Annotated in this window: 88 protein-coding genes and 3 tRNA genes (2 of these 91 running past the window's edge); 54 read left to right on the plus strand and 37 right to left on the minus strand. The window is 60.1% G+C overall.

Going from position 1 to position 115343, the window contains the following annotated elements; genetic code table 11:
- The 11 genes from EI291_RS01195 to EI291_RS01245 all read left to right on the plus strand — a co-directional run.
- Positions 1-25, plus strand: the 3' portion of a protein-coding gene (locus EI291_RS01195) for a phosphoribosylformylglycinamidine synthase subunit PurL (protein ID WP_125417440.1). 3002 nt of this gene lie to the left of the window's left edge; the window shows 25 of its 3027 coding nt (coding positions 3003-3027); its start codon lies off the left edge, out of view; its stop codon occupies positions 23-25.
- A gap of 2 nt (positions 26-27) precedes the next feature.
- Positions 28-1512 (plus strand): phosphoribosylformylglycinamidine synthase subunit PurQ, encoded by a 1485-nt coding sequence (locus EI291_RS01200; protein WP_125417441.1) that lies wholly within the window; start codon positions 28-30, stop codon positions 1510-1512.
- 84 nt (positions 1513-1596) lie between these two features.
- Positions 1597-2526, plus strand: a complete 930-nt coding sequence (locus EI291_RS01205) for a phosphoribosylaminoimidazolesuccinocarboxamide synthase (protein ID WP_125417442.1) — start codon at positions 1597-1599, stop codon at positions 2524-2526.
- Position 2527: 1 nt separating this feature from the next.
- Complete coding sequence (locus tag EI291_RS01210) at positions 2528-2911, plus strand: nuclear transport factor 2 family protein (RefSeq protein WP_125417443.1); 384 nt, start codon at positions 2528-2530, stop codon at positions 2909-2911.
- A gap of 49 nt (positions 2912-2960) precedes the next feature.
- Positions 2961-3515: a GNAT family N-acetyltransferase gene (locus EI291_RS01215; RefSeq protein ID WP_125417444.1), complete on the plus strand. Its 555-nt coding sequence runs from the start codon at positions 2961-2963 to the stop codon at positions 3513-3515.
- Complete coding sequence (gene purD, locus EI291_RS01220) at positions 3499-4785, plus strand: phosphoribosylamine--glycine ligase (RefSeq protein ID WP_125417445.1); 1287 nt, start codon at positions 3499-3501, stop codon at positions 4783-4785. The genes EI291_RS01215 and purD overlap by 17 nt, the downstream gene beginning before the upstream one ends.
- On the plus strand, positions 4769-5482 hold the full coding sequence (gene purN, locus EI291_RS01225) for a phosphoribosylglycinamide formyltransferase (protein WP_240635324.1): 714 nt from the start codon (positions 4769-4771) through the stop codon (positions 5480-5482). The genes purD and purN overlap by 17 nt, the downstream gene beginning before the upstream one ends.
- A 67-nt stretch (positions 5483-5549) precedes the next feature.
- A complete protein-coding gene (gene purF, locus EI291_RS01230; RefSeq protein WP_044003455.1) occupies positions 5550-7055 on the plus strand; it encodes an amidophosphoribosyltransferase in 1506 nt (501 codons plus the stop codon).
- Positions 7056-7215: 160 nt separating this feature from the next.
- The gene (locus EI291_RS01235; RefSeq protein ID WP_125417447.1) at positions 7216-8391 is read left to right on the plus strand and encodes an AIR synthase-related protein; all 1176 of its coding nucleotides are present in this window, start codon (positions 7216-7218) and stop codon (positions 8389-8391) included.
- Between the two features lie 665 nt (positions 8392-9056).
- Positions 9057-10109, plus strand: coding sequence for an outer membrane beta-barrel protein (locus EI291_RS01240; RefSeq protein WP_170172449.1), 1053 nt, complete (start codon positions 9057-9059; stop codon positions 10107-10109).
- Positions 10110-10178: 69 nt separating this feature from the next.
- Positions 10179-11561: an ammonium transporter gene (locus EI291_RS01245; protein WP_125417449.1), complete on the plus strand. Its 1383-nt coding sequence runs from the start codon at positions 10179-10181 to the stop codon at positions 11559-11561.
- Between the two features lie 99 nt (positions 11562-11660).
- Here EI291_RS01245 and EI291_RS01250 read toward each other — a convergent pair whose 3' ends face one another.
- Both EI291_RS01250 and EI291_RS01255 read right to left on the minus strand, forming a co-directional pair.
- A complete protein-coding gene (locus tag EI291_RS01250) occupies positions 11661-12206 on the minus strand; it encodes a hypothetical protein (RefSeq protein ID WP_125417450.1) in 546 nt (181 codons plus the stop codon).
- Positions 12207-12389: 183 nt separating this feature from the next.
- Positions 12390-12602, minus strand: a complete 213-nt coding sequence (locus EI291_RS01255) for a heavy-metal-associated domain-containing protein (protein WP_044003450.1) — start codon at positions 12600-12602, stop codon at positions 12390-12392.
- A gap of 181 nt (positions 12603-12783) precedes the next feature.
- Between EI291_RS01255 and EI291_RS01260 the strand changes: the two genes are divergently transcribed.
- Both EI291_RS01260 and EI291_RS01265 read left to right on the plus strand, forming a co-directional pair.
- Positions 12784-13317 (plus strand): DUF4240 domain-containing protein, encoded by a 534-nt coding sequence (locus tag EI291_RS01260; RefSeq protein ID WP_125417451.1) that lies wholly within the window; start codon positions 12784-12786, stop codon positions 13315-13317.
- A 1-nt stretch (position 13318) separates the two neighbouring features.
- On the plus strand, positions 13319-13984 hold the full coding sequence (locus tag EI291_RS01265) for a hypothetical protein (RefSeq protein WP_125417452.1): 666 nt from the start codon (positions 13319-13321) through the stop codon (positions 13982-13984).
- 179 nt (positions 13985-14163) lie between these two features.
- Here the strand turns inward: EI291_RS01265 and EI291_RS01270 are convergent, their stop codons facing one another.
- The gene (locus EI291_RS01270) at positions 14164-15651 is read right to left on the minus strand and encodes a nicotinate phosphoribosyltransferase (protein WP_125417453.1); all 1488 of its coding nucleotides are present in this window, start codon (positions 15649-15651) and stop codon (positions 14164-14166) included.
- 111 nt (positions 15652-15762) lie between these two features.
- On the opposite strand from EI291_RS01270, the gene EI291_RS01275 reads away from it, so the two are divergent.
- Positions 15763-16398 (plus strand): DUF1345 domain-containing protein, encoded by a 636-nt coding sequence (locus EI291_RS01275; RefSeq protein ID WP_170172450.1) that lies wholly within the window; start codon positions 15763-15765, stop codon positions 16396-16398.
- Here EI291_RS01275 and EI291_RS01280 read toward each other — a convergent pair.
- Both EI291_RS01280 and EI291_RS01285 read right to left on the minus strand, forming a co-directional pair.
- Positions 16393-16767: an STAS domain-containing protein gene (locus EI291_RS01280; protein ID WP_125417455.1), complete on the minus strand. Its 375-nt coding sequence runs from the start codon at positions 16765-16767 to the stop codon at positions 16393-16395. The two genes, EI291_RS01275 and EI291_RS01280, sit on opposite strands and share 6 nt — an antisense overlap.
- A gap of 142 nt (positions 16768-16909) precedes the next feature.
- Positions 16910-19117: a sensor histidine kinase gene (locus tag EI291_RS01285; RefSeq protein ID WP_125417456.1), complete on the minus strand. Its 2208-nt coding sequence runs from the start codon at positions 19115-19117 to the stop codon at positions 16910-16912.
- A 134-nt stretch (positions 19118-19251) separates the two neighbouring features.
- On the opposite strand from EI291_RS01285, the gene EI291_RS01290 reads away from it, so the two are divergent.
- The 9 genes from EI291_RS01290 (at position 19252) to EI291_RS01330 (ending at position 28520) form a co-directional block, all read left to right on the plus strand.
- A complete protein-coding gene (locus EI291_RS01290) occupies positions 19252-19926 on the plus strand; it encodes a response regulator transcription factor (protein WP_125417457.1) in 675 nt (224 codons plus the stop codon).
- Positions 19927-19992: 66 nt separating this feature from the next.
- Positions 19993-20892: a LysR family transcriptional regulator gene (locus EI291_RS01295; protein WP_125417458.1), complete on the plus strand. Its 900-nt coding sequence runs from the start codon at positions 19993-19995 to the stop codon at positions 20890-20892.
- Positions 20893-21008: 116 nt separating this feature from the next.
- Positions 21009-22211, plus strand: coding sequence for a threonine synthase (locus tag EI291_RS01300; RefSeq protein ID WP_125417459.1), 1203 nt, complete (start codon positions 21009-21011; stop codon positions 22209-22211).
- Positions 22212-22533: 322 nt separating this feature from the next.
- The gene (locus tag EI291_RS01305) at positions 22534-23769 is read left to right on the plus strand and encodes a site-specific integrase (RefSeq protein WP_125417460.1); all 1236 of its coding nucleotides are present in this window, start codon (positions 22534-22536) and stop codon (positions 23767-23769) included.
- A gap of 85 nt (positions 23770-23854) precedes the next feature.
- Entirely contained in the window at positions 23855-24721 is an 867-nt protein-coding gene (locus EI291_RS01310; protein ID WP_148103360.1) for a hypothetical protein, read from the plus strand.
- A gap of 108 nt (positions 24722-24829) precedes the next feature.
- Entirely contained in the window at positions 24830-25156 is a 327-nt protein-coding gene (locus tag EI291_RS23465; protein ID WP_125417462.1) for a helix-turn-helix domain-containing protein, read from the plus strand.
- 4 nt (positions 25157-25160) lie between these two features.
- Positions 25161-25520, plus strand: a complete 360-nt coding sequence (locus tag EI291_RS01320) for a hypothetical protein (RefSeq protein ID WP_125417463.1) — start codon at positions 25161-25163, stop codon at positions 25518-25520.
- 547 nt (positions 25521-26067) lie between these two features.
- On the plus strand, positions 26068-26535 hold the full coding sequence (locus EI291_RS22715) for a BT4734/BF3469 family protein (protein WP_170172451.1): 468 nt from the start codon (positions 26068-26070) through the stop codon (positions 26533-26535).
- A gap of 89 nt (positions 26536-26624) precedes the next feature.
- Entirely contained in the window at positions 26625-28520 is a 1896-nt protein-coding gene (locus EI291_RS01330) for a DUF3987 domain-containing protein (RefSeq protein WP_170172452.1), read from the plus strand.
- A gap of 34 nt (positions 28521-28554) precedes the next feature.
- Here the strand turns inward: EI291_RS01330 and EI291_RS01335 are convergent, their stop codons facing one another.
- Positions 28555-29031: a DUF1643 domain-containing protein gene (locus EI291_RS01335; protein WP_125417466.1), complete on the minus strand. Its 477-nt coding sequence runs from the start codon at positions 29029-29031 to the stop codon at positions 28555-28557.
- An 86-nt stretch (positions 29032-29117) separates the two neighbouring features.
- Between EI291_RS01335 and EI291_RS01340 the strand changes: the two genes are divergently transcribed.
- Both EI291_RS01340 and EI291_RS01345 read left to right on the plus strand, forming a co-directional pair.
- Positions 29118-32576: a class I SAM-dependent DNA methyltransferase gene (locus EI291_RS01340; RefSeq protein ID WP_125417467.1), complete on the plus strand. Its 3459-nt coding sequence runs from the start codon at positions 29118-29120 to the stop codon at positions 32574-32576.
- A gap of 774 nt (positions 32577-33350) precedes the next feature.
- Positions 33351-33680 carry a DUF5681 domain-containing protein gene (locus tag EI291_RS01345; RefSeq protein WP_125417468.1) on the plus strand — a complete coding sequence of 110 codons (330 nt, stop codon included), beginning with the start codon at positions 33351-33353 and terminating at the stop codon, positions 33678-33680.
- 299 nt (positions 33681-33979) lie between these two features.
- Here EI291_RS01345 and EI291_RS01350 read toward each other — a convergent pair.
- Positions 33980-34051: transfer RNA gene (locus tag EI291_RS01350), tRNA-Arg, on the minus strand.
- 130 nt (positions 34052-34181) lie between these two features.
- On the opposite strand from EI291_RS01350, the gene EI291_RS01355 reads away from it, so the two are divergent.
- Entirely contained in the window at positions 34182-35333 is a 1152-nt protein-coding gene (locus EI291_RS01355) for a DUF2652 domain-containing protein (protein ID WP_125417469.1), read from the plus strand.
- Between the two features lie 195 nt (positions 35334-35528).
- Here the strand turns inward: EI291_RS01355 and EI291_RS01360 are convergent, their stop codons facing one another.
- Complete coding sequence (locus EI291_RS01360) at positions 35529-36770, minus strand: Pycsar system effector family protein (RefSeq protein WP_125417470.1); 1242 nt, start codon at positions 36768-36770, stop codon at positions 35529-35531.
- Positions 36771-37044: 274 nt separating this feature from the next.
- Here EI291_RS01360 and EI291_RS01365 point away from each other — a divergent pair, with 274 nt between their 5' ends.
- Together EI291_RS01365 and EI291_RS01370 are read left to right on the plus strand one after the other, a co-directional pair.
- Positions 37045-40959, plus strand: coding sequence for a metallophosphoesterase (locus EI291_RS01365; RefSeq protein ID WP_240635328.1), 3915 nt, complete (start codon positions 37045-37047; stop codon positions 40957-40959).
- Between the two features lie 145 nt (positions 40960-41104).
- Positions 41105-42232: a DUF6268 family outer membrane beta-barrel protein gene (locus EI291_RS01370; RefSeq protein WP_125417471.1), complete on the plus strand. Its 1128-nt coding sequence runs from the start codon at positions 41105-41107 to the stop codon at positions 42230-42232.
- A 137-nt stretch (positions 42233-42369) separates the two neighbouring features.
- Here the strand turns inward: EI291_RS01370 and EI291_RS01375 are convergent, their stop codons facing one another.
- The 9 genes from EI291_RS01375 to EI291_RS01415 form a co-directional block, all read right to left on the minus strand.
- Entirely contained in the window at positions 42370-43446 is a 1077-nt protein-coding gene (locus EI291_RS01375; RefSeq protein WP_125417472.1) for an NAD(P)-dependent alcohol dehydrogenase, read from the minus strand.
- A 177-nt stretch (positions 43447-43623) separates the two neighbouring features.
- Positions 43624-43956, minus strand: coding sequence for an ASCH/PUA domain-containing protein (locus EI291_RS01380; protein ID WP_125417473.1), 333 nt, complete (start codon positions 43954-43956; stop codon positions 43624-43626).
- A gap of 183 nt (positions 43957-44139) precedes the next feature.
- Positions 44140-46257 (minus strand): polyphosphate kinase 1, encoded by a 2118-nt coding sequence (gene ppk1 / locus EI291_RS01385; protein ID WP_125417474.1) that lies wholly within the window; start codon positions 46255-46257, stop codon positions 44140-44142.
- Positions 46258-46400: 143 nt separating this feature from the next.
- Complete coding sequence (gene sixA / locus EI291_RS01390; protein ID WP_125417475.1) at positions 46401-46892, minus strand: phosphohistidine phosphatase SixA; 492 nt, start codon at positions 46890-46892, stop codon at positions 46401-46403.
- 165 nt (positions 46893-47057) lie between these two features.
- The gene (locus EI291_RS01395) at positions 47058-48764 is read right to left on the minus strand and encodes a GEVED domain-containing protein (RefSeq protein WP_125417476.1); all 1707 of its coding nucleotides are present in this window, start codon (positions 48762-48764) and stop codon (positions 47058-47060) included.
- 244 nt (positions 48765-49008) lie between these two features.
- Positions 49009-50292, minus strand: coding sequence for a M43 family zinc metalloprotease (locus EI291_RS23385; RefSeq protein WP_125417477.1), 1284 nt, complete (start codon positions 50290-50292; stop codon positions 49009-49011).
- A 191-nt stretch (positions 50293-50483) separates the two neighbouring features.
- Positions 50484-51824, minus strand: a complete 1341-nt coding sequence (gene hflX / locus EI291_RS01405; protein WP_125417478.1) for a GTPase HflX — start codon at positions 51822-51824, stop codon at positions 50484-50486.
- Positions 51825-52084: 260 nt separating this feature from the next.
- Complete coding sequence (locus EI291_RS01410; RefSeq protein WP_125417479.1) at positions 52085-54832, minus strand: M16 family metallopeptidase; 2748 nt, start codon at positions 54830-54832, stop codon at positions 52085-52087.
- A gap of 168 nt (positions 54833-55000) precedes the next feature.
- Positions 55001-55780, minus strand: a complete 780-nt coding sequence (locus EI291_RS01415) for a c-type cytochrome (protein WP_125417480.1) — start codon at positions 55778-55780, stop codon at positions 55001-55003.
- A gap of 163 nt (positions 55781-55943) precedes the next feature.
- On the opposite strand from EI291_RS01415, the gene EI291_RS01420 reads away from it, so the two are divergent.
- A complete protein-coding gene (locus EI291_RS01420; RefSeq protein WP_125417481.1) occupies positions 55944-57074 on the plus strand; it encodes a glycosyltransferase family 4 protein in 1131 nt (376 codons plus the stop codon).
- A gap of 51 nt (positions 57075-57125) precedes the next feature.
- A complete protein-coding gene (gene rfbC, locus EI291_RS01425; protein ID WP_125417482.1) occupies positions 57126-57668 on the plus strand; it encodes a dTDP-4-dehydrorhamnose 3,5-epimerase in 543 nt (180 codons plus the stop codon).
- Positions 57669-57767: 99 nt separating this feature from the next.
- On the opposite strand, the gene EI291_RS01430 is transcribed toward rfbC, so the two are convergent.
- Positions 57768-59069 (minus strand): UDP-N-acetylmuramoyl-tripeptide--D-alanyl-D-alanine ligase, encoded by a 1302-nt coding sequence (locus tag EI291_RS01430; RefSeq protein WP_125417483.1) that lies wholly within the window; start codon positions 59067-59069, stop codon positions 57768-57770.
- A 64-nt stretch (positions 59070-59133) separates the two neighbouring features.
- On the opposite strand from EI291_RS01430, the gene EI291_RS01435 reads away from it, so the two are divergent.
- Positions 59134-61434 carry a T9SS type A sorting domain-containing protein gene (locus tag EI291_RS01435; protein WP_125417484.1) on the plus strand — a complete coding sequence of 767 codons (2301 nt, stop codon included), beginning with the start codon at positions 59134-59136 and terminating at the stop codon, positions 61432-61434.
- Positions 61435-61586: 152 nt separating this feature from the next.
- Here the strand turns inward: EI291_RS01435 and EI291_RS01440 are convergent, their stop codons facing one another.
- The 4 genes from EI291_RS01440 to msrA form a co-directional block, all read right to left on the minus strand.
- A complete protein-coding gene (locus tag EI291_RS01440; protein WP_125417485.1) occupies positions 61587-62381 on the minus strand; it encodes an amidohydrolase in 795 nt (264 codons plus the stop codon).
- A gap of 311 nt (positions 62382-62692) precedes the next feature.
- On the minus strand, positions 62693-63853 hold the full coding sequence (locus EI291_RS01445) for a methionine aminotransferase (protein WP_125417486.1): 1161 nt from the start codon (positions 63851-63853) through the stop codon (positions 62693-62695).
- Positions 63854-63944: 91 nt separating this feature from the next.
- Positions 63945-64604, minus strand: a complete 660-nt coding sequence (locus EI291_RS01450; protein ID WP_125417487.1) for a hypothetical protein — start codon at positions 64602-64604, stop codon at positions 63945-63947.
- A gap of 398 nt (positions 64605-65002) precedes the next feature.
- Entirely contained in the window at positions 65003-65686 is a 684-nt protein-coding gene (gene msrA, locus EI291_RS01455; RefSeq protein ID WP_125417488.1) for a peptide-methionine (S)-S-oxide reductase MsrA, read from the minus strand.
- A gap of 142 nt (positions 65687-65828) precedes the next feature.
- Here msrA and EI291_RS01460 point away from each other — a divergent pair, with 142 nt between their 5' ends.
- From EI291_RS01460 to EI291_RS01470, 3 genes are all read left to right on the plus strand, one after another.
- Positions 65829-68696 (plus strand): BamA/TamA family outer membrane protein, encoded by a 2868-nt coding sequence (locus EI291_RS01460; RefSeq protein ID WP_240635330.1) that lies wholly within the window; start codon positions 65829-65831, stop codon positions 68694-68696.
- Between the two features lie 140 nt (positions 68697-68836).
- Complete coding sequence (locus EI291_RS01465; protein WP_125417490.1) at positions 68837-71368, plus strand: TonB-dependent receptor plug domain-containing protein; 2532 nt, start codon at positions 68837-68839, stop codon at positions 71366-71368.
- A 336-nt stretch (positions 71369-71704) separates the two neighbouring features.
- On the plus strand, positions 71705-74302 hold the full coding sequence (locus tag EI291_RS01470) for a TonB-dependent receptor (protein WP_125417491.1): 2598 nt from the start codon (positions 71705-71707) through the stop codon (positions 74300-74302).
- A 16-nt stretch (positions 74303-74318) separates the two neighbouring features.
- Here the strand turns inward: EI291_RS01470 and EI291_RS01475 are convergent, their stop codons facing one another.
- Complete coding sequence (locus EI291_RS01475; protein WP_125417492.1) at positions 74319-74756, minus strand: META domain-containing protein; 438 nt, start codon at positions 74754-74756, stop codon at positions 74319-74321.
- Between the two features lie 455 nt (positions 74757-75211).
- On the opposite strand from EI291_RS01475, the gene EI291_RS01480 reads away from it, so the two are divergent.
- The 3 genes from EI291_RS01480 (at position 75212) to EI291_RS01490 (ending at position 76712) form a co-directional block, all read left to right on the plus strand.
- Positions 75212-75607 carry a hypothetical protein gene (locus EI291_RS01480; RefSeq protein WP_125417493.1) on the plus strand — a complete coding sequence of 132 codons (396 nt, stop codon included), beginning with the start codon at positions 75212-75214 and terminating at the stop codon, positions 75605-75607.
- Between the two features lie 146 nt (positions 75608-75753).
- Positions 75754-76197: a hypothetical protein gene (locus EI291_RS01485; protein ID WP_125417494.1), complete on the plus strand. Its 444-nt coding sequence runs from the start codon at positions 75754-75756 to the stop codon at positions 76195-76197.
- A 68-nt stretch (positions 76198-76265) separates the two neighbouring features.
- Complete coding sequence (locus EI291_RS01490; protein WP_125417495.1) at positions 76266-76712, plus strand: DUF2141 domain-containing protein; 447 nt, start codon at positions 76266-76268, stop codon at positions 76710-76712.
- Between the two features lie 3 nt (positions 76713-76715).
- Here EI291_RS01490 and EI291_RS01495 read toward each other — a convergent pair whose 3' ends face one another.
- Positions 76716-77198: a YdeI/OmpD-associated family protein gene (locus EI291_RS01495; protein WP_125417496.1), complete on the minus strand. Its 483-nt coding sequence runs from the start codon at positions 77196-77198 to the stop codon at positions 76716-76718.
- A gap of 85 nt (positions 77199-77283) precedes the next feature.
- Here EI291_RS01495 and EI291_RS01500 point away from each other — a divergent pair, with 85 nt between their 5' ends.
- The 3 genes from EI291_RS01500 (at position 77284) to EI291_RS01510 (ending at position 81245) form a co-directional block, all read left to right on the plus strand.
- Entirely contained in the window at positions 77284-77985 is a 702-nt protein-coding gene (locus EI291_RS01500) for a DsbA family oxidoreductase (RefSeq protein WP_125417497.1), read from the plus strand.
- 110 nt (positions 77986-78095) lie between these two features.
- Positions 78096-80528, plus strand: a complete 2433-nt coding sequence (locus EI291_RS01505; RefSeq protein WP_125417498.1) for a carboxypeptidase-like regulatory domain-containing protein — start codon at positions 78096-78098, stop codon at positions 80526-80528.
- A gap of 114 nt (positions 80529-80642) precedes the next feature.
- Positions 80643-81245, plus strand: coding sequence for a DUF4136 domain-containing protein (locus tag EI291_RS01510; RefSeq protein ID WP_125417499.1), 603 nt, complete (start codon positions 80643-80645; stop codon positions 81243-81245).
- 109 nt (positions 81246-81354) lie between these two features.
- Here EI291_RS01510 and EI291_RS01515 read toward each other — a convergent pair whose 3' ends face one another.
- Both EI291_RS01515 and EI291_RS01520 read right to left on the minus strand, forming a co-directional pair.
- Positions 81355-83466, minus strand: coding sequence for a glycoside hydrolase family 97 protein (locus EI291_RS01515; RefSeq protein ID WP_125417500.1), 2112 nt, complete (start codon positions 83464-83466; stop codon positions 81355-81357).
- Positions 83467-83935: 469 nt separating this feature from the next.
- A complete protein-coding gene (locus EI291_RS01520; protein WP_125417501.1) occupies positions 83936-84232 on the minus strand; it encodes a hypothetical protein in 297 nt (98 codons plus the stop codon).
- Positions 84233-84863: 631 nt separating this feature from the next.
- On the opposite strand from EI291_RS01520, the gene EI291_RS01525 reads away from it, so the two are divergent.
- Together EI291_RS01525 and EI291_RS01530 are read left to right on the plus strand one after the other, a co-directional pair.
- On the plus strand, positions 84864-85442 hold the full coding sequence (locus tag EI291_RS01525; RefSeq protein WP_125417502.1) for a hypothetical protein: 579 nt from the start codon (positions 84864-84866) through the stop codon (positions 85440-85442).
- Positions 85443-85690: 248 nt separating this feature from the next.
- Positions 85691-86359 carry a GAF domain-containing protein gene (locus tag EI291_RS01530; protein WP_125417503.1) on the plus strand — a complete coding sequence of 223 codons (669 nt, stop codon included), beginning with the start codon at positions 85691-85693 and terminating at the stop codon, positions 86357-86359.
- A gap of 168 nt (positions 86360-86527) precedes the next feature.
- On the opposite strand, the gene EI291_RS23300 is transcribed toward EI291_RS01530, so the two are convergent.
- From EI291_RS23300 to mfd, 3 genes are all read right to left on the minus strand, one after another.
- Complete coding sequence (locus EI291_RS23300) at positions 86528-87226, minus strand: hypothetical protein (protein WP_125417504.1); 699 nt, start codon at positions 87224-87226, stop codon at positions 86528-86530.
- Positions 87227-87710: 484 nt separating this feature from the next.
- On the minus strand, positions 87711-89144 hold the full coding sequence (locus EI291_RS01540; RefSeq protein WP_125417505.1) for a HEPN domain-containing protein: 1434 nt from the start codon (positions 89142-89144) through the stop codon (positions 87711-87713).
- Positions 89145-89236: 92 nt separating this feature from the next.
- Complete coding sequence (gene mfd, locus EI291_RS01545; protein WP_394343365.1) at positions 89237-92764, minus strand: transcription-repair coupling factor; 3528 nt, start codon at positions 92762-92764, stop codon at positions 89237-89239.
- 291 nt (positions 92765-93055) lie between these two features.
- Between mfd and EI291_RS01550 the strand changes: the two genes are divergently transcribed.
- From EI291_RS01550 to EI291_RS01560, 3 genes are all read left to right on the plus strand, one after another.
- Positions 93056-93268 carry a hypothetical protein gene (locus tag EI291_RS01550; protein ID WP_125417506.1) on the plus strand — a complete coding sequence of 71 codons (213 nt, stop codon included), beginning with the start codon at positions 93056-93058 and terminating at the stop codon, positions 93266-93268.
- Positions 93269-93351: 83 nt separating this feature from the next.
- On the plus strand, positions 93352-94092 hold the full coding sequence (locus EI291_RS01555; protein ID WP_170172453.1) for a metal-dependent hydrolase: 741 nt from the start codon (positions 93352-93354) through the stop codon (positions 94090-94092).
- 631 nt (positions 94093-94723) lie between these two features.
- On the plus strand, positions 94724-95722 hold the full coding sequence (locus EI291_RS01560; protein WP_125417508.1) for an NYN domain-containing protein: 999 nt from the start codon (positions 94724-94726) through the stop codon (positions 95720-95722).
- A gap of 159 nt (positions 95723-95881) precedes the next feature.
- Here EI291_RS01560 and EI291_RS01565 read toward each other — a convergent pair whose 3' ends face one another.
- Entirely contained in the window at positions 95882-96358 is a 477-nt protein-coding gene (locus tag EI291_RS01565) for a PaaI family thioesterase (RefSeq protein WP_125417509.1), read from the minus strand.
- A 66-nt stretch (positions 96359-96424) separates the two neighbouring features.
- Here EI291_RS01565 and EI291_RS01570 point away from each other — a divergent pair, with 66 nt between their 5' ends.
- Positions 96425-96736: a DUF962 domain-containing protein gene (locus tag EI291_RS01570; RefSeq protein WP_125417510.1), complete on the plus strand. Its 312-nt coding sequence runs from the start codon at positions 96425-96427 to the stop codon at positions 96734-96736.
- Between the two features lie 10 nt (positions 96737-96746).
- On the opposite strand, the gene EI291_RS01575 is transcribed toward EI291_RS01570, so the two are convergent.
- Complete coding sequence (locus tag EI291_RS01575; protein WP_125417511.1) at positions 96747-97187, minus strand: GNAT family N-acetyltransferase; 441 nt, start codon at positions 97185-97187, stop codon at positions 96747-96749.
- Positions 97188-97329: 142 nt separating this feature from the next.
- Here EI291_RS01575 and EI291_RS01580 point away from each other — a divergent pair, with 142 nt between their 5' ends.
- Positions 97330-97821 carry a YajQ family cyclic di-GMP-binding protein gene (locus tag EI291_RS01580; protein WP_125417512.1) on the plus strand — a complete coding sequence of 164 codons (492 nt, stop codon included), beginning with the start codon at positions 97330-97332 and terminating at the stop codon, positions 97819-97821.
- A 50-nt stretch (positions 97822-97871) separates the two neighbouring features.
- Entirely contained in the window at positions 97872-98642 is a 771-nt protein-coding gene (locus tag EI291_RS01585; protein WP_125417513.1) for a TerC family protein, read from the plus strand.
- Between the two features lie 128 nt (positions 98643-98770).
- On the opposite strand, the gene EI291_RS01590 is transcribed toward EI291_RS01585, so the two are convergent.
- The 3 genes from EI291_RS01590 to EI291_RS01600 form a co-directional block, all read right to left on the minus strand.
- Positions 98771-99187: a hypothetical protein gene (locus EI291_RS01590; protein ID WP_125417514.1), complete on the minus strand. Its 417-nt coding sequence runs from the start codon at positions 99185-99187 to the stop codon at positions 98771-98773.
- Positions 99188-99265: 78 nt separating this feature from the next.
- Positions 99266-101947: a T9SS-dependent M36 family metallopeptidase gene (locus EI291_RS01595; protein ID WP_125417515.1), complete on the minus strand. Its 2682-nt coding sequence runs from the start codon at positions 101945-101947 to the stop codon at positions 99266-99268.
- Positions 101948-102092: 145 nt separating this feature from the next.
- Positions 102093-102647: an RNA methyltransferase gene (locus tag EI291_RS01600; protein WP_125417516.1), complete on the minus strand. Its 555-nt coding sequence runs from the start codon at positions 102645-102647 to the stop codon at positions 102093-102095.
- Between the two features lie 207 nt (positions 102648-102854).
- On the opposite strand from EI291_RS01600, the gene mutS reads away from it, so the two are divergent.
- The 3 genes from mutS to EI291_RS01615 all read left to right on the plus strand — a co-directional run bounded on the left by mutS (position 102855) and on the right by EI291_RS01615 (position 106131).
- Positions 102855-105566: a DNA mismatch repair protein MutS gene (gene mutS / locus EI291_RS01605; protein WP_240635356.1), complete on the plus strand. Its 2712-nt coding sequence runs from the start codon at positions 102855-102857 to the stop codon at positions 105564-105566.
- Between the two features lie 266 nt (positions 105567-105832).
- Positions 105833-105908, plus strand: a tRNA-Gly gene (locus tag EI291_RS01610).
- A gap of 140 nt (positions 105909-106048) precedes the next feature.
- A tRNA-Leu gene (locus EI291_RS01615) sits at positions 106049-106131 on the plus strand.
- A gap of 89 nt (positions 106132-106220) precedes the next feature.
- On the opposite strand, the gene EI291_RS01620 is transcribed toward EI291_RS01615, so the two are convergent.
- A complete protein-coding gene (locus EI291_RS01620) occupies positions 106221-107888 on the minus strand; it encodes an SBBP repeat-containing protein (protein WP_125417518.1) in 1668 nt (555 codons plus the stop codon).
- Positions 107889-108235: 347 nt separating this feature from the next.
- Between EI291_RS01620 and EI291_RS01625 the strand changes: the two genes are divergently transcribed.
- Genes EI291_RS01625 through EI291_RS01635 form a run of 3 tightly spaced genes read left to right on the plus strand, consistent with a single transcriptional unit; the run spans position 108236 to position 111143 of the window.
- Positions 108236-109219 carry an AAA family ATPase gene (locus EI291_RS01625; RefSeq protein WP_125417519.1) on the plus strand — a complete coding sequence of 328 codons (984 nt, stop codon included), beginning with the start codon at positions 108236-108238 and terminating at the stop codon, positions 109217-109219.
- Positions 109220-109222: 3 nt separating this feature from the next.
- On the plus strand, positions 109223-109780 hold the full coding sequence (locus EI291_RS01630; protein WP_125417520.1) for an acyltransferase: 558 nt from the start codon (positions 109223-109225) through the stop codon (positions 109778-109780).
- Positions 109731-111143: a hypothetical protein gene (locus tag EI291_RS01635; RefSeq protein WP_148103361.1), complete on the plus strand. Its 1413-nt coding sequence runs from the start codon at positions 109731-109733 to the stop codon at positions 111141-111143. The genes EI291_RS01630 and EI291_RS01635 overlap by 50 nt, the downstream gene beginning before the upstream one ends.
- Positions 111144-111210: 67 nt before the next feature.
- On the opposite strand, the gene EI291_RS01640 is transcribed toward EI291_RS01635, so the two are convergent.
- Positions 111211-112860: a T9SS type A sorting domain-containing protein gene (locus tag EI291_RS01640; protein WP_125417522.1), complete on the minus strand. Its 1650-nt coding sequence runs from the start codon at positions 112858-112860 to the stop codon at positions 111211-111213.
- A gap of 117 nt (positions 112861-112977) precedes the next feature.
- Positions 112978-115343, minus strand: partial view of a TonB-dependent receptor gene (locus EI291_RS01645; RefSeq protein ID WP_170172454.1) — the 3' portion only. It continues 430 nt past the right edge of the window; 2366 of the gene's 2796 nt are visible here — the last part of the coding sequence; its start codon lies off the right edge, out of view; its stop codon occupies positions 112978-112980.

The raw sequence follows: 115343 nt of genomic DNA on the forward strand, positions 1-115343 counted from the left end.
CGGCCACCCCGAAACCGCGCATTAATCATGGAACAGACTCCCCAACTGCCGGACCAGCACACGCCCCCGCGCCCCCAGCACGACGACCCCGGCCACGAAGTGGTAACCCGGGAAGGCGAAATCGTGCTGCCCGGCTTCAAAAGCGTAGACCCCGGCCACGAATCCAGTGAACCGTTGAAAAAAGCGGAAGCGGCCCAACAACCAACAACTAACAACCAACAACCAGTAAAGGCGCTTATCCTGACCGGTTTTGGTATCAACTGCGAGGAGGAATTTGCCGCCGCCTACCGGCTGGTAGGGGCTGAGGCCACCATCGTGCACCTGAACCAGGTGCTGCACGGCCACGTGAGCATCCATGACTTCGACATCCTGAACTTCCCCGGCGGCTTCTCCTTCGGCGACGACCTGGGCTCGGGCGTGGTGCTGGCCAACAAGCTGCGCTACCGCCGCAACGCCGAAGGCCGCACGCTGCTCGACGATATCAAGGAGTTTGTGGCCGGCGGCAAGCACGTGCTGGGCATCTGCAACGGCTTCCAGGTGCTGGTGAAGCTGGGCCTGCTGCCCGACCTGAGCGGCACCGTCACGCCCGAAGTAACCCTCACGCACAACGCCTCGGGCCGCTACGAGGACCGCTGGGTGAAGCTGACCGTCAACCCCCGCGCCACCACGCCGTTCCTGAAGGGCCTCACCACGCTGGAAGTGCCCGTGCGCCACGGCGAAGGCCGCCTCATCATCCAGGACGAGGCCACCCGCGCCGCCATTGAGGCCCGCGGCCTGAACTGCCTCACCTACGCCGACTTCGACGGTGGCCCCACCGACGTGTACCCCTTCAACCCCAACGGCGCCGACCTCAACTGCGCCGGCCTGACCGATACCACCGGCCGCGTATTCGGCCTGATGCCCCACCCCGAGGCCTTCCTCTCGCTCTACAACCACCCCGACTGGGCCCGCCGCAAGCGTGCCACCCCCGGCCTGAGTGAGGAGGGCGACGGGGCGTGGCTGTTCCGCAACATTGTGGAGCATGTGGCGTCGTTGCCTCACCCCCCGGCCCCCTCTCCAGGGGGAGAGGGGGAGCCTGACGTTGAGCAAGTAAGGAAAGATGAGCAGCAGGAAGCCGGGAATTGGCCACGACTGACGGCGGACAAGACTCTGTGGTACGAACGTTTGAAGCCATTTAGCGGACAGATGCGCCGCGAGCCTACTCCGGCCGAAGATGTGTTATGGCAGGCTCTGCGTAACCGGCAGCTGGACGACGCTAAGTTCCGTCGGCAGCACGCCATTGGTAAGTTCATTGTGGATTTCATCTGTACCCAGCACAACCTGATTGTGGAAGTGGATGGTGAAGTACACGATGAAGCAGGACAAGCCGAGTACGACTCCGGCCGCACCTATGAACTGGAAGGGGTAGGCTACCATGTGCTCCGTTTCACCAATGGACAGGTACTGCACCAACTGCCTACCGTGCTGCAAAAAATAAGTGCTGCTCTACTCCAATACTCTGTAAAGAATTAAGGACGCCTGGCGCCCCCTCTCCCCCTGGAGAGGGGGCCGGGGGGTGAGGCACTTCGCCCGCACGACCTGATAAACTCACGCTGCATGAACACCCTCAACCACTTCGAAACGCCCCAGCTCGAACTCCTGCACCGTGGCAAAGTTCGTGACTCGTTCCGCGCCCCGTCGGGTGAGCGGCTGATTGTGGTTACCGACCGCCTGTCGGCCTTCGACTCGGTGCTGGAAACGCCCGTGGCGCACAAAGGGGCCGTGCTCAACGGGCTGGCGGCGTTCTGGTTCGACAAAACCCGGCACATCATCCCCAACCACGTCATCAGCCTGCCCGACCCCAACGTGACGCTGGCCCAGGAGGCCGAGCCCATCCGGGTGGAAATGGTGGTGCGCCACTACCTCACCGGCTCCATGTGGCGTGGCTACCAGCAGGGCCAGCGCAGCTTCTCGGGCGTAACCGTTCCCGACGGCCTGACCAAGCACCAACAGTTTCCCGAGTCCATCGTGACGCCCACCACCAAGGAGGAATCGGACCGGGAGATTACGCCCGAGAACCTGGTGGCCGAAGGCTGGGTGACGCAGGAGCTGTACGAGCAGATGCGGGTGAAGGCCTTGGAGCTGTTCAACTTTGCCTCCCGGTGGATGGCCGAGCGCGGCATCATTCTGGTGGATACCAAGTACGAGTTCGGGCTGCGCAACGGGGAGCTGCTGCTGATTGACGAAATTCACACGCCCGACTCGTCGCGCTTCTGGAGCGCCGACGACTATGCCCGCAACCCCGAGGCCGCCGAGCAGATGGATAAGGAGTACGTGCGCCAGTGGCTGATTGCCCACAAGCAGGACGGCCAGTACCCCCGCGCCCTCACGCCCGAAGTTTCGGCCGAGGCCACCCGCCGCTACCTCGATATCTACGAGCGTATCACCGGCGCCCCGCTGCCCGCTGCATCTTCTAACGACGACGATATGCAGGCCCGCATGGTGCGCAACCTGGTGCACGCCGGTATCATCCAAGACGCCAAGTAGCATGGAGTCCTCGCAGGCAAAAAAGCTGGTAACCGACTACATCGAAGCGTACAATGCCTTCGACGTAGCGGGTATGCTGCGCCATTTGCACGAGGAGGTGGTGTTTCGCAATATTTCCGGCGGGGAAGTAAATCTGACCACCACGGGCAAGGAGAGCTTCCGCCAGCAGGCCGAGCAAGCCAAATCGTATTTTTCGCAGCGCGAGCAGCGCATCACTGATTGGCAGTTCGCCGACAACCGCGCCGACGTACGCATCGACTACTTGGCCGTGGCGGCGGTGGATTTTCCCAACAGCCTGAAAGCGGGCGACGCGCTGCAGCTGCAGGGTAGGTCGGTATTTCAGTTTGCGGAGGACCGGATCATTTCCATTGACGACATTAGCTAAAACCACTCTGCCCGCCTCCGCAACCGCTTTTTCGCCCGTACTTCGCCCAATGTCCGAACCCTGCACCATTCGTCGCCTCCAGCCCCAGGATGCCCCGGCTTACCGGCGGCTTCGGCTGGCCTGCCTGGCCGAATACCCGGCCAGCTTCGGGTCGTCGGCCGAGGAAGAGGAGCGGGTGGGAGAGTTGCCGTTTGAGCAGCACATTCGGGCCGGTAACCCGGAGGCGTTTGTGCTGGGCGCGTTTGCCGCCGACGAACTAGTGGGCATGTGTGGTTTTGTGCGGGCGTCGCGCCAGAAAGTGCAGCACCAGGGCGAAATCCGGCAGGTGTGCGTGGCCCCGACCTACGCGGGTCACGGCCTGGGGCGCCGGCTGATGCAGGCCACGCTGGAAGCCGCCTTTGCGCTGCCCGGCCTCGAGCAGATTTCCTTGGGCGTGGTAGCCGGTAACACGGCCGCCACGCGCCTTTATCAAGGCCTGGGGTTCGTGGAATACGGCTACCAGCGCCAGTTTCTGAAACTCGGCTCCGACTATTACGACCATCGGCTGATGGTTTTGTTTCGCTCCGATTTTATTGCTTCTACCGTTCATGAGCACCAGCAATAACCCTATCGTACTCCTCGGCAGCGGGGCCCGGGAACACGCCATGGCGTGGAAACTGACCCGCGACGGCGCCACCGTGCACGTATTGCCCGGCAACGCCGGCATCCCCAACAGTCACCCCGAAATCAGCGCTACCGATTTCCCGGCCATTCAGGCTTTCTGCCAGGAGCACGGCGTGAAGCTGGTGGTAGTAGGCCCCGAAGCCCCGCTGGCGGCGGGCGTTACCGACTTCTTCCATGGCTCCGACATCCGGGTGTTCGGGCCGGGGCGGGCGGGCGCTACACTGGAAAGCTCTAAGGTGTGGAGCAAAGACTTCATGCGCCGCCACGGCGTGGCCACGGCCCAGGCCTGGCCTTTCCGCAGCGACAAGCTGGACGCCGCCCGCGCCAAAGCTACCGAGCTCAGTGGGCAGGTAGTGGTGAAGTTCGACGGGCTGGCCGCCGGCAAGGGCGTGTACGTGTGCTCCTCGGTAGCGGAAGCCCACGCCGCCCTCGACGACCTGGCCCGCCTGCACAGCGGCTGGTTTAGCTTCCTGCTCGAAGAAAAGCTCACCGGCCCCGAAATCAGCATCATCGGCATCACCGACGGCAACCGCATCCGGCTGCTCAGCCCTTCCCAGGACCACAAGCAGCTGCTGGCCGGCGACCAGGGCCCCAACACCGGCGGCATGGGCGCCTACTGCCCCGTACCCTTCTGCGACGACAACGTACTGGCCGCCATCCGCACCGATATTGTGGACCCCACCCTGCGCGGCCTGCAAAACGAGCAGTTCGACTTCAACGGCTTCCTGTACTTCGGCATCATGCTCACGCCCCAGGGCCCCAAGCTGCTCGAGTACAACACCCGCCTCGGCGACCCCGAAGCCGAAGTGCTGCTGCCCGCCCTGGAAAGCAGCCTGCTGGAGCTGATTGAAGCCACCCTCGACGGCACGCTGCAGCAAACGGTGGTGCGCCAGCGGCGCGGCCATTACGTGGGCGTGGTGCTGGCCTCGGGCGGCTACCCGGCCGCCAGCTTCCCCACCGGCTTCCCCATCACCGGCCTCGATCAGCTGCATCCCAGCATCCTGGCCTTCCACGGGGCCACCAAGCGCACCGAAACCGGCGAGCTGGTGACCAACGGCGGCCGGGTGCTGGTGCTGGTGGGCCACGGCGAGGAGCTGGAGGACGCCGTGCAGCACGTGTACCGCGAAGCAGAAAAAGTGAATTTCCAGGATGTGTACATCCGCACCGACATCGGCCAGCGGCCGGAACCGACCCTTGCAGGAAACTGGTAACCATAGCACCCGCAAAGCGCGCCTGGCCATTCTGCTGTCGGGCCGGGGCTCCAACATGGTGGCCCTGGTAAACGCCGTGCAACACGGCGTGCTGCAGGAGCTGGCCGAAGTAGCCGTGGTGTTCAGCAACGTGCCCGACGCACCCGGACTAGCCACGGCCGCCGGGCTGGGCTGCCCCACCGCCAGCCGCAGCAGCCAGGGCCGCAAGCGGGCCGAGTTTGACGCCGAGGTAGTGGAGGTGCTGCGCCAGTACCAGCCCGATTACGTGGTGCTGGCCGGCTACATGCGGATTCTGTCGCCCACGTTCATCCGGGCGTTTGTGGGACGCATCCTCAACATTCACCCCGCCGACACGCACCAGCACCAGGGCCTGCACGCCTACGAGTGGGCCTTCGAGAACCGCCTGCCCGAAACCAAAATCACGGTGCATCTGGTGGACGAAGGCCTCGACACCGGCCCCATCCTGGCCCAGCACCCGGTTGACCTGCGCGGGGCCGATACCTTGGCCGAAGTAGAGCGCCGCGGCTTGGCCGTGGAGCACCGCGTGTACGCCGACACCCTGGCGCAGCTCATCAAGCAGCAACTGGCCCCAACAGCAGTTCCCCAAGCAGCTGCTTCACCCGTTCATTCAACGCCATTGTCGTCTGGCTCCCCCTCTCTGCCGGAGAGGGGGCCGGGGGGTGAGGCGAATCGTTAGAACATCACCACCCCACCCACCACCCCCAGCGGCCTGCCAACGGGCAGCTGACAACTGACAACTCAACATGTGCGGAATAGTAGGTTTTTACGGTCCTGATGATGTTGCGCACGATATCGTGTTCGGCCTCACCGCGCTCCAGCACCGCGGCCAGGACGCCGCCGGCATTGCTACCTTCGATGACAACTTCCACCTCTGCAAGGGCAACGGGCTCATCTCCGACGTGTTCCGCCCCAAGCAGCTCAAGAAGCTGAAGGGCAACATCGGCATCGGGCACGCCCGCTACACCACTCAGGGCTCTGGTGATGCCGAGCTGGCGCAGCCGTTTACCACCAGCTACCCGTTTGGGCTGTCGATGGTGCACAACGGCAACGTCATCAACTTCCGCTCGGCCGCCAAGCGTCTGCATGAGAAGTACCACGTGCTGCCCAAAACCAGCAACGACCTGGAGCTCATCATGTACACCTTCGCCTCGGAGCTGCGCCTGAAAAACCTCGACAACCTCTCGGTTATCGACATTTTCGACGCCGTGGAGACGACGCAGGAGCTGGTGAAGGGGGCCTATGCCACCATCACCATCATTGCCGGCCACGGCCTGCTGGCCTTCAACGACCCGCTGGGCATCCGGCCGCTGGTGCTGGGCCGCCGCGAAACCGAGCGCGGCCCCGTCTTCGCCTTCGCCTCCGAGAGCACCTGCTTTGATTATCTGGGGTTTGAGTTTGTGGAAAACGTAGGCCCCGGCCAGGCGGTGTTCATCGATAAGGATTTCAAGGTGCACCACAAAAACCCGCAGGAGCAGCCGAAGAACTTCTGCGTGTTCGAGCACATCTACTTCGCCCGCGAAGATTCCACCATCCACGGCCGCCTGGTGGCCCGCGAGCGGGTGCGCTTGGGCAAGATGCTGGCTAAGAAGGTCATCGAGTCGGGGATTCAGCCGGATATGGTGATTGACGTGCCGTCGTCGGGCTACTTTTCGGCATCGGGGCTGGCCGAGGCCATTGGCGTGCCCTACCGCCGGGCGTTGGTGAAGAACAACCACATGGGCCGCTCCTTCATTGTAAGCAGCCAAGCCGGCCGCGAGGATATCGTCAAGAAAAAGCTCAACCCCATCCGCGAGTTTGTGGAAGGCAAAAAGGTGGCCGTGGTCGATGACAGCATCGTGCGTGGCACCACGTCGCGGCGCATCGTGCGCATTCTGCGCGAAGCCGGAGCCGCCGAGGTGTACTTCATCAGCAGCGCCCCACCCATCATTGCGCCCTGCATCTACGGCATCGATATGGCCATGAGCACCGAGCTGATTGCGGCCAACTACACCGAGGAAGAAATCTGCCGCTACATTGAGGCCGACAAGGTGATTTACCAGTCGGTGGAGGACTTGCAGGCGCTGTTTTCCGAGGAGAAAGGCCACGGCGGCAGCTGCTTCGCCTGCTTCACCGGCCAGTACCCGACAGGCGACGTGACCAAGTACCTGCGCCACATCCAGGAAGAACGCCAGAGCCACCGCACCGACAAAAAAGGCCCCGACGTCATTCCGTCCGTGAGTGCAAAAGCCCCCGAGCCGACTGAGCATTGATTGAGAGCTTAGATGTGAGAGCTTAGAACTGAGAAGTAAGAACTTAGAAAAACACCTTCGGAAAGCGCCTATTCCGGTAAGTACTTTTCTCTAAACGCTGAACTCTCAATCCTAAACTCTATCATCTTAGTTCTAAGCTCTAATTTCTAAGTTCTATAGAATGAACGATTTCAAAGCCACCGCTGGCTACTCCATCGAAGAAGGCAACGCCGCTTCCAAGAACGCCTTCCACTGGGCCCAGAAAACCTTCAGCACCCGCGCCGGCAAGCCCGGCGAGCCGGCCCAGAACCTAGCCGGGGGCTTCTCCAACGAAATCCGCTTCGGCAATGAGCGGCTGGGTATCGGCTCCGACGGCATCGGGACCAAGATTGAGGTGGCCGAGCGCCTGGACCGCTACGACACGCTGGGCTACGACCTGATTGCCATGGTGGCCGACGACCTCATCGTGGCCGGCTTCGTGCCCACCAACCTCTCCAACATCATCGATGTGAACACGCTCAACTACGAGGTGGTAGATGAGCTCATGCGCGGCCTGCACGACGCGGCCCAGTTCAGCCAGATTGCGGTGACGGGCGGCGAAATTGCTGAGCTGGGCAACCGCATTGGCGGCTACCCCGGTGCAAAAATGAACTTCAACTGGTGCTCCACGGCCGTAGGCGTGCTGCACCCGAGCCTGGAGCGCCCCCTGAGCGGGGCCAACGTGCGCGCCGGCCAGGCCGTGGTGGCGCTTCGCTCCCCGTCGTTCCGCTCCAACGGCTACTCCCTGGCCCGCCGCGCCCTCACCAAAGCCTTCGGCGACAAGTGGCACGAGGCGCCCTACGGGCAATTAGCAATTAGCAATGAAGAATTAGCAATTGGTGGTTCAGAGGCGAACAACTACCAACCAGCAACCAACAACCAGCAACTGACCACCGAAAACGCCACCACTTGGGGAGAGGTGATGCTGGCGCCCTCGCTCATCTTCTCGCCGGGCGTGGCGGCGGTGCTCGATGCGGGCCTGCCCGTGCACGCGGCGGCGCACATCACCGGCGGCGGCATTGCCGATAACTTCAAACGGGTGCTCAAGAATGGGGTAGGGGCCGAGCTGGATAACCTGTTCGAGCCCCTGCTTGCTATGCAGCAGCTGGCCGAGCTGGCCGGCATCACGCCCCAGGAAGCCTACCTCTACTGGAACATGGGCAACGGCATGCTGTTGGTAACCGAGCCCGAGCAGGCCGAAGCCGTAGCCGAAACCCTGCGCGCCCAGGGCTACCAGGCCCAGGTAGCCGGCCGCATCACCCCCGAGCCCGGCGTAACGCTGCACGTAGCCGCCGGCGAGCTGCGCTACGAGGGATAACACCAGCGGCCCCGCCCACCTGCCGCCCCAACTACACCAGGCCCCCAGCGTCCGTTCCGACGCTGGGGGCTTTTGCATATTACCAGCAGTGGCCGCCGGACTGTTCCGTTGGACTTCGTAGGCACCTTTCGGGCATTCCGTCGTCTGGGCTGAGTATCAGATACTGCATAGATGCTGATAAGGGCTTCGGTTCAGAAATGCTGTATTTAATAAATAGTCTCTTTATCTAAAAATACTATCGATTTATGGGTGTTTTATTGAATTGTATATCAAATTTCTAAAAAATGACTGTCGAATTGATAGGGGTATTGTTGTGATTGTATAATGATTTTATATATTGCCTCTACAATTGCAAGGGTAGGTTTTCGGCGAATTGCCGCTCCTGAATCCTTACACTGCTCTGAACACCCTCCCCAGGTACCATCCCACCCTGGCTCGTGAGGTGAGGCCCGTTACGCACAGGCCCTTACTGGTACTGCAGGACCAGTCAGCATAATTCCCCCTATTACCCGAGTACGCTGCCCGTGGCGGGGCGAAGAGTGGGTGCGCCGGCACTCGTTCGTCCGATGGCCCCTGGTAGTGAGAGTAAGCGTATCGGAAACCCCGGGCCCAGTGGTGGCGGGTGGGTTTCTGCACTTCAGTGTGTCACTCTTAACCCGGACTCTATGTTACTTTTTACTGCGCTGGCGGTGCTGTGTGCGCCTGTGTCGGCGGCCCCGGCCGATTCCGTGCCGGCTCGTCCCTACAAGCTGTCGGGCTACGCCGATGGGTATTACCGGTACAATTTTCAGAATCCGCGCGAAGCGCCTTATAACAACCTTACCAGCTTTACTAACAGTCACAATTCGTTTGAATTGGGCATGATTTCGCTGAAGGGTGAGCACACGGTGGGCAAAGTGGGCCTGGTGGCCGACCTGGGTTTCGGGCGGCGGGCCGAGGAATTCTCCTATACCGACGCCAACACCCGCTTTATCATCAAGCAGCTGTTTCTCACCTACGCCCTCACCGACAAGCTCAAGCTTACGGGGGGCAGCTGGGCCACGCATGTGGGCTACGAGTCAGTGGACCCCTACCTGAACCGGACATACAGCATGAGCTACCTGTTCTCGTACGGGCCCTTCTTCCACACGGGCATCAAGGCCGAATATCAGGTGGCTCCCAAAACCCTGCTGATGTTGGGCGTGGCTAACCCCACCGACCTTAAAAGTGCCAGCAACCTGCCCAAAACGGTAATTGCCCAGGTAGCCACCAGTACCGCCGACGATAAAATCAAGGCCTACTTCAACTACCAGGGCGGGCGGCAGCAGGACTCGCTGCGCCTGCAGCAGGCCGATGTGGTACTGACCTACGCGCTGTCGGAGCAGCTGAGCTTTTCCGGCAACGGCAGCGTGCAGTACCGCCAGCAGCGCACCGAAACCGGCTGGCAGAGCGGCCGGGCCTGGTGGGGCTCGGCCTTCTACGCCAACCTCGACCCGCGCCCCTGGCTGGGCTTCACGCTACGCACCGAGTATTTCTCCGACCACCGCAACGTGCTGGGTTTCGACGGCGAAGTGCTGGAAACCACCCTGGCCGCCAACCTGCGCAAAGACGGCTTCACGCTGATTCCGGAGCTGCGCCTGGACCGTAGCACCCAGGGAGCCCCCCTGTTTGCCGACAAAGCCGGCACGGCCCGCCGAACCACCATGGGTGCGCTGCTGGCCGCCGTGTACAAGTTCTAAGACTTCGGCGGGCTGGCCTACGCCGGACCTGCTTCTTCCCTTCACCTCCTTTTCACTCCCAATCGAACAATGGAAACTGCTCTTGCTCCTAAATCGAGGCTGAACTATGGTACGGTGGCGCTGCTGGTGCTGCTGGTGCTGAGCGGCGTGGCGGCCTTTGTGCCGGTGCCGCACCCGGCGGCCGAATCGGCTAGCGCCCTCAACGGCGCCGACGTGGCCTGGATGCTCACGGCCTCGGCTTTCGTGCTGCTGATGACGCCGGGCCTGTCGTTCTTCTACGGCGGCATGGTGCGCCCCAAAAACCTCATTTCCACCATGCTGCAAAGCTTCGTGGCCCTGGGCGTGATTTCGCTGGTGTGGTACTTCGTGGGCTTCTCGCTGGCCTACGGTACCTCTTGGCACGGGTTGATTGGCAACCCGCTCACCTTCGCGCTATTGCGCGACGTGGGCACGGCCCCGCACCCGCTGTTGTCGCCCACCATTCCGTTTATTCTGTTTTTTGCCTTCCAGCTGAAGTTCGCCATCATCACCCCGGCCCTGATTACCGGCTCGTTTGCCGAGCGGGTGCGCTTCAAGGGCTATCTGGCCTTCATCATCCTGTTTTGCCTGTGCGTGTACTGCCCGCTGGCCCACTGGACCTGGCACCCCGAAGGCTTCCTGCGCAAGTGGGGCGTGCTTGATTTTGCCGGGGGTACGGTAGTGCACATTTCGGCGGGCGTGGCGGCACTAGCCGGCGCGCTGGTGCTGGGGCCCCGCCGCAACAACCGCGAATCGGCCTTCTCCACGCCCAACGTGCCGTTTGTGCTGCTGGGTACCGGGCTGCTGTGGTTCGGGTGGTTTGGCTTCAACGCCGGCTCGGCGCTGGGGGCCAATGAAATGGCGGCCCTGTCGTTCGTGAATACCAACCTGGCCTCGGCCTCGGCTTTGGTGGTGTGGATGCTGCTGGAAATCAGCCGGGGCGGCAAGCCCACGGCCATGGGTGCCTGCATTGGCGCGGTAGTGGGCCTGGTGGCCATTACGCCCGCTGCCGGCTACGTCGATTACGGCCAGAGCATCCTGATTGGGGTAATTGGCTCGGCGGTGAGCTTCCTGGGCGTGTACTGGAAAAACAGCCGCACCGGCATCGACGATACGCTCGATGTATTTCCTTGCCACGGCCTGGGCGGCATCGTGGGGATGCTGCTGACGGGCGTTTTCGCCAGCAAAGTGGGCCTGGTCAACGGTACGGCCACCGTATTCAACTACCACCTGCTGGGGCTGGCCATCGTCATCGGCTACACCTTCGTGGTATCGTGGGGCCTGCTGAAGCTGACGGATGCCCTGTTCGGCCTGCGCGTGAAGTCGTCGGAAGAAGAACTGGGCCTCGACCTGAGCCAGCACGAAGAATCCACCTACCACGTCGACGAAGAGTTCGAGCGCACCTACCGCAAAGAGCTGGCCGGGGTGGAATAGCCCGGGTTTCGTTTATCGTTGCAGCTGGTTGTTGTCATTCAAAATTCCGGACGACAACCGCCTGCAGCGAAAAACAAACAACGAACAACGATAAACGAACTATTGCCCGGTGCTGACGGTGGGCTGGCCTTCGGGCAGCATGGCCTGGTGAAAATGGGTGAGCAGCTGTTGCAGCAGCGTGCTTATCTCGGCTAGTCGCCGGGTGCGCTGCCGGCTGGGACGGGTGTACACCAGGGTTTCCAACTGGATTGTAACCAGCCCGGGACTGTGCTTTCCGGCGCGGGCGTAGTCGGGGCGGGTGTGGGTGAGGTCGGTGAGGCGGTAGGAATAGCCGCCCTCGCGCACCTGCACCGTCAGGCGGCCGGCGTAATGCTCCTGGCCCCGGCGCAGCAGCACGTGGGTGCTGGTGGTGCCGGCGGCTGCGTTGGTGCGGCGGTTGCTGGCCTGATAGGGGCCGGTCGCGGGCCAGGCCGCCGCCCGGGCCAGCAGCGCATCGGCCGAGGCGTCGGGGGTGGTCTGTGTGCCCGCGTACACCACCCGGTGCGAGTGGGCATCGAGCGGGAGCGGGGAAAACTGATACGGCGTTTCCTGGGCCGGGGCCAACCGGCTCAGCAGCAGTCCGGCGGCCAAAAGCAAGCGTTTCATACGGGTGGGAACCTGGGTGGAGGCCAATACAGCCGCAAAGAAACTGTATACGCGCCGCTCGTGCCCCGGGTGACACTATCACACCTGTGAAAACTGTTGATCAGTAGGTAGTTGATGTCGAAAAAAGAAAAGGCCCGCCTGGTTCCTCCGAACCGGGCGGGCCTTTGGGCGTGACGGGGGCGGCTAAGCCACGGGCTCAATATCGAACCCGGCCTGGGCCACGGCTTTCAGCACCTGCTCGGGTATCACGTTCGGACCCTCCACGGTCAGGATTTTGGCGGGGTTGTCGGTATCCACCCGCCAGGTTTCCACGGTGGGTTCGGCGTCGAGGAAGGGCGTAACGGCGCGCACGCAATTGGCGCAGTTGATGCTGGTTTTGAAGTGCAGAGTAGGCATAAAAGCGGCAGATTTAGGCAGCAGCCTACGGCGGAAGGCCGCCGGCTGCTGGGAATGATACGGGTAACAACGAACCCAGGGCAAAAGTAGCCACCCCGCCCGCTGTCCGCGGTACAGACTTTAGCCGCCAGTGTGCCACATTTTGCCGTATTTCGGGGCGCAGGCGCTATACGTTGGTACTATGGATAAGAAAGAATTCTGGCAACTCATTGAGGAAGCCAAAACGGCCGCTCACGGCGACCAGCAGCAACAGGAAGCCGCTCTCATCAGCCAGCTGGCGCAGCTGGAGCCGGAGCAGATTATCGGGTTTGAATGTCGCCTGCGCGAATACCTGCTGGAGGCTGACCACTTCCACATCATAGCCGCCCAGAAAATCATCGACGGCTACGTTTCCGACGACCCCTATCTGTACTTCCGGTGCTGGCTGATCGGGCAGGGCGAAACCGTCTTCACCAACGCGCTGCAGAACGCCGATTCTCTGGCCAGCGTCATGGACGAAGGCTATCAGGATTTCGAGGAGCTGCTATACGTGGCAACGGAGGCCTTCGAGCAGCGCACCGGCAAAACCGAGGAGGACGACACCTTCCCGCGCAACGTGGCAAGTGCGCAAGGGCTGGACTATGACCTCGGCTCCGAAACCAAAGGCGAAGACTGGACCGAAAGCCAGCTCCCCAAGCTGCTGCCGAAGCTGTGGAAGAAGTTCGGCGTGGCGTAATATGTCAGCTGCTTATCAACTTGAAAAATGGGTCTGGACGGAAGCCGATTTTGAGCACATGGGCTGGCACGATGCCAGAATATATGCCATTCAGTTCGGCAAGGAAATCAGCTTTGATATTGATTACATCTTCCAGTGGGTACGAGAGGATGAAGATAGTTTCTTCTCCTTCTGGGTAGCGCCGGTAACATTGATGTTTCCTGAAGTAGCTAATGTTGCGATAAACGTTGATTTTCGGCTGGGTACGGAACTGGAAATCGAGCATATCCACCGCCAGACTTCCGCCGTCGGAGCTACCGAGTGGCACATCGAAACACATCAGGGAAGTATTTTCGTCACCGCTGAAAGTTTCCGCCAAATCATACGGCGTCCACCAACACTCCAGCTTGGTCAACGGCTCATGCCCGAAGAACGTGGACCTTCCTGCTTCGACGTGACGCCGGATGTGGATTTCGCGGAGTCAGCAGAAGTCAGCCGGTTGAAAACAGTGGACTTTGTCCGGCGTCAGAAAGCAACCGACGTAAGGTGTCTACGTCGTCAATTGGAGGCTTTGTCTGAGCAGCGGAATGCAGGAGCACTGGAGGTGAAGCGGTATTTGCAGGAAAAGCGTAGCCTGGAAAAAAAGATTGCCGCTCTGCTAAATGAGTTGGGTGCTGCGGAATGGTAATGAGAAGGCCCGGCTTTCGTAATAGCCGGGCCTTCATTTTAATCTACAGATAAGCTGTTCACCGCTGTAGAGACGTGACACTTCGCGTCTCCCGCCAGAACGACTGGTACCGCACTAGTCAGAACAACATCAGCAACGAGGAGACGCGAAGTGTCGCGTCTCTACAGCAGCCGTGACGCTTACGCCGGCCGTACGGTGCGCTTCTCCAGAATTAGCTTGGTGCGGAAGGTGTTCAGCGACTCTTCCAGGCCTACGGGGTAGGTGTGGGGGTTGAGGAAGCGGCGGATGCTGGGGTCGAGGCTCAGGACTTCGCGGTGGGCGCGGGCCCGGCTTTCCTGCAGGGTGGGCAGCGTGTGCACCAGCTCGCCCCGGCGGAAAATGGGCTCCAGCAGCTCCCGGTAGGGGGCGTCGAGGCGCACGGCGCGGCGGCGGGTGGCGTCCAGCGGGTCTACTAGCGTGAGTTGCTCGGGCAGGGGCTCGGCCACGTTGTAGAGCATATCGGCGCGGGGCTGGCCTTTGTCGGTTTCGTAGCGGCGCACCTGCAGAATGCCGGGAATGCTGGTTTTGGCCAGCTGCTCCGAGAGCTTGATGGTGAAGTCCCAGCCCGAGTCGTCGGGTTTGCGCAGGGCCGCCAGCTTGTACACGCCTCCCAGCGCCGGCTGGTCGTAGGCCGTTACCAGCTGCGTGCCGATGCCCCAGGTGTCGATTTTGGCGCCCTGCTGCTTGAGGCTGGTGATGAGGTTTTCCTCCAAATCGTTGCTGGCCACGATGCGCACGTTGTTGAACCCGGCCTCGTTGAGCAGGGCCCGGGCCTCGCGGCTGAGGTAGGCTAGGTCGCCGGAATCCAGGCGGATGCCGCCCAGCTCGTGGCCGTTGGCGCGCATCTCGCGGGCTACTTTAATGGCGTGGCGCACGCCTTCCAGCGTGTCGTAGGTATCCACCAGAAATACCGAATCGTCGGGGAAAGCCTTGGCGTAGGCGGTGAAGGCGGTTGCCTCGTCTTCGAAGGCCATTACCCAGCTGTGGGCGTGGGTGCCCTTCACCGGAATGCCGAAGCGCTGCCCGGCCAGTACGTTGCTGGTGGCATCGGCCCCACCCAGGTAGGCGGCGCGGCTGGCGCTCAGGCCGCCATCCACGCCCTGGGCGCGGCGCAGACCGAACTCCAGCACCGTATCGGAGCCGGCGGCCTCGCGGATGCGGGCGGCCTTGGTGGCAATCAGCGTCTGGAAGTTTACCAACGTGAGCAAAGCCGTTTCCACCAGTTGGGCCTGCAGCAGCGGGCCTTGCACCCGAATCAGCGGCTCGTTGCCGAACACCACGGTGCCCTCGGCAATGGCGTCCACGTCGCAGGTGAATTTGAGCTCGCGCAGGTACTGCAGAAACTCGGGCGGGAACATGGCCCCGCCGGCGCTGCTTTTCAGGCTGCCCAAGTAGGTAAGGTCATCCTCCGAAAACTTCAGATTCTGCAGGTAATCAACGGCGTAGGCTAGGCCGGCGGCTACCGCGTAGCCACCCTCAAACGGTGCCCGGCGGAAATACAGGTGAAATACGGCCTCGCGATCCTGCAGGCCCTGCTGCCAGTAGCCGTAGGCCATGGTAACCTGATACAGGTCGGTGAGGAGGCTGAGCGAGGGGGCGTACAAGCCGGAAAGCGGGGCTGAATTCATGCAATGCAACGGTTGAGATGCCGTAGCTTACGCAGAATATTTTATTTGGTCCTGATTGCTGCCGGTTCCGTGCCCACACGTCATTCTTCCTTTTCTCACCGCGTTGCCCTGTTGCCTGCCTGGCTGCGTCTGTCCATTGGCATTGTACCGGCGGGGCTGCTGTACGGCTACACGCCAGCTGGCTGGCCGGTTATGCTGCGCCTGCTCACGGCCTGGGATGGATTTGCGGTGACCACGCTGCTGGTGGCCTGGGTGATTATTCTGACAGCAGATGTGGGTCACATCCGCCGCATTGCCACCCGCGAAGACCCCGGCCGGGTACTGTCGTTCGGGTTTGTGCTCACGGCGGCCAGTGCCAGTCTGCTGGCGGTGGTGCTGCTGCTCTCATCCATCCGCACTGCCCACGACCCGCTGCTGGTAGCGCACGTGGCCGTAGGTGCCGTGGCCGTATTGGTGGCCTGGCTGCTGGTGCATACGCTGTTCACGCTACGCTACGCTCATCTGTTCTACAACACCGATAACCACCGACCGGAGGGGGGGCTGGAGTTTCCGGGCAAGGAGCCCGAGCCCGATTATCTGGATTTCGCCTACTTCTCCTTCGTGATTGGTATGACGGCGCAAACTGCCGACATAGGCATAACAGACCGGCAGATGCGGCGGCTGGCCCTGATACACGGTCTACTGTCGTTTGGGTTCAACACGGCCGTGGTGGCGCTTACCATCAACGGGCTGGCGGGGCTGCTATGAAGCCAGCCGCTGGTGCCCGGCCAGCGGATGCACGTGCTGGCAGTAGCGTTCCGCATCCAGCAATGATGGCACCACCGGCGGGCACAAAGCCGTAGGCAGCTTCGCCAGGAGCTGGTGGGTTTCGTTGCCGAGGTGGCACAGCACCAGCGGGATCTGGCGCTTCCGGAGCCGCCGGTAGTAGCGGGCCAATACCCGCAGCGCCGAAAACGACAACGAGTGCAGCTGGCTGCAGTCGACCCAGATGCTGGGCTTGCCGCTGCGGCTGGCCATCCGGAGCGCTTCGGTCAACTGGGCTTCGGCTGCCGGTAGTTGGGCTTCCGTGAGTATCAGCAGGTAGCTGTCGGGCAGAATTTCTCGATATACTTCCATAGCCTATCATATATACAGAAACCATCCTCCACTATTGCCGCCATCCGTCTGTGAGCCGTAGTCGGCTGTGTGGGCTGCTCGTATATACGGGCTGATAGTATAGTGGTTGATGTGTAAAATACTGATTTTTAGATAAGTAATTCTATTGACCGGTGGGTGGGCTGCACGGAAGCGCAAGCTGAACGGTGGTGCCCCGGCCGGGCTGGGAGGTTAGCTGCAGCGTACCCTGCAGTAGCTCTACCCGGTTACGGATGCTGATAAGCCCCAGCCCCTGCTGCGGCCCCGAGGTCGGTTCAAAGCCTACGCCATTATCCTGCACAGTCAGGTGCAGCCCGCCAGCCTGATAGGTAGCGCGCAGCAGAGCGGTGGTAGCGTGAGCATGTTTGAGAATGTTATTCAGCAACTCCTGTGCAATGCGGTAAGCAGCCATTTCAACCGCCGCCGGCAGCCGGTGAGGAAGGTCCAGAACCTGGAGCCGCACCTGCAGATGCTGGTGCGGAATGCGTTTGAGTAGCTCCTGCAGCGCCGTCTTCAGTCCAAAGTCGGCCAGTACGCCGGGGGTGAGCTCAAAGGAGATGGTACGGGTGGCCCGGATGGCTTCTTCCAGCACTGTGCGGGTAGCCTGCACCTCGGTACCGGCCGGGAGGCTGAGCTTGGCGGCGTACAGCAGCTGGCCCACCCCGTTATGCAGCCCTTCGGCAATGCGGCGGCGCTCCGTTTCCTGCGTTTCCAGCACCGCCGAGAGTATTTCCTGCTGCCGCCGCAGCTGCAGGCGTGTGGCTTCAGCCGCCAGATAGTTGCGCTGCGTTACGTCGCGGATAACCACCAGAACCCCCAGGCCGGTACCTTCCGGCATCTGGAGTGGCATCAGGTTGGCCTCGCAGTCGTGGTCGTGGCAGTGGAATGGCACGTTATAATGAGGCGTGAGCTGGCCGGCCAGGATGCTGTGCAATGGTGCCCCCGGCACTGTATCCGGCGCGAAAATGGGAAACTCGGTAAGCAGCTGGCCCAGCATAGTAGGGGCTGCTACTCCCGAAAGCTGTTCCATTACCCGGTTCCAGGCCGTTACGCGGCCGTGCTGGTCGCAGGCAATAATGGCATCGAGGCTGTAATTGAGCAAACGCTCGGTAAACTCCTTCTCAGTACGCAGGCGTTCCTTGCTCAGCTCCGATTCGGTGGCGTTGACGGAGAAGATAATGCCGCACTGCTGGCTTTCATCGTAAAAGCCAAAGCACTGCAGAAACACGGGTGCTTCCGCTACCATACCTCGGGCAATAAACCGCACGTGCTGTCCGGCCAGAATCTGGGCAATGGCTTCCTGCATATCCTGCAGCAGGTAGCCGGCCGGTGGGCTCATTTCCACGCCATCGGCGGTGTTGGGGTGCTGCAGCCCGGCCCCAGTCAGCTCCAGGATGCGTCCCTGTTGGTCAAAGCGGCACAAGACCAGCGGCAGGTTTCGGAGCATCAGTTCCAGCAGCTCACTCTTGCGGGTCAGCTCGTGGCGGGTCTGTTGGTGGTCCGTTATGTCGCGCAGCATGCCCGTAATGCGCACCGGCCGCTGCTGAGTATCAAACTGCACCTGCCCCATGGCCATGAGGTAGCGCAGGCCCTCGGTTGGGTGCAGCACCCGAAACTCCACATCGAAGGGCCGACGGGCCTGAACGGCTTGCTGAAACGCGGCCCGGAGGCGCGGCAGGTCGTCGGGGTAAATCAGATGCAGCAGGGCTTCGTGGGGGCTGATGGCTTCGGGGCTGCCCAGGATGGTTCGGGCACGTTGGTCGCAGTACGTTTTACCGGCCGGCAGGTGGCTGATCCAGAGCCCGGAGTTGGTAGCCGCCAGCATCAGCTGCAGACGGGTTTCGCTTTCGTAACTGCTGCCGGGCGTGGGGCGGCGGTCAGAGGTATCTTCCCAGCTGACGTGGTACAGCACGTCATCGGGGAGTTGAACGGCGGTAATCACAATATCCTCCCAGAACTCTTCCCCATTCAACCGGCGACCCAGCCAGGCAAAGCGGGTCCAGCCCAGGCGGCGGGCCTGCTCCAGCACTTCGGCCACGCGCACCGGGGTTGGGCAGCCATCGGGCTGCACGGGCATGGAAAAGGAGCCAATCGGTTTGCCAATCAGCTGCTGTCGGCTGGTGAGGCCCAGCAGCTGCAGCGCGGTAGCCGTACAGTCGGTGTACACGCCGTTGCGAATAATGAGCACGGCTTTGTAAGGCTGCTCGAATAGCTGCTGGTAGTATTCGGCCCGGCTTTCGGCGGCGGCCAGGGCCGCACGGGCCGCCGCCAGCTCGGCCCGGAGCTGCTGGGCTTCGGATACCGCGTTATGGGGGAAAGGGGTGGTGGACATAGCAGCAGTTAAGAAACAGAGACGAAATTTGGGGCGGCCGCCGTGCAGCCGTGGCCGGTGGTATTGCGTACTACTACCGGGCGCCGCTGCCTGCTGCCGGACCGGCCGGCGCAAGTGTAGCGGCCAGTAAAAGTATGATTCGTATTGTGCTGGCCGACGACCATGCCATCCTGCGCGACGGTATCCGGGCCTTATTGGCCAGGGAGGCCGATATGGAAGTGGTGGGCGAAGCCGCCAACGGCCGCGTGCTGCTTGACCTGCTGGCTACTACCCCCGTTGATGTGGTGCTGATGGACGTGAACATGCCGGTACTGGATGGATTTGCCGCCGCCTCCCTCATACGCACCGAGTTTCCGCAGGTACGGGTACTGGTGCTATCCATGCTCGACCACGAAAACTACGTGTACCGCATGCTGCAGGCCGGGGCGCTGGGCTACGTGCTCAAAAATGCCGACATCACCGAAATTACCCACGCCATCCGGACGGTGGCCGCCGGCCGCGAGTTCCTGTGTACGGAAATCGGCCTGAGCATGCTGCAGCGGCTGGTGCAGCAAACGCCGGGCAGCAGCCCCGGGTACGGCCCCACGCCAGCCGCGGCCCGGTCTACTAACCCCGTGGAGCTGTCGGGGCGGGAGCTGGAGGTACTGCGCCTGATTGCTGAGGGCCTGACCAATGCTGAAATAGCCGAGAAGCTATTCACTAGTAAGCGCACCATCGAAACGCACCGCCAGAACATCATCGAGAAAACCCAGGCCAAAAATACGGCCGCCCTCATCCGCTACGCCATGAACCACGGGCTGATTGAGTAATAACCAATTTCGGGGCCTGTTGCACATTCCTGCCTGCTTTCCTTCCCCAGGCACCTGTCTTCCTCTATGCTTTCCACTCAGCACGAAGTATTCCTGGAAGTAGCCCGCCGCCTGAGCTTTACCAAGGCCGGGCAGAGCTTGTTCCTGAGCCAGTCGGCGGTGAGCAAGCAGGTGAAGGCGCTGGAAGAATACTATAGGGTAGGGCTGTTTGAGCGACTCGGCAACACGGTGGCCCTCACGCCGGCCGGCCAGCTGCTGTACCGCAAGCTGCTGCTGGCCCAGCAGCTGCAGGCCGAGCTGCGCCAGGAAATGGCTGCCCTGAGTCCCCGTTTCATCCCCGACATTCAGATGATTATCGGGGCCAGTACCACGGTGTCGCTGTACGTGTTGCCGGCGGTACTGTCAGCGTATCTGGCGGAGCACCCGCATACCCAGCTTACGCTCAAAAACCGCAACAGCGAGAATATACTCAAAGCCCTGCTCGACCACGAAATCGACCTGGGCGTTATCGAGGGCATTCACCGGGTCAGCAACGTAACCTACACGCCGTTGCTGACCGATGATGTGGTGGCCGTCTGCTCGGCGCGTAACCCGTTGCGCCATCGGCAGCTGGCGGTATCCGACTTGTACCACGTGCCATTGGCGCTACGCGAGGCGGGCTCGGGCACCCTGGCCGTGCTGGAGCAGGCGCTGCAGGCCCAGGGCATCCGTTTGGCCGACCTGCGGGTGCAGGTACGGTTGGGTGGCACCGAGGCCCTGAAAAACTTTGTACGGGTAGATGATCAGGTACTCGCCTTCCTGCCCCGGCAGGCCGTGGCCCGGGCGCTGGCCGCCGGCGAGCTGGCCGAAGTAGTGGTGCGCGGCTTGCAGCTCAAGCGGCACTTCGAGTTCATTCAGCGGCGCGGCACCGAGAATCTGGCCCCTTTCCGTGGGTTTATGCAGTTTGCGCTACGCCACTATTCCTAGGCGGAATAACCTATGCCGAAATACCATTTGCTGCAGGCATAACTGATGCCCTACTTGCAGGCGTTTCTACCCCCAAGGAAGCCGCCACGAAGGAGCTTCCGCGTTGTTGCCTGCTCATGTTATCTACTCCTGCCATTTCCGTTAGCCTGCTCACTGAGCTCTGGTGCAGCCGCTGCCAGGCCCCACACGCTGCCGCCACGGTGCACGCCCTTTCCGGCTGCTGTGGCGTGCCCCTGCTGGCTGGCTATGCCACCGATGCCGGACCGGACCGCACGGTGCTGGCCGGCCGCGAGGCTACCATGTGGCGCTATCGGGAGCTACTGCCGCTACTCAACGAGGCCAACCGGGTGAGTCTGGGAGAAGGTATGACGCCGCTGCTCACCCTAGATAATCTGGCGGCGCGCTACGGGCTTCGCTCCCTGCGGCTCAAAGACGAAGGCCAGAACCCTACCGGCTCGTTTAAAGCCCGGGGCCTGAGCATGGCTGTATCCATGGCCAAGGAGTTAGGCACGGCTGGCTGTATCATTCCCACTGCCGGGAATGCCGGGGTAGCCATGGCCGCGTATTGTGCCAAGGCCGGCCTGCCCGCCACGGTAGTCATGCCGCGCCATACGCCCACGGCCTTCCAGGAGGAATGCTACTGGTACGGGGCCGATGTGCAGCTGGTAGATGGCCTCATCAACGACTGTGCCGCCCGGGTGCGGGAGCTGAACGCTGCCGGCCACCTGCTCGATGTGTCCACGCTCAAGGAGCCGTACCGCCTAGAAGGCAAGAAAACCATGGGCTACGAGCTGGCCGAGCAGGGCCACTGGCAGCTTCCCGATGTGCTGGTGTACCCGGCGGGTGGCGGCACGGGCCTTATTGGCATCTGGAAAGCCTTCCGCGAAATGCAGGCCCTGGGCTGGCTGCCCGCGCACATCCGGCTGCCGCGTATGGTGGCGGTGCAGGCCCTCAGTTGCTGCCCGCTGGTAGAAATCCTGGCCGGCCGCCAGCCCAACTGCCAGCAGTACCAGGGCCGCCCCACCATTGCCAACGGCCTGGCCGTGCCCCGTCCGCTGGGCGAAGCTCTCATGCTGCAGGTGCTGGCCGAATCGGGTGGAACGGCTTTGGCTATCAGCGACGAGGATATGCTGGTAGGCATGCGCGAGCTGGCCCGGCTGGAAGGCTTGTTTGTAGCGCCCGAGGGCGCTGCCGTCTGGATGGCTACGCGGCACCTGCTGGCTACCGGCTGGCTGCAGCCCAACGAAGAGGTAGTGCTACTCAACACCGGCTCCGGTCAGAAGTACCTCGATAATGTGCTGGGCCGTTACTCCGCCTGAAATCCGGGCAGCAGATACGAAGGCAGTGTATTCTGACAAAATAAATAAGCCGTCAGTCTCGGGTACAGAGGCTGGCGGCTTTACTATACAAGCAGAAAAAAAGTAGCCGCGACGGGACTTGCACCCCACGATTTACCCCGATTCAGCCTTACAGAAAAATGCCCATATACAGGCTGGAAAGGGCTTTTTTAAAAATAGGTAGTCGGGATAAGTCGGGCCAAATCCGCTATAATCAGATTTTTTGTCCCCCAAACTGTCCCCCGGATTCGGGTTCGGGGGACAAACTTTTTATCTTTCGTACGGCAACTACTTACCCGTACACATGATAACTATATCCTTCCTGCTTCGGGAGCCTAAGAGCCCGGAGCCGACCCCGATTTTTGCGTTTGCATCCTTCAACGGGCACCGCGTGAAAGTGCCCACCGGCCTGCGGATTGCGCCCCACCAGTGGATAGTGAAAAACCAGCGCGGGCAAGCCAAAGGGCGCAACAACCCCAACGGCTCAACCAACGACCGGCTAGACGCAATCGAAACCGCCCTAACGGAGTGCCATGATACTGCCGTAGCGGCCGGCCGCCTGCCTTCTCCCGATGAGTTACGCGCCGCCGTGGCCCTGAAAGAAGCGGAGCCGGCCCCCGTGGCCCGGGTGTTCTGGGACTATTTCACCGAATGGATTAGCCTGACCCGCGCCGCCGGACAGGTACGCACGGCCCAAACGTACGCCACCGCCGCCCGGCACCTCCGGGAGTTTGGGCAAGCCAGTGGCACGGCCGTAGATTTTGACCTCATTACGCCCGCCTGGGGCGACAAATTCACCGCGTACCTGCTGCATACCGCACACCAGACGGATAACACCATACAGAAGCACGTAACGCGCCTGAAACGGTTTATGAAGTGGGCCGCCGAACGGGGCTACCACGAAACCACCGGCTACACGCGTCTTACCTGGAAGCGTCAGGAACCCGATATAATGACGCTAACGGCGGAAGAAGTAGAGCAGCTGGAAGCCCTCGAACTCCCGGCCGGCGGCTACCTCGACAACGCCCGGGCCCTGTTCCTGCTCAGCTGCTACACGGGCCTGCGCTACTCCGATTTGGTGAGCATCCGGCCGGAGCACCTTCGCGGCTCAACTTTGCGCCTTACTACTCAAAAAACCCGCGAAACTGTTACCATACCGCTGCAGTCCCGCGCCCTGCCGATTGTGCGCAGAATGATTGCCGGCGAAGTGCGGGCGGTGTCCAACCAGAAGCTAAACGATTACCTGAAAGAGCTAGGAGAGCGGGCCGGTATTACGGAACCCATTGAGGTTATCCGCTACCGGGGCGGCAACCGGGAAAGCACTACGCTTCCGAAGTGGCAAAAGCTAGGCTGCCACACCGGCCGCCGCACCTTTGTAACCCTGAGCCTGGAAAGGGGCCTACGGCCGGAACTGGTAATGAAGATTACCGGGCACCGGGACTGGAAGTCATTCAAACGGTACGTGAACATTACGGAACAAGCTGTAGAAAGAGAGTTTGCCCGCGTTTATGAAATGCCAATGTCTTTGAAAATAGCATAGTATCAATATGAAGTACCATGACAGTGCGCTAGGTATGTCTAATTATAATACAACAGGCATATCGAAGAGTTTGCCCAACTCTATTGTGAAGCCAATAGTTATTCCTTTCAAATCCTGGGAAAAACCTTTTAAACCATCAGGAGTTAGCCTGCCGACTGCTCGCATTGCCCCAAAAAGATCATTGGGAAGCCTGATAACTAGCTATTTATCAAGATTTAATAGTGGTGATTTTTACCTGTTTTCACAGGTGTTATCAGGCTTAGTAAAATTAGAGTTTGATAATGGGGGAATAAGTGAAGAAGAATATCATCTATTTGAGTCAGTGAAAAATACTGTTTATAAGAATTTTGAATTAACTAATAAAAATAATATATGCCATCATTGTGGGAGTATATTTATGTCTTTGTCTAGTTGTGAATTTTCAAAGGATTATATATTTGTAACACTTGAATCAGCTTATCAAAATGCTCTCAAAATTGATATGAATTTTGGTTGCATTTTTCTAAATGAATTGGAAAGAGGGTTGCGTATAATGCCAATTAAGCCAAATAATAAAAATTATGCAGAAAGGTGGATTAAATTAAAAAGGAGTAGTATGAAATCAGATGTAGCCATAAGCTATGAGGCTATAAGTTCACAAGAAGATCCTAATAATTATCCCTTTACTATGATGGATATCGACAAAATAGCTTTTGGAATAGGGCTGATATCGTCGGATGGTATCTATTGTGGTAAGCCCGGATTGGCACTGAGTAGTATGGCGGGTTTTTATAATACTTTAAGAGATAAAAAAATAATCAAAAGAAAGGGTTGGAGTTTAGAAAAACTGCGAAACTATTTTGGAATAAGATATCATAAGGCAGTGAAAGGAACTGTTAATAGAAGCTCTGACGTTTTCAAGGAATTTGAGGAATTTACTGAGAAGGCTATAGAGAACTTTGGGAGGGAGTAAGAATCAGGGTAAAATCAGGGGATTTATTACTGCTCTATTTCAACCCGATTAATACAGGCTGTTTTGCACCATCCCAGCCGGACAATTCCCCGGCGGGCATGATGCACTATGCAAACCATACTAACTACCGGAGTATCCTACTCCCAGCTCTTAGAGGATCTAAGGGCAATTATTCGGCATGAAGTAACCAGTAATGGCCCGGCCCCAGCGGAAACGGCGGAAGCCGCCGGGCCTGAACTGCTAACCGTGCGAGACGCGGCAACATTGCTAGATGTGTGCCCGGCCACCATTCACGACTGGAAGCGGCGTGGAATGTTGCCTTACCACAAAATCGGCGGCCGATCCTACATCAAACGCGCCGACGTATTGAACGCGTTACAGGCACATCAGCGCACGGCAAAGCCAGCCAAGAAAGGAGGGGCGCGCCGTGGCTAATAACGTGCTGCTACTCGATGCCCCGCCGGTGCTGCTACTGGCCGGCGGGCTCCCGTGTCTGGCTTATCCCGTGCGCCGCCGGGATTGGCCCGCCGTGCCGGCCGGGGCCGCTGTGGCCCTGCTCACAACGGGGGAGGGGCTAGACTACGGCCCGCGCATTTTGTGGGTAGGCCGCGCTGTTACCAATCTGCTTACCTCTTACCGGGGCGGTGCGCTGGCGTTCGTACCCGCCGACCCCAGCCCCGGAGACGACCCCGTATTTCGGTTTGAGGCTGACGAAATAAAGCGGCTGTACTTGCTGAACCCGGCCGCCGATACCTTGCCCACCACCGTAACGGGCCCGGCCCGCCGCCGCCGTGGCTAACGCTACACCGCCCGCCGCTATAGATGCCGCCGCCGTGCGGGCCCTTTTCTCCGATTATAGCCCAGCCCTTACCCGCACGGCTGCAGAACTGGAAGCTGCTTTGCACCAGCGTGGGTATGCCGGCCCGCTGGCCGATTGGTTGCCGATACTCCGGGCCGGTGGCCTACGGGAGCCGCGTCGTGGGGTGTTTGGTGCTCCTGAAAGGACTGATAATAGCAGGGAATTAGCAGGTAATTTGTCCGAAACGCCGGACAATAGCAGGAATGAAGCAGGAACAGCGGCTACTGCTCCGGGCGAAGCTGGAAGCGGCGTTGAATCCATACCTAACCAACAGCCAAAGCAGCCGGATAGCAGGCATGAAACAGGTAAGCCAGTCGCCCCGGCAATTGTGTCGATTCTGTCATGTTTGACAACGGATAACAGTAACGAAACAGTAACAAACAGCCCGCCGCCGGGCATACCGGAGCCACCCCGGTTTAGCTACTTCCGGGGCGGTATCCGCACAGCGGCTCCGTATGCGGCCGTAACCCCGCGCCAACTTTGGGAAGTGGTACACGGGCCCCGGTTTGCGGCGGCTACTGAGTGGCTCCGGCAAGCTCCGGCCGGTAGTGAGCAGCGGGCCGAACGGAAAAAGGCCCTAGACTACGTTACGCCCGCCGGCACCTTTGCGCCCACCCGTGCCAACGGCAACCTGCAAACATCTTCCGGCCTGTTGGTGCTGGACTTTGACCACTTGCCCGACGTGGCCGCCGCCCGCGCTGTCTTACTGTCGGATGCGCTGCTGCAGCCGGGCCTGGTGCTGCTGTTTACCAGCCCCGGCGGCGAAGGGCTAAAGGCCCTGCTGGAAGCCGACCCCGCCGCGTCGCACCTCGACAACTTCCGGGCCCTGTCGGGCTATTTGGCGGGGTGCTACGGCCCGGAGCTGCAGCCCGACCCCAGCGGCAAAGACGTGGCCCGCGCCTGCTTTGTCTGCCACGATGCCGACGCCTGGCTAAGCCCGCGCTTTGGCGGGTAATGCTCTGTCAGCTGGCCGGCGGGGTTTTTATCCAACCGGCTAACAACTGCCCAGAACTATACAAAACACTACATTTTAACGAGCTGGCAATGCCTCTTACCCTAGCTGACCTCCGGGCCGCGACCCCACCGCCCGACCCGACGAAACCCGACACATCAACGCGCACGGGGCAACCCGCCGACGGGGCCGCCGGGAGTTTCGAGAGCAATACGCGCGGGTGCGCGCCCGCGCGCGAGGGCGCGCCGGACTTGACAACTATTGACATCCCTACGCGTGCGCGCGTGCCCGCGCGTACTGGGGTCGAAACTCCCGACAGGACAAAACAGGACACCCCTACACGCGCGGGCGCGCCCGCGCGTACTGGTCCGATAATGCCGGGGGCGGCGCTGGATTGGTGCGTGCTACAGTATGAGCAGCGGCACGGCGGCTTCCCGGCCCGGGGTGGGCGTAATGCCTGGCTTGCGGCTTTGGCTTTCTTCTGCAACGAAAAGGGCGTGCCCCAGTCCGACCTGGAAAGCCACGCCGCCGGGTACGCGGGCCCCGACTTTACCACCGACGAAATTGCCCGCACCATCCGGGGTATCTATCAGCGCGAAGCTGCCCACCATAGCAGCAAGCCCTGGGAGCCGCCTACCGTTCGCCCTAGTTTTAGGGAGGAACAGCGCGCCGCTACCGTGGCCCCGGTGGCTCCGGCCGTACCCCTCAACACGCCTACCATTCCGCCGGAGGTGTACCAGCTGCTTCCGGAGTTTCTGCAGCAGTGCTGCCAGCCTTTGCCAACCGCCCGGGAACGGGACGTGCTACTAACCGGCGCGCTGGCCGTGCTGTCGGGGTGTTTCCCGACGCTGGAAGGGTTATACCGAAACAAGGTTATAGGGGCCAACGTGTACGCCTTTGTAGTGGCCCCGGCGGCCTCCGGTAAGGGCGCGCTGGATTGGGCCCGCCGGCTGGCCTGGCCGCATCATCAAGCATTGCGCGAAGCCAGCCAGCGGGAGCGGGAAGGGTACGAGCTGCAGCTACAGGAATACGAGCAGCAGAAGCGGGCCGCCAAAGCCGGCGGGCCGCTGCCACCCCGGCCCGTGGAACCGGCACGCCGCCGGCTATTCATTCCGGCCGATAATGGCGCGGCCAACGTGGTAAAGACGCTAGCAGAAAACGAAGAACGGGGTATTATCTGCGACACGGAAGCCGACACGCTGAGCGGCGCGCTAAAGCAGGACTTTGGCGACTACTCCGCCCTGCTACGCAAATGCTCCGAACACGAACCGCACCTATACGACCGTAAAACAGCCGGCACCTACGAGCTGAGCCGGCCGGCCCTGTCGGTGGCCTTGGGAGGTACGCCGGAGCAGGTAGCCCGGCTTATTCCCAATGCGGAGGATGGGTTGTTTTCGCGCTTCTGGTTTTACGCCTTTGAAGCCCCGCACCAGTGGGACAACCCGTTTGCCGAACCCGCCGGCGGCTCCCTCGATACTTGGTTTGATGCGCTGTCGGTGCGTATATCCGAAATGATAGCCGCCGCCGGTGCCGGGCGGGTGTTGGTGCGCCTTACCAAGTCCCAGCAGGTACGCTTTAGCACGGCTTGGGAAGCCTGGCTAAGCGACGGAATAGCCGACTTTGGCGAAGGCTCCGGTAGTGCCGTAAAACGCCATGCCCGCGCCTGCTTCCGGCTCTGTATGCTGCTGACGCTGCTACGCTGTTTCGAGAACGGCGAAGCTCCCGCCGGCCGCATCCTTACCTGCGAAGATGCCGACTTAACCGCCGCCCTGGCTATTGCCGACGTGTACCGCCGGCACGCGCTGGCATTGTACGAACGGCTACCCCGCCCCGCCGGCTCTGCGTTCAAATCGGCTAGCAAGTACGCCGGTAAAGCGGAGCAGGAAGCCCGCGTGCGGGAGCTACACGGGCAAGGGCTAAGCCTCCGGGAAATAGAGGCCCAAACCGGCGTACCCTTCAATACCGCCGCCCGGTGGCTCCGGGTGTAGTGTACCGTGTACCATTTTTGGTACGGTACGATACTCAACACGCATAGCTCACCGGTAGTACGTCAGCCCGCACGTACAACGGGTGCCGGGGCGCGCCGGTCTTAGTTTGCCCCAGGCAGTGAATTTCCCGGCCCGTGCCCTGTAGTAAGGTCAGCACTTCGGCTACTCTTTCGCCCTCACCATGGTTACCCCAAGCGGCAATAATTAGTGACGCACCCGCCGCCACCGTGGCAAGATGCTGGTTACTTTCGGGGCCGTTAGGCTCCGGGGTGGCCTTCAAGTCGGCGGGTTTTGTGGCGCGGTATGAGTACAGGTTGACCACGTTTAGCGCCCCAAACCCCCAGGCTTTGGCAAACCCGATACAACGGCGAATAGTTGGGTCATCCTGCCATGCGTCGGCCTTGCTGGGATTCAGCATAACGAAGCAAACCACGGGGCCGGCTTCGTTCCAGCACCGCGCTAACGTGTAACGGTACCTTTCGCACTCACTGACGTACGCATCTTTCTTCATAAGGCACTATTATCCGATATTCCCCGCCAAATAACGACATAGCTGCCTATCTTCCCCGCCCTTTCGCTACTCTAGCCTTATCCGCTTTGACTTACCCCGATTTTGAAGCCCGCTGGAAACCCGCCGGCGGCGCGGAGCGCGCCAACTACGGCCTGTTTCTGCAAGACCTCTGCGACCTGCTAGGCGTGCCCCGCCCCGACCCCACCACCGACGACCCCGCCCAGGATAGCTACGTGCTGGAACGGGCCGTACAGTTCAACGACGGTCCCAAGAAAAGCACCGGCCGGATTGACCTGTATAAGCGCGGCTGCTTCGTGCTGGAAACCAAGCAGGGCACCGACACCGCCGACCAACAAAAGAAACAGGAACGCGCTGAGCTGGGGTTGGAGCCCAGCAAGCGCCGCAAGGGCCACGCCGTACGCGGCTCCGCCAAGTGGGCCGAAATGATGCAGGCCGCCCGCCAGCAGGCCCTTGGCTACGTGCGCGCCCTGCCGCCGGAGGAACCCCGCCCGCTGTTTGTGCTGGTGGCCGATGTGGGCTACTGTATCGACGTGTATAGCAACTTCGCCGGGGTGGGGGATTCGTTTGTGCCCTTCCCCGATCAAACCAAGTTCCGGTTGCCGCTGGCCTCGCTGGCCGATGAGAAAACGCGGGCTATGCTCCGCCAAATCTTCCTCGACCCGAAAGAGCTGGACCCCAGCCGCCGCGCCGCCCGCGTGACGCGGGAGCTGGCCGCCCGCCTGGCTAAACTATCGGAGCAGCTGGAACGGGCCGGGCACGCGCCCGACGTGGTGGCGCAATTCCTGATGCGCTGCCTGTTCACCATGTTTGCGGAAGATGTAAACCTGATTCCGAAGCAGAGCTTTACCGGGATGCTGAATGAGTACAGTAAGCCGGAACGCTTAAAGTTTCTGCCAGCGGCTCTAGCTAACCTCTGGCAAACAATGGATACTGGCGGGGATTCTATTGTAATTAATGAGCATATCCGCCGCTTCAATGGTAAGCTGTTCCACGATGCCACCGCCTTGCCGCTGAACGCCGGACAGGCGGAGCTGCTGTTGCAATCGGCTAAGGCAGATTGGACGGAGGTAGAGCCGGCCATTTTCGGCACGCTGCTGGAACGCGCCCTCGACCCCAAGGAACGGCACAGCCTGGGAGCCCACTATACCCCGCGCCGCTACGTGGAACGGCTGGTGCTGCCTACCGTGCTGGAACCCTTGCGCCGGGAGTGGGCCGCCGCGCAAGCCGCCGCCGCCCGCCGCCTCGATGAAGGCCAGCCCAAAGACGCCCGCGCCGAGCTGGTGCGCTTCCTGAGCCGCCTCACCAGCCTCAAAATTCTGGACCCTGCCTGCGGCTCCGGTAACTTCCTGTATGTGACGCTGGAACACCTCAAGCGGCTGGAAGGCGAAGTGCTGGCCGCTATTAACAGCTACGGCCAGACGGGCCTGCTGGAATTGGGCGGCGGTACCACCGTAAGCCCGCACCAGCTGTTGGGCTTGGAGCTGAACCCGCGCGCGGCCGCCATTGCCGACGTGGTATTACGCATTGGCTACCTGCAGTGGCACCTGCGCACCTACGGCCCCTCCGAACTCCGGGAGCCGCTGTTGGATGAGTACCAGAATATCCGCCAGCAGGATGCGGCCCTGCAGCACGGCCCGCCCGTGCCCCGCCTCGATGCCCACGGCCAGCCCGTAACGCGCTGGGACGGCACTACCAAGCTGCACCCCGCCACCGGCCAGCCCGTGCCCGACGAAACCGCCCGCACGCCCGTGCTCGACTACCCCAACCCCCAGCCCGCCGAGTGGCCCCAGGCCGATTTCATTGTGGGCAACCCGCCGTTTGTAGGCCCGGCCCGGATGCGCGACGCCTTAGGGGACGGGTACACCGAAGCCCTGCGCAAAGCCTACAAAGGCAAGGTGCCCGATTCGGCCGACCTGGTAATGTACTGGTGGCACAACGCCGCCGCCGCCGTGCAGCGCGGAACCTCCGAGCGGTTTGGCTTCATCACCACCAACAGTATCAAACAGATTTTTGCACGGCGGGTAATGCAGCCCTTCTTGGAAGGTGACCCGGCCCCGCTTGCATTGGTTTTTGCAGTTCCTGACCATCCTTGGGTTGAAGGTGCTGATGGAGCTGCTGTACGCATTGCTATGACAGTAGCAGAACGAAACAATGGTACTGTAACTACAGGACGGTTGTTAACAGTCAAAACCGAATCAACACCAGAAGGTGACGATGCTGCTGAAGTGACTTTTATTGAAGAAGAAGGTCATATACTTCCAGACCTAAGTATTGGTGCTGATTTGGACAGTTCTGAGCTGCTAAAATCAAATCTTAACCTTGCTAATAGAGGCGTCTGCTTGTTTGGTACTGGATTCGTCGTGACGCCCGTTAAAGCGCAAGAAATCGGATTAGGTCAAATACCGGGAATTGAAAATCATATCCGAGCTTATAGAAATGGGCGCGACCTGACAGATAAGCCAAGAGGAGTAATGGTCATTGATTTATATGGTCTCTCCTCGAATCAGGTTCTTGAAAAATACCCAGCTGTTTACCAACATGTAGTTGAAAACGTCAAGCCTGAGCGAGACCAAAATAACAGGGCTATTAGACGAGAAAATTGGTGGGTATTTGGTGAGCCCAATCCAAAATTGCGGAATATGCTCCAAGGTCTTGACCGTTACATATCAACTGTCTACGTATCAAAACACAGGTTTTTTACTTTTCTAGATAAGGAAGTATTACCTGATGACGCACTAATTGCAATTGCTCTTGATGACGCTTATTATTTAGGTGTTCTTTCTAGCAAATTTCATATTGTCTGGACACTAGCAGCAGGTGGCGACTTGGGCGGAAATACGCCGCGTTACAATAAATCCCGTTGTTTCGACCCGTTCCCCTTGCCGGCGGCCACGGCGGAGCAGCAGGCGCGCATCCGGGATCTGGCCGAACAGCTCGACGCCCACCGCAAGCGCCAGCAGGCCCAACACCCCGCCCTCACCCTCACCGACCTCTACAATGTGGTGGAAAAGCTGCGCGCCGGCCAGCCCCTCACCACGGCCAAAGAGCAAGCCACCAACCAGCAGGGCCTGGCCTCCGTGGTCCTGAGTCTGCACCAGCAGCTAGACGCCGCCGTAGCCGCCGCCTACGGCTGGCCCGCCGACCTTCCCGACGCCGAAATCCTGACCCGTCTGGTACGCCTCAACCACGAGCGCGCCCAGGAGGAACAGGCCGGCCACGTTCGGTACCTCCGCCCCGCCTACCAAGCCCCGGAGCTGCAACAGTCGGCGCTGGCCCTGCCCGCCGCCGCTGCCAAGGTGGCCGCCGCCGCAGAAGCCACTGGCCCCCAGCCGTGGCCTACGGAACTGGCCCAACAGATGCAGGCCGTTCGGGATGCTGTGCAGCAGGCCGGCCAGTCGGTAAGCGCCGCCCAAGTAGCCGCCCGCTTCAAGCGTACCAAGCCGGAACGCGTGCAGCCCCTACTGGATACCCTTACCGCGCTAAGTCTGCTCCGCCAAACGGAGGAAGGAGCCTACGCGGCGTAGCGTTTACAATCTTCACTTTTATCAAACGTAAGAAATGGATGCTCCTACCTGGCTAAGTATCCGCCGCCCCGGGTAGCAGAATAAAAACACCTGTTGTAACTTTAAATGATACCCCCTCACCTTGGGGCCACATACTTACTGCAGCGCAAAGGGTATAGCGAATCGTTATACCCTTTGTCGTTTCTTGCCCGTGGGCAGAAAGCAAATCTGCTTTCGTGCAGGTTATCCGGATATTGGGGGAAAACTATATTTTGTCTGTTTCATAAAACCGGAAATGCCCGGTTTTATGAAACGGCGCTATCTACTGAATTGACAGTATAAATAGGCCAGTGCCTTATTCCGTAAATTTTACGGAGCATAACCCCTACCATCCTAAGGCCCCCAGGGGAGGGGTAAATCCTTTACCGTGGCCGCCGGCCCACCGTAGCAGATACCCGTTTTTTCGTGCGTGCAAAATTACCGTGAAGGGGGACGCCGGTAAGATCTGCTGAAATCTTAACATTTGATTTGTTAGGTTTTGAAACTGCTGGCTGTTACCAAAGCCCTGTAATTCGGAGCATTTGAGAACTGGCCGGGAGGGGAGGGGTAAATCTTGTTAGCGGCCCCCGGCATACCGCAGAGTACCTCCGCCGCCGTGCGCGTGCAAAACTCAACCCCAAAAGTCCGGCCCCGGCCGTGGGCTATGGGCCCGCCGCTGCTGGCCGTATCTTGCTGTAAACAACAGGCAGGAACAGGCGTAACCGTTTCGGATACCCCTTGCCGGCCCCAGCAGGTATGCAGTACGAAAAAGGAACCAGCGGCAACCCCTCCGGCCGCCCGAAAGGAAGCGCCAATAAAGCCACCGCCCACACCCGGGAGCTTATCGGCGCGGCCCTCGCCGGCCTCGACGCCGACACGCTCCGGACGCACCTGCTCAGCCTAAGGGGAAAGGATTTTATAGACGCCTATGTAAAGCTGGCCGAATTTGTAACACCCAAGCTGCAGCGCACCGCCCTGGCTGCTGATGATGAGGAACGCCCGGTAACAGTTACCCTGCATATCGGCGGCACCCCGGAGCAGCGCGAAGCCAACCAGCAGGCCGCCCGGCGGCTACTCCGGGAGTAGGGTGCAACAGGTGAGCAGAAGTACCCCGCCCGGCGGGAAGTAAGGTGCCTGGATTGCTGGACACCCTACCGGGAAAAGAGAAGGGCCGCCGCGTCAATTGACGCGGCGGCCCTTGCCCGTAGGTAGGAGCTGGCAACTACTTACCCGGCGGGTAAAACAAAGATAGCCCGCCGACGCAAAAATGCGCGGGCCCCGCCGGCATCCTGTCCCCCAAAAACTAAAATAGCTCTGAGTTGTCCCCCAAAGTGTCCCCCGAAAAATTGAAAACCCCGTTTCGGATTCATGAACTGGGTTTTTAGTAGCCGCGACGGGAATCGAACCCATATCAAGCGTTTAGGAAACGCCTATTCTATCCGTTGAACTACGCAGCCAAAATATTCAGGTACAAAGCTACGCCGAAAGCCCGGGCTGCCCAAACCGGTCGGCCCCGCGTATAGGAAGCGGGGCAGAGGCCCGGTATCTTCGTGCGGCTATTTCTGAATCTTCGCTTTTTTCGGGTGTATGGGTGTTTTGGATGAATTGCGGAACCAGCGCCGGGCAGCCGGGTCAGCGTCGTCTTCCGCCGCTGATGGGCAGCAACCGGCCCTGCTCCTCATCCCCGACATCAGCGGCTTCACGCGGTTTATTGAGGAGTCAGGCAATCCGCAGGCCCCGTTCCTGGTGGCCGATTTGCTGGAAATTCTCATTGAGGCCAATATCCTGGACCTGGAGGTAAACGAAATTCAGGGCGACGCGGTGCTGTTTTACCGGCTGGGGCCGCCACCCACGGCCGAGGAGCTGGTGCGCCAGTGCCGCCGCATTTACCTCGACTTTCAGAACTACCTGCGCCTGGTGGAGCGCGACACCGGCTCGGCCCTGGCGGCTTCCCTGCATGAGCTGGCCCTCACCCTGAAAATAGTGGTGCATTACGGCCGCGTGAGTGTAGCCCGCATTCGGGAATACACCAAGCTTATGGGCCGCGACGTGATTGTGGTGCACCGCCTGCTCAAGAACAACGTGGCCGGGGCCGAATACATCCTGCTGTCGGAGGGGTACACTAGTACGCAGTCGGCCGGGGCGCTGTCCCGGGCGTTTTCCTGGACGCGGCTGCTGCCGGGCTCTACCTACTACGAGCACATCGGCGAAGCTCCCTATCATTACGCTCATCTCTCGCCGCTGCGGCTGCTGCTGGCCGGCCCCACCAACGCCGAGGAAGCCCCGCGCCCGGGCTGTGCCCTGAAGGTGCGCCGGGTGCTGCCCGTGCCCGCCCCCTACGCCCTGCGCGTCATCAGCAACTTCCGGATGCGGCCCCGCTGGATGGAAGGCGCCACCGCCGTGCACTACGATGTCAGCAAGGCCGGCCGCCTGGGCACCAGCTATAAAGTGGACGTGTTCAGCGGGCAGATTGATTTCCAGACGGTGCAGTGCCTGGAAGACGAGGAAGGCCGCATTACCTACGTGGAGAAGATTTCCCACTTCCGCCTGTTTCCCAACGCCCTGCTGTTCTGCTGCCTCGAAGCCGTGGACCTGGACAGTTGCCTGCTGACATTGGAGCTGCGCTACGGCCACGTGGCCAGTAACCACCGTCTCGTTCGGTTTGGGCAGCTGCACCGGCTGCACCGCTTCATGGGCCGCTCCATTCAACAGCTGGCCCGGCTGCTGGGGGAGCGGTGACAGTATGTGAGAGTAAGAGGGTAGGAGGGAATAGAATAGGAGGAGTGAGGGTAAGAGGGGTGAGGGAATAGAAAAAAGCTGTCATCCTGAGCAGAGCGAAGGACCTTGCCACGTTTGAACGAAACCGTTGGTACGTGATAAGGTCCTTCGCTCTGCTCAGGATGACAGCTTTTGTATTACCCGCCTACTCCAAGCTTACGCCTTGTATAGCAGTGCAATACCGAATGATAAAGCGGTGAGAATCAGGCCCACCATGAAGATGGTATAGCTCAGGCGCAGCAGCCGATATTTCTTGGTGAGCACGTCGCCGAGGTAGTAGATATCCGTTACCATGTTGGTGTACAGCGCGTCTTTCTGACCCATGATTTCCGTCATGCCGCGCTGGAAATCGTCGAGGCTAAGCTTGCTGAAGTTGCCGAAGAACAGCAGGTTTACGCGGCGGTTGGTGGCAATCTGGGGGCTGCGCTTCAGCCACTTGAAGCTGGTTACGTCGGGCTGGGCGCACAGGATGGCCGTAATAACCGAGCCCAGGGCCGTAGCCAGCAGAATGCCCATGGGCACCGCAATAACCGGGTTCCGGATCAGGCCCACATTGTTGAGGGCCGCCGATTTGCTGCCCAGCTTGGCCCCGAAGTAGGTGATGATAAGCGACATGAGCACCGCATTCAGCGAAATCATCATGCTGGCTTTTTTATCGGCCATATCCGAGAGCTTCATGTGGTTACTGTACATGGTCCGGAACATGGTTTCGATGCCGCGCTTGGGCTCGGCAAAGGTGCCCGTGGCTTCCTCTTCCTTCTTCTTTTTCTTCTTCTCGGTTTTCTTCAGCTGCTTGCGCTGGTCCTTGATGTTGTCTTTGAGCTGGTCCTCGTACCGCTCCCGGGCGGCCTTGGTGTAGTACTTGCCCGCGCAGAGGAAGGCCAGCTGGTTTTCGGCCCAGTCGGGGTTGGAGTAGGTTTTACCCAGCGTGGCTTCCCACTCGGCCCGCAGCAGCTCGCCGTTGGCGAAGAAGTCGTCGCGGCCCATGTTGCTCATGTCGGCGTCCACCAGCAGCTGCTCCAGCTCGGTTTCGCGGGTAGCGTCGCGGTGGGTGGCCTTAATGAGCTGCTGCACCAAGGTCACCCGCTCGGCAGGGTAGCCCTGCTGGGTCAGCCACTCGCCGGCCAGCTCGGCGCTCCGGAACTCGTGGCCGTCGTAGGTATCAATGTAGCCCGTATCATGAAACCAGGCGGCCAGTAGCAGGGCTTCCTGGTCGGTGTCTTTCAGGCCGGCGGCTTCGCCCAGGGCACGGGCTTCCTTTACTACCGTAGTCGTGTGCTTGGGGGAGTGGTACACGAGCTGGGCGGGTAGCTTTTCCTCCAGCAGTTGCTGCACGTAGGCTTTGGCTTGCTTGAGAATTTCGGCTTTGGCCGGTTTTTGCGTAAGAATGGGCTCCATCGGGATAGAACAGAACGGAAAAGCGGGCAGCAACGGGCTGTGCCGCTTACAACGGGTTTTGCCGCTGCAGGTTGTTGAGGACGTAACTTCGGGCCGCAATCCGGAGCGCTCAGCCCAACCGTACACTAGCAATTTGCGTACGGCAGCGCACGGCCCGGTGGCCGGTACTGAAAGATAGCCAATACCGGCATTTTACCGTACTGCCAACTGATGTGGTTTCCTGCGCTGATGTGCCGGGCTGGACTGCCTTCGTGCTATTTTCTCTTCTGTGTATATGAGCAGACATTTTCTGTCGTGTTGCCTGCTGCTGACGTTGCTTGGGGCCGCTACTCCTGCGGCCCGGGCCCAGCAAAAGGCAAAAGTCCAAACGCCTCACCCTACCCGCCCCAACTACCGCAAAGGCGGCGAGAACTGGGAGTCGAAAACCCCGCCCGATAGCACCCACATTCGCTACACCGTATTTCTCATCGGCGACGTGGGCAAGCCCGCCCTGGAGTCGGAGGGTGGTGAGCCGTCGTTAAACTACCTGCGCAAGCAGATTCTGACGGCTGGGGCCAAAAGCACTACCATCTACCTCGGCGACAACATCTACGAGTACGGTATGCCCGAGGAGAAGGCCTACGACCGGAAAGTATCGGAGCAGCGTATCATTGATCAGCTGAAAGTGCTGCGCGACTACCAGGGCGAGAAATACATGATTCCGGGTAACCACGACTGGAAGCAGGGCCAGCGCGGCGCTGTGGACCAGGTGAATCGGGAGCAGTTCTTCGTGGAGAACTACCTGCAGAGCGACTCGGCTGCCTTCCCCTACACCGGCGACTTCTTTCTGCCCCGCGACGCCTGTCCCGGGCCGGTTGAAATCCGGCTGCAGGATGATCTGGTGCTGATTGCCATCAACTCGCAGTGGTTTCTGCAAACCTCCGGCGAGCGGCCTTACGGGGCCAACAGCGGCTGCGGCGTAGCCAACGAAACCGACTTCTTTACCCAGGTAGAGGACATCATTCAGCGCAACGCGGGCAAGAACATCATGGTGGTGGCCCACCACCCGCTGTTTTCCGACGGCATTCACGGGGGCTACTTCACGCTGGGCGACCATTTCTTCCCGCTCAGCATCGTGTACAAGTACGCCTTCGTACCGCTGCCCATCATCGGCTCCATTTACCCGTTTGCCCGCAAATACGGCGGGGTAAGCCAGGATATTGCCCACCCGCTGTACCAGGCGTATAAAAAGGGGCTGCTGGAGATTTTCCAGAAGTACCCGAACGTGGTGTACGCCGCCGGCCACGAGCACAACCTGCAGTATTTCAAGGAGGGCAACCTCAACCACATCGTGAGTGGCTCGGGCTGCAAAACCCAGCACGTTAAGCCCGGCTCGGGTGGGGATGCCATGTTCTCGGACAAGGAGAAGGGATTTGCCCGCGTGAACTACTACGACAACGGCGAGGTGTGGACGGAGTTCTACATCCCGAACGGCGTGGGTGAAACCGGCCGCTTGGTGTTCCGCACGCCCATGTACGCCCGCCAGGATGCCGTGGCCGAAGGGCCCGGCAAAGCCACCGGTCCCCGCCCCAACTTCCGCGACTCCACCGTGACGGTGGCCGTTAACCCCGGCTACGACGATAAAGGCAAGTTTCATAAGTTCCTGTTCGGGGAGCATTACCGCAAGGAGTGGGCTACGCCGGTGAAATTCCCGGTGCTGGATCTGGCCACCGAAAAGGGCGGCCTCACGCCCTACAAGATTGGCGGCGGCAAGCAAACGGCCTCGCTGAAAGTACGCAACGAGGAGGGCCGGAACTTCACCATCCGCAGCCTCAACAAAGACCCCTCGGCGGTACTGCCGGAAGCCCTGCGCACCGGCGCGGCGGCCGACATTCTGCAGGACCAGATTTCGGCCCAGCACCCGTTCAACTCCATCGTAATTCCGCCTCTGGCCGATGCGGCCGGCATTCTGCACACCAACCCCGAACTGCGCTACATTCCGCAGGACCCGTTGCTGGGCCAGTACCTGGAGCGGTTCGGTAATACGCCGGGAGCCATTGAGGAAGATGCCAAGGACGACCAGAGCAACGTGGAAAGCCTGGGCAACGCCAAAAATTTGGTGGGCACCGATAAGGTGTTTGAGCGCATCACCGACGACAACGATAACCGCGTCAACGAAAAAGCTTTTGCCCGCTCCCGCCTCTTCGATATGTGGATTGGCGACTGGGACCGGCACGAGGACCAGTGGCGCTGGGCCGAGAAGAAGGACAAGGACGGCGACCGGAAGTTCACGGCCGTGCCCGAGGACCGGGACGTGGCCTTCTTCAAGGGCGACGGGCTGTTCCCGTACCTGGCCTCGCGCAAGTGGGCCATCCGTAACTTCCAGAACTTCGGCAAGGATTACGCCGACTGGAAGGGCCTGAACCTGACCGCCCTCAGCAACGACCGGGTGTATCTGGCCTCCGTAACTAAGGAGCAGTGGGTGAAGCAGGCCGAGGAGATGAAAGCCAGCCTCACCGACGAGGTAATTGAGAAAGCCTTTAAGGAACGGTGGCCCAAGCAGATTTACGATCTGCACGGCCCCGAAATCATGGCCAAGCTGAAAAGCCGCCGCGACCTGCTGCCTCAGGTAGCCGCCGACTACTACGAAATGCTCAGCCGCGTAACGGAGGTGAAAGGCTCCAAGAAACGTGAGAAGTTTGTGGTAGAGCGCCTGCCCGACAACAAGACCCGCGTAACCGTTCAGAAAATCAATAAGGAAGGCGAGTTGAGCAAGATGCTCTTCGACCGCACCTTCGATAACAAAGTGACCAAGGAGCTGCGCCTCTACGGCTTTGCCGGCGAGGACCAGTACGAGGTGAAAGGCGACGTGAAAAACGGCCCGCTGGTACGCATCATTGGCGGCCTCGACCGGGACTCCATTGTGGACCGCTCGAACGTAGCTGGCTTCCGCCACCGTCTGCACGTGTACGATGCCGACTCGGGCAACGTGATTGTGCCCGGCAAAGACGCCCGCCTGCGCCTGGAGCCCGGTATTGATGTAAGCCGCTACGACGTACATACCCGCTCCGACCGCAAGGATTACACCCTGAACTACTTCGGCCCTACAGCCTACTTCGGTTACAACATTGACGACCGGGTGTTTGTGGGCGGCGGTGTCACCTACCGCACCTACGGCTTCCGCAAGGCCCCGTACGCTACCGAGCAGAGCCTGGCCGCCAACTACTCACCTTCGCAGAGCGCCTACAACGTGCGTTACCTGGGCCATTTTGTGGATGTCATCGGCAAAACGGACCTGCGCCTCACGGCCCAGCTTTACGGCCCGCAGCTGCTGTACAACTTCTTCGGGCTGGGCAACGACACCAAGAACTCCCTGGCCGGCGACGATGACGACGGACCGGCCCGTAACCGGGACATCAACGAACTGTACCGCATCCGCTTCTCGCGGCTGTACGTGGCGCCCATGCTGGAAAAGGACCTGTTCAGCTTCCTGAAATTCGGCTTTGGCCCGCAGTACGACCAGTGGCACATCGACCGGGCCCGGATTGGCAGTGAAATAGCCAGTGGGCTCGATGCCGCCGGTAACGGGCAGGACGGTACGGCCGCGGCCGGCATCCGGGCTTCCGACTTCGGCACCAGCCGCTACCTGGGTGGCAAGGCTTACCTGAATCTGGATGCGGCCAGCTCGCCCAAAAACCCCCGTATCGGGCTGCGTTGGTACAACTCGGTGGAGTATAACCGCCAGCTCAACGACGAGAAACTGAGTTACGGCCGACTAGCTACCGAGTTCCGGGCCTACCTCTCGCCCAACTTCCCCTTCCAGCTCACCTGGGCCGGGCGCATCGGGGCCACTCGCAACCTGGGCGACTACCGCTTCTTCCAGGCCAACACGCTGGGCGGCACCACCAACCTGCGCGGCTACCGCCGCACCCGCTACGCCGGCCGCTCGTCGGTGTACGGCAACGCGGAGGTGCGCATTCAGCTCTTCACCTTTAACGCCTACCTGGTACCCGGTAAGTTCGGTGTCCTGGGCCTGGCCGACGCCGCCCGGGTGTACACCTCCCGCGACACCCAGAAAGGCCTCGACGCCTTCCACACCGCTGTGGGCGGTGGCGTGTGGGTAGATGTGCTCAAGCAGGCCGTCATCAACGCTACCTACTCGGTGGGCGAGGAGAAACTGGTGTTTGTCGGCTTTGACTTCCTGTTTTAGGGTAGTTGTCCGTTGTTAGCTCTGCCAATACCTGACAGCGGACAACTAGCAACGAACAACTAAAATCTCATCCTTTTCCACGAAAAGACGTTAAGGCTAGCCTGACGTCTTTTCGTCGTTTTTACGCATTCCCTCATCCTTTCTTATGCCCCTATCTTCGACGCTGATTGGGCGCGTCGCCCGACCCCTGACTGTTTGTTTCTGCGTGTTAGCGGCTTCCGTGGCCCAGGCCCAGGTAACGCCTACGCAGCCGCCCGTATATCCACCGCCCGCCCCGCCTGCCTCCGATACCGTTGCCGCCGACCAAGTGGGCCGCGACCAGGAGTTTGCCACGCCCTCCGTGGTGGGCATGGGGCCCAGCAAAGGCCTGATTTTCCACTATGAGCGGATGCCCCGCTTCGGGGTTTCCTCTGACGGGCAGGCCGTGGGGTTGCAGGACTACAAGTCGGATGCGGAGAAGAACGCCCGGCTGGTGATTAAGGGCTACATCCCGTTCTGGAACCGCCCGCACCTGAAAATGCTGCTGGGTATCAACTACGAGCGGGAGGAGTTCAAATTCAAGCAATTCCCCACCGGCTACGAGCTCTACGACAACATTGAGAACAAAGGCCTGAAAACGCTGGGCGCACAGTTGGCCATTATCCGGCCGGTGAATGCCGTGAACTGGTACATTTTCCGGGTGAAGGGCGAGTTGAGCGGTGACTACACCTCGCAGGGAGTGAATGTGAGCGACTACCTGCGGGTGTCGTCGGAGTTTCTGTACGGCTGGAAGCGCAGCCCCACTTTTTCCTGGGGCGTGGGCCTGCAGTTGGGGTACACCTTCGGGCGGCAGAGTATTTACCCGGCCGTGCTGTACAACCGTACCTTCAATAACCACTGGGGCGTAGAGGCCCTGTTCCCGGCCCGTATCACAATGCGCTACAACGCTTCGCCCAAGTCCCTGTTCTTTGCTGGGTACTCCGTTGATGGCTTTAACTACATCATTAAGCTGCGGCAGCCGCTGCGCCGGGCCGATAACATTGCCCTGCGCACTTTGGAGCTCCGCGAAACCGAAGTGAAGTTCCGGGGCCGCTGGGAGCGGGAAATCTATGATTTCCTCTGGTTCGGACTGGAAGGCGGCTACCGCTACAACTACGCCTTCGACGCCTTTGACCGCACCAATAACGACCGGACCAAAATCATCGACTCCAAGCTGGCCGGCGCGCCGTACGCTTCGGTGGAGCTGTTCATTGTGCCGCCCCGCAAGTTCCTGAAGAAGACCGTGAACAAGTAGCCTGCCCTACGGCGGCAACTACTCATTTTCACAAAGAAGCCCCCGTTGCACATGGCAACGGGGGCTTCTTTGTGAATGCATACCATCGTGGGTAGTTACGGCGGTTGAAGGAGCTTCTGGTACTGGTGGCGGAGCGGCTACTCTTCCTTCAGCGAGGCCATGTCAATGACGTAGCGGAAGCGTACCTGCTCGTCTTTCAGCTTGTCGAAGGCTTTGTTGATGTCCTGCATCCGAATCATCTCCACCTCGGGCAGAATGTTGTGTTCGGCGCAGAAATCCAGCACTTCCTGGGTTTCCTTGATACCTCCGATGAGGGAACCGGCAATGGAGCGGCGGTGCAGGGCTACCTCCATGTTGTTGAGGGCCTTTTTGTATTCGCCCAGCAGGCCTACTGTTACCAGCGCGCCGTCGCGGCGGAGCAGGGGCACGTAGTCGTTCAGTTCGAAGGTGTCCGGGATGGTCACCAGAATGAAATCGAGGCTGAGGGCGTGGGCTTCCAGCTGCTTGGCATCGGTGGTGAGCACCACGTGGCTGGCCCCCAACTGCACGGCCTCGGCCTGCTTATCCTTGTTGGTGGTCAGTACGGTTACCTCGGCACCCAAAGCTTTAGCCAGCTTCACGGCCATGTGGCCCAGGCCGCCCAGGCCGGCAATGCCCACTTTGCTGCCCTCCTTCACGCCCCAGTGCTTGAGGGGCGAGTAGGTGGTGATGCCCGCGCACAAAATAGGGGCCACGGCCTTTACATCGAGGTTCTCGGGGATGCGCAGCACGAAGCCCTCTTTCACCACGATGGTGGTGGAGTAGCCTCCGTAAGTGTTGAAGCCGCTGCCGTCGGGCTTCATGTAGCCGTTGTAGGTGGCCGTGAAGCTCACCGGACCTTCGCAGTAGTTTTCCTCGTGGTGCTGGCAAGGCTCGCAGCTCCCGCAGGAGTCAATCATGCAGCCCACGCCCACCAAGTCACCCACCTTGAACTTGCTGACGGCCGAACCGGCCCGCACCACGCGGCCTACTACCTCGTGGCCCGGCACGCAGGGGTACAGGGTGTTACCCCAGTCATTTTTCACCTGGTGTAAATCGGAGTGGCAGACGCCGCAATACAACACATCAATCTGAACTTCATCCTCGGCGGGCGCTTTGCGCTCAATATCCATTTCCGAGAGGCCATTGAAGAAGGAGCCTTTCGCGCCGTAGCCTTTGGCTTTAATCGTTTCCATGCAGGTAGGGTTGGTTGTGAAGAATAGTGTTTCACAGTACGAGCCGACCCTAAGGGGTGTTGTTGTACCTACATACAAAGTCTTGGCCTTTCCAGGGCAGTCTACTGGCTACCGCCACCGCAAAAAAAGCCCCGGCCGGACGGGGCAGGGGCATCAAGGTGAAAGCACGCACCTACCCTACCAGAGGCGGGTATCGTGCACGCCGGCGGGCAGGGGCGGGTGCTCCGAGAAGCCCAGCACGCACCAGCCCTGCTCTACCCCGAAGGTGCCGCCGGGCATCAGGTAGCTTACCCACCGCTCCAGGGTGCGGCCGGTGTACTGCTCACTTTCGGGCTCGTACTCGCGCAGCAGCAGCGCGTCGCCGAGCTGGAAGTCCCGGTCGTTGAGGCGCACATCGAAGGGCTTGGATCCGGCGGCTACGGCACTAAAACAGGTGGGCCAGATTTTCAGCTCGTGGGCCCGGGGAGCCACGGACGACGGGGCAACAGCGGAGGTGAGGGTATGTACCATAGGTGTAAACGTCAGAGTGTGAAAGGGCAGCTATCCGAAAGAATCATGCCGTATTGCTTTGAATATACGAAGCAAGGAGTAATAACGGATAATAGAGGCGGATAGTTCAACTACTCCAGACGACAACCGGTCCGGCAGGCGTTAGCCTGGCGGACCGGTGCGGTACTGCTACACTGCTGCTGGCTAGCCTTTGGGGGCGGCCGGCTTGCGGGGGCGGGCAGCCGGCTTTTTATTCAGGGTTTTCAGGTAGGCGTAGGTATCGAACTGGGAGCGGATGCGGCCCTGCTCGGCGGCCTGGTCCTGGCCCAGGAAGTTGTTCTGCCAGTCGCGGGCCTTCACGTTGTCCTGGCGCTGCAGGTCCAGCAGGTGGCGCACTTCGGCTTTCAGCTCGGGCTGCAGAATGGGGAAGGCTACTTCCACGCGGCGGTCCAGGTTGCGGGCCATCCAGTCGGAGGAAGCCACATACACCTTCTCATCGCCGCCGTTGCCGAACACGTACACCCGGGCGTGCTCCAGAAACCGGTCCACCATGCCGCGCTGCTGAATGTTGGTGCTCTGGCCGGCCAGCTCCGGAATCAGGCAAGAAATGCCCCGGATGAGCAGCTCCACCCGCACGCCGGCCTCACTGGCCTCGTAGAGCTTCAGAATCATGCGGTCATCCTGCAGGGCATTCAGCTTGAGAATGATGTAGGCATCCTCGCCGCGGCGGGCCCGCTCAATTTCGGCATCCACCAGCGCCACCAGCTTCTCGCGCAGCTCGAAGGGGGCCACCAGCAGATGCTGGAACATGCCCGCTTTGTCCTGCCGGTCGTGGAAGTAGCGGAATACCTCGGCTACCTCCCGCGTGATTTCGGGGTTGGCGGTAAATAGGCCGTGGTCGGCGTAAATCTCGCTGGTTTTCTCGTTGAAGTTGCCGGTACTCAGATAGGCGTACAGCTGGTTGTGGCCCTCCTCGGCGCGGGTAATAAGCAACAGCTTGCTGTGCACTTTCAGGTCCGGGATGCCGAAGATGACGTTGGCTCCGGCCTTCTGCAGCTTCTCGGCCCAGAACATGTTGCTTTCCTCGTCGAAGCGGGCTTTCAACTCCACCACCACCGTTACCTGCTTACCGTTTTTCACGGCTTTCAGCAGGGCTTTGGCTACTTCGCTCTTGCCGGCCACCCGGTACAGCGTCATGCTGATGCCGCTGACCTGCGGATCCTTGGCAGCCTCCGTGAGCAGGCGCGTCACGTAATCGAACGACTGGTAGGGCGGGTGCAGCAGATGGTCGCGCTGGGCAATGGCGGGCAGCATGGGGCCGGTGCGGGGCAGGGTGGGCTGGGGCAGCGGGGGCATGGGCGCGTACTGCAGCCGGGCCAGCCCGAAATCGGGGAAGCCGAAGAAGTCGCGGAAGTTGTGGTAGCGGCTGCCCTCCACCAGCTCCTCCTTGCCGATGCCGGTTTTCTGCATCACGGCCCGCAGCACCTCCTTGGGCATGGCGGGGTCATACAGCAAACGGGCCGGGAAGCCGGTTTCGCGCTTCTGCAGGCTACTCTTGATTTTGGCCAGCAGGTTGCCCGATACCTCCTCCTGAATGTCCAGCTCGGCGTCGCGGGAGAGCTTGATGGCGTGCACCTGCACCTTCTGGTACTTCGGGAACAGCTCCCAGGCGCAGCACCGGATTACGTCGTCCAGGAACATTACATAGTGTTCCTGGCCCACATCGGGCAGGCGTACGAAGCGGCTGCCGTGGCGCTTGGTGGGTAGCTCCATGGCCACTACCCGCTCAGCGTCGTGCTTTTTGCGGTTTTCGGGCTGGCTGAGCAGAAAGGTGAGGTACACGCTCTGGTCGCGCAGGAACAAGTGGTGCAGGTTCTCGTCCAAAATGATAGGCGAGAGCAAATCCTGCACGTTGTCGCGGAAATACTGCTGCACCCACTGGTGCTGCTCCTCATCCAGGTCGTGCTCCGAAATCAGGTGGATGTGCTCCTGGCGCAGGCCCGGCAGAATCTGGTTGCGGAACGTGTCGCCGAACTCCTGCTGCTGGCGGCCCACTTCCTGCAGCAGGTCGTGGAGCTGTTCGGTGGGGTCTTCGCCCAGCTTGGCGCGGGTTTTCTTTTTCAGCTTCACCAGACGGCGCAGCGTAGCCACGCGCACCTTGAAGTACTCATCCAGGTTGCTGCTGAAGATGGCCAGAAACTTGATGCGCTCCAGCAGGGGCACTTCAGGGTTTTGCGCTTCCTGCAGCACGCGGCGGTTAAACGTCAGCCAGCTCAGCTCGCGGTTCAGCAGCCGGGGCTGCGCCTGTTTGGTTTCGGACATAGGGGAGGAGGTAAAAGTGAGGAGCTAGGAGCCAAGAGCTAGGAGTTAGAAGTGGGAAAGCAGAAGTAGTAGAACACCCAAGTGCTGCTGACTTCCAACTTTTACCTTCTAGCTCCTGACTCCTGGCTCCTAGCTCCTACTCCTTACTGGTTTTTCGGTTTGTCGAAGAAGTAGTATTCGGCGTTGGCCCGGTCAACCTGCGCCCAACTGGCGGTGTTGAATTTCAGACACACGATGCTGGCGGTGGGCATTTCGGGAATTTCGCTGGGGGAGAGTAGGTTGGCAAACTCCGTGAGGGTGTTGTTATGGCCCACCAGTAGTACCGACTTGGCCGCATCGGGCAGCTGCTTCACTACGGTCAGCAAATCGGGCACGGAGGCTTCGTAAATGTTCTCCACCACCTCAATCTTGTCAGCCGGGTACTCCAGCTCGTGGGCGACCAGCGCGGCGGTGCTCATGGCGCGCACGGCGGGGGAGCATACCAGCAGATCCAGCTGTATGTCGCGCTTTTTCAGGGCCTGGCCCATCAGCGGAGCATCGTCGCGGCCCCGGTCGTTGAGGGGGCGCTGCTTGTCGCTCAAGTCATCGAAGCTCCAGCTGGATTTGGCGTGGCGCATTAAGTAGAGGGTCTTCATAGGAGTTGGGAGCGGAACGGTAGGCAGGCCTCTTTACTGCGACTTTGCAAAAAGGTTATGCTCCGCCGGCGGGTTGTGGCAGCGGAGCCGGCGCAAAAAAAGACCTGCCCCGAAGGAGCAGGTCTTTTATCTGAAAAACAGCCTGAAACAGGGCGTTTTTCCTGGTTATTCTTTCACGAAGCGCTGGTGCGTTACCTGCTGCCCATCGGCAATGCGCAGGGTATACACGCCTTTGGCCAGGTTGCCTACGTTCAGCAGGTTGCCGTCGAAGGATACCTGCTTCATCTGCGCGCCGCGCACATCGTACACCGTTACCTGCACGGCTTTGTTGTCGATGGCCGAGGGAACCTCAATGTTCAGCACGTCGGTAGCGGGGTTGGGGTAGATGCGGTAGCCGGCCGACTCAGCCGTAGCCACGCCCTGACGAGCCACGCCGCCTGAAATGGTGATGCTGTAGTCCTCGGTTTCGCCGTAGCTGTAGCTGCCGCAGCTGGTAGTAGCCGAAGCGTCGCTCATCACGATGCGCATGCGGGTTTTACCGCTCTTGGCCGTAGTAGGTACCGTGAAGGTGCTGGTGAGGGTGCTGGCCGAAGCGCTGCTGCGGCTGGCTACCAACTCACCCGAGTCGATGAAGTCACCGTCCTGGTTGTAGTCGATATACACTTTCCAGTACTCGGTGTAGGCCGTAGAGGCGTAGCCAGCCGAGTAGCTGATGGTCTGCGACGAACCGGCCGTTACCGTGGTGCCCAGGGCCGTGCCGTCGTAGTAGCCGGCGTTGGCACCCGAGGTGCGGCTGATGGAGCCGAGCTGCACCAAATCAATCCACTCATACGATACGCTAGTGCCTTTGCTGGCGCAATACGTGGGCGTAGTAGGCGTGGTACCGCCGCCGGGAGCCGTGCCGCCGTTGGAGGTAGTGAGGCCTACGCGGGCACCACCGGCTGCAAACAGCGCGTTCATGCGAGCCGACTGGCCGTTGGAGAACATATACATGCAGGCATCGTCCACGTAGTCCATGTAGTTCATGAACATGTCGCCGTTGCTGCCGTTGGAGCAGGTCACGTGCGGGAAAGAGGGGCAGCCGTAGTTGCTGGTCTGCTGGGTGGGCGTGTCCGATACTAGGTCGTTGCCGCAATTGGCATCGCCCCAGATGTGGCGCAGGTTCAGCCAGTGGCCCACTTCGTGCGTGGCCGTGCGGCCCAAATTGAACGGAGCTGACGACGAGCCGCCCCGTCCGAAGGCTGAACTCAGAATAACTACGCCATCGGTGCTGGCGGCACCGCCGGGAAACTGCGCGTAACCCAATACACCGCCCGACAGGTTGCACACCCACAGGTTCAGATATTTGGTGGCATCCCAGGCGTTGAGGCCGCCGGTGGCGGTGCTTTTCATCTTGTCATCGGTACCCCAGCTGGTGGTAGTTACCGATTTCCGCTCGATACCGGTGGTGGAGGCCCCGGCCGGGGTCTGCTTGGCCAGTACGAACTGGATGCCCACGTTGGCAGCCAGGCCGGCAAAGGCCGAGGGCGTTTTGCTGGCGTCGGCGTTCAGCTTGTTGAAGTCCTCGTTCAGCACAGCAATCTGCGACTGAATTTGGGCATCCGAAATGTTCTGAGCAGTCGTGTTGTACAGCACGTGCACTACCACCGGAATGGTTACTACGGCTGAGGTGCGCTGGGCTACGGGGTTAGCAATGAAATTCTGGGTCTGGCCTTCAATGGCTGCCAGGCGCTGGGCCATGGCCGGGTCGGCGGCGAGCTGTTGGGCTAAGTTTTCCATGGTGGAACACTGCCGTACTTTCTGGGCTTCCGCCGTGAGCGAAGCCCCCAGACCCAGGCAAGCCAGTGCCAAGGAGTAAATAGTTTTTTTCATACGTGTTGTGTAGAAGGTTGTGGTAAGAGGGTGAAAAGGAACGGGTTGAAAACAGGTGTGTTGGTTGTGAGAAAAGGGAACGAATGGGCAAATTATTGAAAATATTCAAATAAATAACACATACATTGATTGATATGATAAAATATTGGTTGAAAAAGGCTGTTGGTTATAGAAGGTCGTAAAACCAAAAACAGTCCGCCCGGCCTGACAGCTGTCAGGCCGGGCGGACTGTTTTTGGTTTTGGTTACTGCTTCTGGAAGCGCTGGTGCTGCACGTTCACGCCATCCGTGAGCACTACCTGGTAGTAGCCGGCGGGCAGGTTGGTTACGTCCAGGGTGCCATTGTCGGAGGTGCGGGCCTGCTTCATCTCGAAGCCGCGCAGATCATACACTTTAGCAGTCCAGTTGCTGGCGGGCGTATCCATGGCCGTGCGGATACTGATCTGGTCAGTAGCCGGGTTGGGGTACAGCTTCATCGACTCCATGGTAGTGGCGGTAGCCACCAGCGGAGCCGTAGCGCCGTTGGAGGTGAGCAGAGAAGCACGGGCGCCGCCAGTAGCAAACAGCGCGTTCATGCGGCTGGACTGACCCGTGGTGAACATGTACATGCAGGCGTCATCGGTGTAGTCCATGTAGTTCATGAACATGTCGCCGTTGCTGCCGTTGGAGCAGGTCACGTGTGGGAACGAAGGGCAGCCGTAGTTGCTGGTCTGCTGGGTGGGCGTGTCCGATACTAGGTCGTTGCCGCAATTGGCATCGCCCCAGATGTGGCGCAGGTTCAGCCAGTGGCCCACTTCGTGCGTGGCCGTGCGGCCTTTATCGTAGGGTACGGATGAGCCGCCGGGCAGCGAGGAATACAGAATTACCACACCATCGGTGCTGGCCGTGCCGCCGGGGAACTGCGCGTAGCCCAGCAGGCCCTGGCCCAGATTGCACACCCAGATGTTGAGGTACTTGCTGGTATCCCAGGCATCGTCGCCGCCACGCTTGGAGTTTTTCACGGCGTCATTAGTGCTCCAAGAGCTCACTTTCGTGGATTTGTGGATGATGCCCGTAGTGGCGGCGCCGGTGGGAGTCCGCTTAGCCAGAACAAACTGGATGTTGGTATTGGCTGCCAGTCCGGAGAAGGCGGCCGGTACCTTGTTGATATCGGCGTTCAGCTTAGCGTAATCCTGGTTCAGCACGTTAATCTGAGACTGCACCTGGGCATCGGATACGTTCTGGGCGGAGGTGTTGTACAGCACGTGCACTACCACTGGAATGCTAACGGTAGCAGCGGTGCGCTGGGCCACGCCGTTGGCCAGGAAGCGGTTGGTCTGGGCTTCAATGCTGGCCATGCGGGTAGCCATGGCCGGGTCGGCGGCCAGCTGGGCGTTCAGCACATCCATGGTAGCGCAGGGGCGGCCCTTCGTAACCTCAGGCTGCTGACCCAGGGTGGGGAGTGCCGCCCGCAGGCTGGTTTGTGCCGAAGCAGATACGGATGCAAAGCAGGCCAGGCCTAACGACAGGGAGTAGAGGGTTTTCTTCATGTGTAAACGGAACGGGTGGTTGTGAAATATTAAAGTGTGCAGTGAATATACGATTTGATTGAAAATTTTTCAAACAAATGCCTGTTGCATTACGGAATGTTTGGAGAAATGTTAATAGAGTTGAAAAATAAGTCACAAAAAAACCCGGCTATTTAACCGGGTTCCTTGTTGCTCAGGCAAATACTGTTTTACTACTCTGCTGAATAGCCGGTATCGGAGGCGGGCGTGTACCAGCTGTTCGGGGACAGGGCCGCTACGTGGCGCACCAGCAGAGCCCGTAGCTCATCGATGTTCTCCCGGTCTTTGGCCGAAATGAAAATTACTGGGTCGTGGAGCTTGGCCATGTAGGTGGCTTTGAGCTGTTCCAGGGAGGGGCGGGGTGCCGGGGCATCCTCATCTTCATCCTCATTCATCTCATCGAAGCCGCCGTGGTGCTCCGTTTCGGCTTCGGGGTTGTACTGGTCGATTTTGTTGAACACCAGCAACATGGGCTTGTCGGCGGCCTGAATGTCCTTCAGGGTATCATTCACCACGGCAATGTGCTCCTCAAACGAGGGGTGGGAAATATCCACTACGTGCACCAGCAAATCAGCCTCCCGGATTTCATCCAGCGTGCTTTTGAAGCTCTCGATGAGGCGGGTGGGCAGTTTGCGGATAAACCCTACGGTGTCGGACAGCAGGAACGGCACGGTGTCGAGTACCACTTTGCGCACGGTGGAATCGACGGTGGCGAAGAGCTTGTTTTCGGCAAACACATCGGCCCGACTCAGCAGGTTCATGATGGTGCTTTTGCCCACGTTGGTGTAGCCCACCAGCGCCACGCGCACCATGCCGGTGCGGGATTTGCGCTGGGTCTGGCTTTGCTTGTCCAGGTCCTTGAGACGCTCTTTCAGGAAGCTGATCCGGTCCCGCACAACGCGACGGTCCGTTTCAATTTCGGTTTCACCCGGGCCCCGCTGGGCCACGCCGCCGCCGCGCTGCTTGTCCAGGTGAGTCCAGAGGCCGGTGAGGCGGGGCAGCAGGTACTGGTACTGGGCCAGCTCCACCTGCGTTTGGGCCGTGGCCGATTTGGCCCGGCTGGCGAAGATGTCGATGATGAGCAGGCTGCGGTCCACAATCTTGACTTTCAGCTCGGCTTCCAGATTGCGCAGCTGGGAGGGCGAGAGGTCGTCGTCGAAGATGACCATGCTGGCCTTACTGTGCTGCACGTAGGCCTTGATTTCCTCCAGCTTGCCCTCGCCCACAAACGTGCGGATGTCGGGCTTGTCGAGGCGCTGCACAAAGCGTTGGGTAACGGTAGCGCCAGCAGTTTCGGCCAGAAACGCCAGCTCATCCAGGTATTCTTGGGTGCGGGCGTTGGCCTGGCGCTTATCGGGCACAGCCACCAGCACGGCGGTTTCGGCTTCCTGCTGGGTTTCGTAAGTGGCGTCTTTGTTGCCCTTGGCCAGGATGCGGCCGGCGCGGCCTTTTACCGTGTCAACGGTGCCGGGATGGCGGGTGCTGTTCTGGCGGGGTTTAGATTCTTTGGCCATAGTCGGGAAGGTCGGGAGGGAAAACGAAAGCCCACCAAGCGGCAGGCTTCCGATAACGTAGTACGGCAAAGGTAGGAGTTGGGTGGTTAGGTGGTTGGATAGTTAGATGGTTGGGGGGGGAGGTTCTGTCATCCTGAGCTTGCGAAGGACCTTATCCTGCCTGAAAGGAACTGTTATAACGTAATAAGGTCCTTCGCAAGCTCAGGATGACAGGGCCTATCAACCACTACCTGCCCACTAACCACCCAACCACCTAACGATTATTTCGCCTTCACCGAGCGGGCGAAGTCACCGGCTTTCACCTGCACGAGTCGGTCATAGGAGAAGTATTTTTGAATGGCGGCGTTTACCTGCGCGGGCGTGAGGGCAGCCAGCTGCTTTTCCAATTCGGCGTTGTACTGGAAGGTGCGGGCCTCTGGCCGGCCTAAGTACTGAGCCCACGTGCTGGCCAGGTACCGGTCCTGGGCGCGCTGCACCTGGTAGTTCTGTAGCGCCGCCGATTTGGCCGCTTTCAGCTCCTCGGCCGTTACGCCATCCTTAATAAAGCGCTCCAGCTCCTCGCGGTACGCCTGCTCCAGGCGGGCCGAGTTGTCGGGGTTGTAGATGGCGTAGGAGAAGTAGCCGCCCATGGGGTCGTTGTCGTCGGCGTACACCTGGGAGCCCACGCCGTAGCTCACGCCCTCCTTCTGGCGGATGCGGGTGGCCAGGCGGGAGTTCAGGAACCCGTCGCCCAGGATGTAGTTACCCAGGAACAGCGCGGCGTAGTCGGGGCTGTCGTCGCGCAGGGGCATTTTGAGCATGGTCACGTACAGGGCGTTGGCCTTGTCGTTGGTCTGGATGCTTTCCTGGCGGGCCTTGGTTTCAAAGGCCATCAGGGGTACGCGGGTGTAAGGCGAGGCAGCTTTCCAGGAGGCCAGCTGCTTGCCCACGCGCTGCTGCACGGCCTTTTCCTCGAAGGTGCCCACCACGGCCAGGGTAGCGTTCTGGGCCCCGTAGAAGGTTTTGTAGAACTGGCGCACGTCTTCCACCGTCAGCTTTTTGAGCTGGGCAATTTCGTCGTCGTAGCTCAGCGTTTCGAAGATGTGGCCGGCGGGGTATGGGTTGGCCAAGCGTTCGGCCAAGTTGAAGGCCAGGGCCTGGGGCTCCTGCTTCTGGGCTTCCAGCTGGGCCAGGCGCTCCTGCTTCAGCTTCTCAAACTCAGCCGCCGGGAACGTGGGGTTGCGCAGGCAGTCGAAGGCCACATCCAGCACGGCCGGCAGGTGCTCCTTATCGGTCTGGATGCCCATGGTCGTCATCTGCCCGCCCCCATAGAAATATACCTGGGCCTTGGCCTTGTCAAAGGCGTCCTTGATCTGGGCGTAGCTGCGGGTTTTGGTGCCGCGCTCCAGCATGGAGGCCGTCAGGCTGGCCACCACGGCTTTGTTCTGGAGGGTCTGCTGGGTACCGTAGCACAGCTTCAGCTCGGCATTCACGGCGTTGGCGCGGTTCTGCTTGCTGAGGTAGGCGTATTTGAGGCCGTTTTTCTCCTGGCCGCGCTTGGTACGGGCATCAATGTTGGCCGGCGCTACATCAAAGGCTTCACCGGTAGCCACGGCGGCTTCGCCCTTGTAGTCCTTCACCAGCGCCAGCACGTCTGGTGTGGCCGGAATGGGGCTGCGACTGGGCGTGTTGTCGGGCTGGAACAGGCCCACGGTGCGGTTGCTGGGCTTGAAGTAGGCAGTAGCCACACGCTGCACATCGGCGGGCGTCACGCGGCGCAGGGCGTCGCGGTAGAGGTACACCAGCCGCCAGTCGCCGCTGGCAATGTACTCGCTCAGGCTCAGGCCCAGGTTTTCGCTGTTCTGGAACATCAGCTCCACGTTTTTCAGCAGCTTGGTGCGGGCCCGTTCAACTTCCTCGGCCGTGGGTGGCGTTTTGGTTACCTCATCCAAAGTGGTGAGCAGGGTAGTGCGGGCCGAGTCGAGGGAGCGGTTCTGGCGCACATCGGCGTAGAAGTAGGCAAAGCCCGCATCGTGCAGGCCGGGCGTGAAGCCCCAGGCAGAGGCCGCTTTCTTCGACTCAACCAGGGCCTTGTAGATACGGCCCGAGGGCTCGTTGGTGAGGGTTTCCACCAGCACATCGGTGGCGGGAAAATCGGGGTGGGCGGCGGCGGGCACGTGGTAGGCCACAGCCAGGCCCTGGGTGTCGCCGGGGCGGCGCAGCGTCACGCTCCGCTCCCCGTCCTGGGTGGGCTCCACGGTGTAGGTAGGCTGCAATTGGCGCGTGGGCTTCGGAATGCCGCCGAAGTACTGCTTGATGAGACCCAGCGTTTTGGCAGGGTCAATTTTGCCGGCCACCAGCAGCACGGCGTTATCGGGCTGGTAATATTTTTGGTAGAAGGCCTTGAGGTTGTCAATGGGCACGCGCTCAATGTCCTCCTTCGAGCCGATGGTGCTCTTGCCGTAGTTGTGCCAGAGGTAGGCCGTGCTCAGTACCCGGTCCATGAGCACGCGCTGGGGCGAGTTTTCCCCGCTCTCAAACTCGTTGCGTACCACGCTGAACTCGGTGTCGAGGTCCTTTTTGGCAATGAAGGAGTTCACCATGCGGTCGGCCTCCAGGTCGAGGGCCCACTTCAGGTTATCGTCGGTGGCCGAGAAGGTTTCGAAGTAGTTGGTGCGGTCGTACCAGGTGGTGCCATTGGGCGAGGCGCCGTGCTCGGTGAGTTCCTGCGGGATGTTGGTGTGTTTGGTGGAGCCTTTGAACACCATGTGCTCAAGCAGGTGCGCGATGCCGCTTTCCCCGTAGCCCTCGTGCCGGGAGCCCACCAGGTAGGTGATGTTCACGGTAGCCGTGGGCTTCGACTGATCGGGGAACAGCAGGACCCGCAGGCCGTTGGCGAGGCGGTACTCCGTGATGCCTTCCACGGAGGTGGTTTGGGTGATGCCCGCGGGCAGTGCCGTGGTCTGGGCTCGGGCACTCGTGGCCAGCAGCCCCGCCGCAAGCGGAGCCAGGAGAAAAGATATTTTCATACGTAAAGTGGGAATAAGCTAAAAAGTGGTCAACGGTGAAGATACAGAATAGCGTATAAGCGTTGCAGAATATTCAATGAAACATCTTATAAGAAACACTAAAAGCCGGCAGCACGGCATTTACACGCAGTGCCGCCGGCTTTTGGCAGGCCGAGTGAGCGGGCTGATTTACTGCAGCGTGAGAGAATACGCCACTACTTGCTGAATCTGCTCGTCGGTAAGCTTGCCCTGGAAGGCAGGCATCTTTTTGCTGATGCTGCCATGGGTAACCTGGTAAATGCGGCCGGTTTCGTTAAGGTTGCTCTGGGTCAGGTCGCGGGCCCCGTTGAGGCCCAGCTTGCCATCGGTACCGTGGCAGACGGCGCAATTCCGGGTGTAAAGCACCTTACCAGCGGCCAGCGCGGGTGTGGCTTCAGAAGTAGCTCCTGAGGCCGCTATTTCCGCCGTTTGAGCCGAGTCGATGCCGGCTAAGCTAGCCGCAGAAATAGCCGTGGAATCAACCGGGGCCGCAGCATCGGGTGTGGCGTCGGCCTCGGCCCGGCCGGGGGTGGGGGCCGCCGGGCCCTGGGTGGCGGCAGTAGATGGCCGCAGGGTAAGTGAGCCGGTTTCCGCTAATCCGTACACGTACAGAAAGCCCGCAAATGACAACGCCACGCCAATTTTTGACTGGCGGCGCATGGCAGCAATGGCTCCCGGCAACAATACCAGCACCAGGGCCAGCTTGGTCCACAGCCAGGCGGGCGTAGGAGCCGGATACTGCCACAGCATCACCCCACCGCTCAGCAGAATCAGAAGGCCTAATACAGAGTCGGCTACGCGGGTGCGGGCCCGCAGGCTGCGCAGCAGCTCCAGGCGGCCGGTGAGCAGCAACCCGGCTTTCAGGGCGTAAAACAGCAGGAATGCCAGCACTACCAGCAGGTGCAGGCGCAGCAGCAACGGACTCGGCATGAGGATAGGAGCAAAAGAAGAAAAAGCACGAAACGTAGCCGCGAAGATAGAACCGTGGCCGGCATCCGGCCGAAAACCGGGCTGCTACGTACAGGGCCGCCGGGAGGCCCGTATCTTTGCGGGCCCATCCGGGTTTGTTTTCTCCCCTTTGCCTTTGCCCCGCATGCGCGTTGCCATCGTTATCAATACCAGCTGGAACATCTGGAATTTTCGTCGGAGCCTGGTGAAGGCCCTGCAGGCGGCCGGCCACGAGGTGCTGGCCATTGCCCCGCCCGACGCCTACTCCGAGCGGCTGGAAACCGAGTTGGGCTGCCGCTTCGTGCCTATTCTGATGGAAAACAAGGGCACCAACCCGGTGAAGGATGCCGCCCTCACCCGCCGGTTCTACAAAATCTACCGCCGGGAGCGGCCCGATGTGGTGCTGCAGTACACCATCAAGCCCAACATCTACGGCACCATTGCGGCCCGCATGGCCGGCATTCCCAGCGTCAATAACGTGTCGGGCCTGGGCACGGTGTTCATCGTGAAAAACCTGGTGAGCAAGGTGGCCCTGGGGCTGTACCGCTTCGCTTTTCGCTTCCCCAAGCGGGTGTTTTTCCAGAACGACGACGACCGGCAGCTGTTCCTGCAAAACGGCTTGGTTGACCCGCGCATTACCGATTTGCTGCCCGGTTCCGGCGTCGATACCCACCGCTTCCGCCCCGACCCCGCCTACCAGCGCCAAGAGCCATTCGTGTTTCTGATGATTGCGCGGGTGCTGTACGAGAAAGGCGTAGAGGAATACTTTGAGGCCGCCCGCCTAGTGCGCGAAGCCGTGCCCGGTACCCGCGTGCAGCTGCTGGGCGGCGTTGATGAAAGCGGGGGCGTAGGCGTGAAGCGGGCCGTATTTGAGGAGTGGCTCAAGGCGGGTAACATCGAGTATCTGGGTACCTCCGACGACGTAGCCGCCCAGATCCGGCAGGCCGACTGCGTGGTGCTGCCCTCGTACCGGGAAGGCACGCCCAAAACTCTGCTCGAAGCTGCTGCCATGGGCAAACCCATTGTGACCACCAACGTGCCCGGCTGCCGCGAAACCGTGGTGGACGGCCAGAACGGCCTGCTCTGCGAAGTGCGCAGTGCCGAAGATCTGGCTGCCAAAATGCTGCAGGTGTTGCGCCTATCGGCGGCGGAGCTGCAGCAGATGGGCCGCGCTGGCCGCCGCTTGGCCGAAACCAAGTTCGATGAGCGACTAGTGCTGGATAAGTACCTGCGCATTGTGCAGGAAGTAGCCGCTCCGCTTTCCGGCCGCGGCTAAATCTGCCTACCTTGTGGCACGGTTGCCGCTCAGCCTCCCAATTTCAGCTACATGGAGTTTACCTATTTTGATATTCCGGGCGTGGTAGAAATTCAGCCCCGCGTGTTTGGTGATGCCCGTGGGGCCTTTTTTGAATCGTTCAGCGCCCAGAAGATGGAAGCCGCCGGTATTGTGGGCGACTGGGTGCAGGACAACCAGTCGCGCTCCGATCGGGGCGTGGTGCGGGGGCTGCACTTTCAGAAGCCGCCCTATGCCCAGGCCAAGCTGGTGCGCGTAGCCGCTGGCCGCGCCCTCGACGTCATCGTGGACATCCGCCGCGACTCGCCCACTTACGGCCAGCACGTGTCGGTGGTACTGGATGCGGAGCGGTTCAACATGCTATACGTGCCGGTGGGCTTCGCGCATGGCTTTACGGCTTTGGAAGATGGTACTCTCTTCCTCTACAAGTGCACCAACTACTACGCGCCTCAGTCGGAAGGCGGGCTGCTCTGGAATGACCCGGCGCTGAACATTCAGTGGGGCGTAGAAAACCCCACCATCTCCGCCAAAGACCAGATTCTGCCCACGCTGGCTGAGCTGGATAGCCCGTTTTAATAGGTGATTCAGTGAGTTAGTGAAATGGTGAGTTTGATGTTCTACCATTAGGTCCGGCAGAACATCAAACTCACCATTTCACTAACTCGCTGAATCACCTCACACCAGCTCCAGCAGCGTTTCCAGGCCCATACCCCGGGAGCCTTTGATGAGTATCTGCCGACCCCGTAATGGGTTGGCCTGCAGCCAGGCGGCGGCCGCGGGCTTGGTCGGGAAGTACAGGAAAGCGGGGCTGGCCGCTGCGGCGTGCTGCATGTCAGCTCCTACCAATACTACGGTACCCAACGGCAGACTCTGCACCAGCTGGCCCAGGTTGCGGTGTTCAGCGGTGCTTTCCTCGCCCAGTTCAAACATGTCGCCCAGGATAACCACCTTGTGCTCGGGGCTGCCGGGGCGGGTGGCGAAACTCTGCACGGCGGCGGCCATGCTGCTGGGGTTGGCATTATAGGCATCCAGCAGTACCTCGTTGTGAGTGGTGCGTACCAGTTGGGAGCGGTTATTAGTGGGGGCGTAATCGGCCAGGGCTTCGCTAATAGCATCGGTGGGTACCTCAAAATAAGCGCCCACGGCGGCAGCGGCGGCCAAGTTCGGGAAGTTGTAGCCCCCCGTAATATGCGCTTCCACGGTGGTGCCATTAAACAGGCGTACCACTACCTGCGGCGTGGTGCCAACCAGCTCGGCGGGGTAGGTATCGGTGGGGTCGGGGTAGGTAACCTGGTGGGCAATACCGGCGGCCATGCCGGGCAAGCGGGTATCCAGGGTATTTACGAAGGCCGTGCCATCTACCCGCTCCAGAAACCGGAACAGCTCGCCTTTGCCTTTCACAATACCTTCCACGCCGCCAAAGCCTTCCAGGTGGGCCTTGCCGATGTTGGTAATGAGGCCATGCGTAGGCTCGGCAATGCGGCACAATAGCTCAATTTCGCCTTGGTGGTTGGCCCCCATTTCCACAATGGCCAACTCATGCTCGCCGGGCCGGATGCTGAGCAGCGTGAGCGGCACGCCGATGTGATTGTTGAGGTTGCCCTTGGTGTACTGCACCCGGTAGCGGCGGCTGAGTACGGCATGCACCAGCTCCTTGGTGGTGGTTTTGCCGTTGGAGCCGGTAATGGCCAGTACGGGCATAATCAGCTGCCGACGATGATGGTGGGCCAGCTCCTGCAGCGCGGCCAGTGGGTCGGGGGCGTAGGTATAATGGTCGGGGTCGGAAGCGGCCAGCGCTTCGTCATCTACCACGGCGTAACGGGCCCCGGCGGCCAGGGCCTGGGGCGCGAAGTCACGGCCCCGGAAGCTGGGACCATTCAGGGCAAAGAATAAGGTGCCATCCTGAGGCTGGCGCGAGTCGGTGCTGACGGCCGAGGATTCCCGAAACCGGGCATAAAGCGCCGCAATATCTGCCATAGGGTTTTGTGTGTAACTTGGAAGCGAGAGGAACTGAAAGCGTGCCACGAACGTCGCCTGATTGATGCGTCAATTACTACTACGAGCAATACTGACTGCACTGGCCGGCAGCGGTTGTTACGCGGCCCATGCGCAGGGCGGAGCACCCTTTGGCTTTGAGTTTAAGGCCGTGGCAAAAGTAGTGCAAGGTACCGATACCCTGCGCAATGCCTGGGCCGGTGGGCTGAATTCGCCGCAGTTTTCCAACATTGACCTCAACGCCGACCAGCAGCCCGACCTATTTGTGTTTGACAGGGCCACTAACCGGGTATTTCCCTTCCTGAACGTGGCTACGGCAGCGGGCCGGGCCTGGCAGTTTGCCCCCGATTATGCCGCCCTGTTCCCTCAGGACCTTACCGGCTGGGTGCTGCTGCGCGACTACGACTGTGACGGCCGCCCCGACCTGTTTACGGCCGATGCCTCGGGCAGCAACATCCGGGTATTCCGGCAGGTGCCCGACGCCCAGGGTCGGCCCGGCTTCCGGCTCATCACCGCCCAGCTCACCTACTTCGACCCTGGCCCTTTCGGGGGGGACATTAATATTGCCACTGGGGGCTACAATATGCCGGCCGTGGAAGATGTGGACGGTGATGGCCGCCTGGACGTGCTGACCTACGACTTCTCCGCCAGTTCACCCGCCATCTATTATTACCGCAATACCACCGCCACCGGGTGCGGCGGCCTGGAATTTCGCGAGGCCTCCAGCTACTGGGGCGGCATTTCGGCCTGCCTGACCGGCTGCAATCAGTTTGCTTTTGCGCCCAACCTGTGCCCGCCCTTCCGCACCCTCAAGCCCAACCACACCGGCGGCTACAACGTGGGGCTGTTTGACCTGGACGGGGATGGGGACAAGGACCTGCTGACGGGCCGCGACAACTGCCCGGAGCTCACAGCTATCCGTAACAACGGCACGGCCCAGACCGCCAGCTTCACGGCGGCCAGCGTCAACAGCGTGGCCCCTTTTACCGCCTCGGCGCTGGTACCCAACTTCCCGGCCGCCTTTCCCGTGGATGTAACGTTCGATGGGCGCCCCGACGTAGTGCTGGCCCCGGCCCTGTACGACAATACTGATACCGTCGAGACGCGGCAGTCGGTGGTGCTGTACCGCAACACGGGCACTGGCGCGGCCCCTAGCCTGGTGCGGGAGCAGTCCGATTTCCTGCAGCGGGATATGGTGGACGTGAGTGAGCTGGCTGCCCCCACCTTCGGGGATATTGATGGCGACGGATTGGTGGATATGCTGGTAGGAGGGGTGAGCCGCAATAACACGGCCCACTTCTACCGGGCCGGCCTGAGCTACTACCGCAACGTAGGCACCCGCACCGCGCCGGTCTTCAAGCTCATCACCTCCGATTATCTGGGCTTGATGAGTCAGAAGCTGGCCTTTATTAAGCCGGTGCTAGTGGATCTGAACCGGGACGGGGCGCTGGATATGGTGTATTCGGCTTATAGGAAAGGCACCAGTGATAACCCCATTGCCTTCGTGCTGAATACAGCGGCGGCCGGCCGGCCGGTGGCCTTAAACCTTAGCTCAGTGAGCTACTTTGCCAACATGCCCCAGCGGGTATTCGATATGCCCTGCTTCGCGGATATCGACGGCGACGGGCGCGTGGACATGCTGCTGGGCTCCAATTCCAACTCCATCGACTACCCGGGCCAGGCACTGCGCTACTACCGCAATACCGGCGCGGCTGATCTGAGCCAGGCCTTCGTGGTGCAGGACAACGATTTTGGCCGCATCCGGACCAGCAGCGGCAGCCGTCCCAGTTCCCTGAGCCCCGTGGTGGCTGATTTCGACGGGGACGGCCGCCCCGACCTGCTCACGGCCGATGCTGCCGGCGACATCCGGTTTTTCCCGGACATCCGTACGCAGAGCGGCGCTTTCCTGGCCCGCACCGATATTTTCTATAACAACCTGACTGCCCAATATCAAGTCGGCCAGTGGGGCTGGGCCAATAGATTCCGCTACGCCCCCGCCGCCGCCGATGTGAATGGCGACGGAGCGCCGGAGTTGTTTCTGGGCCTGGAAGGTGGGGGCATCAACAGCTTCAGCACCCGCAACCGGCTGGTAACGGCCAGTCACCCGGCCCAGGCTGCGCTGCCCCTGCAACTGTATCCCAATCCTGCCACCTTCACGGCCACGCTGGAAGCAGCCCAGCCCGTGCACGTGACGGTGCTCGACCTGGCCGGCCGGGTGGTGCGCCCGGCTACAGCCGCCGCCCGTACCCATCAGCTGTCCGTAGCTGGCCTGCCAGCCGGCATCTACCTGGTGCGCATCCAGGCCCTCACCGGCGAAACCAGCGTGCGGCGGCTGGAAGTGAAATAGAGAAGTATTGAGCAAAGGGTGGGCATAAAAACGTCATGCTGAGCGAAGCCGAAGCATCTCTACCGGGGATAATCAGAAAATTAGCCAGAGGTAGAGATGCTTCGGCTTCGCTCAGCATGACGCTCGTTTTATCCATTCAGCTATTCAGCCATTCAGCACTCCACTGTACTCCGCAGCTCGAAGGCGTCGCCATCCTCCAGGGCGGTAAACCGCTCCCGGAAGGCAGTCAGCTCAGCGTGGCGCAGGGTGCGGGTAATACTGGTTTCCTGATTGCCCACTTCCACCAGGTACTCGCCGCGCATATCCAGCAGGGCCGAGTCGCCGGTGTAGGGCAGGCTGTTGCCATCAATGCCCACGCAGTTCACGCCCATGGTATAGGCCAGGTTTTCGATGGCGCGGGCCCGTAGCAGCGTTATCCAGGCCGTGCGCCGGGCCGAGGGCCAGTTGGCCACGTACAGCAGCAGGTCGTAGGGCTGATCCATAGGGTTGCGGCTCCACACCGGGAAGCGCAAATCGTAACAGATCAAAGGGCAGATGCGCCAACCGCGCCACTCCTCAATGAGGCGATCCGTGCCGGCCGTGTACACGTTCTGCTCGCCGGCCAGCGTAAACAGGTGCCGCTTGTTGTAGTAACTCACCGAGCCATCGGGGCGCACCCACAGCAGCCGGTTGTAGTAGCGGCCATCCTCCTCAATAATAATACTGCCGGTCACCACTGCGTCGCGGGATTCGGCCACTAGGCGCATCCATTCCAGCGTGGGGCCATCCATGGGCTCGGCCAGAGCGGCAGCGTCCATGCTGAAGCCGGTAGTAAACATTTCCGGCAGCACAATCAGGTCTGTGGCAATAGAAATGCCATCAATGTGGCGGCTCATTTCCTGATGGTTTGCAGCAGGATCGTGCCAATGCAGAGAGGCCTGCACGAAAGAAACAGTTAGATCAGACACGGCAGCAGGTGTTAAGCAGACAGATTAGCTGTGAAGTTTACAAAAAAAGATACTATATGACAAGGAAATATTTATATGATGGTAGCTTATGCGTGCCGCCCGTCATTCCTAGTATGTGGCGCATAAAGCCAGTGTGCGCAGCCACAGTCGATGAGTATAGTGTGCTACTGTTGTGGTGCTATCTAACGAAGCGGTACGGATGCCTCGACTGTACGCGAGATTCCTCCGCAAGCTCGGAATGACGTTCTAGTGGAAGAGCATTTTGGTGTTTGAGTTTTCTTCCAAGGAATTGCAGTCATTTCCACACCCGTTCAACCCAGTCTCGCCAGCCGCTCAGCGGCGGCGCGCAGGGTGCTTTCCTGCTTGGCAAAGCAGAACCGTACCAGGTGGTGATCCTGGCGGTTGTGGTAGAAGGCCGACAGCGGCACCACGGCCACGCCGGTTTCGCGGGTGAGCCGCCGGGCGAAATCCTCATCGGAAACGCTGGGAGCCAGCACACTGAAATCAGCTACCTGAAAGTAGCCGCCCTGCACCGGCAGCAGCCGCAGTGCCGTGGGAGCTAGCAGCTCCCGAAACAGGTCGCGCTTCTGCTGGTAGAAGGCGGGCAGCTCGTCGTACAGCTCAGTGAGAGGCAGCACGTCGGCCAGGGCGTGCTGGGTGGGCGTGCTCACGCTGAAGGTTACAAACTGGTGCACCCGCCGCAGCTCGGCGCTCAGGGCCGCCGGGGCTACGCAGTAGCCCACCTTCCAGCCGGTGGCATGGTAGGTTTTGCCAAACGACGACAGCACAAACGCCCGTTCCCGCAGCTCGGGGTGGCCGACTACGCTGCTGTGCCGGGCCTCGTCAAACACCATGTGCTCGTACACCTCGTCGCTGAGCAGCAGGGTATCGGTGTTGCGGAGCAGGGCCGCCAGCGTATCAAGGTCCTCGGGCGTGAGGACGGCCCCGGTGGGGTTGTGGGGCGAGTTAATCATCAGGAGCCGGGTGCGGGGCGTGAGGGCGGCGGCTACCTGGTCCCAGTCGGGCCGGAAATCGGGCAGCTGCAGCGGTACGTACACCGGCACCCCGCCCTGCAGGCGCACGGCGGGGCCGTACAAATCGTAGGCGGGCTCCAGAATCAGCACTTCATCACCGGGGCGCACCACGGCGGCCAGCACGGCGTACAGGGCTTCGGTGGCCCCGCTGGTGATGGTAATATCGGTGGCGGGGTCGGGGAGGTGACCGTAGAGGCGGGCGGTTTTAGCGGCAATGGCGTCGCGCAGACGGGGCAGGCCGGGCATGGGCGCGTATTGCTGATGACCGGGCGTGAGCACCTGCCGGGCCAGAGCCTCCAGCAGCGGGCGGGGCGGGTCGTAATCGGGGAAGCCCTGCGCCAGGTTGATGGCCCCGGTTTCCTGGGCCAGCTGGGTCATCACCGAGAAGATACTGGTGCCCACATCGGGCAGCTTGGAAAGCAGAGCAGGCTGGGACATAAGAACAGATGTGAAAGCGGCCCCAACAGAAAGCGGGGCGCTGAAATATACTCAGCGCCCCGCCTCAGACAATTCAATACGGAAATTACTCTTACCCCTTGCGCTGATAAGGGAACCGCTTGGCGGCGTTGCGCATGAGGGCGTTGGTGAGGTTCTGGGCATTATCGGTGAGGCCCCCGCCGCCCTGTAGCTGGCAGTCGTACTTCCAGAGCAGGCGGCCGGCCTGCTGGTCGTGCAGACTCAGGGAGGCCGTCACCTCATCGGAAATGGCATAGAAGGGCGTGAAGACGTTGATGGCCACGGCCGCCGCCAGGGGCAGCGGCTTATTGAGCATCAACTGGCCGGTTACCACGGCATCCACGCCCAGTAGCTTGGCCAGCTCTTCGCGGGGTTTCAGCTGCATATCCTCGTAGCTGAGGCCGGCCTGCTGGAGCAGGGCGTTGGTGCGGGCCACATCCTGAAACTCCACGGTGTAGCCGCCTTTCTTATCGGCGCGGTGCAGTAGCCAGCTGAACACATTGTTCTGCACGGCCAGGCCGGTCTGGTATTCCTGCTCGGCCAGCTCGCGCTGCGAGGGCCGGGGGCCGCGGCCCAGCAGTTGCGGCGCGGGCCGGATGTGGACGTTGAAGGGCAGGATGGCTACCGTGTGGTGGCGGGGCTGCACCTGCTGGCGGAAGTCGCGGGCGGTATATACGCGGGGTGCGCAGGCGGCCAGGCACAGGAGCAGCAGGAAGGGGAGAAGCTTTTTCATGGCAACAGAAGCTGAGAAATAACCGGATAGGATGTGCCCGTCGCGCCGGTAGCACAGGGGCGGGCAATGGGTCAGCTTCTGGCCAGAAGTAGGATGAACAGATAGTTACAAACCCGGTGCCAGTTTCCCTCAAAAAGTTCCAAAGAGGAGAAAAATTTGTGCTGGAACGTGACTGAGTTGGTAGCGGATATGCACAGAAAAGCCCATCAGGTAGTTTCTGACGGGCTTTTTGAGTGCGTATCCGCTACCAGAACGTCCTGCTGCGCGCAGCAGGACGGCTCTATTTCAAAGGGGCTGAGGTTGGTGCCAACGTCAGCACGCGAGATGCTTCGGCTACGCCTCTGCATGACGGTGGGGTGCCTGTGCTGACTGCTCAACCGGCCGCCCTGGTTTGGCGGTTACAGCGGCTTCCTGAGCAGCTGCGGAAACTTGTGGCGGAACTTCTCCACTTTCGGGGTGGATACGCTTTGCACGTACCCTTCGCCGGGGTGGAGGCGGAAGTAGCCCTGGTGGTAGCCCTCGGCCGGCCAGAACCTCTGGAACGGTACCACCTGCGTAACAATGGGGCTGCTGTACTGCTTGCTGGCATTCACGCGGCTGATGGCGTCCTCAATAATTTTCTTCTCGGAGGGGGTGCGGTAGAAGGCAATGGAGCGGTACTGGCGGCCGGCGTCGGGGCCCTGGCGGTTGAGGGTGGTCGGGTCGTGGGCGGCCCGGAAAAACACGTCCACCAGCGTGGCAAAGCTGATTTGCTTGGGGTCGTAGTAGATTTCCACCGACTCTGCGTGGCCGGTCTGGCCGCTGCCTACTTCCTCATAGGTGGGGTTGGCCTCTTTGCCGCCGCTGTAGCCCGATACCACGGCCTGCACGCCTTTCAGCTCCTCAAATATTTCCTCGGTGCACCAGAAGCAGCCCCCCGCGAAGGTGGCCGTAGCCAAGCCCTGCATATTGGTGGGAGCAGGGCCGGCGGTGGAGCGGGTGAGCGGGCCGGTTTGGGCCTGGGCCTCGGCGGGGCGGCGCTCCGAGCAGGAGGCCAGTAACAGAATCAGCAGGGCCGCAAGGCCGTTTTTCAGCAGGTTCATGGGAAGGGAAGTCGGGGTGATGCGAAACGGAAAAACCTACATACGCAGCAACCCGCCAACCGGACGCCCGGCTCCAAAGCCGCCTGTTTGGTTTCGGGCGGTGCAGGTAGTTTCTTCGGGTATCCCAACCGTGTGTATTCCCGTGAAATTCCCTCTGCGTACTCTGTGGCCGGCCCTGGGGCTGGCAGTGCTGCCCGCTGCGGCTTCGGCCCAAACCCTGCTGCCCGTAGAGCAGCAGGTGCCTGCTTCGGTGCGCTGGTACGAGGTGCGTACTCCGCACTTCCGGGTGGTGTACCCGGCGGGATTTGAGGAACGCGCCCGGCGCACGGCGGCCCGGCTGGAGCAGGTACACGAGCCGGCCGGGGCCTCCCTGGGGCTGGCCGGGCGGCCCATTACGGTGGTGCTGCAGGCCCGTAACACCATTGGCAATGGCTTTGTGACGCTGCTGCCGCGCCACTCTGAGTTTTACACCACCTTTCCCCAGGACCCCTTCCTGCCCGGCACGCTGGACTGGCTCGACCAGCTGACGGTGCACGAGTACCGCCACGTGGTGCAGTTTGATAAGGCCCACCAGGGTATTGGGCAGCTGGGGTATCTGCTGGGCGGCTACGGCGGGCTGGGCCTCACTACCTTGGGCGTGCCCGACTGGTTTGCCGAGGGCGACGCCGTGGGCACCGAAACCGCCCTGACCCGGAGCGGCCGGGGCCGAATTCCGAACTTCGATGCCTATTTCCGGGCCAACCTGCTGGCCGGCCGCCAGTACTCCTACGCCAAGGCCGTGGCCGGCTCCTTTCGGGATAATGTGCCTAACCACTACGTACTGGGCTACTTCCTGACCACCCGCCTCAAGCGCACGGCCCCGGAGCTCGGCGTGTGGGGCACGGTGCTGAACCGCTACTACCGCTTCCCGGTGTACCCGTTGTCCTTCTCCGATAAGCTGCGCCGCACCACCGGCCTGCGCACCGACGACCTGTACCGACAAACCGTGCGGGAGCTGGATAGCCTCTGGCGCGTGGAAGCCGCCAACCGCCCCCTCACGCCCGCTACCGAGCTGCCCGTGGCCGCGTCGGAAAAAGTCTTCACCGAGTATCAGCTCCCGCAGTACCTGGATGATAACACGGTGGTGGCCCTGAAAAGCGGCCTGGGCCACACGCCCCGGCTGGTAGCCTTGCGCCGGGGCCAGCCCGAGCGGGAGCTGCTGGTGCTGGGCCTGCACCACAACCCCGAGCAGCTGTCGGCGGGCGGGGGCAAGGTGGCGTGGCTGGAGTTTCGGTACAACGCGCGCTGGCAGCAGCAAGTGTACTCCGAGCTGCGGGTGCTGGACGTGGCTACCGGCCGCCTGAGCCGCCCCGGCCGCCGGACCCGCTATACCACCGCCGTGCTCAGCCCCGATGGCCGCCGCCTGCTGGCCGTGAGCACCGATTCCAGCTACCGGCACCGCCTGCACCTGCTGGATACCGAAACCGGCCGCGTATTGCGCACCTTCGATAATCCTCAAAACCAGCCTTACCTGCACCCGCGTTTTGCCCCCGATGGACGCACGGCCGCCGTGGTACGACTGGAAACAGAGGGGAAACGCCTGGAGCTGCTGGATACCGAGAACGGTCAGGCCCGCGTCGTGCTGCCCGCCGCCAACGACAATATCAGCCAGCCCCAGCCCGGCCCCGATTACGTACTGTTTACCTCGCCCCGCTCGGGGCAGGAGGAGGTGTACGCCGTGCGCCTCAGCACCGGGGAAATTCGGCAGGTAACCAGCCGCCCGGTGGGCAGCTACCATCCCGCCCTCAGCCCCGACGGCCAGCGGCTGGTCTTCCACGAAATCAGGGCGCAGGGCAGTCGGGTACTGGAAATGCCCCTGCAACCTCAGCAGTGGCTGCCGCCCACTGCCCCGGCCCCCAACCGCTACGCCGACGAGCTGACGGCCCGGGAGCCCGGCGCCCGCACTATGGGGCCCGTGCTGCCTCAGGATTCGGTGAGTGGGCCGGTGCTGGTGGCCCGGCGCTACCGCCGCCTGCCCCACGCGCCCAACCTGTACGGCTGGGGTTTGGTACAGAGCCCTTCCGGCAACGGCCTGAACTTAGGCATTCGGGCGCAGGACGTGCTCAGCACCACCCAGGCCATTGCCAGCGTGGGGTTTGATGGCGTGGAACGCACCGGCCGCGTATTTGCCGATGTCAGCTACCAGGGGCTGTGGCCGGTGCTGGATGTGGGCGTGGAACACGGCGGCCGCCGGGCCATCGGGAGCGTGCCAACGGGTGGGGCTGCTGAGAGAAACTGGCAGTACACCCGCCTGCAGGTGGGCAGCCGCCTGCCCTTGGTACTCACCCGCTCCCGCATGCTCACGTCTCTTTCGGTAGGGGCCTATTACCAGCTGGAGCAGACCCGTAACTACCCATTTACAACGCGCTACCTCAGCGAAGTGGGCAGCCGGCCGCTCCACGTACTGCTGGGTACCGTGAGTTTCGCCCGCACCCTGCGCCAGAGCTACCGCGACGTAGCCCCGCGCTGGGGCCAGAGTGTGGCGCTAACGTTGCGGGACACACCCTTCGGCAACGGCTTGGAGGCCCGGCAGGTAGCCGCGCAGGGCAGCTTGTTTCTGCCGGGCATCGGCTGGCACCACGCCCTGCGGCTGCGGGCCGGCTACCAGTACCAGCAGCAGCAGGAGTACCGGTTTGGGTCGGCCATCTTCTACCCGCGTAGCCTGCCCTACCTGAGTGCCAACCGCCTCACCTCCTACAGTGCCGAGTACCGCCTGCCCCTGGCCGATGTGCATTGGGAGTTGGGCCGGGTACTGTACATCCAGCGTCTGAAGGGCAACGCCTTTTATGATGGGGTACGGGCCGTATCGGGTGGGTTGCGCCGCAACTACTACTCCACCGGTTTCGATGTGTCGGCGGTGTTTAACCCGCTCCGGCTGCGCACCCCGTTGGAAGTAGGCCTGCGCACGGTGTACGACTCCTACTACCAGCGCTGGCAGCTGCAGCCGCTGGTGTTGAACGTGGGATTCTGATCCGCACTCTGCCGTTATTCTTCTGATTGGGCTATACTGAGAACCAATTGTAGTTTGTTTTTAAGAAAGGAAGATTACACGGCTGCGTGGCATTATAGTTGAGGCAAGGCCAAACCTCTGTTACCACTATTCTCTTTTCTATGACCAGACGAATCCGCCCATTAGTTGCAACAACCGTAAGCTCCGTAGTATTGGTCCTGGGAGGAGTAGCGGCTGGTTTCCGACCGGCGCTGCCTGATCCGCAGCAGCTGGTTGCGCAACTGCGGCGCTTTTACGCCGAAACCCAGCCCGAGGTCAGTTACCTGCACCTGAATCAGGAGGCTTACGCGGCTGGCGAAACGCTCTGGTTTAAAGCATACGTGGTGGATGCCCGCGCCCACCAGCCCGATACTCTGAGCCGCGTGCTCTACGTGGATGTGGTAACGCCTGCCCGCACCGTGGCTTTTCGCCGTACGCTGCCCCTCCGCCAGGGGCTGGCCGAGGGAGATATTGTGCTGCCGGATACGTTAAGCACTGGTATTTATACTATTCGGGCGTACACTAACTGGATGCGTAACTGGCCGGAAGGACTGTTTTTTACCCGCCGTATACCGGTGTGGCAAGCGGTGCCGCCAGCCGAAGGTGCCGCGCCGGTTTCCGGCATGCGGCGGGCCGCTCTGGCCCGGCAGGCCAGTCGAGTTGTAATGGCTGCCGCCCAACCTGATGTACAGTTCTTTCCCGAAGGTGGTAATTATGTGCAGGGCACCGCCTCGGTGGTAGGAGTAAAGGCCGTGGCCGGCAGCGGACAGGGGCTGGCCTTAAGTGGCACTGTGCTCGACGATGAAAATCACCCCGTGCTGCAGTTCCGGACTCCTGCTCTGGGGATGACCTCCTTCACGTTTACACCCCAGCCCGGGCGCCGCTACCAGGCCCGCGTGACCTTACCCGATGGCTCCGAGGCCCTGTATCCGTTGCCGGCTGCCCAGCCTAGTGGCTGGCTTCTGACTGTGCGCGAGTTAAGCTCTCACTATCTGGTAGTAGTGCGCCGGCCGGGGGCAGTGGCTACCGAGCCGCTGCAGCTGGTGGCGCATGTGCGGGGTACACCCGTGTACCTGGGCACGGGTGAGCTGCAGCCAGGAGATACTTTTTCAGCAAGGATTCCTAAAGACCGGCTGCCGGCCGGGCTGGTGCATATCACCCTGTTCGATGGGCAAAGTGTGGCCCAGGCCGAGCGGCTGGTTTGCGCCCCGTTACCAGCTACTCCAACTGCCCAGCTTCGGGCCGATAAAGCGGCCTACAGCCTGCGCCAACCCGTTACCCTGGAGGTAACGGTGCGCAACGCCCAGGGCCAGCCGGTGGCTGCTGAGGCCTCCGTAACGGTGGTAACGGAAACCGGCCTGCCTCCCCAGGGCCGCCAGGAAACCAACGTGCAGGCGCATCTGCTACTGACTTCGGAGTTGCGCGGCTACGTGGAAAACCCTGCCTGGTACTTCCGCGACGCCTCCCCCGAAACCCGCCGCGCCCTTGATAATCTGTTGCTCACCCAGGGTTGGAGCCGGTTTAGCTGGCAGCAGGTACTGGCACCAACTCCCCTTGCGGCAACCTTCGAGTACCCTTTGGAGCGCACCCTTGCCCTGGGTGGACAGCTGGTGCGCGGTGGGGGGCGGCCCGTGCCTAAAGGTCAGCTTACCCTGCTGCAGAAGGGTGTTGCCAGCGTTGAGCAGCTGACGGCCAATGAGCAGGGGTACTTTCTGCTGACTGGCTTCCCCGGCACCGATACGGCCCGCGTAGTGGTGCAGGCTCTCACGCCTAAAGGGGGGAGCAATGTGCTGCTGCGGCTCTGGGACCGGTGGCCGGTACCTGGTGCCACCGCCTGGCAGCCGCGCCCCCCGTTGGTTGCCGTGGCCGAAAACGAGAGCATATTGGCCACTTATGGGCAGCAAAGCCGGCGCCAGCAGGTGCTGGAGCGCCGCTACCGGCCCGATACTACCAGCGGCATTGTGCTGCGCAATGTTAAGATACAGGGGCAGCGCCCGACCGAGCCCGACCCCCGGTCTCTGCACGGCACCGCCTCCAGCGTAGTGCGCACCCGCGACATTCCCGGGGCCAATGCGTTCAGCAATATTTTTGAGCTGATCCGGGGCCGGGTACCAGGGGTGCAGGTTATAGGCAGCGCCCTGCACTACTCCGTCCGGATCCGGGGCCTGACGTCCATCAGTATGTCATCGGAGCCGCTGTATCTGCTGGATGGTGTACCCCTGGATGCTGATGCACTCCTGAGCGTGCCGGTGCAGGATGTGGAGCGGGTTGAAGTACTAAAGGGAGCCGAAGCCGCCGTGTACGGCTCCCGGGGCAGCAATGGGGCCGTAGCCGTATTCACTAAGCGCGGCCCTGATGCCGCTTCCCGGTCGGCCTTACCCAATATAGCCGCCCGCCATATGCCGGCGTACTACCGGGCGCGGGAGTTCTACGCGCCCCGCTACGAAACGGCCTCTCCGGCCTCCCGCCCCGACCCCCGCCTGACGACTCTGTACTGGCAGCCGCAACTCCACATACCCGCTTCGGGGCAAGCCCGAATTACCTTTTACACGGCCGATGCAGCGGGAGTATTTCTGGCCCAGCTGGAAGGCATAGCCGCCGATGGGGAGCCGGTAAGTGCCCAGGCCCGCGTGGTGGTAGAGCCCGGCCGGTAACAGGTTTGGCCTGCTATTGATCGGCCACATACACCAGCAGTAGCCCGGGATGCCTGGCTTCTTTGAGGAATAGCTGCCGGGCCCGATAGTATATGGCGTGATGCTAGGCTCCTTCTGCAAGTAGCGCAGTTTCTGGTTTTGGCTGCCACAGGTAGCGTAGGTCCTCTACCTGTCGTTGCGCCTACCACTTCACGGATTTCGATGTATCGGCGGTGTTCAATTTCAATCTGCTTCGGCTGCAGCTGCCAGCGCTGGTAGGCGTGCGCACGGTGTACGACTCCCACCAGCGCTGGCAGCTGCAGCCGCTAGTGACGTTATATTTTTTAGATAAAAAATTTGCGTAATAATAAAGCCACGGTGTATTTATACATTTTAAAAGATTATTTATTCAATTCATTGAAAGTTATGCATAGGAGTATTCGGAAAATGTGGGTTTTATGCGGAGTAGTCGCACTAATCGGTGGCACGGTTGCCTTTACTACGGCCTTACCTGATCCGCAACAAGCATTGCAGCAAGTACGGCGCTTCTATGCCGAAGTACAGCCTGAAGTAAGTTATCTGCACTTAAACCAGGAGGCGTATGCTGCCGGAGAAACGCTGTGGTTTAAGGCCTATGTGGTGGGCGCTGAAACTCATCAGCTAGATACTTTGAGCAAGGTGTTGTATGTGGATGTCATTAGTCCTCAACGTACCGTGGCATTCTGCCGCACATTACACTTGAATGAAGGCCTGGCTGAAGGAGATATTGTATTGCCTGATACACTAAGCACCGGCATTTACACAATCCGGGCATACACCTCCTGGATGCGTAACTGGCCCGAAGAGCTGTTTTTTACCCGTCGGGTACCGGTTTGGCAGGCAGTGCCGCCCGCTGCTGGCATGGCGCATGCATCAGCATCACGGCAGGCGGCGCTGGCCCGGCAAACAAGCCGGGCCGTATCGGCCGCCGCCCTTCCTGATGTGCAATTTTTTCCTGAAGGAGGTAACTATGTGCAGGGAGCACACACAATAGTAGGGGTGAAAGCCGTAGCTGCCAGTGGGCAGGGATTGGCTCTCCAAGGCACGGTATACGACGATACTGATCAGGCAGTAGTGGAGTTCAAAACTCCTGCTTTAGGTATGAGTTCGTTTGCCTTCACGCCGCAGCCCGGGCGCCGGTATCAGGCCCGGGTTACGCTACCAGATGGTACGGAGGCTAGTTATCCGCTTCCGGACGTCCAGGCAAGTGGCTGGCTCCTAACCGTGCGCGACTTTGGCAACCGGTACATAGTGTATGTACGTCGGCCTGGTGCGGCTGGGCAAGAGCCACTGCAAGTAGTGGCCCACGTGCGCGGTACCCCGGTGTATGCTGGCGCCGGAACAATTGCGCCCGGTGAAACCTTCTCCGCCACAATACCAAAGGAGCGGTTGCCAGCCGGCCTGGTACATGTAAGTGTACTTGATGGCCAAAACGCAGCCCAGGCCGAGCGACTGGTATTTTCTTCATCGGCTCCCGAGTCTACTGCCCTGCTGCAGCCGGATAAGTCTGCATATGATGTCCATCAACCGGTTACGCTGGAGGTAGCCGTACAGAATGCGCAAGGGCAGCCTACGGCTGCTGAACTGTCGCTGGCGGTGGCATCTGAGACTGGCTTACCCATGAAGGGACGGCAGGAAACCACCATACAGGCACACCTGCTGCTAACCTCCGAGCTACGCGGATATGTAGAAAACCCGGCGTGGTATTTCCAGGGCAAGAGCCCGGAAAAAGAGAAGGCTCTCGATGATTTGCTACTCACCCAGGGATGGAGCCGCTTTGTATGGCGGGAAATTTTGGGTGCGGTGCCAGTTACCAGTACGTTTGATTATCCGTTGGAACAGACCTTGTCGTTGGGCGGTCAATTGGTCCGGAGCAATGGTAAGCCAGTGCCCAATGGCCAGCTTACGGTATTGCAAAAAGGAGTGAACGATGTGGGGGAATTCACGGCCGATGCACAGGGGAATTTCCTGCTGCTGGGCTTCCCAGGTGTTGATTCGGCCCGCGTGCTGCTGCAAGCCCGCACATCCAGAGGCGGGAATAATGTTCTGTTACGCTTGTGGGACCGGTGGCCGGTGCCCGGTGCAGCAGCGTGGCAGCCACGCCCTCCATTGATGGACTCCCCCGAAACTATGAGCAGCCTTGTAGCTTATGGTCAGCGAAGCCGGCGCCAACAAGTATTGGAAAAGCAATTCCGACCCGATACCACCAGTGGTATCGTCTTGCGAAATGTGACCATTCGGGCCCAGCGCCCGGCATCTGATCCTCGCTCTTTACACGCTACTGCCTCTGCTGTGTTGCGTCCGCAAAGTATTCCCGGGGCCAATGTACTCAGCAATATTTTTGAATTAATCCGGGGCCGGGTTGCTGGAGTTGAGGTACTTGGTGATGGGCAAACGTATTCGGTGAGAATTCGAGGAATGGCCTCCACCTCACATCGTACTTCGCCTATGTATCTGCTGGATGGGATGCCGCTTGATTCAGCAGCTATGGTGAACGTACCCATTCAGGACGTAGACCGGGTTGAGGTATTGAAGGGCGCAACGGCGGCTATTTACGGGATGCGCGGGCAGAATGGTGTAATAGCCGTATTTACCCGAATACCTGGTGCTGGCGCATCCGCCTCTAATGTGCCCACGCCGCCCAGTATGGCGTCTCGTCGCTTGCCGGCGTACTACCGTGCCCGGGAGTTCTATGCCCCACGGTACGAATTACCAGCTAGCACGAATCGCCCGGATCCACGCCTGACAACGTTGTATTGGCAACCTACTCTGCATGTACCCGCATCTGGTAAAGCCCGTGTTACCTTCTATACTGCAGATGCCGCCGGGGCGTTTGTTGCGCGTTTAGAGGGCATTACACACGATGGGCAACCAGTGCAGGCCCGGACCAATATAACCGTGTCAAGCAACCATTAGCATACCAGTGCGCGGTTTACTCGGCCGCGTTGAATACCAGCCGGGGCTCAGCGTGAGTGGCATCGTAGAGAGCTAACTGCCGATTCTCAATGGTGTAGCGCGTAATACCGGGCAGTAGCTGGAGGTAGCGGGTTTCCTGGCTTTGGCTGCCGCAGGTGGCATACGTACTTCCCTGGGCACTGAATGTAAGCTGAGCCGTGCTACCTGCAAGGGTATACTTGCCGCCGTACTGGTTGCAGAAGGCACGGCCCCGGCTGGTACCCTCCACGGAGCTCAGGGTGAGGTCGGTGGCGGTGCTACCGGCCGGCAGCTGCAACTGTTGGCCCTCCAGCTCCGTCAGCACCCACCGCTGATCCAGCAGATACACCGGAGCCGGTACGGGCTCATTGCCCTTAGTGCAGCCACCTAGCAGGGCCGCCGCAAACAGAAACGAAGAGTAATAAAGGGCTTTCATAATGCCGGGAACGGGGGAGGAAGACAGGAAACCGTATGCCAGGGAGGCAGTGCGGTGCAGAATGGTTGCAACCTTTGTGCCTATGTCTGTTCTGCCAGTCGGTATTGGCCGGAAAGCAGGAGCCGGCTTATCCTGCGCTGGGTATTTTCCGCGCACTTACTTTATCATTCGTCTCCGGTCCGGCTTGGTCCAGGCTGCCGGGGCCTGGGTACGCACCGTGCCGGCCGCAGCTTGGACCAGAGATGGATGTGTATGATTTTTTGCTGCTTTACTAGGTATAATTCTCAGAGGCGTAGTATCTTTCATTTCGCGTTGTGCCAGCTACACGCAGGCGTAGAAATGGACAGTGTATAACGTTTTGTTAACGGCTCATTCGGGATGCAACGTCTCCCGGCTCCGGTCCGATCCAGCTTCTTTAGCTGTTCTCTATTCTCACTTTACTAAGGCCGGTACCGGTGCAGTGCATTTTATTTGATAAGCCATTTCTGCTCCTGACGTATGACTCCGTCAACCAATGGCTGCATGTGCAGTGGCGCGGCCACCTGACGCTGGCTCTGGTGCAGGAAGGCTCGGAAAAAGTGCTGGAGCTGGTGCGAGCCCACCGCTACCAGCGCCTGCTCAACGACAACACGCAGGTAACTATTCTCGACCTCACGGAGGAAGAGCAACGGGGCTATCAGATCCTGCATCTGCTGTTCGAGGCCGGCCTGCACTACCTGGCTTGGGTGTACGCGCCGGTGCCCCAGGGCCGCTCCTATGCCGACAACTCAGTGGCCGGAGCCAGATGGCCGCTCATTCTGACCTTCGAAGAGTATGCCCCGGCTGCCGAGTGGCTGCGGCAGATGCCCTGACGCACCCGGCCGAGCCGGAGCCCTGGTTGGCCGGCTGCACTACCCGGTTGACCGAAGCCGGATTTCCTCTCGTGGCAGGGCCGCGTACATCCGGTCAGGCGGGCAGCCAGTTGCCGGCCGGTTATGCCCTCCGGGTACCCAATATCATGTCTGAATTACGGCTCCATACTGAAGCGTGCGGTGAGCTGCTGTTATTACCCCATATCCCGTGCCTGCTGATTCGGTGGCATGGTTTCGCCAACAGCGAAAACCTCCGGCGGCTGCTGGATAAAGGCCTGGCCCTCTACCAGGCCCACGCCCCTCACTACCCGTGCCTGGGCTGGGTGGCCGATACCCGCCGGTTTGGAGCCATGCTCCCCGTCGACCAGCAATGGCTTCTGAGCAGCTGGAACCCGCGCGCTTACGCGGCCGGCATTCGCCACCTCCTGTTTCTCGCGTCCGAAAACATCTTTGGCCAGATTGCGCTGCAGCAATACATGCACGCGACAAATACCGATGCTACCGGCCTGCGGGCCATGTACGCGCCTTCGCTGGAGGGTGCCGGCCAACAGGTGCAGGCTGCCCGGTGGCAACTGGCCGACCGGGTATAGCGCCGGGGCTGAATGTTTTTTAGCGGGCCGCTGTTGGCGGAACATCGTTCCACCGCTTACCTTCTGCCATGCAAGCACTCCGCCACCTCTGCCTGACAACGGGCTGCGCCCTGGGACTTTTACTGCCCGCCACGGCCTCGGCCAATAATACCACTTCCATTACCGTTGTGGTGTCGGCCCTGGCATCTACCAACTCCGCCGTAAAGCTGTACTTCTATAATGTGCGGGAGAAGTTCCTGACGAAGGGTGGCTATGCCTTCATGAAGGTGGTAAAGCCCGGTGGCCAGCGGCAGGTGAGCCTGCCGGTGGATCTGCCCCCCGGCGACTGGGCCGTGGCCATTACCCAGGACGTGAACAACAACGACCGGTTGGATAAAAACCTGATGGGCATTCCGACGGAGCCTTTTGCCTTTTCCAATAACGTACGCCCCCGCTTTGCCCCGCCCGCATTTGATGAGTGCAAATTCACGGTGGGTGGACCCGCCCGGGTAGTCAGCATTGTGCTGACGAAGTAACGCTTACGCTTTCCGGAACGGGTGCCCGCCCCGGGCCAGGCGCTCCGTAATTTCCACGGCCCGGCGGGCCCGGGTTTCCGGCTGCTTGCCAGTGCTGATGTGCTGGGCCACGGCCCGCCGCATACTGCCCGAAAGCTGCTCGAACCGGGCGCCGGCTTCGGGCCAGGCCTCCAGCGCCTCTGCCAGTTCCTCCGGCACTTCTACCCGGTCGGGCTCCGGGTCAGGAGCCAGCGCCACGCTTACCCGCTGACCCAGTTGAATTCCGATGGTGTGGCATAAATCCTTGTTTACCATGATGTAGCGGCCCCCGCCCGTGAGCGGCAGCAGGCCCAGCCGCACCGGGTAGCCATTGAGGGTTCCCGTTACCCGCCGGGTGGCTTTGCCGCCCAGCGCCGCCAGCACCAGCGGCGGCACCACCACAACCTGGGTGGGCATAAAGCTGGGGCCGCCCGATTCCAGCGTGGCTTCGAAGGTGTGCAGGTGCATAGGGGAGGAGAATGGTCGGATGCAAAACTTTTTGCCGCCCGATGGGCTTATGGCATTTCAACTTCGCACCAACGTAATACGCGTCATGAAAATAGAAATCTGGTCGGATATTCTGTGTCCGTTCTGCTACATCGGAAAGCGCCGCCTGGAAAAAGCCCTGGCTTCCTTTGACCATGCCGGGGAGGTGGAAATCCAGTGGCGCAGCTTTGAGCTGGATCCGCAGGCCAACCCTACCCCCGGCGAAAACCAGTATGCCCGCCTGGCTCATAAATATGGACAGAGCGAAGACTGGGCCCGGCAAATGAGCGCCAATATGACGCAGATGGCCGGTGAAGAGGGCCTGGCGTTCAATTTCGATACGGTAGTGCCGGCCAACTCTCTGCGGGCGCACCGGCTGGTGCACCTGGCCGCGCGCCACGGCCGACAGGATGCCGCCAAGGAACGCCTGTTCAAAGCGTATCTGGAGCAGGGGCTCGATATCAACGATGTGCCTACTCTCACGCAATTGGCGGCTGAGCTGCAGCTGCCCGCTGCCGAGGTGGAGCAGCTGCTGGCTTCCAATCAGCTGGAGCAAGAGGTGCGCTACGATGAATATCAGGCTCAGCAAATTGGCGTGCGCGGCGTGCCGTACTTCGTGTTCGAGGATAAGTATGCCGTATCAGGGGCTCAGCCCACGGAGCTGTTTCTGGAAGTGCTGGAGAAAGTATGGGCCGAAGGCCGTCCGCAGCCCGTGCAGTTGGCTGGGGCCGATGGAGCCTCCTGCGGCCTGGATGGCGGTGCCTGCTAGAAAGTACGCCTGGATAGCATAACCTGCTACGCCGGGCAGCCCAACCACCCGGTGCTACCCCAAAACCAGTTATACTTACAGGTATCGTTTCCCTGTACGTATCCTCTGTCATGCTATTTCGCGGTCCACTATCAATTCTCTATGTAGCCGGGGTGCTGACCGGCGCAGTAGCCCCGGTAATTTCTTTCTCGGCCCTGGGCCAGGCAACTTCCGCTAGCCCGGGGCTGGGGGCTGAAAAGGCGTATTTGCACCTGAACCAGGAGGCCTATACAGCTGGCGAAACGCTGTGGTTCACGGCATACGTACTGCCGGCCGGTAGTCCAAGTCAGGTAATGTATGTGGATGTGGTAGCCCCCGACGGGCAGCTGCTGGCGCACCGCATACTGGATGTGCACGCGGGCAGTGCCCCCGGTGATGTACCGCTGCCCACCAGTCTGGCCCCGGGGCGTTACCTCATTCGGGCCTATACTGCCCAAATGCGCAATGTGCCGGCCAGCCTGTTCACGCGTACTTTTCTGGTGCAGTCTGCGGAAAGGAAGGCACCTGCGGCCGGGCCTGTCAGTGCCGTAAGGTTTTTTCCGGAGGGCGGGGCATTGGTAAACGGACTAAGCAGCGTGGTAGCCTTTACGGCGACTGATGCAGCTGGTCGGGGTCAGGCCGTGAACGGAGTAGTGCAGGACGACCAGGGTAAGGAAGTGGCCAAACTGGTGGGAGCGGCTGCCGGGGTGGGCCGTTTCGAGTTTGTGCCGGTGCCAGGCCACCAGTATGAAGCCCGCATCCGGCGTGCCCCCGAGCAACCCGTTAGCGTATATGCGCTGCCGGCTGCGCAACCAGCCGGGATAACCATGCACGTGCAGGATGCCAGTGGCGACTATGTAGTAACGGTGCGCCGCCGGTCCTTACAGCCGCAGGCCCCTCCCGAGCCAATAATTCTGGCTGCGCAGGGGCAGGGACGGGTAGTGGCATCACAGCAGGGGCAGCTCCAGGATGTTATGGTGTTCCGGGTAACCAAAAAGCAGCTTCCCGCCGGCCTGATACGGCTGGTGGTGCTGGATGCGCAGCAAACACCCCGCAGTGAGCGGCTGGTTTTGAACGGGGCCACCGCGGGCAAACTGAGTGTGGGGGTGACGCCTGCCAAAAACCCGTATGCCCCAGCCGAGCGGCCGACGCTGAAGCTCCAGGTACTGAATGCGGCCGGACAGCCGGTAGCCGGGCGGTTCTCAGTGGCCGTGAGCAAAGCCGAACCGGCTGCTGCCGCCACTCCCGATATCTACTCCTACCTAACGCTTACCTCCGAAATAGGAGGGCCAGTGGCCGCCTCCGACGTATTTAAAGCAGCAAACAACGTTTCCGGGCAGGTGCTGGATGACTGGCTGCTCACGCAGAGCTGGCGCGGAGGGGGCGAGCCAGTAAACACCTCGTTTGCGCCGGAGCGTGGCCTGACGCTGGGAGGCAAAGTAACCAACGACCGGCAGGAGCCGGTGGCCGGTGTGCCGGTGGTCATCACGCGTCCCACTACCCAGAAAACCGAGCAGGTTCTGACGGATGCGCAGGGCCACTTTGCCTTCACTGGCTTTTCCGCCCAGGATACGGTGCCCGTACGCGTGGAAGCATTACCAATAAAAGGCTTGAAACGGCCACGTATTCTGCTGGATGCTGATGCGGCCTCAGTGGCTCCGCTGACAGAAGCTGAAGCGCAATTGCCACTGGGTGCTGCCTCCGACGTGTCCGGTACCGGCACTACCGATGCTGGCACCGGTAGTGCCGGAGGGCGCCGTGGCATTGAGCTGCGCAACGTGGTAGTGGAAGCCAACGGCCGCCCCGCCCTCAAACCCGACCCCCGTCGTATTTACACCCGTGCCGACGCCGTTATTCAGGTGCAGAATATTGTGGGTATTAGTGCTTACCGGGATGTAATACAGGTGTTGCAGGGCCGGGTGCCGGGTGTAACGGTGATATCCAATCAGGGCTTTCTGCAGGTAATTATGCGGGGTAATAGCTCCTCCTCCATGGAGCAGTTCCGGCTGGCCCCAGCCACCGCAACCCGCGGAGCGCGGGTACCCGCACCGTCGGCTTCCGAAAGCCCGGTAGACAACATGGGACGTAAAAGCCCGTTGCTGCTACTGGATGGTGTATCCACCGATATCAACATGATCAATTCAGTTCCTGTTAATGAAATTGAAACGATTGAAGTACTGAAACCAGCCACGGCAGCTATTTTCGGGGATAGGGCCGGTGGGGGAGCTATTGCCTTCCTGACCAAGCGCGGCAATCCCAACTACGACCCCACCCGCAAGGCCCCTGTGCTGCCGCCCCTGTATGCACCGCCTCGTTATGCCCGCCTCCGGGCTTTCCAGCCATCTGCTGCTTCCGATGCCCTGTACTGGAACCCGGTGGTACAAACCAACGAAGCCGGTACGGCCACCCTTACGCTGGATAAGGTTACGGCCGTGGGTAGCTACATCATAACAGTGCAAGGCATATCGGTAACCGGCGAGGTTGGCAGCGGCACGGCCGAGCTGCAGGTAGTCGGCCCTAAATAAGTCGGCCGTTAGTCCCGGATTGCGGGCTACATAATTCCGGCAGCTGGGTAACTTTCTGAAAATGGCCAAGGTATAGAAAGGATACACTGTTGTCCTTTCCATACCCTGTACCTCATGAAAACTACCCTGGCTTCTTCTTTTTTGCTGCTGATACTGCTGCTGACTGGCTGCTCGTCGCCGGTGGCTGTTCAGCAGAAACCCGGTACCGATTTCAATCAGTACCGCACGTACGACTGGGCTAAAACCGAAGTAAAATCGGCTGACTCCAAGAACCCCATTTATCAAAGTACCCTCAATGATGAGCAGATTCAGAGTGCCATCAATAGCGAGCTGGGCAAACGGGGCATCCGGCAGGTGCAGGGCAATGCCAAGCCCGATCTGTATCTGACATATCACCTCTACATTGAAGAAGCGGAGCGGACGGTGGCCAACCCGCCGGCACCGGGCTTTGCGTATCCGTATGCCTTCTCTTACCGGGGCTCCTACCTGCCCATCAACTACCGCTACTGGTATACCACACCCTACTACAACACCGGCTACCGTACCGAAACGTACCAGGAAGGCACCATGATTCTGGATATGGTAGATGCCCGCACAAACAACCTGGTATGGCGGGGCTCCATGGCGGATGCGGTGAATAATCCGGCCCGCTTGGGCGAAGAGTTTGCCAAGTCGGCCAAGGATATCCTGGACAAATTCCCGGTAGAGAAACAATAGCACTGGGTTGTCGGAACGCCACACGGGGCCGCCACGCACTATGCGTAGCGGCCCCGTGTGGCGTTCCGGCGAAATACGTTTTCTGCTTTTTCGAGCGAATACAGCGTGGTTACCGGGCTACGGGCTTGAGGCTGATGGCTGCTCCGCCCCCGGCCGCCAGCTGCAGCTTCAGCACCGATTTGCTGTTGACCTTCTGCTTGCGGATCTGGTAGGCCATGGGGTTTTTATCCCAGCTGGCCCCTTTGCCGTCGGTGTACACGGTGGCCTCATATTGCTGGCCAGCGGGCAGAAAATCCAGCTTTACAGTCTGCTGGCGTGCCTGCTCATCGGTAATGGCACCTACGTACCAGTCCTGCGTGCCTTTGGCCTGGCGGGCAATGGTGATGTAGTCGCCGGGCTCAGCGGCCAGAATGCGCGTATCGTCCCAATCCACGGCCACATCCTTGATGAACTGGAAGGCGTCGGCGTGTTTCTCGTAAGCCTCGGGCAGGTCGGCGGCCATTTGTACGGGGCTGTACATCGTCACGTACAAAGCCAGCTGCTTTACCAGAGTGGTATGAACTTGCCGGCCTTTGTTCTGGGCGGGGTTCCAGGGCTCCAGCTGAATCTGGAAGATGCCGGGCGTGTAGTCCATTGGGCCGCCCATCAGACGGGTGAAGGGCAGAATGGTTTCGTGCTCGGGCGGGTTGCCGGTGCTCCAGGCGTTAAACTCGTTGCCCCGCGCCGCCTCCGAGGCCAGCCAGTTGGGGTACGTGCGGTGCAGCCCCGTGGGCCGTACGGATTCGTGCATGTCCACCATCAGCTGATGCTGACCGGTGAGGGCGGCGGTGCGGTTGTAGTGGTTCACCATCCACTGGCCGTCGTGGTGCTCCCCGCGCGGAATGATGCGGCCCACGTAGCCGGTTTTTACGGCGTCGTAGCTGTGCTCCTTCATGAAGCGGTAGGCGGCTTCCTGGCGCCGCTCGTAGTTGGTAACGGAGCTGCTGGTTTCGTGATGCATCATCAGTTTCACGCCTTTGCTGGCGGCGTACTGCTGCAGCTCCGTCACGTTGAAATCGGGGTAGGGCGTCACGAAGTCGAACACCTCTTCTTTCCAGTTATTGGCCCAGTCTTCCCAGCCTACGTTCCAGCCTTCCACCAGCACGCTCTGCAGCCCGTTTCTGGCGGCGAAATCAATGTAGCGCTTCACGTTGGCGGTGTTGGCACCGTGGCGGCCATTGGGGCGTAGCTTGCTCCAGTTGGTGCCGGCCAGCTTGATGTTGCTGGTATCGGCGTAGTTCCAGCTGGCGCGGTTTACGTGCATCTCCCACCACACGCCCACAAATTTCTGGGGCTTAATCCAGTCGGTGGAGGTTAGCTGGGTAGGCTCGTTGAGGTTCAGAATCAGCTTGCTGGCCAGTACCTCGGGGGCTTTGTCGCTCACCACCACGGTGCGCCAGGGCGTGTGCTCCGGGGCCTGCAGGTAGGCCGCCGCGCCGGTTGCGCCCGGCACCAGGTGGCTGCGGAGCCCGAAGCCTTTGGTATCCACGTCCAGCATCATGGCCGGGTAGTTCACCAGCGCGGCCTCATGAATGTTCACGTACAGCCCGTCATCCGACTTCAGCATCAGCGGCGTTTGCACGCGGGTGGGGTCGGCCTTGAGCTGGATGGGCTCGATGGGCGTGGTATTCACCTCGCTCAGGCGGGTGGTGCTGTAGGTGTACTCGTTGGAGTCGTAGTCGCCCGGAATCCAGAAGGCTTTGTGGTTGGCGGGCAGGTTGAACTCAGTAGCCTCCTGCTGTACCACAAAGTAGGTGAGGCCGGGCTGTTGCGGCACTTCGTACCGGAAGCCGATGCCATCATCAAATACCCGGAACACCACATCCAGCAAGCGGCCGGGGGCGGCCGTCTGGCGCAGGTGCACGGTGAGCTGGCGGTAGTGGTTGCGGATGTTTTTCTGCTCGCCCCATACCGGTTGCCAGGTATCGTCGTGGGTCAGGGAGTCAATGCGGGTAATCTGGAAGCCCTGGTTCAGGCCGGGCTGGTTTTGCAGCAGCAGCCCCATGCGGCTGGGCTTTAGCACCTGTTTTTTGCCCAGGCTCAACTGGTAGGTGGGCTCACCGGCGGGGCTGAGCTGAAATTGCAGGGCAAGCGTATGGCCGGGCGAGTAAATAGTTTGGGCCAGAGCGGGAATACCGGGACTGGCTGCCAGCAGCAGGGCTATCTGGCAGGCACGTTTCATGCGCAGCATCAGAGAAAGGAAAGAGTAAAAGCGAAGCAAAGTCGCAAAATAACCCCGGACGCTGCAGGAGGCTACCGGCTTTTCGTCCCGCACAGTGCCCCGCCAGCCCGCCATCCGAGTAGGTTTGCACGCTGCTTCCGGCGTAGTTAGCCCGCTTTTCGGTATAGTACCGACCTACGCCGGGCCTCCCGGGAGCCCGTGACCCCGCATGATTCTACGGTTGACATCAGCAAGGACCGGATACGAAGCAAGAACAGGTGCCGAGACAGGGAATATATAGCAGGGCAAGGGGTGCGCGAGGCATAGCAGCAGGAAACGGCACTCGTGGCGTACCCAAGTCAGAATCCCGGCAATCTACGTGTAAGCCAAAGCTGATTTCCTGTCACGCGTCAATCAGTTGTGCGCAAAAAAAGGCAGTTCACTGAAAAGTGAACTGCCTTTACAGGAAAGGAGAGTGAGCGGGCTCTGACTAATACGTTGAGCCGTTGGAAGTCTTCATTTTCTTCTTGTCACGCTTCTCCATGGCTTTGTTCTTGCGCTGCTCACGCGTCATGGTGGGCGAGGTGTTAGGCGTCATGGTAGCCCGGTCGCTGGCGGGTTGGGTATTGCTGGCTGGCAGCGTACCCAGTGAGCCTTGTGGCTGAGCCGGTGGAGCCGACTGCGGGCTGACACTGCCGTTTACCGTGGGCGTGCTCTGGGTGGTTTGGGCTGAAGCAGCGGATATGCCGAGCAACAGGGCAACGGCGGAGGCAAAGAAGATTTTCATGGCGTTGGTTGAGTACGGAAAGGATGAATTTGATGTCCGTATATACGCCGGCTGAGGGGGGGAGTTGGTGAAGCAGTTAGAAAGCCAAAATTCTACAACACCACGCTTGAGCTTACGTTCGGGCCATATTTCTACTACTGTACAGCTTCCGGCGGAGCGGTTGAAACGCATGGATACCAACCGCCGGAAAGGCGTTGCGCTGCCGGCTGACTTGTCATCGGGATGGTGTAGGAGAGTTACTTGGCATGCCATTCATACCAGTTGACAACCATTCTGGGCTGCCTGATAACCGGCCGTAGCCTTTACCCCGCGCTTATTGTGCCGTGGCACTCGTAGCCGGCGGTTCTGTGAATGCGGGAGCCTATGCTGGCGCGTAGTGATAAGCTGAATCCCTGCAACCTGCCGGTCGGGGCCGGAACAGCTGACGGCCAGGCCGGGGTCGGCTGATGCGCCTGATTCACATGTATATGCGGTTGTGCCGGGGCGGTGGAATGGTGAACTTGGTCCTGCTGCTGCTCCCCGGTTTCAGGCAAGGCGCCGTGCCGACAACAGGTGAGAAAGGCGGCACCACGTCAGTGTATTTCACCCCCGGCTTTCTGCTTTGCGCAGAAAGTCACCTTTCGCTATGAACATGAACGCCAAAGCTGTTGCCCTGTTTTCCAAAATTCAACTGGTCGGCGCCATCAACCCGGCCGCCTGGGATGCCTTGATTCCGCATTCCCACTTTGTTTTCACCGATGCCCACGTAAACCTGCTGGCGGCCGACCTGGTACGCCAGATCAGCACCCAGCTCGCCGACACCGGCCTGCGGGAGCGGACGTTTGGCGTGTCGCAGCAGATGGCCCGCTCGGCGGCATCGGCTCTGGCCGCTAGCTGGGAGCCCGGCGACGAGCTGTGCCCACCCTGGCGCTGGCCTTTCCCGCACCCCCACGGCCTGGAATGGCTGGGGCAGCTGGATCAGGTGCTCAAACCGCAGCCGGACCCCTGGAAAACCCTGCCTGCCGCCGAGCAGGTGCAGCTGGCCTACCAGCTCACGCAGGTAGCTTCCCTGACCAGCGAAGCCGGCTTCAGTCAGGAGCTGCTGCACCTGGCAGCTGGTGTGGCTGCTGCCGCCAGCCGCACGATGCTGGATGAGTTTGAGCGGTGCGGCACCAAACCCCGCCCAAAATTCCCGAAGAAGGCACCGAACCAGATTCCGCAGCTGGTATAGTCCTGCTGTGCTGCCGCGTGAATGCCGGCAGCTTGCCGACCCGCTGCAACGGGCCGACAACCATAACGCCCCCGGCCGACTGGTCGGGGGCGTTATGGTGAAGGGGCAGGTAAGAAACGGGGCAGACCCGTGTACCGCTGCCATCCGAATCCGGCTTTTAGCAGGGCTGCTGTCCGGAAGTGGGAGCCAGCCTCGTATGTTTGTGTAGTATACTATGCCATCCCTTCCCACCGTGTTTTTCCCGTCATATGAATCCTGATGACCCCGGCCGCCTGGCAGCCCTCGACTCATATGATATCCTGTATTCGGCGCGGGAGAAGCTGTTTGATGATGTAGTGGAACTGGCTTCCTACATTTTTAGCGTGCCGGTAGCGCGTATTGCCTTTGTGCAGCCGCAGGCCGTGTGGCACAAAGCCAGCGCGGGCATGGAGCCCCAGGAGGTGCTGGCCCCCGAGCAAAGCCTCTGCCCCCGGGCCATTGTGGCCCCCGAGCCGGTGCTGGTGTACCCCGACCTGGAAGCCACGCCCGACCAAAGTACCCCGGCCATGCGGGCGCGGAACCTGCGGTTTTATGCCGGGGCTCCGTTGCAAACTTCCCAGGGCCATTGCCTGGGTACGCTGTGCCTGGCCGGCTACGAGGCCCGGCAGTTTACGGTGGCCGAGCAGGGCCTGCTGCGGCAGCTGGCCGCGTTGGTGATGCAGGCGCTGGAAGCCCGCCGCCACCTCCGAACCGCGCAAACGCCCACGGCCTGGGAGAAGCTACGCCGGGAAGCCGAAGAAATCCTGCACAACCAGATGGCCATGGTGCGCTACCTCAAAGCCCGCGGGGCCGGCCAAGTACCCGTGCCCGAAACGCTGCTAACCCCCATCGGCAAACAGCTGGCGGAAGTAGCCCAGGTGCTGACCGTAGCAGGCTAATGCTGGAAAGCCAAAAGACTAGTTCCCCTCCTTGGAAAGGAGGGGCTAGGGGTGGTTGACAAGCGTTGAACGGTTTTTAGAAATAGATTCTAGTCATCGTTCTGGCATCTATCAACCACCCCTAGCCCCTCCTTTCCAAGGAGGGGAACTAGTTTTTAGTCTGTAGCCCTAGCTGGACGTGGGGATGGGGGAGAGGACTGGTTTACCGGGGCGCTGGGCGGTGTTGATGGTTTGGCGGGCCGACTGGTAGGCGGTGTAGAAGCGGGGCTCGGGGCGCTGGTAGCGCACCAGATACTTATCGAGGCGGTTGCGGAGCAGGGCCACGGCGGCGCGCAGGTCGGCGGCGAGGACCTGGGTGTGGGCTTTGCCGTCGGCGGAGGCGAGGCGGGGGGCCGACTGGCCGGCCTGGAAGGCGGTGAGGGCGGCGGCCAGCTCGGTGAGCTCCTGCTGCGTGACGCCCTGGTTCTGGAGGGCGGCGAAGTGGGCGGTGGCCTGCTCGTGGAGGTTTTTACTGATGCGGGCCAGGTCGTTGTCGGGGGCGCGGCGGAGCTGGCGCTCGGTGTAGTCGGCGTCGGTGTGGAGGCGGATGTCCTGCTGCTCGTCGGCGTGGGCGAGCAGGGCGGCGGCTACTTCGGCGGCGCGCTGGGCCAGGTGCTCCTTGGTGGCCTTCTTCACGGCCCCGGCGCTGCGGGGGGCGGCGGCGCTTTGCTGGGTGTCGGCGGTGGGGTCCAGTTCCTGGACCAGGGCGGCCAGCTCGGCGCGGGCCGTGCCCAGGGCTTTGTTGGCGGCATAGACCTCGGCATACTGGTCGAGGACGGCGAGGGTGGCCTGCATCATAGTGAGGCGGGCGCGTTGTTTATCGGTCATAAGAGCATAAGTGTTAAGTACCTCCAAAAGATAGGCGGTGGCGGGCAGCATCCGCTAAGCTGGACCGTACTTTATTTCGGTAGGGGTGGCAACGGCCGCTGCCGGCGTGGCAAGCGCCCCTGCCCTGGTGGCAACGCCCGCTGCCCACGTGACAAGCGCCTCTGACCACGTGGCAAGACCTGCTGCCCTCGTGACAAAGCCCGCTGACGAGGTGGCAACGCCTGCTGCCCTCGTGACAAGAGCCGCTGACCAGGTGACAACGCCCACTGGCGGGGTGACAAGCCCTTCTGACCGGATGACAAGGGACAGTGGCGGAGGCGCAACGTCCTCCGCCCGCCGAAACTTCAGCCCCTTTCTGGCGCGAGCTTGTAGTGCGTGCCTGCCCTTGACGTGAGGCGGTGCCTCACCCGATAGGTCCAGATGGCACAACCCCAGTCTGCCTCTGACAATGAGGTACAACCTCATTGTCAGAGGCAGGCACGAGCTACACTTTCACGCCAGCCGGGGAATTATTCTCTGGCTCTTTGGCACCTATTTCTATTGCAAAAGAATCTTCAACAGATCTGCCAATTTCAAAGCCTATGGCTAGATAATCTAATTTCTTTTTCCAGTCTTTAAAGTCATTGTAATTTTTGATTTTTGCTTGTTTCTGATAATTTAATAGTATTAAAATTATGATTCTGCATACTGTTTTTATTTCCTTTATATAATCATAAGGAATAGATTTTCCTGCATGAACATATTTGCTTCTTGCTGCATAAAGTTTGGATATCATGGTTTTGTTTTCATTATAATTTTCTTTGTTATAAATACTTAATAGTACAGAAACTCTTTCTGAAATTGCTTTTGTTATAGTATTTGCGTCTCCGAAGACTAAATCTAGGGCTATTATAAAATGCAAAAAACCTTCATCATATCTTTGTTCATCAATATATCTATAGCCTTTTGCGATAAATTTTGCAAATGATTTTATGGTTTGATGAATTTCAGATTCATTGAAATTTTCAAAATCATAAAATTTTTTCAACTCTTCTTTTATTATTTTTAATATTTTTGACGCATCAGGATATATAGATATGGTGAGTGATCCTATATTTTCAGGAACTACAAATCCATATACTTTATTATTAAATCGTATATCCGAATATATTGTTACTGATTGAGAGCCAAGCCTCTCTCTAAATACTTTACTCGGCATATCTGGTAAACCTAAAGCAATTTGCAGATTTTGTTGTTCGTTAAAATCGTTCCAGAAATCTTCAAATAAACTGTGTGACAAGTGTTCAAAATATATGAGTGATCTATCTATTAGGCTGTGATTGTTAATGTATTTTCCATGTATAAATAAAAATTGATGCCAGTTGATAATGTTAACATCAAATATTTTTCTTTTTACAGAAAGTCTATTTGTGAACTTATTTTTATTAATTTCATAAAAATCCGAGCCAGCTTTTTTGCATTTATACGCAAGTTCGTTGCTGTTAAGTATTCCAATTAAAAAGTCGCCAAATTCAAACTCTTTTGGCATTTCGCCGTGTATGGGAGGCATTATAAAATATTGAGATACTTTTACGGGTTGAATTAGATTTATTAAATCGTTAAGTGAATCAACCGGATTTTCTAATCTATTTGGGTGACTTGTGTATATGTATAATATAGTTGTTATTATTTTATTATTCGCTACATGTTTTTTGTTGATTAACTCTTTTTCTATTTTTGTAAATAGTGAATCAATATTGTCTTTATAATTTGATGAATACCAAATACTGTATTTTGGAATGCGGTCTAATTTGCCTGTGTTATGCTCTCCAATCCCTCCCTCAAATGCTATTAGTTCTTCCTGCTGCTCATTAGTGGACTTTGTAAATGACAGTGACTTTAATGGATCTTTGAAGTAGTCAATGTTAGGAATGCTCATTACGTGCGCAGATTGTGTTTAGAAATGATTTTTAGCAGAGATGTTCTCAAACATAACATTGATAAATTTACAAGCTATACGTATAGCTGTATTTATATAATCCCCACCGTTTCCTCACTACCCAACTCGCTCAAAATACGCTTGGCGGCCTGGACGTTCTTCACGTCTTCGATGCTGAGGATGAGCTGTTCCTTGCGCTCCTTCATGGAGGCGGAGCGCGGGTGGGTCTGCACGTAGCTGAGGATGTTGCCGAAGGTGGCGCCCTGGAAGTAGGGCTCGTTGTTGGTGGCCGGGATGAAGCCTTTGAGCAGGTTCTTCTTGAGCGTGAGCTTCTCGAACCCGGTCTGGCAGGCCAGCCAGCGCAGGCGCACGATGTCGGCGAGCTGCTCCACCTCCGCGGGCAGCGGCCCGAAGCGGTCCACGATGCCAGTGAGCAGCTTGCGTAGCTCCTCGGCGTTTTTGGCCCGATCGAGCTTGCTGTAGAGCTGCAGGCGCTCCGACACGCTGCTCACGTAGCGGTCCGGAATGAGCACTTGCAAGTCGGTTTCGATGTTGCACTCCTTGGGGCGGCCGGTGCCGGCGGCCTGCTGCAGGCGCTGGGTGGGGTCGCCGAGGAACAGGTCGCGGAACTCGGTTTCCTTTAGCTCCTGCACCGCTTCGTCGAGAATCTGGTGGTAGGTTTCGAAGCCCAGGTCGTTGATGAAGCCCGACTGCTCGCCGCCCAGCAGGTTGCCCGCCCCCCGGATGTCCAGGTCGCGCATGGCCACGTTGAAGCCCGCGCCCAGGTCCGAGAATTCCTCCAGGGTGCTCAGGCGCTTGCGGGCGTCGGAGGGCAGGCCGGCCACCGGAGGCGTGAGCAGGTAGCAGTAGGCCTTTTTGTTGGAGCGGCCCACGCGGCCCCGCATCTGGTGCAGGTCACTGAGGCCGTGCATGTGGGCGCGGTTGATGAGGATGGTGTTGGCGTTGGCAATGTCGAGGCCCGACTCGATGAGGGTGGTGGCCACCAGCACGTCGTAGTCGCCGTCCACGAACTTCATCATGCGCTTTTCCAGCAGGTCGCCGTCCATCTGGCCGTGCACGTAGGTCACGCGGGCATCGGGCACGAGGCGCAGAATCATGCTGGCCTGCTCCTCGATGTCCTTCACGCGGTTGTGCACGAAAAATACCTGCCCGCCCCGCTTCAGCTCCCGCGAAATCGTGTCGCGGATCAGCAGCTCATCAAACACGTGCAGCTCCGTTTGCACCGGCTGGCGGTTGGGCGGGGGCGTGGCAATCACGCTCAGGTCACGGGCGCCCATCAGTGAGAAGTGCAGGGTGCGCGGAATGGGCGTGGCCGACAGCGTGAGCGTGTCCACGTTCACCTTGATTTCCTTGAGCTTGTCCTTGGTTTTCACCCCGAACTTCTGCTCCTCGTCAATCACCAGCAGGCCCAGGTCCTTGAACTGCACGTCCTTGTTGGTGAGGCGGTGGGTGCCGATGAGGATGTCGGTTTTGCCGTCGGCCACCCGGCCCAGGGTTTCCTTGATTTGCTTGGTGGTCTTGAAGCGGTTGACGTACTCCACCGTCACGGGCAGGTTGCCGAGCCGCTCCCGAAAGGTTTTGTAGTGCTGCATGGCCAGGATGGTGGTGGGCACCAGCACGGCCACCTGCTTGCCATCGGCCACGGCCTTGAAGGCGGCCCGGATGGCCACTTCGGTCTTGCCGAAGCCCACGTCGCCGCACACGAGGCGGTCCATGGGGTGGGGCACCTCCATGTCGCGCTTCACGTCCTCGGTGGCCTTGGCCTGGTCGGGCGTGTCCTCGTAGATAAAGCTGGATTCCAGCTCGGCCTGCATAAAGGAGTCGTGGGCGAAGGCGTGGCCGGGCGCGGTTTTGCGCTTGGCGTACAGCCGGATGAGCTCGGCCGCAATGTCCTTCACCTTTTTCTTGACCGACTTCTTCTTATTCTCCCACTCCGGCGAGCCCAGCTTGCTCATGGTGGGCGGCGTGCCCTCGGCCCCGCTGTACTTGGCAATCTTATGCAGGGCATGGATGCTGACGGTCAGCACATCGTCGTCGCGGTACACTAGCCGGATGGCTTCCTGCAGCCGGTCGTTGATTTCCACTTGCGTAAGGCCGGCAAAGCGGGCAATGCCGTAGTCCTGGTGCACCACGTAGTCGCCGGGCACCAGGGTGCGCAGCTCCTTCAGCGTAAGGGCCTTTTTCTTGGAGAACTTGCGGGTTTCCTGGGCCCGGTAGAACCGCTCGAACAGCTGGTGGTCGGTGTAGACCACCAAGCGCAGCGTTTCGTCGATGAACCCCTCGCGCAGCCCTAGCAGCAGGTGCTGAAACTGCACGTTGTTGTCCAGCTCGTCGAAGATGGTGCGCAGGCGGTCGGCCTGGCGCACCTGCTCGGCGGCAATAATGTTGGTGTAGCCCTTGGCCTGGTTGTCGTGCAGGTTCTTCACGATGCGGTTGAAGTCCTTGCCGAAGCTGGGCTGGGGCTTGGCGCTGAACTGGAACTCCTCCGCGCCGGTCTTGAAGTGGAACCGCTTGCCGAACTCCACTACCGCAAACCCTTCCAGCAGCTTGCGCAGCGTCTTGGCCGACTCAAACAACTCGGCCGGCTTGCTCACCACCTGGGTGCCGCCCGCCACGGCCAGCAGCTCCTGGAAGCCCGCCTCGGCCTTGTCGAAGTACTCGTCCACCACGTCCAGGGTCTGGCGCACGTCCTTGGCCCACACGGCGGTGTTCTTCGGAATGAACTCCAGAAAGGCCTCCCGCGTCTCCTGCAGCAGCTTGGTCTGCACGTTCGGGATGATGCTCACCTGCTGCCGCTTCTCCACCGACAGCTGGCTCTCGGGGTCAAACGTGCGAATCGTCTCCACCTCATCCCCGAACAGCTCGATGCGGTAGGGCAGTTCGTTGGCGTACGAGAAGATGTCCACGATGCCCCCGCGCACGGCAAACTGGCCGGCCTCGTACACAAAGTCGCTCCGCTCGAAGTCGTACTCCGCCAGCATGTCGCTCACGAAGTTTACGTCCAGCTTGTCACCCACCTTTACCAGAAAGGTGTTGGCGACGAGGCTTTTCTTGTTGATTACTTTCTCAAACAGGGCCTCGGGGTACGTGACGATGAGCACGCCAGCCGTTTCCTTGGCGCTAGCCTTGCCGCGCTTCTTGCCCTGGCCGTCGGTTTCTGCCGCGTCGGCCGCGTCGTCGGCGGCCTGTTCGGCGGTGGTTTTGGGGCCGCGGTGCGAGTTGAGCTTGTTCAGCACCTCGGCCCGCATCAGCACGTTGGCGTTTTCCGTCTCGTCGAAGCTGTAGGGGCGCTTGTAGGAGGTCGGGAACAGGAGCGGCTCCTCGTCGGGGAGCAGGTGCTGCAGGTCGGCCAGGAAGTAGGCGGCCTCGTCCCGGTCATGCAGAATGAACAGGTGGTGCTGGTCGGGGAATTCCTGGTGCAGAGCCGCCGCCAGCACGGCATCCTGAGAGCCCACCAGGCCCTTCAGGTGCAGGCGCACGGGCGCTTCGGCCTTGTCGGCGGGCCGCAGGGAGTGGCGGGTGGCCGGGTTCAGGCGCGCGCCCACGGTCATGCCAGTGGGGTCGAGGGCGTAGAGCTTGAGTAAATCAGAAACCTTCAAAACGAGTATCGGCTAGGGAGGAGGCAAAGGTAGAAGCCCGGCCGAATGAAAATCCGGTCGGGCAGAAGTAGTCGTCATTCCGGGCAAAGAGAGGAATGCGGGTGAAGACGTTCCACGATTTTACCCCGGATTTCCCGCTTCGCTCGGCATGACAGTTGGTGCGGAGACAACCGCGCTTCTCAATACCACCGCCGCGCCCCGAAAGTTTCCGAACTATTCCGACCGATTGGTTGTACCTTCCCAACCCCCACCCGCGCTAGTCTTTGTCTTTCCCGGCCTTTTGCCTACCTCATGACTACCCCCGCGACCAACCAGCCCGCCGACGAGTGGGATTCTATCCTCAACCACCTGCGCCAGATCCGCGAGCAGGTACAGCAAAACGGCCCCTTGCCCGAGCAGGAAAGGGCCTCGGTGGAAGACGCCTTCCGCCAGGGGCTGGCCCATCTTGAAAGTGAAGTGCAGGGCATCCGCACTACGCTCAAAGGCAGTTCCGGCAAGTGGTAGCGGCACCGGGCCGGTAAATTCGGTCAGGGGCGTGGCTGGCGTGGTATCTTTGCTACCCGTTTTATTTCGTATCCCGATTCTCCGTGCGCGGCTCTTCTCATTTGGCCATTGGCCTGATTACCGGTGTGGCCGTGGCGGCACTGGTGCCGGGCATTCCGTTTTCGCCCGCTGGCATTGCCTTGGCTGGCTTCTCCTCTCTGGCACCCGACCTCGACCACCCCGGCTCCCGCCTGAGCAAGCGCCTAGGCTTTGCGCAGAACTACGTGCGCTGGGCCTTTGTAGTAGTGGCGGCGGCACTGGCTTTGTACACGCACTTCCAACTGCCCCTGGGCCCCGATAGGCGCATGGGTTTCACGGCGGCGCTGGCATTCGGCCTCATCGGGGCGGCCATGCAAGGCGACTCCACCCGCAAGCTGGCGCTGCTGTTTACGGGCCTGTGTACGGTAGTGGCGGGGCTGTACACCGGGTTTGTATGGCTGAGCATGCTCGGCTGCTTTGTGGCGGTGGCCCCGTTTACCAGCCACCGCTCCTGGACGCACACTATCTGGGCCGCCGGCCTCTGGACCTACATCGGGCACTTGGCCAACCAAAGCCTGGGCTGGCATGGCGTAGCCTTGTTTGCCGGCGGTGGTTACCTTTCGCACCTGCTGGCTGATACGCTCACCAAAGCCGGCGTGAAGTGGTTTCGCCCCCTGTCCGATGTGTGCTTGAAGATTCCGCTGATCCGGACGGGCTCCAAAAGTGGTAATTTGCTGGAAGTGGCTATCTGCGTGGGCTACGCGCTGCTGGTGGCAGGCGCGCTGATCGGCAGAATAAACTTTTAGATTGATTCTAAAAAAGTAGGCGGCCTGTATATTTGCCATGCAATCTTCGGCCTGGGAAAGTGTCTGTTGGTCTGTAGTTGTAAGGGCTTGGCCCGATAAAACATTTAGTCGGCCGAATATCCGGTCTGAATGAACAGTTTCCTGATACTTTTGATAAGACAAATCACCATAGGAGCTTCTCAATTATTGGACTTAATAGAGAAGCTGAATAAGAAAAACAGCCACTAACGGGAAACTAGCAGGGGTTATTTTTTTATATTAATCCTATGCGATTTGTATTCTGTAAATTCGCTTAAAAGATATATAATATTTAATATTGTGATGGAAAACCAAAGCAGCCAGATAGGGAAAAAGACAGGCAGTGCGCTCATTTTGAGTGGCAAGCCAGTTGGCTTCATGCACTCCTCATCCAGACAATGGTTTTTGCGCGTTGAAGACCAGCTTTCGGTTAAGTTATTTACCCAAGCCTCACATGAACATGTGATAAATTAATTGGTTCTATGGATTATAACAATACCGGAAGTTTGACAACTTGTATCTTTGAACGGCCCCAGCTACTTATTGGGCCACACCGAACCAACATACCTGCTCTTACTCACACACACCTTTTTGCGCTCAAACCGTTTCTTGTATGAACCAGATGAATAGCCCCCTGATCAGGATCGGCGTCTTCTACGACGGCAATTATTTCCTGAAAATCAGTGATTACTACTACTTCCAGCATGATCGTAAAGCCCGTATTAGCTTGGAAGGACTCCATGAATTTATCCGTCATCAGGTAGCCGAAGAAGAAGACGTAGACGTACGTCTGAGCCAGATTATTGACGCTCACTTCTTCCGGGGCCGCCTGTCGGCTACCGAAGCCCGCGACAAAGACCGCCTGTTTCACGACCGGCTGCTCGACGATATTCTGATGAACATGGGTATTCAAACCCATTACATGCCCCTGAAAACGCGTGATGGCCGTTTGCAGGAAAAAGGCATTGACGTATGGCTGTCGTTGGAAGCACTGGAACTGGCCATCCACAAGAGCTTTGATGTGGTAGTGCTGATTGCCGGCGACTCCGACTATGCTCCCCTGATTAAGAAGCTGAACACCGTGGGCACCCGCGTCATGCTGCTGAACTGGGACTTCAAATACACCGACTTCAAGGGCGAAAACCGCGTTACCCGCGCTTCGCAGCAGCTGCTGGATCAGTCTACCTATCCGGTACAGATGCACGACATCATTGATCAGGGCCTGAATAGCGGCGACGAGCTGATTGATGCCATGTTCGTGAATACGCCTGAGCCGGCTGCTTACCCCACCGTTAAACCGGTTCGGCCCACGGGTCCCACGGCCGCCGGTCCGGTAGGCACGGTGGGTATCAGCACCATCAAAAACCTGAAAAATGGTTTCGGTTTCGTGGTGATGCCGCCGAATAACCTGTTCTTCAGCTATGCTGATATGGCCGAGGGCGACTTCAACGAATTGCGGGAAGGCGACTGGGTGGAATTCACTGTGGGCCGCAACCACCGTGACGAAGACTGCGCCCGTAACGTGCGCAAAGTAGAAGCGCCTGAAATGGACGAAAATGATGAATACGACCAGCACGAGCACGAATCGGCTGACTCGCCCGAACGACTGTAACCTACGCAAACACCAGGTTCGGTAGTTGAAAAGCCGCCGGGAACCCGCTACTGCGGGCCGCCCGGCGGCTTTTACGGTTTTGAACGCCCTTATGGACAGGCTGTTCAGGCAGGCTACATGGCTCGCGCCAGCAGCAGGACTGTACAGGTACGCGGCGGCTCAGTTGCTCTCCGCACTTGGAAACAGCAGGTCGTGGAAGTCGCGCTTGGTGGCGGGGTAACGGTTGAAGGTACCCATGCCCCGCGCCACCACCAGGTCGTTGCGGGTAGGGCAGGTGATAACGGCGCTGCTTACTATCAGGGTTTTACCGCTGTGCTCCACCACGCCGTGGGCCACCAGGTGGTCGTGCAGGTGCACGGGGTGCAGGTAGTTGACCTTGAACTCAACCGTTGACACCAGCTCTCCGGCCGTAAAGGCCAATGACAGCGCCGCCGCACCCAGCGAGGAGTCCATGAGGCCGGCCAGTACACCGCCGTGGCAGGTGCCGGGGGAGGACAGATGCTCGTCGCGGACAGTCATGGTATAGCGCACGTCGCCGGGTTGGCTGACGAGCAGCTCCATGCCGTTGGCCTGACCGTAGTGGTTAATGGTGTTATAGATTGCCACCAGGGTGGCTACATCGGGTATTTGTTCCATGCGGGTGGGAGGGGACTATTGAAAGGCCGGGAAAGTAGCTACTTTCAGGAAAACCTACCGTACTGTATGGCGGCTTCTCCCTCTTTCGCTGAGTTTTACCCGCGTTACCTGCGTGAGCATAGCCGTCGGGGTACACGTATTCTGCACTTCATTGGTACCACCCTGTTTCTGGTGCTGTTGGCACTGGCCGTGGTGAAGCAGCAACCGTGGCTGCTGGCGGCTGGCGTGGTGGCGGCATATGGCTTTGCCTGGATAGGACACTTCTTTATGGAACACAACCGCCCGGCCACGTTTCAGCATCCGATCCTGTCGCTGCTGGGTGATTTTCGGCTGTACTGGGACCTTTTGCGGGGTCGGGAGAAGTTTGGCAGCCAATAAGCCGGCTGCTTCACACCAGTGCTTTTCGCATCAGGAAATGCGGAATACTGCCGAACAGCGTGTGTGAAGGTGCCTCCACAGTGTAGCCCATCCGCTCATAAAACGGCACAGCGGCCTCGCGGGCGTGCAGCACCAGTTCAGTCAGGCCCTGCTGGCGGGCAGCCGCTTCCAGATACTCGAGTACCTGCCGCCCCACGCCCCGGGCCTGCCACGCCGGATGCACGGCCATAAACCGTATCTGGCCCTGTGCCGGGCCCGAGGGGTGTAGTCGGCCTACCCCGGTGGCATAGCCTTCGGGAGCCAGCAACAGGGCGTGGGTAGTCGTGGCGTCGTCGTCATCATCGGCGCGCTCCGAGCCTTCGGGCTGCTGCCAGGGCTGGCGCAGCACTGTATAGCGCAGATGGTAGTAGGTCGTCCATTCGGGGGGCGTTTGCGGGCTATTTACGGGCATAGTGGTGGGCTGAACGGTAGAGTGCAGCGGAAAGCTGCCAAGTAACGTACAATTTCGGCGCGGGCGGTTCCCCGTATCTTCACCTCACTATCTTTGGCGCCCCAACCGGCCTGTTTTCGTCTCTGATTTTTCTCTCTTCCCCATGGCATCCTTCGACATTGTAAGCAAAGTGGACCCGCAAACCCTCGAAAATGCGGTAAATACAGCCAAAAAAGAACTGCAAACCCGCTACGACCTGCGCGACACCAAAGGCGGCATCGAGCTGGATAAGAAGGCCAATACCATTACCCTGTCATCGGAAAACTCGATGCGGATTCAGGCCCTGGAGAATATCCTGCTCACCCGCATTGTGAAGCAGGGTATTGATGGCACCGCCCTGGACTTCTCGGCCGAGGAGCAGCCCAACGGCGCTCTGGTAAAGAAACTGGTGAAAGTGCGCGCCGGCGTTGATAAGGAAGCGGGCCGCAAAATCATCAAGGCCATTAAGGATGCCAAAGTGAAAGTAGAAGCCCAGATGCAGGACGACCAGGTGCGGGTATCGGCCAAGAAAATTGACGATTTACAGGCCGCCATTGCGGCCGTGCGGCAGGCCAGCATCGGCCAGCCCCTGCAGTTCATCAACATGAAGTCGTAGGGCGGCGGGTTTTCCGCTGCTTCCTCTCCATCACCACACCACCCGACTTCATGCACTTCGATTTTTCGGTTTTCTCTAACCCGCAAACCTGGGTAAGCCTGCTCACGCTTACGTTCATGGAAATTGTGCTGGGCATTGATAACATCATCTTCATTTCCATCATTGTAAACCGGCTGCCGCGCGAGCTGCAGAAGCGCGGGCGCAGCATCGGGCTACTGCTGGCGCTGCTGTGCCGCATCGGGCTGCTGCTGAGCATCAGCTGGATTGTGGGCCTCAAGGCACCGCTGTTCCACCTGGACGTTCCATGGGCCGACCATGACTTCGGCGTAACCGGCCGGGACCTGATTCTGCTGGCCGGCGGCCTGTTCCTGATTGGTAAGAGCACCACCGAAATCCACACCAAGCTGCAGGGTGAGGAAGAGGAAACCGAAGCCGGTAAAGGCGGTGCTTCCATGGGCAGCATCATCTTCCAGATTATTCTGATTGACATTGTGTTCAGCTTCGATTCCATCCTGACGGCCGTGGGCCTGGTGGATAATGTGCTGATTATGATTCTGGCCGTTATCCTGTCGATGGGCGTGATGCTGGCCTTCTCGGGCGTGGTGGCCGATTTCGTGAACAAGAACCCCACCATCAAGATGCTGGCCCTGTCTTTCCTGATTATGATTGGGGTGATGCTGGTGATGGAAGCTTTCCATAAGGAAATCGAGAAAGGCTACATCTACTTTGCCATGTTCTTCTCGCTGATTGTGGAAGTGCTGAACATGCGCCTGCGCAAAAAAGCCGAACCTGTACATCTGCGCGACTCGCAGTACGATTAAGTCGCGCCAATACCGCCCCCATAAGCAGCAAGGCCCGCAACGATGGTTGCGGGCCTTGCTGCTTATGGGGGGCTCCTGGCTCCGGCGTGGCATCAGCCGGAAATGCTGGATTGGCGTCATGGCGGGGTTTAAGGCGCATCACTCAGTTCAGCTACCACAACGGCCTGGTCCTGCACCCGACGACTGGCCAGCTCCAGAATCCGGCGGTTCAGCTCGGGGCGGTGTTGCCGGTAGAGGTGGAGCTCCGGTTCGGTGAACTGACCCAGCACCAGCCCGATTACCAGATAGCGCAGCTTGGTATTGCGGCTCAGGAGCTCCGCCAGCAGCCGCTGCTGTTCCGTGCCGGCGGCAGCGGCCAGCGGTACATGATAGTCGCGCACAAAATCGGCTACTACAGCGAGGAGCAGCTGGTTCTGCATCTTAAGGACCGGGCGCAGCGTGGTGTGCAGAAACCGGGCTACCGGTGTGTCATCAGCGGATACGGCAACGGATAAAGTAGGGCGTAGGGCCAGCAAAGCGGCCTCGGAGCGGGAGAAATCAGTCATTGGTCGGAAGATAGAGAAAAGAAAAACCCGCCCGGCACAGCGCCGGACGGGTTTTCATACGCTTAATGAAGTAGATGCCTAGTGTTGCACTACTACTTTCTTGGTGATAATACCTTCCGAAGTAGTCAGACGCACCATGTACACGCCACCAGCCAGCTTGCTGGTGTTCAGGGTTACGCCTTCCTGCTGCAGGCGGGCGGCCGGTACGGTTTGCGTGCTCACGCGCTGTCCCAGCAACGACACCATTTCTACCTGTACCGGGACCGAGCTGCCAACCTGCGTGCGTACTACCACCTGGCCGTTGGCTGGGTTCGGATACACTTCCAGGAGCTTCTCGTTCAGCTGCTTGCTGGCGCTCAGTACGGCCGGCAGATCATAAGCCACTACCTGGTCGGTGAGGCTGTTGGAGCTGCCCTGGCGGGCGCTGAAGCCCATGCCACGGCGGGCAAACACACGCCAGATAACGGCCGAGTTGGCGGCGCGGTTGTTCAGGGAGTCAGCCTGCAGAATGGCGTCGCGGCCATCAATGAAGCCGGGGTTACACTTCTGCAGCTTGCAGCCATCCAGCACCAGTTGCAGGGCCACGTTGTTGCCACCGGATGCCGCTTTCAGGTCGGCGTTGTAGCCGTATTTGTCAATCAGCGCCCAGTTCAGGTCCCACAGCACCGTGGCCCATACTTCGCCAATATCGTGCACCTCGCTGTACTGGCCCGAGCCCGTACCAACGAAGGCGTAAGTATGGTTATTCAGCGCAAAGTTGGTGGTGTAAGGTTTCCGGCGGATACCGCTGCCGGTAGGCGCCTCAAACACCGCATATGTCCCGACGCCACGGGGCGTAGCGCCTACGTCGCCGGGCTTGGTGGTCATCCACAGGGCAAAGAAGTCGCTCCAGCCTTCACCCATCTGCTCGGCGCTGTTCAGGCAGCTGGAGTTTCCGGGGCCACCCGTGAGGCGGGTAGAGATGCCGTGGCCGTACTCGTGTGCCACAATCCCGTTATCGAAGTCCCCGTCGCGGTAGTACAACGTGCTGCTGGCCGAGAAGGAAACCGTCTGACCGGCCGACAGAGCGGTCCGGATACGGTCGCCATCGGCTTTGCTGATGAAGATAGATGGAATACGGATGCCAATGGAGTCGGGGTCGGTACCGGCCATCGTCAGCAGCGGGTTGTTCGGAATGCTGTCCATCACGATAACCATGCGGGCGCCAGCATTCTGGGCATTCTTGATTTTCGAAGAGAAGTTGCACTTCCCACGCTGAATCAGTGCAATGTTGCCGCTGATGGCGGCAGCATTTACCAGTGGGTTGCAGCCCCGGGCCGGGTTGGCCGAGCCGTCATTCGCCAGCACGATATTGCCGGTGATGGGGCCTACCTGAGCCAACGTGCGGCCGTTGGAACCTTCCTGGCCCGTAATGCTACCCGCCAGTGCGGCCGGCGCCGTGATGGTGAACGACTGGTCCTTAGCATCCCACAGGTACATCTGCATACGGGGGCGCGAACCGTCCACGGGGGTCGAGAAGTTGGCGTTATTGAGCTTCGCCGGTGTAGCCGCGGCTCCGTCCTGTGCTTCTGCCTGCACCGGGTCAAAGCCCAGCGCCTGGCCGCTGTAGTTTTTATACTGGAAGTTGCCGCTCGCTTCGTCAAAGCCCTTGCGGGCCATCACGTCGTGCATCATGTTGTTCCAGTAGAACAAGTTGACTACTGCCGCGCTCAGGTTGTTGGTAGCGGTAGCCGTCAGGGCATTATCGAAGGAGAAGTTGAACTCCAGGTTTGCGCCGCCGTTGGGGCTCACACTGGTATTGGCGATGTACACGTTCCGGTTGGAGCGGTCATCGTAGGCATGCACGTTGTTGCCGCGCGTAATGGTGTACTCGGCACCGGGAGCACCATCAATGTCGTGCCAGCCGAAGGGCGAAGCCGTAGCATCGGCCGGGTTGGCCACCAACTGGCGCGGCCCGTGGGCGGGGCTTTCGGTGGTGATGGGCCACACGTTGTAGGTGTTGGCCGCCGTGGGTTTAGCCGCCGTGGTGGCGGTAGCCGGGGCCGCACCGCGGGCATCGGCCGCCACTGCCTGGGCAATGGGCCGCGTCAGGGCCGACATGCTGAAGCTATCCGAAATGGTGTAGTCGGTTTTATCTAGTAGCGCGCCGGTAGCGGCATCCACGCGGGCATTCCAGTAATGCTCCGCGTTGAGCGGAGCCAGCGTCACATCCCAGGCCAGCCGCAGTGAGCCGTCGGAAAGGGGCTGATACATCAGCTTCACCGAAATCTTATCCAGTGAAATACCGCCTTCACTGAACTCCATGCCGGCGGTGGCGGAGCCCGCTTTCCGGATTTCCAGGTTGCCGGGGGCCGGCATGCCCAGGGCCTTGGCTGCTGCCGCTACGGCCTGCTCCGCCGTGAGAGAAGGGGTAGCGTTGCGGGCCTGCGCCGTTACATTGGACCGGAAGTTACTGTGCAAACCAACTACTTTGCCGGCCTGGTTGAAGTGTACATCGGCTACCGCACCGTATACCTCCACGCCCTGTACGCGCTGGCGCAGATACACGTGGGTAGTACCGTTGTGCTGGTCGGTATACTGGCTGGTTACGGCCGCATCGGCTACGTCGGTAGCCACCAGGCCCAGGCGGGCCTGGCGGGCTTTAAGGGCATTCAGCGCCTGCTCCAGCGGAGCATTCTGCGCCGTAGCCAGGCCGGGCAGGGCCAGCATGGCCGCTACTCCCAGCACCCGAGCTGAGGGAAGAGTAAAGGTTGATTTCATTAACCGTGGGTAGAGGTGTGAAACGGAGGTGGCAATTACAAAAGCGGGCCGCTTGGTGGGCGGCCCGTTTCAAATTTACGCAAGAAATGGCTGATTTTTTACAGGTATTTCAGCTTATGTCCATAAAAACTTAACAGCTTTTTATTTATTGCGCCGTTTCAGACAGAGCATTGGCAGTCATTTTGCCAATGAAGTGCCACAGCACTACTCCGGCCGCTACGCTCACATTCAGGCTGTGCTTGGTGCCGAACTGCGGAATTTCTACGGCCGCGTCGCACAGGGCCAGCACCTCATCATCCACCCCAAACACCTCGTTGCCCATTACCAGGGCATAGGGCTGGTTGGGGGTTACCGTGAAGGCAGGCAGGGGTACGCTGCCGGTGGTCTGCTCCACGGCCACTAGCTGGTAGCCGGCCGCTTTCAGCTGCTGCAGGGCTTCCAACGTAGTGGGCGCGTACTCCCACACCACCGACTCGGTGGAGCCCAGGGCCGTTTTGGTGATTTCGCGCTGGGGCGGGCGGCCCGTAATGCCGCAGAGCCACACTTTTTCCACCGCAAAGGCGTCGCAGGTGCGGAAGGCAGCGCCCACGTTGTGCAGGCTCCGCACGTTGTCGAGCACTAGGGTGAGGGGGAATTTTCGCGTATTTTTGAAGTCTGCCACCGTCAGCCGGTTCAGCTCTTCCATCGAAAGTTTGCGCATACCGGCAAAGGTAGGAACACCGGCGCGCCTGCGCGGCGTTGCTGACGGCAGAACCTCCAGCCACTGGGTGTGCCAACCCGGCAACCGGCCCGGCTGCTCTTCCCCGAATCCCTGCTTTCCGTGAGAACCAAATCCGCCGATTCTACCAAAAAGCCCATCCGCACGCACGGCTCCCTGGGGCCCGCGCCCGTGGCCGATACGCCCCTGATGCAGCAATATTACCAGCTGAAGCAGACGTACCCTGGCGCGGTGCTGCTGTTCCGGGTGGGCGACTTTTACGAAACCTTTGGGGAGGACGCCGTTACGGCCTCCCGCATCCTCGACATTACCCTCACCAAGCGCGGAGCCGGTACTTCCTCCGAAACCCCGCTGGCCGGCTTCCCCCACCACGCCCTCGATAACTACCTGCCCAAACTGGTGCGGGCCGGGCAGCGCGTGGCCATCTGCGACCAGCTGGAAGACCCCAAGCAGGCCAAGGGCCTCGTGAAGCGGGGCGTAACGGAGTTGGTGACGCCCGGCGTGAGCCTGCACGACAACGTGCTGGAGCGTAAAAGCAACAACTACCTCTGCGCCGTGCACCTGGGTAAGCACGAGGCCGGCATTTCGTTTCTGGACATCAGCACCGGCGAGTTCTTGGTTGCCCAAGGCACCCTGGAGTACCTGGGCAAGCTGCTGCAGAACTTCCAGCCGGCCGAAGTGCTGTTCTGCAAGAAAAGCCGCCGGGACTTCGAGGAAAACTTTGGGCCTGACTACTGCCATTTTGCGCTGGAAGAGTGGGTGTTCGGCTTCGATTACGGCTATGACCTGCTCACCCGCCACTTCAATACCACGTCCCTCAAAGGCTTCGGCATTGACGGGCTGCGCGAGGGTATTACGGCCGCCGGCTGCATTCTGCACTACCTAGCCGAAACCAAACACACCGACGTAGGCCACATCGGCAGCATCGGGCGGCTGGAGGAGGACAAATACGTGTGGCTCGATCGGTTTACCGTGCGCAACCTGGAGCTGGTGCATCCCCAGCACCCCGGCGGCGTGCCCCTCATCGACATCCTCGACCAGACCGTGACGCCCATGGGCGCGCGCCTGCTGCGCAAGTGGGTGGTGCTGCCCCTCAAGGAGCCCGCCCAGATTCAGCGCCGCCTTGATACGGTGGAGGCCCTGCTGCAAACCCCCGAGCTGCTGGAAAACCTGCTGCATCACCTGCGCCAGATTGGCGACCTGGAGCGACTGATTTCCAAGGTGGCCGTGCGCCGCATCAACCCCCGCGAGCTGCTGCAGCTGGCCCGGGCGTTGGAGGCCCTTGGACCTATTCGGGCGCAGCTGGCCGCCTCCGGCATCCGGGCTTTGCAGAAGCTGGCCGACCAGCTCAACCCCTGCGCCGCCCTGCGCGAGGAAATCCAGACTAAAATCCGCCCCGATGCCCCCATCCTCACCAACCAGGGTGGGGTGCTGCACGACGGGGTGGACAAGGAGCTGGATGAGCTGCGCCAGATGGCTTTTTCGGGCAAGGATTACCTGTTTCAGCTGCAGCAGCGGGCCATTCAGGAAACCGGCATTTCGTCGCTGAAAGTAGCCTATAATAAGGTGTTCGGCTACTACCTCGAAGTCACCAATGCCCACAAGGACAAGGTGCCCACTACCTGGATCCGGAAGCAGACGCTGGTAAACGCGGAGCGCTACATCACCGAAGAGCTGAAGGTGTACGAGGAGAAGATCCTGCACGCCGAGGAGCGCCTGTTCGTCATCGAGCAGAAAATCTACAACGACTTGGTGCTGTTTGCCGCCGAGTACGTGGCCCAGATTCAGCAGAACGCCCGCGCCATTGGCGTAGCCGACTGCCTGGCTTCCTTCGCCGCCACTGCCCGCCAGCACCGCTACGTGAAGCCGGTGGTAGACGACTCCACTAACCTCGACATCAAGGCCGGCCGCCACCCGGTAATTGAGCGCCAACTGCCGCCCGGCGAGCAGTACATTCCCAACGACATCTGCCTCAACCAGGACGAGCAGCAGATTGTGGTGATTACCGGCCCCAACATGGCCGGTAAATCGGCCCTGCTGCGCCAGACGGCCCTGATTGTGCTGCTGGCCCAGATCGGCTCCTTCGTACCCGCCGATGCGGCGCACGTGGGCGTCATCGACAAGATTTTTACTCGCGTGGGTGCCTCCGACAACCTGAGCAAGGGCGAGAGTACCTTCATGGTGGAGATGACCGAAACCGCCTCCATCCTCAACAACCTTTCCGACCGGAGCCTGGTGCTGATGGATGAAATCGGGCGCGGTACCAGCACCTACGACGGCATCAGCATTGCTTGGGCCATTGTGGAGCACCTGCACAACTCGCCCAAAGCCCGGGCCAAAACGCTCTTCGCCACCCACTACCACGAGCTCAACCAGCTGGCCGACGACTGCCCGCGGGTGCGCAACTACAACGTGGCCGTAAAGGAAGCCGATGGCCGCATCCTGTTCCTGCGCAAGCTGCGGGCGGGCGGCTCCGAGCACAGCTTCGGGATTCACGTGGCCCGCATGGCCGGTATGCCCACCTCCGTGGTGCTGCGCGCCAACGAAATCATGCACCACCTGGAGCAGGAGCGTACCTCCGCCGGTGTAGATACCAACCAGCCCACCGAGTTTGACGACGTACTGGCTGGCCTGGATGATGAAACGGGTGGCAAGGTGGTGCCCCTGAACGGACAGCCCTCCGCAACCCGCCCCGCAGCAGCCAAAGGCCCCAAAGCCCAGCCTGCCGCCGCCGTCCACAACGCCCCTCGGCCCAGTCTGCAGCTGAGCATGTTCGAGCCCGCCGACCCGGCCCTGGAGAAAATCAGGGAGCTACTGGAGCACCTTGATGTAAATACGCTCACGCCCATTGAGGCCCTGTTGAAGCTGAACGAGCTGAAGCTGGCCGTTGGGGAGAAGTAAACCTCTCCACATTTCACTGCTTTTTTTCGCCCCATTCGCTTCGGTTTTCCTCTGTTCGCATAGGAATGTGCCGGTGTCGGGTGGGGCGAAATCCGTCGAAGGTCAGAAAACAGCTGATTTTTATTGAAATTTTTCTCCCTGAAAATCAGCTGACAATGGGTTTTGTATGGTCTGGTAGCTATTTTTTTTAGGGTGTGCTCTTGACTTCAAGGATTCCTGTACTACCTTTGTCACATCAAAACGCCACTACGGCGCCAAGATCAAAAGCGAGAGTAGCTCAGTTGGTAGAGCGCGACCTTGCCAAGGTCGAGGTCGCGAGTTCGAACCTCGTCTCCCGCTCCAAAAAAGACCCTGCCGAAACGCAGGGTCTTTTGCTTTATGGTAAATCGGTTCCCGAATGTCAGGCTTAGAAAAGGCCCGGCGTTAAAGCCGACGTTTGCCTAATTTGCCGTTACTTTGTTGCGGTAGCCAATATCAGTATTGCCAGAGTGGTGTAATGGTAGCCACGAGGGACTTAAAATCCCTTGTCTTCACGGACGTACGGGTTCGAGTCCCGTCTCTGGTACAATTACTTACAACCGGAAGACCCGGAAAATGCCTTCTCACGTCGTAGAAGGAGTTTTCCGGGTTTTTTGCGTTCAGGGCAATCGGTCCTTATTTCACTTCTATTGTTTGCGTGTAGTTCATTCCATCAGCGGTGTGAAACTGCACAACGTACAGACCGGTAGGCAGTGCAGAAGCATCAAAAACAGACTGCGACTGAACGGCACTATTGGCTTGTAGTGGTTGAGAAGCCACTACTCGGCCCATGGTAGTGCTGAGAGTGGCGTACCCTTGCAAGGGCATACCGGGCCGGGCCCAGGAAAGACGGGCAATCATGCGGCCCCGGGCAGGGTTCGGAAAAACTTCAAAGCTTGGCTGGCCTCCACTTCCTCCACTTGCCATAGGAGTGTGAACACGAAACTTGCCAACAACCCCATCAGTTCCGGTGGAAATCTGCACCGTGGTGGAGCCGAACGAGGCCGTTCCGCTTACATCACTGGCCAGATACAATTGACCGCCAGGCTCCTGCGCCAGCCGGTTGCCGAGGCAACTGCCGCTAGTGCCAATTGTATTGGTATAATACTGAAAACCATCGGGTTGGAAGCCGTATAGTAACAGCCGGGGCTGGTAGCTGGCGTCCAATCGGCGGCCGACGAGTGTGGTGTAGCCTGCGGCATCGGTTACCAGGGTATTGCTATACTCCGGCGCACTGGTACCTATGGTTTTTACCCACTGCACCGTGCCGGCCGGGGTATAGCGGGCCAGGAATATATCCGACTGACCAACGGCCGTGAGCATTTGACCGCCCAGTGAGCTGGTCCCGGAAAAATCACCTGCTGTATAGATGTTGCCAAGCCGGTCGGTGGCCAGCGTGCTGATGTGCGTGTTGTTATTGGCCGAAGAAGTACCGGTACCTCCCCCTTGCCGCAGCCACTGCAGGCTGCCTGAAGTGGCATTGAAACTGGCCAGGTAGGAATCGGCACCCACAGTGGTTATGGAATTGCCGGCCAGCGTCATGTCGTTATTGAAGAAGCCCCCCACGTAGCAGTTGCCGCGTCCGTCCAGTGCAATATCCGACCCACTGGCGCCGTACGTGGTGAAATTGGAGGACAACTGTGCCCAGGCCACGGTACCGGTAGTGCGGTAGCAGGCCACGTACATCACGCGGCGGCTGCCAGGGCCATACACTTGGTTACCGAAACGGATATTGCCGTAGTCCGACTGGCCGGTAATGTAGCTGTTGCCGGCGGCATCGGTGGCAATGGCGTAGCCGTAGCAGCCAAACTGAGTGATGCCGAAACGCTGAGCCCATTGCACCTGCCCGCGGCCGTTGAGCTTGAGCACCAGTCCGGTATTAAACCCATCCTGAAAACCTTGCAGCGCCCCGCCCTGGTAGGATACTGCCCCTGTAAAATTGCCGACGACATACGCATTGCCAGCAGCATCCAGGGAGATGTCAGCACCGGAAGCAGTACTCTGGTAGTACGACTGCACGGCCGGGTCCTGGCCCAGCTGGATGGCCCATAGTGCCCGGCCCGCTGCATCATAGCGCACCACAAACAAGTCGCTCTGGCCCCGGCTGGTAAGCGTAAACTGGTTGAAACGGATGGTGCCCCGAAATGAGCCCGTAACGAAGCTGCCGCCATAGCCGTCGGCAGCTACGCTCTTGGCCGAAACGGCGCCGCCGGTGCTGTGCAGCTGATTAACCCATTGCCAGGAAGCCTGGGCCGAAGCAGCGTAACTGCTTACAAAAAATACAAACAGAAGAATTGCTTTCATAAGAGGGTGGTGGAGTAAAGGGTGCAGTGAATGATGGAAGGCATAGCCAACCGATAACCGGTGCCGGAGCAGAACAGAACAACAGGCAGATGGCCACCACAACGGTAGCAGTCAGGAATGGCCATGCAGGGCCACAGCACACAGAATCAGCAGCTTATTAGCTTGAAGATAGAAAATCATTATTACTTATATCATAAATAATAATGATTTTTTTATAAATATTATTCGGTCTTTTGCCGCTACACTATTCCTGAAAGTAAAAGCAGGACGGCCGCGGGAGCTGGTAGTAGAAGGCTAATGGCCCCATTTTTCTACCTTTAAGCTCATTCTACCTGTTTCGCTCCCGTATGACGCCTCCGCATTCTGGTTCGGCTCCCGATTATCCACAGAAAATCAAGCAGGTATTTGCCGAAGTGGGCAAGGTGGTAGTGGGTCAGCAGTACATGCTGAACCGCCTGCTCATCGGGCTATTCACGGGTGGCCACATTCTGCTGGAAGGGGTGCCGGGTTTGGCTAAAACCCTTACCATCAGTACGCTGTCGAGGGTGTTGCACCTGCACTTTCAACGCGTGCAGTTTACCCCCGACCTGTTGCCTTCCGATTTGGTGGGCACCATGATTTACAATCAGGGCCAGTCGGAGTTCGAGGTGAAAAAGGGCCCCATCTTCGCCAACTTGGTGCTGGCCGACGAGGTGAACCGCTCCCCGGCCAAAGTGCAGAGTGCCCTGCTGGAAGCTATGCAGGAAAAACAGGTGACTATTGGCGAGACCACCTACCCGCTGGATTTGCCCTTTCTGGTGCTGGCTACGCAAAACCCCGTGGAGCAGGAGGGGACCTACCCGCTGCCCGAGGCGCAGGTAGACCGTTTCATGATGAAAGTGCACGTGGACTACCTCAAGAAAGCCGACGAGCTGGAGGTGATGCGGCGCATGGCCAACATGAGCTACGTGGGCGAAGTAAACCCGGTACTCACCAAGGAAGATATCTTCGGCATCCGCCAGCAGATCAACCAGGTGCAGATTTCGGAGACGCTGGAGAAGTATATCATTGAGCTGGTATTTGCCACCCGCCGCCCGATTGACTATGATCTGGCCGATTTTCAGCAGTATGTGCAGTTTGGGGTGAGCCCCCGGGCCAGCATTGCCCTGCACCGTGCCGCCAAGGCCGTGGCGTACCTGGACGAGCGGGACTACGTGCTGCCCGAGGACATTAAGGAAGTGGCTACCGATGTGCTCAACCACCGCATCCTGCTGAATTATGAGGCCGAAGCCGACGGCATCCGGACGCAGGATATGATTGAGGCTATTCTGCGCAAGGTTCCAATCAGCTAAGCCATGCGGCAGGGCCTGAAAAGGTGGCTGTACCACAGGCTGCACCTGCGGCCGGAAATGCCGCTGAGCTTCTACGTGCTGGATGCGGTGTTCCGGCGGGTTCTGCGCCAGAATGCGGGCGTACGGTGGGCAGTGCATCATACCAGCACCATCCGCAGCCCTGAACGGCTCACGGCCGGCCGCGGCTCTTTTCCTGGTGACTCGCCCGGCGTGTACATCAACGCCGATAATGGCGTGTACGTGGGCGACTTCACCAACCTGGGCCCGCAGGTTGGGCTGATTTCCGCCAACCACGACCCCGTGGCCAATGCCGAGCGAGTTCCGGCCGCCCCGCTGCGCATCGGTAGTTTCTGCTGGCTGGGCATGGGGGCCGTGGTGTTGCCGGGCGTGGAGCTGGGTGATTTTACGGTAGTAGGAGCCGGCGCCGTGGTAACGCGCAGCTTTCCTGAAGGCCACTGTGTACTGGCCGGTAACCCCGCCCGACTTATCCGCCACCTTGACCCCGCCGCCTGTGATGCCCAAGCCCGGAGCACCTACGCGCAGCACGCTGCTGGGCACTAGCGCCTCCATCTTCCTGATCCGGTTTTTCCCGACGCTGGCCAGCGTAGTGGCGCTGGTGTGGCTTTCGAGAAGCATAGATCCGATCTGGTACGGCAGTTACCAGGGCTTCTGGGTGCAGTGGCAGGTAGCCCACGTGGTGGCCTGCCTGGGCATGCCTACCTTGATGCTGACGTATTCAAAGGGTCAGGTACACGCGTTTCTCCGACGGCTGACCGGGCTGCATTGGCTGGGAGCAATTGCCTGGATATGCCTGTGCGCGAAAGGGCTTATGCTGGCGCAGCACGATGATATGGCACTTTTTCCTGGCTGGCAGCCGGCGCTGTTTTTGGTTCTGAACGTACCGGTGGCGGTGCTGGAAGCCTACGCACTGCTGGGACGCCAGTTTCGGGCTGTGGTGCTGGTAAGCGGACTGTACGCGGGTTTGTTTGTGCTTAGCCACGGCTTACGGGCGATACCCCTGATTGGCTTCTCGAACCTGATGAACCTGCTGCTGCTGGGCAGCGGGCTGCGGCTGCTGGCTCTGGCTTTGCTGGCACGGCAACAGTTCCGGCAGGAGCCGCCGGTAGTTGAGTTACCCGCTGGTTTACGGCACGTATGGCTGCACACCGCTCTGAATGAAGTGGTCCAGATTCTGTTCCGGTGGGTGGATAAGCTGGTTCTAAGCTTCCTGCTGCCCGCCGCGTTGTTTGCCTTGTACTTCAATGGCACTATTGACGTGCCGTTTTTGCCGCTGCTGCTAGGCGCAGCCGGCAGTGCGTTGCTGTTGCACTTCCATGAGTCGGAAGTATCTGATGCGCAACGGGTGCAGCTGCTGAAAGCAACTGCCGCGCTGCTGGGGCGGCTGGTGTTTCCGCTGTTCTTCTTTCTGGTGCTGTTTCGGCGGGAGCTGTTCGGGGTGGTGTTTGCGCACCGCTACGATGCGGCCGTACCGCTGTTTCTGTTTTCCTCGCTGGTCATTCCGCTGCGGGCCTACAACTTCACGGCCCTGCTGCAGCATAAAGGTCACGGCCGCATCATTACCACCGGAGCCGTCCTCGATTTGCTGCTGGCCCTGCTGCTCATGTACCCGCTCTACCGCTGGCTGGGTTTGGGCGGGGTGGCCCTGGCGTTTGTCATCAGTACCTGGTGGCAGGCGGGCTACTACCTTCGGCACACGGCCCGGCTAATGGAGGTGCGGTGGGCTGCCATGCTGCCCCTGCGAACCTGGGCGCTGCAGCTGTTGAGCTTCGGGGGCGGACTCTTGCTGCTGCACGAACTGTTGGCCCGTTACCTATCCGAAGCAGGGGTGCTCTGGACCGGCACCAGCGTGCTGCTGGTGCTGCTGGCCGCGCAGCTGTGGTGGGCCCGTCGCGCCGATGGATAGGCCACAAAAGGAAGAAGCCCGGGACTAGTCCCGGGCTTCTTCCTTTTTAGACAGACCTTTTAGCTGCCTATTTGGCAACTACGAAGCGTACCGACTGACTGGTTTCATTGGTGGTTACCTGCGCCATGTACACGCCGGCTTTCAGCGTGGTGGGCAGCGCAACCTGCTGGGCACCGGCGGCCAGCTTGCCGTTCGTCAGCACGGTGGCTACGGTGCGGCCGGTTACATCCAGCACGCGCACGGAGGCTGTACCGCTGCGCTTCAGCTCAAAATTCAACAGAGCTTCACCGGCCGAGGGGTTCGGCGAAACCGTCAGCTGCTGGAGCTGGTCGGAGGCGGATTTCACGGCCAGCGTCTGGCCGGGGCGGTTGTAGCAGGTGGTCTGGGGGTTGAAGTTGGTCCAGCCGGCCACCCAGTTCACGGTGCCGAAAGCGCCGCGGAACGTACCAGTTTTCTCGAAGAAGCTGTCGGCCAGCTTGGCATCGGTGAAGGCTGCACCGGTGCGCAGGGGCGAAGTGGCAGTAGGAACAAAATTCTGCGTTACGTCGGCATCCGGCGTGAAATTGCCGGCATCCAGACCCAGGTCCGAAGCGTTGGTGTACAGCGTGTTGCTGTTGGTCGCCGCGTTCCAGAAGCCCGCCACGTCATACGTGGTAACGCCGGCCGCCTCAAAGTTGCGGGTGGTCATGTTGGCCATTACGTTGTTTTTCAACACCAGCCCGCCGTTGGTGGCGTTGGCCTGGGCAGCGGCACCGTCCAGCGTGAGGCCGGTCGGCCAGCCGCTCAGTACCGTGTTGAAGATGGAAATGGACGTGTTCCGGCGCAGGTGCATGGCGCGGGTGAAGTTGGCCGCCGCCCCGATGGGCGTACGCAGCAGCGCCGTTACGTTCGAGAAAACCGGGGCCGTCTGGGGCGTGTTGGTGGAGCCGCCGGCGTCGTTATCCGACTCAAATGCCGTGGAGCCCGATACGTCGGCCGTGTTCTGCTCCCGAATGATGAGGCCGTACTGTACTTTGCCCTGGTAACCGTTGTCGGTGTCGAAGTCGTCGTCGGTGGCGGCTACTGCCACTAGGTGCTTGGCATTCACGGTGCCGCCAAACCACTCAAACGAGTCGTCGCCGGAGCCATATACCTGCACGTAGTCAATCTGGGTACCGGCTCCTACGCCGGCCAGCGTCAGGCCGTTGATTTCGGAGTTGGGCTGGAAAGCAATACCGGGGAATTCGATGCGCACATACTTAATGATGCCCGAGTTGTCGTTGGCATCGGTGCCGCCGTAGGTAGAGCCTACGCCGCCTTCCACTACCGGCGTACCCGCCAGGTTCACCGGAGCCCGGCCGCAGATGATAACTCCACCCCAGTCGCCGCGGGCCCGGGAGCCGGCCGGTTCATTGGAGGTGAATACGATGGGCTGACTGGCAGTACCCTCGGCAATCAGCTTACCGCCCTGCTCGATGATGAGCGTGCCTTTCGTGGATTTTTCACCCTTAATAATAGTGCCGGCCGGGATGGTCAGCGTAGCGCCGGCCTTCACGTACACAAAGCCCGAGAGCAAGTACACGTTCGAGCTGGACCAAGTAGTGTTCTGGGTGATGTTGCCGGAAACCACCGTAGCCGTAGGAGCGGTGGGGCAAACCGTCTGGGCCTGCGCCTGGGTAACGGGGGCCACAGCCGCTATAGCGCAAGCCAACAAAGCAGGAAGTAGAATCTTTTTCATGGGTAGTGCGGGTGTACTGAGAGGAAGGATATTTCGGTGAGGCAAAGGTCCTAAAGCAAAACGCCCACCGGTAAGGATGGGCGTTATGCTTTCGTTGCGCGTATGTTATCGTATTGTTTAGAAGTTGTAGGTCAGGCCCAGCGTGGAGTAGTTGCCCCGGCGGTACTCGCCGAACGCGCCCCGCTCGTTGCGCCCGATCTTGCCGTCCCGGTTGAAGTCGTAGAACTGGCGCACCTTCTGGTTCAGCAGGTCCTGGATACCGGCCTTCACCTGCAGGTGCTTGCCAATACCTTTGGTCACGGCCAGGTCAATTACGTTGCGCGGCATCTCAATAACGGAGTAGTTGAACTGCTTGTCGCCCACAAACTGGATGCGCTGCCCCACCACGTTGTACTGGGCCGATACCTGCCACTTGCCTTCATCATCCTGGTAAAACAGGCCGGCATTCACTACGTAGGGCGACTGGCCCTGCAGTGCCCGGTCGGTAAGGGCGAAGTTGTTATTGGTGGCGTTGTCGGCCAGCTTCACGCGGCTCTTGATGAGCGAGGCATTCAGCACCAGCGAAAAGCGCTGCAGTACCGGGTTTTCCGTTAGCTCCACCAACGATTTGCGGGCTTCCAGCTCCACGCCCACGTCGTAGGCGTGGTCGGCGTTCTGGTACGTCAGGTACATCTGCTCCGTCGAAACCGACTGCGTAGTCTGCTCGATGGCGTCCTTGAAATACTTGTAGAATACGCCCACCGACAGCATTTCGGAGCGGGTCGGGTAGAACTCGTAGCGCAGGTCGGCGTTATAGATGGTGGCCGTCTTCAGGTTTTTATTACCCGTAATAATGGCGTTGCTGTTGTAGTCGAAGTAGGGGTAGTTGGCCACTTCCCGGAACTCGGGACGGTTTACCGTCACGCTGCTGCCCAGGCGCAGCAAAGAGCGTTGGTTGAAGTTGAAGGTGGCGTTCAACGAAGGCATCGGAATGACGCGGCGCTCCAGGTAGGCGGTATCCTGTGGGTCGCCGTTCTGCAGGTGCTTACGGTTGTATTCCACGCGTACCCCGCCCGAGATGCTCAGCCGGTCCGAAATAGGCGCTACGCCACCGATGTAGCCGGCTACCAGCGTGTTCTGGGCCGTGTACCGGTCTTTGGGCGAAGTGCCCTCATCCAGCACAAAACCGGTTTTAGGATCGAGGTTTTCGGGGGCGAAAATCTGGTTGATGGGCAGCGTCAGCAGGCGGTTGGCGCGGGCCTGGTCCCGGTAAAACGTGCTGGGGTTGCCAATTACGTAGGAGAAGTAGCGGTTCTGGAAGGTGCGCTCCTTCTGCTCGGTATAGAACCCGGCGCGCAGCTTGAAGGCGTTTTCCTTGGTGGTATCACGCCCGGCGAAGCGCCGCTCCCACTGGCCGCTGGCCATGTAGGTGTTTTCCTTGAGGTCGGAGAAGAAACGGCTGGCGTCGTAGGGGTTGCCGTCCGGGGGCACTACCACCAGGAAGGGGCGGGGCGTTTCGCCGGGCTGGGCCGTGATGCGCTGGCTCCGGTAGCGGCTGTAGTCGGGTTCATCCTTGTACACGTAGTTGTAGCCGGCGGCCCAGGTTATGTTGGTGTGCTCTCCGGCCCCCAAATCGTGGGAGCCCTGCAGCTGACCCGAGTAAATGGTGCGGCTCTGGTAGTGCAGCGCGTAGTCGTCCCGGTCGAAGCCCTGGTCCAGCGTCTGGCCGGTGCGGTGCGTCACCTCATCGGTGCCGTACTGGTTCAGGAAGTTGCGGAACTCGAGACGGTTCCGGTCGTTGAGGCGGGCCTGCCAGTTATGAATGATACCCAGGCGGGTGCCCGTCAGGGAGCGTTCATCGTTGTAGGCGTACTGCTGCACGGGCAGGTTGGTAGCCGGGTCCCGCTCAATGAGGTAGCGGTTGCGGGTGATGTTGTTCTGCTCGTGGGTGTTGGAGTACGAAATCGAGGTAACGTTGCTCAGGTACACCTTGCCAAGCTCAAACTTGCGGCTCAGGCCCAACGACACGCGCAAATCGGGACGGGCCGTAATGCGCTGGGGCAACCACTCGTTGCGGAAGGTGGGCTGGTTGCTGGTGCTCACCTGTTCCGGCGTGCCCTCGGGCAGCTGGCGGTTGCCGGCGTCGTAGCCCAGCCAGTCGGTGCCGCGGCCGGGGCTTACCTGGTAGTTGTTCTGGAAGGTGGTGCTGCTGCGGGCCCATCCCGAAACGCTCAGGCTGGTAGCATCCTCCAGTACCGAGTTCTTTGTGAATACTTTCACTACCCCGCCACCCATTTCACCCGGCAGCTCCGGTGAGCCGGACTTGAAAATCAGCACCCGGTCAATTACCGAGCTGGGCAGAATATCAAACGAGAACGAGCGGGTATCCACCTCTGCCGAGGGCGTGAGGGCATCGTTCAGCATCACGGTGTTGTACCGCTCGGCCAGGCCCCGGATTACGATGAAGTTGTTGCTTTGCACCGTTACGCCCGGAATGCGCTTTA

This window comes from Hymenobacter rigui, from assembly GCF_003944715.1.
GTDB classification, from domain to species: domain Bacteria; phylum Bacteroidota; class Bacteroidia; order Cytophagales; family Hymenobacteraceae; genus Hymenobacter; species Hymenobacter rigui.

Coding starts and splice junctions, on each gene's coding strand:
- EI291_RS01265 (WP_125417452.1), top strand. CDS start 13,319: ATGTCAGCTGCTTATCAACTTGAAAAATGGGTCTGGACGGAAGCCGAT.
- EI291_RS01525 (WP_125417502.1), top strand. CDS start 84,864: ATGAACGCCAAAGCTGTTGCCCTGTTTTCCAAAATTCAACTGGTCGGC.
- EI291_RS01515 (WP_125417500.1), bottom strand. CDS start 83,466: ATGAAACGTGCCTGCCAGATAGCCCTGCTGCTGGCAGCCAGTCCCGGT.
- EI291_RS01595 (WP_125417515.1), bottom strand. CDS start 101,947: ATGAAATCAACCTTTACTCTTCCCTCAGCTCGGGTGCTGGGAGTAGCG.
- purF (WP_044003455.1), top strand. CDS start 5,550: ATGTGCGGAATAGTAGGTTTTTACGGTCCTGATGATGTTGCGCACGAT.
- EI291_RS01200 (WP_125417441.1), top strand. CDS start 28: ATGGAACAGACTCCCCAACTGCCGGACCAGCACACGCCCCCGCGCCCC.
- EI291_RS01500 (WP_125417497.1), top strand. CDS start 77,284: ATGAAAATAGAAATCTGGTCGGATATTCTGTGTCCGTTCTGCTACATC.
- EI291_RS01335 (WP_125417466.1), bottom strand. CDS start 29,031: ATGAAGAAAGATGCGTACGTCAGTGAGTGCGAAAGGTACCGTTACACG.
- EI291_RS01240 (WP_170172449.1), top strand. CDS start 9,057: ATGTTACTTTTTACTGCGCTGGCGGTGCTGTGTGCGCCTGTGTCGGCG.
- EI291_RS01485 (WP_125417494.1), top strand. CDS start 75,754: ATGTCTGAATTACGGCTCCATACTGAAGCGTGCGGTGAGCTGCTGTTA.
- EI291_RS01630 (WP_125417520.1), top strand. CDS start 109,223: ATGCGGCAGGGCCTGAAAAGGTGGCTGTACCACAGGCTGCACCTGCGG.
- EI291_RS01565 (WP_125417509.1), bottom strand. CDS start 96,358: ATGGAACAAATACCCGATGTAGCCACCCTGGTGGCAATCTATAACACC.
- EI291_RS01375 (WP_125417472.1), bottom strand. CDS start 43,446: ATGGAAACGATTAAAGCCAAAGGCTACGGCGCGAAAGGCTCCTTCTTC.
- EI291_RS01510 (WP_125417499.1), top strand. CDS start 80,643: ATGAAAACTACCCTGGCTTCTTCTTTTTTGCTGCTGATACTGCTGCTG.
- EI291_RS01450 (WP_125417487.1), bottom strand. CDS start 64,604: ATGAAAAAGCTTCTCCCCTTCCTGCTGCTCCTGTGCCTGGCCGCCTGC.
- EI291_RS01205 (WP_125417442.1), top strand. CDS start 1,597: ATGAACACCCTCAACCACTTCGAAACGCCCCAGCTCGAACTCCTGCAC.
- EI291_RS01570 (WP_125417510.1), top strand. CDS start 96,425: ATGGCGGCTTCTCCCTCTTTCGCTGAGTTTTACCCGCGTTACCTGCGT.
- EI291_RS01360 (WP_125417470.1), bottom strand. CDS start 36,770: ATGGAGCCCATTCTTACGCAAAAACCGGCCAAAGCCGAAATTCTCAAG.
- EI291_RS01355 (WP_125417469.1), top strand. CDS start 34,182: ATGGGTGTTTTGGATGAATTGCGGAACCAGCGCCGGGCAGCCGGGTCA.
- EI291_RS01495 (WP_125417496.1), bottom strand. CDS start 77,198: ATGCACCTGCACACCTTCGAAGCCACGCTGGAATCGGGCGGCCCCAGC.
- EI291_RS01600 (WP_125417516.1), bottom strand. CDS start 102,647: ATGCGCAAACTTTCGATGGAAGAGCTGAACCGGCTGACGGTGGCAGAC.
- EI291_RS01295 (WP_125417458.1), top strand. CDS start 19,993: ATGCTTTCCACTCAGCACGAAGTATTCCTGGAAGTAGCCCGCCGCCTG.
- EI291_RS01250 (WP_125417450.1), bottom strand. CDS start 12,206: ATGAAACGCTTGCTTTTGGCCGCCGGACTGCTGCTGAGCCGGTTGGCC.
- EI291_RS01490 (WP_125417495.1), top strand. CDS start 76,266: ATGCAAGCACTCCGCCACCTCTGCCTGACAACGGGCTGCGCCCTGGGA.
- EI291_RS01260 (WP_125417451.1), top strand. CDS start 12,784: ATGGATAAGAAAGAATTCTGGCAACTCATTGAGGAAGCCAAAACGGCC.
- EI291_RS01410 (WP_125417479.1), bottom strand. CDS start 54,832: ATGAAAATATCTTTTCTCCTGGCTCCGCTTGCGGCGGGGCTGCTGGCC.
- EI291_RS01280 (WP_125417455.1), bottom strand. CDS start 16,767: ATGGAAGTATATCGAGAAATTCTGCCCGACAGCTACCTGCTGATACTC.
- EI291_RS01395 (WP_125417476.1), bottom strand. CDS start 48,764: ATGAAAAAAACTATTTACTCCTTGGCACTGGCTTGCCTGGGTCTGGGG.
- EI291_RS01550 (WP_125417506.1), top strand. CDS start 93,056: ATGACTACCCCCGCGACCAACCAGCCCGCCGACGAGTGGGATTCTATC.
- EI291_RS01540 (WP_125417505.1), bottom strand. CDS start 89,144: ATGAGCATTCCTAACATTGACTACTTCAAAGATCCATTAAAGTCACTG.
- EI291_RS01575 (WP_125417511.1), bottom strand. CDS start 97,187: ATGCCCGTAAATAGCCCGCAAACGCCCCCCGAATGGACGACCTACTAC.
- hflX (WP_125417478.1), bottom strand. CDS start 51,824: ATGGCCAAAGAATCTAAACCCCGCCAGAACAGCACCCGCCATCCCGGC.
- EI291_RS01580 (WP_125417512.1), top strand. CDS start 97,330: ATGGCATCCTTCGACATTGTAAGCAAAGTGGACCCGCAAACCCTCGAA.
- ppk1 (WP_125417474.1), bottom strand. CDS start 46,257: ATGTCCGAAACCAAACAGGCGCAGCCCCGGCTGCTGAACCGCGAGCTG.
- EI291_RS01235 (WP_125417447.1), top strand. CDS start 7,216: ATGAACGATTTCAAAGCCACCGCTGGCTACTCCATCGAAGAAGGCAAC.
- EI291_RS01285 (WP_125417456.1), bottom strand. CDS start 19,117: ATGTCCACCACCCCTTTCCCCCATAACGCGGTATCCGAAGCCCAGCAG.
- EI291_RS01415 (WP_125417480.1), bottom strand. CDS start 55,780: ATGCCGAGTCCGTTGCTGCTGCGCCTGCACCTGCTGGTAGTGCTGGCA.
- EI291_RS01210 (WP_125417443.1), top strand. CDS start 2,528: ATGGAGTCCTCGCAGGCAAAAAAGCTGGTAACCGACTACATCGAAGCG.
- EI291_RS01420 (WP_125417481.1), top strand. CDS start 55,944: ATGCGCGTTGCCATCGTTATCAATACCAGCTGGAACATCTGGAATTTT.
- EI291_RS01215 (WP_125417444.1), top strand. CDS start 2,961: ATGTCCGAACCCTGCACCATTCGTCGCCTCCAGCCCCAGGATGCCCCG.
- EI291_RS23300 (WP_125417504.1), bottom strand. CDS start 87,226: ATGACCGATAAACAACGCGCCCGCCTCACTATGATGCAGGCCACCCTC.
- EI291_RS01345 (WP_125417468.1), top strand. CDS start 33,351: ATGCAGTACGAAAAAGGAACCAGCGGCAACCCCTCCGGCCGCCCGAAA.
- EI291_RS01370 (WP_125417471.1), top strand. CDS start 41,105: ATGCCCCTATCTTCGACGCTGATTGGGCGCGTCGCCCGACCCCTGACT.
- EI291_RS01270 (WP_125417453.1), bottom strand. CDS start 15,651: ATGAATTCAGCCCCGCTTTCCGGCTTGTACGCCCCCTCGCTCAGCCTC.
- EI291_RS01365 (WP_240635328.1), top strand. CDS start 37,045: ATGAGCAGACATTTTCTGTCGTGTTGCCTGCTGCTGACGTTGCTTGGG.
- EI291_RS01620 (WP_125417518.1), bottom strand. CDS start 107,888: ATGAAAGCAATTCTTCTGTTTGTATTTTTTGTAAGCAGTTACGCTGCT.
- EI291_RS23385 (WP_125417477.1), bottom strand. CDS start 50,292: ATGAAGAAAACCCTCTACTCCCTGTCGTTAGGCCTGGCCTGCTTTGCA.
- EI291_RS01475 (WP_125417492.1), bottom strand. CDS start 74,756: ATGAAAGCCCTTTATTACTCTTCGTTTCTGTTTGCGGCGGCCCTGCTA.
- EI291_RS01435 (WP_125417484.1), top strand. CDS start 59,134: ATGCGTCAATTACTACTACGAGCAATACTGACTGCACTGGCCGGCAGC.
- sixA (WP_125417475.1), bottom strand. CDS start 46,892: ATGAAGACCCTCTACTTAATGCGCCACGCCAAATCCAGCTGGAGCTTC.
- EI291_RS01255 (WP_044003450.1), bottom strand. CDS start 12,602: ATGCCTACTCTGCACTTCAAAACCAGCATCAACTGCGCCAATTGCGTG.
- EI291_RS01585 (WP_125417513.1), top strand. CDS start 97,872: ATGCACTTCGATTTTTCGGTTTTCTCTAACCCGCAAACCTGGGTAAGC.
- EI291_RS01290 (WP_125417457.1), top strand. CDS start 19,252: ATGATTCGTATTGTGCTGGCCGACGACCATGCCATCCTGCGCGACGGT.
- EI291_RS01300 (WP_125417459.1), top strand. CDS start 21,009: ATGTTATCTACTCCTGCCATTTCCGTTAGCCTGCTCACTGAGCTCTGG.
- EI291_RS01590 (WP_125417514.1), bottom strand. CDS start 99,187: ATGACTGATTTCTCCCGCTCCGAGGCCGCTTTGCTGGCCCTACGCCCT.
- msrA (WP_125417488.1), bottom strand. CDS start 65,686: ATGAACCTGCTGAAAAACGGCCTTGCGGCCCTGCTGATTCTGTTACTG.
- EI291_RS01445 (WP_125417486.1), bottom strand. CDS start 63,853: ATGTCCCAGCCTGCTCTGCTTTCCAAGCTGCCCGATGTGGGCACCAGT.
- EI291_RS01465 (WP_125417490.1), top strand. CDS start 68,837: ATGACCAGACGAATCCGCCCATTAGTTGCAACAACCGTAAGCTCCGTA.
- EI291_RS01560 (WP_125417508.1), top strand. CDS start 94,724: ATGAACCAGATGAATAGCCCCCTGATCAGGATCGGCGTCTTCTACGAC.
- rfbC (WP_125417482.1), top strand. CDS start 57,126: ATGGAGTTTACCTATTTTGATATTCCGGGCGTGGTAGAAATTCAGCCC.
- EI291_RS01625 (WP_125417519.1), top strand. CDS start 108,236: ATGACGCCTCCGCATTCTGGTTCGGCTCCCGATTATCCACAGAAAATC.
- EI291_RS01530 (WP_125417503.1), top strand. CDS start 85,691: ATGAATCCTGATGACCCCGGCCGCCTGGCAGCCCTCGACTCATATGAT.
- EI291_RS01430 (WP_125417483.1), bottom strand. CDS start 59,069: ATGGCAGATATTGCGGCGCTTTATGCCCGGTTTCGGGAATCCTCGGCC.
- mutS (WP_240635356.1), top strand. CDS start 102,855: ATGCAGCAATATTACCAGCTGAAGCAGACGTACCCTGGCGCGGTGCTG.
- EI291_RS01520 (WP_125417501.1), bottom strand. CDS start 84,232: ATGAAAATCTTCTTTGCCTCCGCCGTTGCCCTGTTGCTCGGCATATCC.
- EI291_RS01380 (WP_125417473.1), bottom strand. CDS start 43,956: ATGGTACATACCCTCACCTCCGCTGTTGCCCCGTCGTCCGTGGCTCCC.
- EI291_RS01305 (WP_125417460.1), top strand. CDS start 22,534: ATGATAACTATATCCTTCCTGCTTCGGGAGCCTAAGAGCCCGGAGCCG.
- EI291_RS23465 (WP_125417462.1), top strand. CDS start 24,830: ATGCAAACCATACTAACTACCGGAGTATCCTACTCCCAGCTCTTAGAG.
- EI291_RS01505 (WP_125417498.1), top strand. CDS start 78,096: ATGCTATTTCGCGGTCCACTATCAATTCTCTATGTAGCCGGGGTGCTG.
- EI291_RS01640 (WP_125417522.1), bottom strand. CDS start 112,860: ATGAAAAAGATTCTACTTCCTGCTTTGTTGGCTTGCGCTATAGCGGCT.
- EI291_RS01245 (WP_125417449.1), top strand. CDS start 10,179: ATGGAAACTGCTCTTGCTCCTAAATCGAGGCTGAACTATGGTACGGTG.
- EI291_RS01330 (WP_170172452.1), top strand. CDS start 26,625: ATGCCTCTTACCCTAGCTGACCTCCGGGCCGCGACCCCACCGCCCGAC.
- purD (WP_125417445.1), top strand. CDS start 3,499: ATGAGCACCAGCAATAACCCTATCGTACTCCTCGGCAGCGGGGCCCGG.